The following is a 115343-nucleotide window of genomic DNA, read 5'->3' on the forward strand; positions in this document are numbered from 1 at the left end:
AATGGTCTGTTCGGGATCTATTGTTTCCTCAATGCGCTCTCTGCCGACCTGTGCCAGCCACATCTTGAACGGCTCAGCTTTGGGAGAGGGGATGGATTGAATGATACGCAAGAGCTGCTCCGTATCTGCGACGTCGGTCAAGCGTTTCTTGCCGTCGGCGGCCGTCATTTTCAAAGCGTTACAGTTTGTAACGGTTTCATTGCCCTCATCTTTCAGGCGCTTCTTCATTACGCGCCAATATGTGTTAGGATTAGGGTTTTCTGTCAAAGCTGCAATTATATCCACAATTGAAAAATACCATTCTTCCATTTCCGCGTCCCACGCGGTGCGAATGCGTTTATCCTCAAAGAGCCGGATATTGTCTCTCTGTTCTTCCATGTCGGCGCCAACCTCTCCTTCGAAGGAGGGTCTCATTATATCGCATATATTGTCCCCTTCAGCACCCCTTATCAGCCATACGCCATACGCTCAGCGCGGGATGATATATACCTTGACAATTGCTGACACGTTTGCAAAGTATCCGTCAAAACCCTAAGGGAACACTTTTTATATTCTATGTTATAATGTCGCTTTAGCATAATAGCTGGATAACAACGGAGTGATCGATATGAGATACTATAAAGAAACCAAAGCAACAAATTTCTCGCAGGACTCGCGCGTATTCACGGCGGTGAAAGAGATCGTCGAACACGTGCGCGCCGAAGGCGACGCGGCGGTATCCGACTACAACGTAAAATTCGGCGGGCAGGCGGCCTCCTCCTTCCTTGTGCCGCAGAGCGAGCTCGACCGCGCCTATGACGAAACATCGCCGGAACTGCGCGCCGCGATCGAGCGCGCGGCGGCAAACATCAGGAAATTCGCGGAACTGCAGAGGGATTCCCTCTGGCCGCTCGGCGAAGTCGAAGTAGAAGAGGGCGTCTTTCTCGGCCATTCGGTGATACCGGTCGATTCCTGCTGCTGCTACGTTCCCGGCGGCAATCACCCGCTCTTTTCCACGGCGCTTATGCTCGTGATACCGGCGAAGACGGCGGGAGTGCCGCGCGTCTGCGCCGCCGTACCGCCGATGCGCGGCAGCGCGCTGCCCCATCCCGCGACGCTCGCGGCGCTGAAGGCGGCGGGCGCGGACGAGGTCTACGCCGTCGGCGGCGCGCAGGCGATCGCCGCCTTCGCCTACGGCACCCAAACGATCGCTCCCGTGGCTATGATCGTCGGCCCCGGCAACAAATATGTTACGGAGGCCAAACGCCAGGTCTACGGCAAGGTCGGAATAGATTTCATCGCCGGTCCGAGCGAAGTGCTTGTCATCGCCGACGAAAACGCCTCGCCCGCCGTCGTCGCGGCCGACATCCTCGCGCAGTCAGAGCACGACTATGACGCGGCGGGAATCCTCGTCACCACCTCGGAAAAATTCGCGCGCGAAACGGCAGCCGAAGTGCTCCGCCAGCTTGCGGAACTCGACACAGCGGAGATCGCCGCGAAGTCATGGGATGACAACGGCAGAATAATAATCGCCGATTCACTCACAGAGGCGGCGGAGATAGCCAACATGATCGCCCCAGAACACCTCGAGATAAACGTGAAAGAACCTTTCGCGCTGATGGGCTCGCTGCGCAATTACGGCTCGCTCTTCATCGGCGAGGGCTCAGCGGAAGTCTTCGGCGACTATGTGGCGGGCACGAATCACACCCTGCCGACGATGGGCGCGGCACGCTACACCGGCGGACTCTCGGTGATGAACTTCCTCAAAGTCTGCACCTTCCAACACATCACCCCGCAGGGCGCGGCCAAACTGGCCCCCGCCGCCGAGACGATGGCCACAGCCGAAGGCCTCACCGCCCACGCCAAAGCCGCCGCGGCGAGGATGAAGAGAAGATAAAATCATACGGCGGCATTCGCTGTGACAGTGCGGCCGCTTAGATGACCATTTAGTTGCCGGGGAACATCATATCAAGCGTGACCAATTTCAGTCTGGCGTTTTCCTTCGCCAGACTGAAAAGGGCGGGCGAGAACTCCTTTTTAGAAAAAAGATAATAATAGCGTTCCAAATAGCCGGGGAAAAGATATTCCCTCCTCATCCAACATGCCGCGTCGGAGGCCGAAATATTCTCATTTTCGCGCCATTTCGCCTCACCGACGATGAGCTTTTTATTGAAATCATCCGCCGCGACGACATCTATATCCGTTTGACATTTTTTTACAGGATCATTTCCCCACCAACGGCCAAAGGTCAAAGGCGTGAAGGGAAGGCTGCCCGCAAGAGCGGCACGAATCAAATACTGCATGCAGACCTCCTCAAAGCAGGGCTTGCCGATATGCTCGGGGATAGAGGCTAAAATTCGCGGTGCGATCTCCGCCGTGAAGCCCCTTTCTATTATCGGGCGATTTGGAAATACAAACCTGTACCAGAAAAGAAAGGCGTTGTCCGTTATCGCATAAACGCCGCGTTTGCTTCTCTCTCCGTCCTCGCCGAATGGAACTTCTTTGCGAAGCAGATTCATAGACGAAAGGGTATGAATATACTTTATCGTCTTAGCCGAGCTTTCCCCGATTTTTGTGGAAATTTCATTAAGCTTCGAAGCTCCCGAGGCAATGGCACTCATCAGAGAGTTATAAAGAGCGGGCTCCCGCAGTTCCTGACGCAGCAACATCATAGGTTCGGCATACATATATGAGGTCGTGTCAAGAAATAGTCTTTTGATATTATCTTCAAAGGATTGAGCCCTGTCGATCTGAGCCAGATAATGAGGCGTTCCGCCGAGACATCCATATAACTTTATCTTGTCTTCGTTGGAAAAGCCATCCATAAAACAGGCCGCGTCAAGATAATCAAAACCCTCCAGCTTTATCTGCGCCGTCCTTCTGCCGAAAAGCGGACTTTTCGCCCCAAGAACTTCCGTCTCCATCCAGCTGATTTGACTTCCGCAAAGCAGGATAAAAATCTTTGAATTCTTTAGATACCTGTCAATGGCGTTCTGCAATATCGAAGGAAGCGATTTGTTGGCCCCCGCCGCATACGGAAATTCGTCAAAGACCAATATAAAGCGTTTTTTCTCCGCATTTTCAGCAAGGAAACAAAAGGCATCCTCCCAACTTTCAAAACCCCCGGCGGTAAGCGGAATTTTGAAAAATGAATAGACCGCCTTTGAAAACCCAGCAAGGTTAAGGCTGTCATTTGCTTCCTGCGCCGTAAAAAAAACAGCGGGTTTCCCTTCAACAAAGCGGTTAAGCAATGTCGTCTTGCCAATCCGCCTCCTACCATAGACCACCGCCATCTGAAAGTTTTCATTTTTATATAAATTTTCAAGCGTTCCCAGCTCTTTTTGGCGTCCAACAAACATCGCTCCACCTCCGTACTGAATTACGATTATTATACTCGTAATTCAGTACGAGACAAACAGCAAGAGAGCGGTTGCTGCAAAATTTGCAACAACTGAATTACAGCCTTAATCTCCAAGTTCACCACGTCACAAAAAACAACAATACCTCACTGTTGCGTTGTTAGCGCAGGGTTTATGATATGTCCAGCGAAAGAAATACTATAAACCAGTGAGGTGTTATTATTATGAATCAATAGGCATTGAAAACACAAAAACAAGGCAGGCTATGTCAGACCATGAAATCGTTGAGAGCGTAGCCGCTATGCAAATTCTCGGGAGCGATTCTGCAGACGGCATGGGACGAATCAAAGGCGACAAAGTACTTCAAGCGCTGATATGCAGGATCCCTTTAAAGAGCACTGTCCATAATTTTCTGGCGGAGTTTGACGACCCTTTTCAAAGGAACGTTTCGAGAACTTGGAGATTAAGGCCTGTCAAGAACCATTGACTCATAAATGAATAATGTCCATAATGAGTCAGTGGCTCTATTTAGGAGGTGGCGACCGTTGGAAATACATCAGCTGAAATACGCGCTTGCCGTAGCGAAGAACCGGAGTTTTGTCCGTGCGGCCTATGAATTGTGTATTACGCCCCCCGCCCTGTCGCAACAGGTGAAAAAACTCGAAAAAGAATTAGGCGTAACTATTTTCGAACGCACAACTCGCAGCATCAACCTGACTCCTGCGGGCAAAGAATTTATCCATTATGCACAGGATACGATAGCCTCTATTTATAAAATAAACGCCTCTATGAACAAATACGTTGGAGCAGAATCCGGCGTCATCTCCCTGGGTATATTTCCGGCAATAGGTCCTTTTGGACTAATAGGCGTTATCGGAGCCTTCCAAAAAACATACCCGGATATAACGCTGGATTTACATGAAGCGGAATGTATTGACCTGCAAGATATGCTGGAACGTGGAATTATTGACGCGGCTTTCAGTACATATACCGCTGCCGCTAACGAGAACAAACATGACATGCAAATCGAGGAACTCCCGCTAGTTCACGACGAGTTGGTTCTAGTAACAAGTTCTAATCATCCGTTTGCATCTCGCAAAATCATAGATTTGATTGAAGCAAAAGATGAAGATTTCATAATGCAGGACCCGTCATCGGGAGCTTACGTAGACATGATGACTGCATGTAAGACCGTAGGATTTGAACCAAAAGTCAAATTTCACGCAATGTCAAATTTAACACGCTTTGGCCTTGTCGCCGAGGGGCTGGGAATTTCTTCTGCCTCTTACACGGTTGCTGTTAGCTACTTAATCCATGACATAACCTGTGTAAGGTTTAGGCCACACATTCCTAGAACATTAAATTTGGTTCTTCCGCTAAAGGATAAATTGTCACCAGCGCTCGAAAATTTCAAGTCTTTTTGTATCCAGTGGGCGGAAGCGCGTAAAACTATGCTTCTGTAGACAGCCCGGCCGCGAAAACCTGCCGGCCAGGCTGTTCGCTTTGTTATATTTACATTCCAAGAAATTTAGGCAATGCCATACTTATAACCGGTATATAAGTTATTGCCATAACATCAGCTACTACAATCAGTATATATGGTATGAGATTGCCTATCATGTTCTCCATTTTTATTTTTGCCACCTGAGAGACCACAAACAAATTCACCCCAAACGGAGGAGTTATCTGTCCCAGCGCGCTGTTGCAGACCATGATGATGCCGAAATGGATAGGATCCACTCCCAAAGACACCGCCACAGGGGCAAGTATGGGGGCAAGTATTATCATAACGGGACCTCCGTCGAAGAACATTCCACAGAAGAACAACAGAATGTTGATCAGCAACAAAAACACATATTTATTGCCTCCCAGGCTGAGGAAGAAATCTGCCACCAGCTGGGGAATACGATTCATGGTAAGAACATATGCAAAGAGCCCCGCTGTTGAGAGTATTATCATTACGACGGCAATTGTTATGCTGGCTTTATAAAATATCGACAGTAAATCTTTGAAGTTGATATCCCGGTAAATAAACAACCCCACAACCACCGCGTAAGCTGACGCAACGGCTGCCGCTTCCGTCGGAGTAAATATCCCGCAATAGATTCCGCCGAGTATTATCACCGGCATCAAAAGAGCCCATACAGCGCTGCGGAACGCCTCCAACTTTTCACGTAAACTGTAGCGCCGGTCTCCGGCATACCCCTCTTTTTTTGAGACATAGACGGCATACAGTATTAGGCTCAATCCGATAAATATTCCCGGCACAACTCCCGCTATAAAGAGCTTGCTTATCGAATTATTGGTACCCACACAATAAAGGACCATCGGAATGCTCGGCGGTATTATGACTCCTATTTGTGCCGCAGTCGCGGTTGTTGCGGAGGCAAAACGCACATCGTAACTTTTCTTGACCATGGCTGGAATCATTATGGAACCTATGGCGGCGGCAGTAGCCGCTCCGGATCCTGAGACCGCCGCAAAGAACATGGAGGCTATTATGGTAACGATGGCAAGCCCGCCCTTTGTATCACCAACACAGGTATTTGCAAAGTTTATCATGCGCGTTGATATACCGCCCTGCTCCATGATAGCCCCGGCAAGTATAAAGAACGGTATCGCAAGCAGCGGAAAGGAATCGAGCGAAGCAAATAACCTTTGCCCGACAAGGGCCGCCGGCATTCCCATCTGTACGATCATCGTCAGAGAGGATAGGCCTATAGAAACGGCGATAGGGACCGTCAGCAGAAAGAGTGCCACAAAAGAAATTACAAGGTATATCATTCACTTAGACTCCCTTCCACAGAAGATTCTTCCGGAGCTATGAACGAAGCGATCGTATTCAGCGTCAACAAAAAACTCCCCGCATAGATTCCAAGATAGGGTATATACATTGGAATCTCCAGTGCCGCGGAGACCTGGCCCCTGGTTATTCTTAAAGTATATGTGGTGCAGAATATAACTACTACATAGAAAAAAATAGAAAATATTCCGGCAATCCCATTAAATAATAGGTTAAGCATATGCCTAGAATATCCTTTAGATGATAACACCGCCACCGCTATTTCGAGCCGCGTCAGTAGTCCCTCTCTGGCAGCCAGGCTTGCCGCAAAATACACGACATAAACTATAAGATATCGTGCTAACTCTTCCGTCCAGCCCAATGGGATATGAAGAAAACGGCAGGTCACCTGGAGAACAATGACTATCAACGCGATGAAAAGCATGATTATTGTTAGAAATTTAACAATTTTATTTATACAGTTCATGCTTCCTAAGAAAAATCTCATTATTTACCTCTCTTTCCACGACTGTAGCAAAAAGGGAAACGCGCATAGGTGGGAGTTATTCAGCCTATGCGCGTTTCAAGGCGGCGGTACAGGCTATTTGCTCTTAGAAACCTTAGCCACTTCGGCCGTCAGTCGTTTTACAAGATCGCCGCCGACATCTTTCGCCGTCTTATCATATACTGGAGCGCATATCTTCTTAGCCTTATCGAGTTCAGCCTGAGAGAATTTCGTGAAGGTGTTGCCCTTCTTCTTAAGCATGGCTATGTTTTCTTTTATGATTTTTCCGTTATTCTGCTTATGCCAATCCCTGACTTCAAGTGCCGTATCCTTTACGATTTTTTTCTGCTCAGGAGTCAGCTTGTTAAGAAAATTATCACTGAAAAGGACCATCATTGTGTGATAGAAGATCGGGAATTCAGCTATATTTTTTTGTATTTCATAGACTTTTGTCGTAACAATATTTGGAATAGTATTGGCTTGGGCGTCAACGACCCCTTGCTGTAAGGCCGTGAAAAGTTCACCGAAAGGCATAACTGTCGGCAACATTCCAAGGGCTTTCCATGTATCCTGATGGGTAGTCGCCTCAAGGGAGCGAACTTTGATATTCTTCAGCTGTTCTACCGTGGCAATATTGATTTTATTGTTTGTCAGCCAGTAATAGCCGCTTTCCCAAAAGCAGAGAGCCGTCACACCTGAACCGTCTATGGCATGGAGAAGTTCTTCTCCGACCTTGCTTTCCTGCACCTTAAAGGCGACGTCACGATTGGGGAATAGGAAGGGAAGGTCAAAAACCATCAACTTCTTAGCAAAAGGAGAGAGCGTCCCCGTTGAAACCATCGTTCCCTGTACCCCGCCAGACTGCAGCGCCTCAAATACCTCTCTGTCTGAACCAAGCTGGCCGTCATAGAACATTTCAACCTTTATGGCCCCGTTAGTACGTTTTTCAATGAGATCCGCCATACGCTGGTAAGCTATTGCATAGGCATGTTCCTTACCGACAGTTAATGCCATCTTACACACGATCGGCTTTGCCGCATACGCCTGAGAAGAAGAGGTGAGCGCGAAGAAAACCGCCAGAGAAAATACCACAAACCTGCAAAATAACTTATTCATTACACAATCGCTCCTTTTATATTTGATGTTGACTGCAAAAATATATATTTACTCTTCCATGGGGAAAAATTTCAATATGTGGCGTGCCGCCACACAAACCTCCCCCTTTTCATTAAAAACTTCAAGTTTCGCAAAGGATTTAAGGTTATCATTATCCAACTCGTCTATCGTATACACAGCGGTCACGGTCTCTCCAAAAAACACCGGGCGTATGAACCTAAGCTTATCAAAGCCATAAGAGACGCTGGGCATCGGAGAGCTGGCCTGCTCCTGAATCAAAGTAGACGCAGTCACCCCGATGGCGAAGGTAAGCACTCCGTGTACCATTCTCGTTTTATATCTGGTTTTGCGCATGAATGCCTCGTTCGTGTGCATTTTACTGAAATCACCCGTAACTCCGGCAAAAAGATACACATCGGTCTCTGTCAATGTTTTACTGAAAGAGCAGGTATCTCCGATATTGAAAGGCAGTTGAAGGTTATCCATTCTACTTCACCAGCTCCGGAGCCGTTTTTAGAAGCGATTCAGCTTCTTCAATAACTTCGCGGATTATTTCTGCCGCCGGCTGTATCCTGCGAAGAGGCACAAGCCCTTCGCCGCACTGCACAATACCGTTCATGCCATCAGGGCCGACTCCCTCCTCGGCAACCTTACGGCTGCACCCAGTGGCAAATTCATTTAATCTCGCAAGCGGCGCTCCGGAGACCTCCATCTCAAGATACTTATCAGAAAATGCAGAACGCAGTCCCCTCATTCCCATGCCGCGTGACCATCCCGTCGTTATGGAATCTGTATCCGTCGCATTAATTATTGCCTGAGCATTGGAATGGTGGCTTTCACATTCTTCCGAGAGCAGGAAGCGGCTTCCTATCTGTACGCCGCAAGCTCCCATTATCAAAGCAGCGGCTAAACCACGCCCGTCCGCTATTCCTCCAGCGACAACAACTGGAAGCCCTACTTCTGGAAGCACGTTGGTCATGAGCGCCATCGTCGTCAGGTTGCCGATGCGCCCGCCGGACTCCATCCCTTCAATCACGATCATATCTGCCCCTGCCGCTTCAATACGTTTTGCGAGCTTCGTATTTGGTATTATACATACCACTTTTATACCTGCCGTCTTAAACTTGGGAATAAATGGACGCGGATCGCCGGCGCCAAGGGTAACAAAACTGATTCCTTCATCTATTATCGCGTCAACTATTTTATCGCGCAGAGGCGTCGTCTCTAATGAAACGTTTATGCCGAATGGCTTATCTGTAAGCTCCTTAGTTTCCCGTATCTGATCGCGTACCCAGCTGTCATCGCGCCCGCCTGATCCTAACACGCCAGCCCCTCCGCCGTTAGAAACGGCTGCAACAAGTTTTGCTGTCGTTATCCACGCCATCGCTCCCATTAATATCGGATATTCGATCCCGAGAAGCCGCGTAAGTTTTGTTCTCATTAACCAATCCTCCTAATACCTTGTTTTTAGTTTTACGGACATTAGTTTATCTTTAAAAAGGCGTTCATCCATCGTTCGCAAATTTTTCGATACGATTGGCTTGAATCCGATATAAGGAAAAATATCCTTCTCCATATCGACACCTGGGGCAATTTCAATCAACTCGATTCCCTCGTCCACAAGATGAAAGACACAACGTTCCGTGATGTATATGACCTGCCTGCCATTTTTCATCGCATTAGCCGCATTAAATGTTATCTCGGGCAGGTAATCAACAAATTTAACAAATCGCCCCTCTTTAGCAATGTGAACGATACCATCATTAAGTTCCACTTTTAGGCCCCCTGCGGTGAGAGTTCCACAAAATACCACTTTCTTGGCATTCTGGCAAATATCGATAAATCCTCCCGTCCCCATAGCCCTTCCATTAAACTTATGAACATTAACATTACCATGTTTGTCAACTTCAGCAAAACTCAGGAAACATATATCCAATCCTCCGCCATCATAAAAATCAAACTGGGACGGCATATCAATGACCGCTTTCATGTTTATGCTTGCTCCAAAATATATTCCCTGAGCGGAAACCCCACCAATAGGTCCCGTTTCCACCGTTAGCGTGAATTGGTCACTCACCCCCTCCTCCCTGGCAACAACACCTATTCCATCTGCAATACCTACCCCTACATTGCCAATATCGCCAGCGGTGATCTCCATAAGAGCGCGTCTCGCTATGACTTTTCGCTCGCTCAACGGTATTTTAAAACTGTCTGCGGCAAAATCCTCAACATAATCTCCTGACATAAACCTATTGAGAGGGGCATTGTAAAGCTGAGGCTGATCAGGTACAACGACCAGCGCATCCACAAGGTAACCAGGAATACGCACGTCTTTAGGGTGAAGGCTCCCTGCTTTGACGACCTTTTGCACTTGGCATATGACCTTGCCTCCGTTATTGTGGGTAGCCATAGCAACGGCAAGATTGTCAACAAAGGTAATTTCATCTTCCATTGTTATGTACCCCTCTGTGTCCGCAGTCGTACCTCGAATAAACGCTACATTTGGCGAGACTGACTTATAAAGCAAAAACTCTTTTCCCTCAACTTTCGTCAGAGTGATTAGATCTTCCTTTGTAACATCATTGAGTTTCCCGCCTTGATTTCTTGGATCAAGAAATGTCCCCAGTCCTACATGGGTAAGAATTCCAGGCTGCCCTGCGGCTGCGGCCCTTACAAGACTTGTCATGACCCCCATTGGCAAGTTATATGCTTCAATTTCATTTCTGTCGGCCATGTCAGCCAAACGAGGCGACTGCCCCCAATGTCCGCCGATAACTCTTTTTACCAACCCTTTCTGGGCAAGTGGGGACATTCCCTTATCTGCCCTGTCGCCAAGCCCGGTGGAATGCCAGAAGGTCAAATATTTAGGACGAGATGTCTTTTTGTATCGTTCTGCAAGCGCATCAATCAGAACACTTGCTTCCGTTATACCTCCACCTGCGCCACAAAAAGCCACTACATCATTGTCTTTTACATATAACGCCGCTTCTTCAGCGGAAATTTTGGGAACAAAGCCAACATATGCCATCTTAACGCCGTCTCCTTAAGATCTTTGATTAGTTTATTTTTTATAGTTTGCTCCGGAATTACGGCTATAAGGATATAGATTTTTAAGCGTTAAGTCAATTCAGTCATAATTAATAATTTAATTAAGCAGTGCTTATCAATCAGAAAAATTTAGGCGCCCACCCTTAATCAAACAACGGGTGAACGTCATAGGGACAGTTATCCACTTTGTGTTCCGATATATGGGCTTTTTATATAAATGTCATATTCCCAAAAACGCTATCCACATCGGGATCGTCACGGCGGAGAGCAGCGTGGTAAGGACGGTTATTTCCGCGGCGCGGCTGCCGTCGAGGCCGATGCCTTTTGCCAGGACGAAGAGGGTCACCGCGGTCGGCGTCGCAGTGACGAGTACGGCGACGTTTTTCAGCGCAGCGTCGACACCCGCGGCGTTCAGGCAGCAATAGAGTATCGCCGGATGGATGAAGAGCCGCATCAGCACTTCGCGCCAGCAGGATGCGAAGGCCTTTTTCGCGCGGCCGACCTCTATCGACGCCCCTAAAGTGAGAAGAGCCATGCCGGTCGCCGCGTTTCCCACCATTTGCAGTGATTTGTCCAGTGTCGGAGGCAGCGTTTTCATACCCAGCGACACTAGGAGGATGCCGCAGACCGGCGACATTACCATGGGATTTTTCAGGATGCTTTTTACGGCATTTTTCAAAAAGCCCCGCATGTCGCCGCGGCGCGCCAGTATCAGCTCGCTGGAGAACGGAGAGAGAAGGTTATAGAGCGGCATCGCGACAGCGATGTAGAGCGCGAGCAGCCCGATCGCCTGGTTCCCGATCACTGTCTGGACGGTCGGCAGCCCCACGTAGATGGTATTAGGACGCATCGCCGCCGCGGTGGTAAGGGCGACCCTGCGTCTGTCTTTTACGCGGAATAGCCAGCGCTCCGCGGCGTAGGCGGCCAGCATCGCCAGCAGCGCCGAACAGACGACGGCCCAGAAAAAGGAAGTCTGCGTCCGCATATTCTCATTTATCTGAAAGGCGTTGCGAAACAAAAGCGAGGGTGAAATTATCCAAAAAAGAAATTTAGAGAGCGTCGCGATATCGCCCGGCGTGATGAACCCCTTTCTGAAAAGCAGGTTTCCCGCCGTCAGGAGAAGGGCCAGCGGAAGTATCAGGACAAAACCCCTTATTAACGTATCCATCGGTATACTCCAATCTATAAGGCAGGAGCCCGCCGATGCCGGCCCGGGCTCCCGTCTGGATTCTTATTGCGTGAACAACGCTTTTGTGGTTCCCTAAATATAGGCCCCGCCGTTGACGTCGAGTACCTCTCCTGTCGTCCACGCGGCTTCGTCGCTGGCGAGGTAGAGGATGGCGTAGGCGATCTCGCCCATCTCGCCGACGCGCCCAAGAGGGATGTTCTTTATCAAACCGTCGATCAGATGCTGCTCCATGCCGAAGAACATACGCCCCTTGAGTGGTCCGGGCGCGATGACGTTGGCGGTTATCTCCCACGGGGCAAGCTCCCGTGCAAGCGTCTGGGTCAGACCGACGATCCCCGCCTTTGCCGCGGCGTAGTTCACACCTACTCCGGGACGGCCGGTGCGGCCGCCGATGGAGGAGATGTTGACTATGCGTCCGTACTTTCTCTCTTTCATTCCGGGAGTGACCGCCTTGCAGGAGTTGAATATCCCCGTAAGGTTGATGTCTATCACATCCTGCCATTCCTGTATCGTCAGCACGTCTATCGGCTTGTGTATCAGGATGCCGGCGCAGTTCACCAGGATGTCTATGCGTCCGAATTCTTTCATCGCAGCCTCCACGGCAGCCTCTATCTCCTCATATTTGCGGGCGTCGGCCACATATTCGCGCACCTTATCCTCTTTGCCCGCGTAGGCGTCTTTCACCCTCTCAAAAACACTTTTGTCGTAGTCGACGAGGATGACGGTGGCGCCCTCTTCGATGAATTTTACGGCTGTGGCCGTCGCGATATCGGAGCCGCCGCCGATGAACATCGCGATCTTATCTTTTACTCTCATAAACAATACATCTCCTTAGACAGACGAGGAATTTCCTATTTTACATGCCCAGCAGCGCAAGGCTGATTTTCGGCACATAGACGATGACCAGCAAAGCGACGGTGAAGGCCGCGATAAAGGGGATCGCCGGTTTCGAAACCGCGATCGGCTTGTCTTTTATCAGGCCGCTCGCGACGAAGAGGTCGAGGCCGAAGGGAGGCGTCGAGAGCCCTATCGCGAGGTTCGTCACCATGATGACGCCGAAGTGGACGGGATTCACGCCGACCTGCGTCACAAGCGGCAGGAGTATCGGCGCCATTATCAGTATCGCGGGACCGGTGTCCATGACCATGCCGAGGAAGTAGAAGATGACGACGATCACCAGCAGAACCTGCCATTGCGCCGTGAAATAGGTGAGGATGAAATTGGAGAACATCGCCGGAGCTTTGATGAGGGCCAGCATGCGGCCAAAGGCCGTGGCGAAGGCCAGCAGGAAGCAGAGAGGCGCGTATGTCCTCACCGCGCTGCCAAAGTACCCCCAAAGCTCGTTGTACTTTATCGACTTGTAGACGAAGAGCGCGATGAAGAGCGCGTAGAATATCGAAATACAAGCAGCCTCCGTCGGCGTGACGACACCGGAATAGATTCCTCCGAGGATTATTATCGGTGAGAGAAAAGCCCAGAAACTTTCCCTGAAGAGCGGCCAGAAACCCCTTTCATGGAGCTTGTTGTAGTTAGCCATGATCTTCTCCTTGTCTTCACCGTGGATCGTGCAGTAGACGACAGCATAGACCATGAGACAGATGCCGATGAAGAGCCCGGGCAGGACTCCGGCGAGGAAGAGCGCGCCAGTGGATACGCCCGTCGCCAGCGAGTAGAGAACGAAAGGGATGCTCGGCGGGATTATGACGCCAAGGCCTCCGGAAACAGCCACCATCGCCGCGCAGAAGCGTTTGTCATAACCGAGAGAGATAAGGAGCGGTATCGTCATGCCGCCGACGGCGGCCGTCGTCGCGGGGCCTGAGCCGGAGATCGCGCCGTAGAATAGGCAGGTCATGATGACCGCGATCGGCATGCCGGCCCGCCTTTTGCCGACAAAGTAGGCAAAGACGTTGAAGAGCTTCTCCGAGATGCCGCCTTCCGCCATGAGGACGCCGCCAAGGATGAAGAGCGGGATCGCGATGATCGGCGTCGAGTCCGCGCCGCTGAAGGTGTTCTGAATGAGCGTCTGGATGCTGCTCGCTCCGGGCGCTCCCGCGATCAGCGGCACAAGGGTGCTGACGATCATCGCAATGGCGATCGGTACGCTCATCACAAGGAAGAGCAGAAAGATAAAGAATACTATGCCAGCCATAACTTATATGCCCTCCTTTTTCATCGTTTCCTGCATCTCTTCCATCATCTTGAGATGCTCGCTCTTTCTGCCGCGCATCTCCATCACAAGTTCGACGATGAGCTGGAGCGTGCGCACGATGCTGAGGAAGAAGCCGATGCAGAGCGCGCTGTAGACCAGGTACATCGGTATCCTCAGCGCGGGAGAGACGCGCCCGCTTATCACGAGCGAACGGTAGACTATCAGCGAATAGTAGGCGAAGACCGAATAGATGCCGAGGCTGAGGAACTGGATGCTTATCTCCAGTATCTGCCGGACCCTTTCCGGAAGGAACTCGGCGAGGACGTCAACGCGGAGCATGTTTCTCATGTATATCGTGTAGCTCATGCTGAAGAAGACGGTCCATATCCACATATAGCGGCTCAGTTCCTCCGGCCAGGTGAGCGGCATGTTGAAGAAGTAGCGCATTATGACCTGCAGAAACATCGTGCATGAGATGCCGATCATGAGGAGGATGAGGACGCTCTCCTCAAAATGTTTGTCAAGCCAGCGAATAATTTTCATAGATAGCTGTCACCTCTTGATTTCTTTAAAAGGGAGGCCGCGGAAGAGGTTTTTCCCTTATTTTCCGCGGCCCTTTAAGCTGGTGCGATGGGCTTCCGTGGTTTGCCCGGTAAGGCTACTTTTTCTTCGAATTGGCGCTGAGTTCTTTGACCATCATGTCGACTACCTGATTCCCGGCGATCTTGCGGATGCTGTCCCACTGCGGCTTGACGGAGGCGCGGAACTGACCGAAGGCCTTGTTGTCATATTCGATCAGAGTCATGCCGCGTTTGAGGAGCTCCTTCTTCGATTTATCGGCGAGCTGCGGCATCGAGTTGCCGATCTCCGTCCTCGCCTTTTTCACGGCAAGCTCCAGAGCCTCGCGGTATTCCTTCGGCAGTGAGTCATAGAACTTCTTGTTCATCACTATGTGCATGATATAGAGGTTGTGGTGCGTGGCGCAAAGGTACTTCTGTACCTCGTTGAAATTGTTGGAGAGAACGATGTCATAGGGGTTTTCCTGCGCCTCGACGAGCTTCTGCTGCAGCGAAAGGTAGAGTTCGCCTATCGTAATCGGCGTAGGGGCCGTTCCCATCGCCTTCCAGCCGACGACGAAATTGTTGGAGGGCAGGGTCCTGATCTTCATACCTTTGAAGTCCGCGGGGCCGTTGAGCTTTCTGTTCGACGTCGTCTCGCGGAAGGTCGCCCCCTGCATGTAGCCAAGAAGCTGGAAACCGGCCTTGTTGTATTTCTCCTGGAGGAACTTGTTCATCGGTCCGGCGTTCAGCGTCTTATCGATCGTATTCTTGTCATAGGTGGAGAACATGAAGAGCATGTCGAAGACCGAGACTTCGGGTATGAAGTCCACCATCGAGTAGACCTGCTCCGAGCTGATATTGACGCTGCCGTCCTGGAGCTGCTGCGCCGTCTCCTGCGCGGTGCCGAGCTGTGCCGCCGGCATCACCTCGATCGTCAGCTTGCCGCCGGTCTCGGCTTCCGCGTATTTCTTGATAAGCTCCGCCATCAGGGCGTTCGCCTCGCTCTTGGGCGAGGTGTGCGGATAGAGCAGCGTCATCGGCTTGAGCTTCGCGTATTTCGCGGGATCGGCCGTCGCCGTTGAGAAAGAGGCCAGGACCATCGCCGCCGTCGCCAATATCATTGAAAGATAGAACATTTTTCCGTGCTTCATATTATGTATCCTCCTGTTTTTTGAGATTAATAAAGAAAACGATTCACTGTTAAAGCTAACGGATAAGCCATCCCCCGGTAATAAGAGTCGTCTCGCCCGTTATATACGAGGATTTGTCCGACGCGCAGAAGACGAAGAAATCCGCCACCTCTTCGGGCGTGCCGAAACGTTTCGCGGGAATATCGTTGAGATTGCGTTTGTTGTAATATTCGTTGTTAGCCCCCGACATAGCGGTGGCGATCCTCCCGGGAGCGGCGGCGTTGACCGTGACGTTATATTCCGCAAGCTCGTAGGCCATCGAGCGTGTCAGCGATATTATTCCCGCTTTCGAGGCGGAATAGCAGGCCGCCGCGGGACCGTGTTCGCTGCCGGTAAGCCCTACGATAGAGGACATATTGATTATTTTGCCGTATCTCTGCTCGATCATGTAACGGCTGACGAGCCGCGATACGTAGAACACGGAGTTAAGATTGACCTCCATGACTTCGCGCCATGTGTCGATCTCCAATTCGTAAAATGGGATTTTAAAACCGCCCGGTTTTTTCGGCGAGATCCCCGCAATATTTGCCAGAATATCGATCCTGCCAAGCAGTTCTGCCGATTGTTTTACAGCCGTCTCTACCTCGTCCGGCTTTGAAACGTCGCAGCGGATCGGATATGCCTTCACTCCCAGGGTTTCCGCCTCGGCGGCGACGGCGGCGTTCTTTTCGTCATTGCGGCCGTATATGACGACGTCCGCGCCCTCTTTTGCGTAGGCGAGGGTTATGGCTCTGCCGATTCCAGCGTTTCCGCCGCTTACGATCGCTTTTTTACCTTCAAGAATCATTATTTTTTCACCTCCCGTTTTTTAAACAGATTTTATTCTGTTCCGTGCGCCTTGAAATATTCTTTCGCCGATTCCAGCGTGCGGCGCGCGTGCTCCACGGCTCCGATCCGGCGCACTCTCTCGACATGCGGCATCTCCACGCATAGGAGCACGTCGTCGTCGAGGTTCTTAACTATTCCGGCAATATCTATCGCGCCCTCTCCGGGATAGAGCCGTTCCGCCCTGCCAGTATGGACGAGGCTCTCCTTATCCGCCGGTATCTCTTCGCCGGCGTCACAAATATGGACGGTCCGGAACAGCTTTTTCGGAGTGCTCTTCAGCTCATCCAGCGTCACGCGCGACCGGTAAAAGTGCAGCGTGTCGAGAAGGATGAGGGCGTTGCCCCTCTTCACCGTATCCAAAAGCTCTCTGGCGCTTTGAAGGTCCTTGACCTCCGCCCAGGTGACGAATTCAAGATTTACGCAGATGCCGTACTTAGCGGCAAGGTCGCAAAGTTCAGCGAACTTTTCCGTATAGAACGCCTTGTCGGGCGTCCAGATGTTCGTTATCACATTCTTCACGCCGAGCTTCGCGGCTGCCTCAAGGTGAGGTTCGTACTTCCTGACATCCGCCGTATTCGCGTCGATCTTGGCCAGTTCGATATCGTTGATCTTCATCCCCGTGTCTTTGAGCGCCTGCTCCGTCAATTTGAAGAGCTCGCTGTCGTTGGCAATATCGTGGTTCACCTCCCCGGGAAGCCCCTGGCTGATGGTGCGCAGGCTTACATAATCGTAGCCGATGAGATGCGTATTATAGATCATCTCCGCCGGAGTCCACGGCAGCCACGTCAGGTGGGCTATGGAATACTTTCTCGTCATTTCAGTTCCTCCTTAGAAACGCTTTTTGGCAAATTGTTTCGCTTATGCCGTCGTTACCGCATTGATCTTTGGTTCTAATAGCAATACAAACCTTTCCGCAAAACGGAATTTAAAATCAAACATTGGAATTTGAGTATAAGATAAATGGTGGGCATAGCGTTGTCAAGGCGTCGGACTTTAAAAAATTCTTCCGGCGGTAAAAAAAACAAAACAACTCTTTGTATTTTTTTACGTTCATTGTTTTATAAAAAATACCAATAAACATTGAACTATCTTTATATTGAACGTGAAACGTCCCATATAAAGACATCGGGCCGCGGAAATTCTGCCTCTTCCGCGGCCCGATGCGTTCTTTCAGCCTGTTCTTTCTATATTTCGTTATGGTAAGTCTCAACGATTTGCCGGCAATGCCTGTTGATGCACTCAAGAGCCTTTTCCAGGTCGGCCCGCCAGAAAGCCTCTATCAATATACGGTGCTCCTCCATAATATCATCCGGAGAGCGGCGTTTCCGCACGGACTGCACTACGAGCCGCGTCATATCGTCACATATCATGCCCCAGAGAGGGCACAGCTTCGTAACACCGAGGAATTCAATGATAGAGGTGTGGAACTGCATATCTTTTTTCATAAATTCGACGGGATTGTCTTTCACCTTTTCCATCTCGTCCGCGATGGACACAAGCTGGCCGGCGAGCACCTGCGGGCGCTTGGTGGTGATTATCTTTCTCACGATGAACGGCTCGATCATCTCGCGCAGCAGGAAGAGCTGATACTCGTCGTCGGAATTGACCTCGGAGACGACGATCCCCCTATGCTCGCGCCACAACACCCAGCCCTCCTGCGAAAGGCGTTTCAGCGCGTCGCGTATCGGGGTGCGGCTGACCCCCATTTCGGCGGCAAGCGCCCTGTCCATCAGCTGATTGCCGGGAGCCAGCTCGCCGTCGATTATCTTCTTTTTTATCGCTTCGTAGACGTAATTGGAAAGACTCTCCGATTTCTTCTTAGAAGCATCCGTACCATCCTGCTTGTACAAAGGATTCGCCCCCTGTGTTTTTGTTTTGAGCCAAAGACACTTTCCTTTAAAGCCGGCCTTTTTTACTTAAACAGCGTGTTGTATTAAATATTATACAACACGGCCAGCCCTTCACGCGGATTTAAACGAATTTACCTTCGTTATCAGCCAGAAGGCCCAGCCCTGCAGGAGGACGATCAGGAAAAAGCCGGAGAGGAAGCCGAGATTGGTGTAGCCGCCGGCCGGGGCTTTGAAGAGGTCGAGGCATACCCCCGTGCCCCACTGAAAGATTATCACCATGAGATAGAGAAACATGTTTATAACGCCGATAGTGCCGCCGTTCTGGCTCAGCGGCACCAGGCTGCGCACCGCGCTGCCCATGAAGACATAGCCGCAGCCGTTGAAGAAGCCGATCAGGAATCCCGCCGCCCCGAAGAGCGCTGCGGAGCCGGAAAAGAGAGACAGCAAAAGCCACAGCAGCCAGCTCGCCTGAGTCAGCAGGCAGACGGTGAAGAAACTCCGTTTCTCATTGCGGCAGCACCTGACGAGCCAGCCGCCGAAGGCAGGGCCGGCCACCATGCCGAAACTTATCCAGGTCGCGCAGAGGTAGGCCGTGCCGAGCGGCATTCCAGCGGCGGTCTGGAGCCAGGCGACCGCCCACAGCCCCTGCAGCGCGGCGGCGGCCGCCGCCGATACGCCCCAGGTGTACATCACGACGCGCAGGGGGAATTTTTTCCAGATATTTTTAGAGACGGTCCACAGCTCACTGAATACGGCGGCTGGGTCCACCGAGCCGTCGGCCGGCCTTGTCAGCGGGTCGTCCTTTCTGAAACAGAGCAGCGCCGCGCCGAGCGCCAGCGCAAAGAGGCCGAGCACGCAAAAAACGCCGCGCGAACCGATCAGCTTCATGGCGAAGCCAAGCGGCGCGACGGCGATTATCGTCCCGGAATGGCCGACGACCATCGAGAGGCCGACGTATCCTCCGTAGTCTTTCTGCGGAAAACTCACGGCGCAGTATGTGAGTATCCCCGTGAAGGCGCTTGAAAGGCCAAGGCCGCAGAGGGCGCGCCCCAGCCCGATGGCGGCGGCGGTGCCGGAAAACATCATTATGAAGGAGCCGCAGGCGGCGACAAGCAGCGCCGTACCGCAGCAGCGAAACGCCCCGCGCCTGTCGATAAGCACTCCCCAGAGGCCGAAACTCAAACCGTAAGTGTAGAAGAAGAGGCTTGAGAGGAAGCCGATGGTGGAGGCTGAGAGCCCCAGAGATTCACCGAGCGGAGGAAGCACCACCACCCCGGATATCCGCATCAGGTTGCTCAGCATGAAGCCAAGCAGCAGTATGACAAAAAAGAGACGCTTCATCCGCGCGGCCTCAGGCGCCCTCTATTCGGCGCCGTTGTTCTTCAAATATTCCTTCGCCGTCTCAAGGCAGCGGCGGGCATGTTCCGTGTAGCCGTACTTTTCAACGCGCGCGAGGTGCGGCAGTTCGATGGAGAGCACCGTGTCGGGACGCAGCGCCTTCACCATATCGGCGATGTTGATCGCGCCCTCGCCGACATAATAGCGGGCGTCGCGTCCCGTGTAGATGAGCGCCTCCTTATCGTCGCGCGCGGGGATCTCCGCCGGGCCGTCGCAGATATGGGCCATGTCGAAGAGCTCCTTCGGGCAGGCGGCGAGTTCTTCGACGGAGACCTTCGAGCGCCAGGTGTGGAGCGTGTCCACCATCAGGCGCGCGTTCGGGCGCTTCACCGTATTGAGAAGCTCAAGCGCGCCGCCGAGGTTCCATACACCGGCCCAGGTTACGAATTCAAGGTTCACCGTCAGCCCGTACTGCGCCGCGAGGTCGCAGAGCGCGGCGAATTGCGCCGTGTAATATTCCTTGTCGTCGGTCCAGACGCTGCTGATCACGCCCTTCGCGCCAAGCGAGGCTCCAGATTCAAAGGCCGCCTCGTAGCTCTTGACGTCGACGCCGGCGACGACGCGCGCGAGCTCTATGTCATGTATCGCGATCCCGGTCTCGCCGAGCGCCTCTTTGAGCGCCTTATAGCGCTCGCCCCCGAGAGGGATGCTGAAATCCCTTTCGCCCTTGACCCCCATATTGATGTTGCGGATGCTGATGTAATCATATCCGATGAGCGCGGCGTTATAGGCCATCTCCACGGGAGACCAGCCGAGGACGGTGAGATGAGCGAGAGAATACTTATGTGCCATGATTTTTCCTCCTACAATATTTAAATTTCGCATAACGGAAAATATTACCATTTATCAGGAACAGCTACACAATAATAATTCTTCAGCCTTTTGTCAAGCCATTTTCTGATTTCAAAGAGAAATATTGTTTTCCGGTATACGGAATTAAATACTACTTGACAGAATATAATTAGAGGAGTAAAGTTGGGGCATCAGATGAAATCAACGTAAGGGCAATAAATATATATTTCTATTCTGAAGATAGGAGTGTTATAAAAATGTCAATGAACTGGCCGGAAAAGGTAATATTCTGCGAGGTGGGGCCGCGCGACGGGCTGCAAAACGAAAAAACGATGCTCTCCGTAGATCAGAAGGTCGCGCTAATCGAGGGCACTGCCGGCGCCGGCGTACCGATCATCGAGGTCGGCTCCTTCGTCCACCCGAAGGCCGTGCCGCAGATGGCAGACACCGACGAAGTGGCGCGGAGGATACGTCATCTTCCGGGAGTCGAATACCGCTGCCTCGTCGCGAATAAAAAGGGCGTGGAGCGCGCGCTCGCCGCGGGCATCACAAAGGTAAAGCTCACCCTCTCGGCCAGCGAATCCCACGCGCGGGCAAACCTCAAAAAATCGATCGCCGAGCTGCTCGACGGCTTCAAAGAATGCGTCGCTTTCGCGCACGAAAACGGCGCGGAGGTATCGGGCGCGATCTCCACGGCCTTCGGCTGCCCATTCGAGGGGAAAATATCCCCGCTGAAGCTCGTCGAGATCACGGAAAAATTTCAGGAGCTTGGCATCACGGAGCTTTCAATGTCGGACACCACCGGCATGGCCAACCCGCGCCAGGTCTACGACACCGCGTCGTTCATGCGCGGGAAGTTCCCCGAGGTACGCTGGTTCCTTCATTTCCACAACACGCGCGGCATGGCGCTCGCCAATATGGTTGCGGGGCTCAATGCCGGGATCGTCCGTTACGACGCCTCGCTCGCGGGCCTCGGCGGCTGTCCCTTCGCCCCCGGAGCCTCCGGCAACGTCGCCTCGGAAGATATGCTCCACATGCTCTCCGAAATGGGCATCAAGACCGGCATCGACCTCGATAAGATGATCGCCCTTGCCAGGCAGCTTCAGCAGTGGGTCGGCCACTGCACTGACAGCTCCGTGCTGCGCGCCGGCAAAAACTCCGATCTCATCAGCCTCTCGGCGACGAAAAAGCAGTAACGTCTCCGCAAAAAAGCCAACCACGAGGAAATAGAAGCATATTTCCGTTTTCAAAAAACCCCTCCCCTATAAAAAGAGCCGCCCCCGTGCCGGGAGCGGCTCTTTTTATTTAAAACGTCCGGCTTACAGCGTGTCGAGAGGGTAGTGGTCCTTGTCGCCGCCGGTCGGCTGTCCCGCCGCGCCGTCTACCGTGACTTTCTCGGTGCAGTTTGTCACCGTTGAATTGTTGTAGACATAACCGGCTATCGTGCCGACGATAGCTCCGCCGCTGATGCTGCCTTTGGCGTCGCAGCCCTCCACCTCAAAGGCTGTCGGCTCGGGGCAAAATTCTTCGTATTTGGCAAGGTAGAAACCGCCGCCGACGATCATGCCGATGCGCTTCGAGCCTGCCGTCACCGCGACGGTCACGTTATCCGTCTTACAGCCGCTGATCTGGGTCTTCGCTCCCGAAGTGGTGCCCGCATAACCGACCAGGCCGCTTATCAGCGCCGACGTGGGAGACTCCACGACGACCTTGACGTCCTTCGCGCTGCAGCCCTTCACGTATTTGCTGCTCATCGCGCAGCCCGCAAGCGCGCCAATGCCGGCTGTGGCGTTGCCCTTGGCCGTCACCGAGCCGCCTGTGGCGTGACAGTCGACGAAGTTGCAAACTTCACCGCCGCCGACGATAAGGCCCGCGCCCTGTCCCATTCCCTGCGCGATGTCGCCTTCCATTACGACGTTGGCCTGCGCGTAACAGTCTTTCAGCAGCACTGGCCCCGCGACTCCGCCGGCGATACCGCCGACCATCGCGGCGGCGTTCATCTTATTGCTGCCCGTGAGAGTGACTTTCTCGATGCGGACGTCGGCGCTTTCCGGCGCGTGGGCATAGCCGACGACGCCGGCGACGCACATAAGCCCGTTGACCTTCGCGTCTTCAACGGTGAGATTCTTCACCGCCGCGCCGTCGCCCGTCATGCAGCCGAAGAGCCCCGTGCCCATTGCCTGCGGCGCGTTGACGGTAATGCCGGAGACGGTATGGTCATCGCCGTCAAAGACGCCTGTGAACGCGGCTTCCGGCTGCGGGTCCTCTTCCGTGCCCTCGACCGGCTTAAAGCTGCCGATCGGCTGCCAGTTCCTGTATCCAGCGCCCGAAAGGTTGACGTCGTTCATCAGGACATAATGGCCGCCCAGGTTGTTGCGGACACAGTTAAGCTGATCCGCCGTCTTTATCTGCCACGGCTCGGCCTCGGTGCCGCGGCCGCCCGCGGTAAATTCAAACGAGGCGAGCGGAGTGTTCTTGTCGTCGCCGCCGATGATCTGCTGCCCCGCCGCGCCGTTTACCGTGACGTTCGCGGTGCAGTCTTTCACCGTTGAATTGTTGTAGACATAGCCGGCCACCGTGCCGACTACGCGGCCGCCCTCGATGCTGCCGTCCGCTTTGCAGTCCGTGACGTTAAAGGCGTTGGGCACGGGGAAATATGCGACGTAAAGCGGGCAGTAGAAACCGCCGCCTACGATCATGCCTATGCGGCTCGCGCCGTCCGAGACACGGATCGTCACATTTTTCGTCGTGCAGCCGCTGATCTCGGTCGGCGTTACGTCGGGAGCTCCGGCGTGGCCGAGGAGGCCGCCGATCATACTGGAGGTGGCGTCGTTTACGGTAACGGTGACGTCGCTGACAGAGCAGTTTTTCACATAGCCGCTCTCCTGCGCGCAGCCCGCGAACCCGCCGATGCTCATAGTCGCGCGGCCGTTCGCCGTCACGGAACCGCCGACGGCATGGCTGTCTTCAATGTTGCAGCCTTCGCCGCCGCCGACCACGATGCCGACGCCCTGACCCGTTCCCCGCATGCCGTCGCCGTTCAGCACGACGTCCGCCCGCGCGGTGCAGCCCTTCACCAGTACCGGTCCGCCGACCGCGCCGGCGAGGCCGCCGGTGAGCGATGTGCCGGAGACTTTGTTGTCCCCCGAAAGCACGACGGATTCGATGCGGACATCGGCGCTTTCCGGCGCGTGGGCATAGCCGACCACCGCGCCCGTTCCGGCGCCGCCGTTTATTTCCGCGTTCACGACGGTGAGGTTTTTAATGATGGCTCCGTCCCCCGTCATGCATCCGAAGAGCCCAGTGCCCATACCCGGCTGCGCGGAGGCGACTTTCACATTGGATATGCTGTGGCCGCCGCCGTCGAATGTGCCGGTAAATGCCGCCTCGGGCGCCGGCGTTTCATCGTCTTCTTCGGAGATAGCCTTAAAGTTTCCGATGGGCTGCCAGTCCTCATATCCAGACAGGTCCAGGTCCTTTGTCAGCGCAAAATGTCCGCCCAGATGGCTGCGGACGGCCTCAAGCTGTTTCGCCGTCTCGATCCGCCACGGATTTTCCGCCGTACCGGCGCCGCCGGCAAATTCCGACGAACCGGACGAACCGCCGCCGCAGCCCCCCGAAACGAATACTGCCATAGCCAGCATCAGAAGCATAGAAAGCAGACAAAAATTCTTACGGTTCTTCACCGTGTATCCCTCCTTCACAAATTTTAAGTTAGCTATAACTAACCAAACGCCGCCTATTCTATAAAGGAATTTATGAAATGGCAACGCCTGAACAGTCCGGCATCTATCCGTTCGGACATTTTTTCCGGTATTCCATCGGAGAGACCCCGTAAAATTTATGAAAGGCAGAGGTAAACTTGTTCGGATTTTCGTACCCTATTTTTGCGGCGATATCGGCGACCGTGAAACCTTCCTCCTTCAGCAGATCCCGCGCCGCCTGCAGGCGGCAGGCGCGCAGAAAAGCATAAGGCGACGTGCCGCAGACCTCTCTGAAGGCCCTCTTCATCACCGTTTGTGATATCCCAAAGCGCCTGGACAACTCGGCTATCGTGTGGTGCATACCGATATTTCCGGCGATGAAGTCTCTGACGCCGATCATCAGCCGTTCATGCCGCCGGTCCGTGTATTTCACCGCGGCGGGCCGTCCGCGCTCCTCAAGGTCGCTCAGGAAAAGCAGCAGTTCGACGACCTTCACCTTCATATAGCCCTCTTTCCTTTCTTCCCTGACGGAATAGAGGCCGGAAAAAATATGCTCAACGGACGCCTCGCCCCGCATGATAAAACCGCGGCCCCCGCCGCGTGCCAGCGCTTCGATTTTTTCCAGATCGACGAACAGCAGCTTCAGGTCGCGCTTCAAATCCGCGGGCAGCGCGCCCGGCTCTATAATGACGGATATCCCGCAATAGCGCTTGGAGGGGAAAGAGAAAACCGTCCCGTGTGCCGGCGGCGGACAGACAAGCAGATCCCCCGGCCCCAGGCAGCAGCGGCTCCGGTTTTCAAAACAACGCTCACACCGCCCCGACAGGCAATGGCTTATCTCGATCGCCGCCCCGCGTGCGCGGCCGCGCGGAGCGACGCAGCCTCCCATGCTGATGTCGTTATAGGCCAGCTCACAGCCGGGGAAGACACGGTACAAGAAGATATCGCCCTCGCCGCTCCCGTTCCCGAGGTGCAGGGCCGAGCGGTCTCCCGCATCCGCCATGCCCGGAGGCGGATCTCCGCGGGCGGCGATACTCTGAAATGCGGCCCCGGGATTAAATGGAGGCCGCTCCGGCTTATTAGTCCCCTCTGCCGACATTACCGCAGACAGTCTGTATATACCTTCCATGACGCACCTCCTTATTATATAGTTAACTATATCTAACTACAAATAATTATATTACACTTCCTCATGTCTGCCAAATAGAGACGCGCATAATAAAGACGCCACGGCTTTGTTTTCCCGCGGCAAATACCGGTGATTTTGCCTTTTCCTTACAAAAACCTCTGTCTGTGAGTTATCATGATAAAATAGTTTCAGGATATTCTATACGTTCGGGAGGAATAGATATGACGGAACCCTTTTCATTTAAATACCAGCTCAGCACGATGGCAAAGGAGAGGCTCGACCCCTCGGAGATAGGCGTCATGATAAAGCTCAGCATCGAGCATAAAGCCATTTCGCTCACAGCCGGCGAACCGTCGGCGGATATATATCCCATCGACGATCTCAAAAAGGCCTTCGCCCCGATCTTTGACGATCCGTCGCTGCTCGCCTACGCGAAAGAGGACTTCGGCCTGATGGAGCTGCGCGAGTGGATAACCCGCCGCATGAGGGCCGACGGCATGGCCCCCGACTGGGTGACGAGCAGGAACATCCTGCTGACCAACGGCGCTGGCGAGGCGATCGAGCTGGTCGCGGAGACGCTGATCGACCCAGGCTGCACGGTGCTCGTCGAAGCGCCGACCTTTACGGAGACGCTGCTCACCTTCCGCAAACAGGGCGCGAACTGTGTCGGCGTGCCCTCCGACGACGACGGCATCATCCCAGAAGAGTTTGAACGGCTGCTTAAATCGCGCAGCGTGCGTTTCCTCTATACGATACCTAACTTCCAAAACCCCAGCGGCCGCACCTCGCCGCTTGAGCGCCGCAAAGAGATCCTCGCCATCGCCGCGAAGTACGACGTCCCGATCTTCGAGGACGACCCCTACCACTACCTGAGCTACGACGAAGAGGCTCCCGCGACATACCTGGGCCTCGCCGGCGACGACCGGCGCGTGCTGCACAGCAACAGCTTCTCCAAACTGGTCGCGCCGGGGATGCGCTGCGGCTGGCTCGTCGTGCCGGACGCGATCATCCCGCACCTCAACGCCTTCCGCATCAGCGCCGGCCTCACGCGTCCCGCGATCCTGCAGCTCGGGCTCTTCAACTACCTGAATAACGCGGACTTCGGCGAGCGCGTCGGCTTCCTGCGCGACACCTACCGCGTGCGCCGCGACGGCATGGTAAAGGCGATAGAGAAGCACCTCAAACCGCTGGGGATAAAGACGAACTACCCCAAGGGCGGCTTCTTCCTCTGGGGAGAGGCGCGGGGCGTCGACGACATGACAGCCTTCGCGCGCTTCGCGGTGGAAAAGAAGAAGGTCGGCATCATCCCGGGGAGCGCCTTCTACACGATCGACGAAGCGAAAAACGGACACGACGCCTTCCGCATCTCCTTCGCAAAGGTCGACCCCGAAACGGCGGAAGAGGGGATCAAACGGCTCGCCGAGGCTTTCAGGGAGTACAAATAATTATTATCGTCATCGATATATCCTAAGAAATACTCCATGGGGTACAGCAAGCGCGTACCCCTTTTTATTGTATTAACGTTTTGAAATAAAAGCAAAAAGCCAGCTTTACCGCAGAAATTAGTCGTTTGTAGATATTTTATTGTTACTTTCGTTATGAAAGTGTATAATATCACAATATTAAGTGACATCAATTCGTTAGGAGCTAGCATGTAATGCCGATAAAAACTACCGCTCAAGACGCTGCTTTAGAGCAAATAATGGAGCTGATACAGCGTAAAGAAATTTTTCCCGGCGCCAGGCTGTTTGAGACAGACCTCGAAAAGTCGCTGGGCATGAGCAGAACTCCGATAAGAGGGGCTTTGGACCAGCTGGTAGTGGACGGAATCCTTGAAAAAAAACAGAATCAAAGGGGATATTTTTTCCCTAAACTAACACTTTCCGATCTATATGAGGCATACATATTCAGAGAGCGCCTTGAAGTGACCTCGGTCAGCCTTGCCTGCCTCAACTGGAATCATCAGGCTGGTAAAAAAATATATGATGCGATCAGGACAGAAAACGAAAAAAATGAGACCCAAATATGTGACACATATAAAGACCTCAGTGACGGTTTTCACGTAACCTTGGCCGCTTCTTCCGGCAACGAATACCTCGTGAGGGCGCTTAAACAAGTCTATTTACGTATATGTATGTATGAACTATTCTATGGTATCAGTCTCTATCGCGTGGATAGAGATCAGGACCGCCACAAAGATTCAAACGATCAAATGATCCTTCAGCACGAGGATATCGTCGTAAGTATTGCACAACGTGATATGGCGGCGGCAGTAAAAAAGATGGTGCGCCATCTTAGGCACGCTCCCGCGGCAAGCGAACATGTCATGTCTTTTTTTAAATGGAAAGAATATGAAAAAATATTCCCTAACTGAGATAACATAAAATTATATTAAAAAATAGAAGCGAAAAGCCTTGACGTGATCTTTAAGGTTTTTCGCTTTTGTTATAATCGGCTTAAACAATGAGTCCTATTACCGTCCATACCTTCCTAAATATAAATCTATATATTTAATTTTATAAAAAATATATTCTAATTCTATAACACTTCAAAACCTATTGACACATTTCCAGAGACGGCTATAATTGAATCCAATAAACGTATACGTTTTTCGTACTCAATTAAATTTACCCATGATATATTGCTTCACCATTTAATGCAGAGGAAGTGGTGTTATGGATATCGCTGTATTCGGAGCTGGCAACGGTGCTCACGCGCTTGCCGGAGACCTTGCCTTACATGGGCATAACGTCCGGCTGTGGGAAAATCCGTCGTTCAGCGACAATATAAAACATTTGGAACGCAGCGGCGGCAAGTTGACGCTTACCGGAGCAGCATCAGGCGAGGCCAAACTTTCGCTGGTAACGACAGAGGCCGCCGCCGCGCTTGACGGAGCGGAAGCGGTATTTGTCCTGATGCCTTCATACGGGCAGGAATCAGCCTTCGATTACATGGCGCCTCACCTCAAAGATGGGCAGGCCGTGCTTGTAATGCCCGGTAATTTTGGCGCGATCTCTCTCTATCTAAGAATGAAGGCGCGTGGCCTGGAAAACCAGATACTTATCGGCGAAAGCGACACGATCCCATATGCCGCACGTCTGGACAAGAACAAAAGCTGCAACATCTTCGGAGTAAAGGGCAGCGTCTGGGCTTCCGCAGTCCCGGCGAGCGCGACGGACAGGCTTTTACAGAAAATTGAGGGGATATTGCCGGTCAAGCTCCTTCCCCTCCCCAGCGCGCTCGCTGTCGCGCTCGCCAACACCAATATGATCATCCACTGCCCCACCATGATCATGAACGCCGGCCGCATCGAGACCGGAGAACGTTTTCGTTTCTACAACGACGGGATGAGTGCGTCAGTGTGTTCCGTGATGGAAAAAATGGACGAGGAACGCTTAGCTGTCGGTAAAGCTTGGGGGTATAATCTTGTAACCGAGTTTGAAGACGCTTTGGCAAATTACGACCTGGATTCAACCCAGTACCGCAACCTTCACGAAATATTCAGCCTGCACCCTGTATATAGCAAGATGGGAGCCGATTCCCCGCAGTCCGTAACACACAGGTATATTACGGAGGATGTCCCGTATCTCCTGGTACCGCTCTCGGAGATGGGTAAGATGGTCAAAGTTCCAACGCCGACCATTGATGCGATAATACATCTCGCCAGCATCATAAACAAAACTAACTATCCGGCCTATGGCCGGGGCTTAAAAGCAATGGGATTCAAAAATATAGCTTTTGAAAATATCAAAGATATTGTACACGGATAAAAAATAAACGGAGGTGGCAAAAGCATATGTCAGAGATAAAAAAACGGAAAAACCTTAGTACGGCTGCACTTTTATTGATAGTAATAGTAATTTGCGCGGCACTTACGTATGTAATACCGGCAGGGCAGTTTGACCGTGTCAAAGATGCAGCTTCCGGCAGAACTGTCGTAGCCGCTGGAACATTTAAGTACATTGAGAACAGCCCTGTAGGTTTGAAAACGCTGCTGTCATCAGTCTTTGAGGGAATACTTAAGGCTTCCGAGATAATTTCGTTCGTACTTTGCATAGGCGGCGCAATGGCTCTGGTGGTCAAATCCGGCGCAATCAACGCGGCGCTGGCAAGCGTGATTGTAAAGTATAAGGATAAAACCTATTTCCTAATCCCGGTAATAATGGTCGCTTTTGCACTGGCAGGCGCAACTTTCGGCATGGCGGAAGAAACTCTGCCGTTTTTGGCGGTCCTCATCGCGGCAGCAACGGCAATGGGATATGACAGGCTTGTTGGGGTATGCTTCGTTACAATAGGAGTTTATGCCGGTTATTCGGCAGGGCCGTTAAATCCATTTTCCATAGGTATCGCCCATAAGATCGCTGAATTGCAGATGTTTTCAGGGATGGGTCTTCGTACGATCTTGTGCCTAGGCGGTACCATTATCGCGGTACATCATACAATGAGATATGCGGCAAAGGTAAAAAAGACGCCGTCGGCAAGCCTTGTTGCCGATATCCCATTCAATGTTTCAAACATCAAAATAGACCTTGATTACAAGGGACTGACACGCTCTGATAGATTGATACTACTCGCGCTTTTCGCGGCCCTTGGCGGACTCATTTTTGGTGTACTCAAGTACGAATGGTACCTGCAGGAGATAAGCGCCCTTTTCATGGCTCTTGCTATTTTCGTTGGTGTCGTAATGTATAAAACAGACATAAATAAATTCGCGGAGGAGTTTATAGACGGGGCGAAAGAGCTTGCTCCAGCGGCAATGCTTGTGGGGCTTTCAAGAGCGGTGCTCGTCATTATGGAACAGGGAATGATCATGGATACGATTATATATGCGCTGTCACTGCCATTGATACACCTGCATAGCGTCGTAGCGGCATGGGGAATGTTCTTCGCTCAGGGCGTCATCAACTTCTTTATCCCTTCGTCAAGCGGACAGGCTGTCGTTGTCATGCCCATTATGGCACCGCTCGCGGATCTTGTGGGGGTATCGCGCCAAATAGCGTGTCAAGCCTATCAGGCGGGCGATGGGTATTGGAATATGATCACGCCAACTCATCCAGTCCTTATGGCATCCCTTGGCATCGCGGGGATCCCGTTTGCGCGGTGGTTCAAATTTGCGTTGCCGCTGGTAATCAAATGGACGATATGGACAATGGTTGTGCTCGCCATAGGCGTATATGTCTGGTAAGCGACACGAGAACTGATTTTTAAGCAACATAAATACACAATACAACAGGAGGAAATATACTATGCCTTGCAAATTGATCAACGCCGATACCGTACAGGAACTGCTCACCATGAAGGATACCGTCGACGCATGCGAGATCGCTTTTCGCGATTGGGGAAACAACGAGGTCATATGTCCGACGAAGGTGACTTTGGAATTGGGAGAGGATGCCGAGTGGCCTCCCTATAAAAACGGGCTCAATGGAATGCCGGCGTATATACACAGCATGAAGAGCGCGGGGATAAAGTGCGTCGGCGGTTCCTTGAACAATCCATCGTGGGGCCTTCCTTACATAATCGCGCTGATATCGCTTTTCGATCCCGAGACCGGAGTATTTCGCTGCGTGATGGACGGAGAGCAGATCACAAATTACCGCACGGGCGCGCAGGCTGCCGTCGCAGCCAAATACATGACGGACAAGAAGAAGATACGCCTGGGAATTTTCGGAACCGGCGCTCAGGGACGTACGCAGCTGATGGCGTTTGCTGAAGTTTTTGAGATAGAGGAAGCCATAGTGTACGACATCAGCAACGAAGCGGTGCAAAAATATATCGCCGAGATGGCGCCGAAAACGAATATAAAAATCACCGCGGCGGACTCGCCCGAAAAAGTATTCGCGGGGACGGATATCATCGTCTCGGTGACGCACGCCAGGAACAAGTTTATCAAAAATGACTGGTTCAAGGCCGGACAAATCATCTTCCCGATGGGGTCGTTTACTGAATGCGAAGACGAACTGCTGCTCTCCGCAAACAGGGTTTTCGTCGATTCGATAGGACAGACCCTTCACAGAGGCGCGCTGAAAAATATCGTCGATACCGGCAAATTTAACAGAGAAATGATAACCGCCACGATCGGCGAACTGGTGGCAGGCAAGGTCGACGGGCACATCAAAGAGGGCGAAAAAATCGTCTGCGTACCCATCGGCACCGGCGCGATGGACGTAGCAGTAGCGACAAAGGTCTACGAAAAAGCGAAAGCTCTCGGACTCGGAAGTTCCTTTGTATTTAATGATGACACCGAGGTTGAGCCCAAGCGCTAAATATCCACTGTCCGAACGGTGGCCGGGAATGCGAAGAAACACTTCCGGCCACCATTCAAAGGCTTATAACAATAACAGACCGCTAACAAAATCTCTCTGTAGGAATATGGCAAAAAATGGAACTTTCCATTTAGGAGGAAATCGGATGACCCGCAAAGTGGTAAATTGCGATAAAGTACCGCCGGCGATCGGATCTTACAGTCAGGGCGTATGGGCCGGGAATTTATTATTTTTGACCGGCGTGTGCGGCGCGGATGCCGGAAGCGGTGAAATTCTCGGCCACGGCGATATCCGCGTTGAGACAAAAGCGGCCATGGAAACGGCAAAAGCTATGCTTGCGTCGGAAGGGCTTACTTTCGATAACGTCGTGAACGCACGAATTTATATCACAAGCTTTGACGACTTTAAAAAAATAGACGAAGTATATAGAAGTTACTTTACAGCGCCCTACCCTGCAAGGGCGACCGTTGAAACGGCGAAACTTGCCGACGGCGCGCATGTGGAGATAGTTTTTGTCGCGTATAAGGAATAATATAAACCTGCCGCGCCGCGGCTTACGCTTGAGGTTTCGCCTCCGCCTCACAGTTAACGGAGGCTGAAGGCAAAACCTCAAGTCGCTAAATCTGCCTTTAAAATATCCTGTCGCCGTCCGCGACCTTTTCAGTCAACCGGAGCAGGACCACGCCCTGCGCCGATTCGGAGCCGAGGATGCGGACTTCGCTCTTTACCGAGCCGATGCGCATCGGTTCAAGGTTGACGCAGCAGACGACCTGCTTGCCGACCAGTTCCTCCGGCGTATAGAGCGCGGTGATCTGTGCGGACGAAGTCTTTACGCCAAGCTCGCCGCCGAAGTTTATTTTCAGCTTATAGGCGGGAGTTCTGGCCTTTTTGTTGATCTCAGCCTCGATGACCGTGCCAACGCGCATCTCTACTTTGTCGAAATCTTCCACCGTGATCATCATTATCTTCCCCCAAAGCTAAAATTCAGAGAGATCCATCTTCCCAACCGCCAAGGTGAGAAACTGCGTACCGGCGCGGAGCGCAGCCGCGTCTGATCAAAAAGGCGCTCTTGACTGCCGGCTTTATGCGCTTCGGCAGTTGAAGTATACAATAAAGCCGGCCCCTTTTCCATGAATGCCCCGACGTACCGGCCATGCCTGACGGCTGCGGCGACAGGGCAAAAATGCCTGATGCTCGGCGGCATAACAAAAGAAAAGACGGGAACGACATATGCCGCTCCCATCTTTTTTGCAACAGTACGCTCTTAAATTGATGCCGGCGCGCGGAGGCGCTATATTCCTAAATTCGGCATCAGGCCGTTTTTCACCGCCAGCAGCGTAAGCACGGAAATTATCAGCCAGAGCAGGACCGCCATGACGAGCGGTTTCGCGCCGATCTTTTTCAGCGCGGGGCGGCTCAGTCCGCCGCCTATGAGGAAGAGCGTTCCCGTCATCAGGTGTTTCCCCGCGAGCGCGCCGTAATTGCAGAGCGTTTCGAGTGAGGGGAAGAGCATGCGTATGGCGGCAGCGGCCAGGAACCCCACAAGGAACCATTGAAAGGCGGCTTTGCTTTGTGTACGGTTCAGCTTGGCTCCGGCGATCGAAAGGGGAAGTATCCAGAGCGCACGCGTCAATTTTACCGTCGCGGCGATCGCGAGCGCCTGCGCGCCGTAGATCGAGGCCGCGCCGACGACGCTGCTGGTATCGTGTATGGCAAGCGCCGACCAGAAGCCGAATTGCTGCTGCGAAAGCCCCAGTAAATGTCCGAGCGGCGGGAATATAAGCAGCGCGATGCCGTTCAGAAGAAAGACGACGGCCATCGCCACTCCGGTAGCAGTCTGATTCGCGCCGATGGCCGGCGACATCGCGGCGATGGCGCTCCCTCCGCAGATCGCGGTACCGGAGCTTATGAGCGTGCAAAGGTCGCGTTCTACTTTGAACGCGCGCCCGAGGAACGCCCCGATGGCAAGCACGGCGCTGATCGATATCATCGTGACCCATATCGAAGTCAGCCCCACTCGCAGCACGACGTCCAGCTGCATGCCAAAGCCGAGCAGTATTACCGCGAGCTGCAGCAGCTTTTTTGAGACGGCCCCCGTCTCTTTCATGACGGGATTGCCGACCGTCAGGGCGATGAACGCGCCAGCCGCGAGGCCGATGGCGGGGTTGGGCGTAAGAACGGAGAGCGCCAGCGCCGCGCAGAACCATACATATTTGTTGCCGTTTATTCTTTCCAAAATATCTTTCATAGCTATACCGTCCTCCCCTTTCTTATGCCCGCAAAACCCCGCCGTGGCCGATGTTTTCTAACGATAGAAAAGCTTTGTGCCGATATTGTTGGCAACGGCCTTCTTGTAATATAACCGGCCGAGCGCGATGTCGTTTATCGAAAGTCCGCGGTGCCAGAAGAGGATGCGCTCGTCGTCATTCTCGCGTCCCGTCTTTTTGCCGGCCACGATCTCGCTCAGTTCGGCGTAAAGCGTCTTTTCCGTCAGCTTGCCGGCCCTCACATGCGGGCTCAAGCTGCCGAGTTTTCCGCCCTCTTTGCACTGTCCCCAGTCATCGACGACGATCTTGTCCATAACGTCGGTCAGTGTGATCTCGTTTGCGCATATCGTTCCGTAGGGGACGACGAAGTCTCCGGGCTTGACCCATTCTGTTTTGAGAAGCGGGGCCGGCTCGATCAGGCGCGTGGCTTCGATCATTATGTCGGCGCCTTTCAGGCATTCCTCGCTGTCTTTGGCGATCACTATTTTTTTGTGCAGACGGGCTTCGAGAGCCTGCGCAAAGGCCTCCATCGACTCGCGTCTTCTGCTGTTTATCCGGATCTCTTCAAAATCATAGAGATGGTCCAGCAGCACCACATTCCAGAAGGCCGTTCCGCGGCAGCCGAGGTGCCCGAGCACGCGGTTCGATTTTTTCGCGAGATACTTGGCGCCCACCGCCGTAAGCGCGCCGGTGCGGATCGAGGTTATCGCCGTGGCGTCCATGATCGCGTACGGAGCTCCGTTCTCGGGGTCGTAGAGGCTGAGCAGCGACATCTCGGAGGGCAGGTCTTTCTTGTAGTTGTAGACATAGTCGCCTACCACCTTGACGCCCGCGACATGCTCCGGCTCGATGTAGCCGCGCAGTACGTTGAAGTGTCCGTTATATTCGGGATTGGGATGGATGTGGACGCGCGGCTCTACCATCGCCTGCCCCGTCCCCTGAGCCCGCAGGCTCTCTTCGACGGCCTCCAATATTTCGTCATTGGTGATGCCGAGCTGGTCTATGTCTTTTGCGTTTAGATATAGTATGTCCATAATAATACCCCTTTCATTTCATTGGCACAGATCGCTGTGCCGCATTCAGGTTTTTTGTAAACCTTCTGTTCTACCCCACAACCACAGGGTTGCTGGCGGCAGCTTCTTCCTGCGCAATCTTTTCCATTTCCTCGGGAGAGAGCTTGGCGATACTGAAGCCGGTAAAGCCGAATATCATTGATATGATCGGGCTGATCATGCTGAAGAAGCAATATGGGATGTACATCATAGGATCGACCCCAAACGTGCCGGAAAGGAATGCCGCGTCGGTGGAATAGGGAACCAGCGGAGCGGCCACCGTGCCCGCGTCCTCGCAGCAGCGCGACAGGTTCTTGGGCGCCAGGCCGCGTTGGCGATATATATCCTTATACATCCTGCCGGGCAGCGCGATGGCGCACTTCTGCACACCGGAGGCGAAATTGATGAACAGCGAGGTAAGGAGCGTGGAGAAGATCAATTTTCCGTCTGTATCGGCAAATTTTATGATACGCTCAATGACCACGTTCACAACTCCGATGCGCTCGATCACGCCGTTGAAGGAGAGGGCCAGCAGCCCCAGCGCCGTCGTGCCCAACATGGAATTGATACCGCCTCCGCTCAGAAGCTTATCCACCTCGGCGACGCCTGTATTCACCGTCACGCCCAGATGCGAAGCGCGGATGATATCCGCCATGCCCGCGCCCTGGAAGAGCGCCGCGCAGACGGCTCCAAGGATAGCGCCCACCATCAGCCCGGGCAGAGCGGGCACCTTTCTAATCACCAACATGATGACGACGGCAGGGGGGAGGAACATCAACAAGGAGACTTTGAACGATCCTGATATCGCGTTGCGCAGGATGCTGATTTTATCGTAATCCAGCTCAGTTCCGGCAAATTTAAGTCCTAGCACGCCATATATAGCCATCGCGATCAGTATGCTGGGAATAGTCGTATACATCATGTGTCTTACATGGTCAAACAGAGTAGCTCCCGAGACCGCCGGCGCAAGATTGGTCGTATCGGAGAGCGGGGAAAGCTTATCGCCGAAGTAGGAACCGGAGATAAGCGCGCCCACTATCAGGCCGTCGGGGATGCCCAAACCCCGGCCGACGCCGAGTAAAGCCACACCGACCGTTCCCAGCGTCCCCCATGAGCTTCCGGTGAACAAGGAGACCACGCCGCAGATAGCGCAGGCCGTGACCAGAAAAATCTTCGGCGAGAGCAGCTCAAGTCCGTAATAGATCATCGTGGGCACAACTCCGCCCAGCGTCCATGTGCCGATGATGATACCGACTACCAGCAGCATGAGGATAGACGCCATCGCCGACGCGATAGAGTCGATAATGCCCGCCTCGATTTCCGCCCACGAAAATCCTTTCAGCATACCGATCGTGGAAGCGACCACGATGGAGGCCACCAGCGGGATATGCGGTTTCCCTCCGAATAGGAGTATCGTGCTCAGCATGGATACGATAAGGAAAGCAAATACTATAAAAGCATCTGCTAAAGTGATCTTTCGGGATTTTTTATCTTTCACTTCATGCACCTCTTTCTCCTGCCATCTTTTACAGTTCACACCACATCCAAAGCCGCGACATTTTCTGATGAGCGGCCCCACCTTGTTTTTTTACCGGGTTTTACGACAAAAAGACGCGCTCGACCCGGTTGCTGATTATGCTGCTCAAGAAAACTATCGATTCTCCGCAGAATTTGCGCCAGTCATAGACCGTGAGCTCGTCGTCCCCGTCTTTGCCGAGCAGAGTGACTTCATTGTTGAGAGCGACGTTCGTGACTCCGTCTATTTCCAGCCAGGTCTGATCCATGGATGTGGCGAGGAAGCGGCACCTCTTGCCGTTGACTAAGGCGAACCCTCCGCCCATGAGCATCGGGCGGTAATAACCGTCGCCGAAGCCCACGGATATGGTCGCCACCCGAATCGGCTCTTTAGCGATAAAGTACCGGTTATAGCCAATGGACTCTCCGGGCTGCAAGGTCCTGAGCTGCGTAACGAAACAGCGCCAGGTCACTGCCGGTTCGACGCCAAGAGCGTTTTTAGGCTTTTCATTGTTGTCGTAACCAAAGAGCAGGTTCCCGGGACGGACGGCGGTGCCGTATGCCTCTGAAAACCATACGGCGGCGCAGCCGTTGCAGGCGTGTATGTAATCCAGCTCCACGCCGCAGGCCTTTATTTCCCCGATTGCCTGTTTGAAAAGCTCGAATTGTCCTAAAGTAAGGCTGTGATCCTCGATATGGCTCGCCGCAAAGTGAGTAAAGGCGCCGCGCACTTTGATATGCGTCTTTGTTTTTATATATCTGACAAAGTTTGTGAGTTCTTCCCCTGGCTTAACGCCGATACGATTCAATCCCGTATTGATTTTTATCTGGATCTCGGCGATTTTTCCCTGTTTCTCCGCTTCACGGTCCAGCAGGTCGACGTATTCGCGCTCAAAGGCGGTGGTTTGTATTGAATAGGCTACAGCGGCGGGTATATTGTTGAAGGGAGCCCCGCCGAGCACCAGCAATTCGCAGCTGATCCCCGCTTCGCGGAGCTCCGCGGCTTCGCGCACATGCGCGACGCCAATCATTTTAGAACCCAATGTACCGGCATAAAACTTAGCCAACCCAACTCCGCCGAGCCCGTAGGCGTTTCCCTTTAATATGGGGATAACCTCAACGCCTGATCCTACGCACGCGCGAATCTTCTCAAAATTACTTTTTAATTTGTTAAGATCCACCGCCATGTATGAGTTATATACATCAGGGCTCATTGTGATATTCTCAAAGCCTACAGTTTACAGCTCGCACCCCAGAGCCTGTTCCACCGCTTTAAGGATGGCGCCTTCCTGTGTCAGGCGGATGGCGGGGACAGACTGCCTCTGCATATAGATGTCGTCCATTTCGTAGGGGATGGCGTCGGTGAGAACCTTGTAGGCGGCCTTCGTTCCTTCACCCAGTTCAAATTCTCCCAGGTCTTTCTGCGTCACCCACACGCCCCTCGCGCCGACGAGGAATTCAATGCCGAGGATTTTATAGAGATTGTCGATTATTTGCTTCGTCTTGCGGCAGGCCCAGGGCGCCATGCTTACGTGATCTTCCTGGTTTGACTTGGTGGGGATTGAATCCGCACTGGCGGGGAAGCAGAGCGTCTTGTTCTCGGAAGCGAGCGCGGCGGCGGCGCAGGTGATGACCGGGTAGCCGCAGTTGAGTCCGTGCGGTTCGCCGCTGAGCATGGGCGGCAGGCCATAGCTCAAGGTCGGGTCGCAGATGGAGAAGCTGCGGCGCTCCGAAATATTTCCGATTTCAGCCAGCGACATAGCCAGTATATCCATCGCGAACGCCACCGGTTCCCCGTGGAAGTTGCCGCCGCTCAGGAATTCCAGCTTTCCGTCTTTGCCCCAGAATACCAGCGGATTGTCGGTGGCGGCGTTGATCTCGCGCTCAAGCGTCTGCTTGGCGTATTCAAGATTGTCGCGGCACGCTCCGTGAACCTGCGGCACGCAGCGCAGGGAATAGAGGTCCTGGACTCTGGCCTGATAGACGGGGTGCATGATGTCGTTCTTCAAATGTACCTTGCGGCATTCATCGGTCGCGCGCGTCGTGCCGCGAACCAGACGCCTGATATTGGCCGCCGTCTTTTTCTGCCCTTCCTGCTTGCGGACGTCCTGTATGCGGGGGTCGAAGGCGGCCTGTTCGCCGCGCATGGCCTCAAGGCTCAGCGCGCAGGCGATCTCGGACTGCTTGATAAGCTGCTCGGCGTCAAAACAATTCAGCGCGGCCATTCCGGTGAAAATCGTCGTGCCGTTGATCAGCGCCAAAGCGTCCTTCGCTTTCAGCTGGAAGGCAACGGGGGTAATACCGGCCTTCTCCAAAGCCTCCGGCGCGGAAAGCCGTTCGCCATTATAGTACGCCTCCGCTCCTTCATAACCCATCAGCACGGCAACCATGTGCGACAGCGGCCCCAAATCACCGCAAGCGCCGACGGAACCCTGGCATGGGATAACGGGATGTACTCTCTTATTAAGCATCTCAACAAGGCGGTCAAGCGTTTTCATTCGCAGGCCGGAAACGCCCTGGCACAGCGCATTGATGCGCACCAGCATACCGGCGCGCACGACTTCCTCCGGCAAAGGGTCGCCCACACACGCAGCGTGAGAAAAAATGGCGCGCTTCTGGAACTCGTCATTCTCCTCCATAGAAATGGTGAAGTCTTTCAGCTTACCGAGCCCCGTGTTAAATCCGTAGGTCGGGGGAGCGTCCTCCGTGATCCAATGTTCCTCTATATACTCGCGCACACGGTTGATTTCATCTCTGCTCTCCTGTGCGATCTCCACTTGGGCATTCTCCCTGGCGACTTTGACTAGATCCTTAATGGTAAGATTGTGTCCGTTCAATACTATGCGTTCCATGAGCAGCCTCCATAATTATTGATAATATAGGTCAATCTCTTTTTGCTTGTACCGATTGGGGATATGCGCATCTCCTTGTGACAAGGCAAATATACGCCATTGACTCTGACATGTAAAATTGTAAAATATATATGTACCATTGGTAAAATACTATAGATGCTGTGATTTTAATTTTTTAATAAAAAGCTATCGGTAAGTCAATATATTTTAAGACAGGGGCGAGCCTGATGACGATAAGGGATATGGAAATACTGGTCGAGGTAGCAAGATGCCTGAACATGACCGAGGCTTCCAAGAACCTTTATATTTCACAGTCCACGGTGAGCCAGGTCATCGCCGGGATAGAAAGGGAATACAACATCAGGCTCTTCGAGCGTATAAACAAAAGGATCATCCTCACCGAACAGGGCAAGATCGCGGTCAGCCATTCAAAAAAGGTCCTCGATGCGTATAACGAGATGGAGATCGCGGTGCGCTTTGCGGGCGAGGAAGTGATAAGGGTCGGCAGCGACCTCATCACCTCCAGCAGTATACTGAACGATATTTGGGTGAGATACCATCGGGTATGTCCCAAGGTAAAGACGCGTATGGTGATCGAAGACGGCCATCTGCTGAAAAACAGACTTCTGGACTACGACCTGGACTTCGTACTGCTCGAATACCGCCTGCCGCACGGCGATCTTGTCAATCAAAAGATCGGGGAGGATTCTTATGTTTTGATCTGCAATCAGGAGAACGAATTTGCCGCCAGGGATTCCGTCTCGCTGACGGAATTATCCGGCGCAAACCTCATCATGAGAGAGCAGGGAAACCCCACCCGGGACCTTTTCGACAATACGGCCCGGCGTTATCACTACGATATAACCGTCGCGGATACTTACAGCAATATCGACGTTATAAAAGCAGAGGTCGTAAAGGGCGGATGCGTTTCGATCATGGCGAAAAAACTGGTGACGAACGAGCTTGCCCTGGGCAGGCTGCACAGCTGCGAGATCAGCGACTTCAAAGAAAAAAGAGAGTTTTACGTTATCTATAACAACCGCCTGAAACTGACGCCGAATTTCAAGTCGTTCATAGAAAACTGCGGCTGCTGGCCCGAATAGAAACAGGCGCGGCGCGCGGAAGCTGTCTGCGCCGCGCCAGCCTCTTCCTTTTACTTTTAACGGTCTTTCAGCTTCTCCAACAGCTTCAGCGCCGCCGGGCTCTTGCCGAGGCCGCCGAAGGTGCAGCGCAGCTCAAGCGGCAGTTTGAGGCCGACGTCGTACATCGCGGCGATCGTTTCGTCGAGCGGTATGACTTTGTCATAGCCCGCGAGCGCCATGTTCGCCGAGGCGACGGCGTTTGAGCCGCCCATGACGTTCTTGCCGAGGCAGGGGACCTCGACGCGGTTCGCCACCGGGTCGCAGGCGAGGCCGGTGATATTCTGCAAAGCCATCGAGGCGGCGTCGACGCACTGCTCCGCGCTGCCGCCCATCAGCTGCACCAGCCCGGCCGCCGCCATGCCGGAGCCGGCGCCGCACTCCACCTGGCAGCCGCCGACCTCGGCGGCGAAGGTCGCCCCTTCGGCGATGAAGATGCCGATCAGCCCCGCGGCGAGCATCGCGCGCGTGATCTCCTCTTTCGGCTTGCCGAGCGCGAGGCCCGCGCCAAGCAGCGTCCCAGGCAGACAGCCGCAGGAACCGGCGGTGGGAGCGGCGACGATGACGCCCATCGCGCTCTTCGTCTCCATGATCGCGGTGATCGATTTAATGACATTGTTGAGGATGTCGCAGGGGATGAGAGCCCCCCTTTCCCGCGCAGCCTCTATCAAGCGGGCCTGCGGCCCGAGTATCCGGTCAGCGTACTCCGTGCCGGCCAGACCCTCTTTTAGAGATCCTTCCATTATCGAGACCAGCATGCGCATCTTATCCAGGGCCTCGTCTTTAGAGGTGCCTCCGCGCGCCGCCTCATATTCGGCGGCAAGCTCCCACATCGGCATATTTCCGCCTTCGCTGAAGGCGAGCATATCCCGCGCGGACGAGAAGGGGACGGAACAATTCGCGCGCGAGAGCGTCGGCAGCATCGGCTTGACGAACACGAAGTCAAGCGCGCCCTGTACTGCCGCGGCTGCGCGCAGCGCCTCAATGTCCGGGGCTTTTGAATATTTCAGCAAGAGCAGCGAACCGTTCCCGCCCTCCACGACCTGCGCGAAATCCGGAGCGGAACCGGCGACAAGCGGCGAATCCTTCATCGCCGCCGCGCCGCCGCGGGGAAATTTCACCAGCGCCTCGCAGAAGTCGCCGCATATCGAAACGGGGAAGCCGTCATAGTTTCTCATCTCGATCATGCCGCCGCCGACCGAGACGCCCTCCCACAGGTGACGCTCGCCGCCGCGCCCCCATACCTCGATCCGGTAGTTGTTCGGATGCTCCGCGCCGTAGTCGAGTATACGGAATTCGATCTCGACGCCGGCCTCGCGCGCTAGCCGCGCGTAACGGTCGACATCCGGTTCCGTTATCTCCTTGCCGAGCATGCCGCAGACAAAGCCCATATCGGTGCCGTGGCCGTCGTGCGAAGCGGCGAGCGAGCCGTTCACGTCAAAGTCGACGACGGCGCGCAGCGGATCACCGCCGACCGACTGCCGCACGACGGCGGCGATCCGCGCCGCGCCCGCGACATGTGAGCTGGACGGCCCGCGCATCACGGGCCCGATGACGTCGTTGAAGATACTGGCTGGCATTTTATCCATGATTACATCAGCTCCCGCAGGGTTTTTTATTTTTTTCAGTATAATATTCCCGGCCAAGCCAGCCGGACATTTCGCTGTTGAGCCGCGCCCGCCGCGAACAAAGCCGCGGGATACCTTTAGCGCGAGCCAGCTTGTTTATAGTATAGTTCCAACTCCGGCTTTAACCGCCTTTTCATAGACCCTGTGCGCGATCACGATGTCAAGCGTCGCAAACCCCACCGTCTTCATCAGCGTTATCTCATCCCTGCCGCCGCGTCCGGCCGCGCGGCCCAGCAGCAGATCGCCAAGTTCTCCCGTGATCATATCCTCCGAAAAACGCCCCTCCGCCATCGGAATGAGAAACTCCCCCGCCTCACTCATGACCGCTTCACGGTTGTCGATAAAGATCTTATCCGCGCGCCTCACGATATATTCGTCAAGCTCACGTTTGTGCGGCATGAAAGTTCCTACGGCGTTTATATGCGCGCCGGCCTTCACGCGGCGGCCGTCAAAAACGGGCTGCGGGCTGGTCGTCACCGTGGTGATGATGTCCGCCCCCGACACCGCCGCCTCCGGGCTTTCGGCGGCGACAAGCTTCGTGCCGAATTTCGCGGCGGTCTCCGCCGTGCGTTTAATAAAATCAACTACTTTATCGGGCGCCATATCAAAGACACGCACCTCTTTAAGCGGCCTTGCCGTCAACACCGCCTCCAACTGCGAGGAGGCCTGTCCGCCGGTACCGAACAGCGCGCCGACCTCGGCCATTTCATTGGCTAAAAGTTCCGTGGCAAGGCCGGAGACGGCTCCCGTACGCATGCGCGTCAGCTCGGTACCGTCAAGCAGCGCGTTGACCACGCCGGTTTCGGGGTCGGCGAGCAGCACCGTCGCCGATACGGCGGGCATCCCCTTTTTATGATTCCCGGCATACGTCGAGACTATCTTGATCCCCGCCTGAGGATATTTTTTTATGTGGGCCGGCATAAATGAGGTGATGCAGCCCTCGGCTATCGCAAAATTCGTCCTCACCGGAACATCGGCCAACCCCTCTCCCTGGATCATAAAGGCCTCGCGGTCCGACTCGATGGCCTCCCTCATTGAAAAAACCTTTCTTATCTCCGCGGCGTTCAGGTATAACATACGATTCGACCTTTCTATTTTTAACTTATCAGATATCTGCTAATAATCATTATACTCACGCAATAAATTACTTTTGTCAAGCGCTACCTTCATCGGCGCGTATAATTTATAATAAATGCAGTCTCGATATTAGATGTGATAGTACGCCGCTGTTGATTGAGTAAATTTTGTCGAGAGGTGATCGGTGATGGAACTGAGAAGGGAAAATACGCTCTCTCAACTCGTTTTGGACAGCATACAAAACTCGATCAGGGATGGGGAGTTCAAGCCGGGAGAACTGCTCCCGTCCGAGCGCGAGATGGCGGAGCGGTACGGCGTGGGAAAGTCTAGCATACGAGAGGCGATAAAGATGCTGCAGGTGCTCGGTGTCGTTGAGTCGGCGCAGGGAAAGGGCACCTATCTGAAAGAATCCATCGGCCCGCAGATACTGCGTCCGCTGCTTCTGGACATGATGCTCCAGCGGTCAAGCGCAGAGGAGCTTTATGAGCTCCGGCTGATGTTTGAACAGGCCTACATGCCGCTCGCCGCCGCCAAGGCCACGGAGGATAAAAAGGCAGCGGCGCGGCGCGCGCTCGACGAATACCGGGAGCTTCAGCTGTCCCACAAGTCGGAGGCGGGAGAAGCGGACAGGGCTTTCCACAGCATAATGCTCGAAGCGACGGGCAACCAGTTCATAATCAAGATGGGCAAGCTGATAATGGAGCTCTGCCGTTCTTACATCAGCAAGAGCAGCGAGGTGCTCGACAACACGGTGATGGAAAACCATGAAAAATTGCTGCGGATATTCTGCACCGGCGACACCGAAGGATTGGAAGAGGCTGTGAAAAAATCACTGCTCGTCTTCCGGCATACGCTGGACGCGGAGATCGACGGCGGCGGGACGGACGCTTCGGTCAAGCCGTAGTCTCCTGAAAGAAGAACCGTCCGCGCGCCTTCACCGGCTGCGGAGGACTTCCAGGTTGTGGCGATATTCCGGGACCGCTTCCCAGACGGCGGTCCCAAGGTCGCAGGGAAAATCGGGGCAGAAGCCGCAGTGCGGAATGTGGCTGCTAAGCGCGCAGGCGCGGATGGCGCATTCGGCGCAGCTGACGCTCTTTTCTCCGGGCTCGAGGCATCCGGTACAGCGCAGGCGCGACGGAAGGATGAAGGAACCGCGTCCCTCGCTCTCCTGCGCGGCGGCGATCTTAGCCAGCGCAGCGTTGTCGCGCCTGGCGGTGGCCCGCCTCGCTTCGCAGGCGTCGCAGTCGATGCCGCAGCAGCCCATGTTCGCCATTTATTCTATCTCCGCCGCCGGCGAGGCGGCACGGACGACGCCGCTCGCGCGCACCTGGCAGCCGATGGCCTCAAGTTCCCCCGCCAGCGCGGCAAGGCCGTCCTCAACGGAACGCCACTCCGTTTCAAAGGCGCAGTCCACCAGGAAGAGCGCCTCCCGTGTATTTTCGTCCACGCAGGCGTCGCGCGTGTCACGGTAATTCCAGAGCCAGCAGCAGACCTTCTCGCCGTCGGCGTAAACTATCTGCGGCGGCGCGCAATCGACGACGCTGTCACCCGCGCCGAGCGGATAGAATTTTTCTCCCTCGCGGGCGTAACGCAGCACCATGTCGCCGCGCAGCTTCGTCATATCATGCGCCCCCATTGGGAGCAGGTTCAGCGCGGAGACGCAGTCATAACAGTCGACCACATCAGAAACGCTCCAGATGTCACCTTTAAAGATGCGGCGCAGCAGCGCCTCGAGCGAACAGCGGTACTTGCTCGGTTTGACTCCCATCTTTGAATAGGTCTCGCGCCAGCGGCGCACGTCCGGATGGAGCGTCAGCGTATCGGCGGATATCCCCATGTCGTTGAGGTTTGCCTCAAGCTTTTTTTTCATCTCCGCTATGCGAACATTGCGGCCCCCGGCCGCCCCTGCCCCGTCCGCTATGCGCGCGCGAAGCCAGCCGATCTTCGCGTCGGGAAAATCCTGCGTGATTTTTTTATCGATAGAAAGTTTCATTCTTTTCTCCTCCGATCCTTCGGCATACGGCGTCCGCGAGCCAGCCTACGGCCCAGCCGGCGACAGCGCCGACGGCGAAGAGCGGCAATATGTAAAGCGCCACCCTCGCGTCTCCCACTATATATGATACCACGGCGACCTGCCCCGCGTTAAAGGCCCAGGCCCCCGCCACGCTTATCCACGGCAGGGAAAAGTCCGCGCGGAATTTTTTGTACAGCAGCGCCATCACGGCGACCGCGGGAAGCGCGCCCCCCAGGCTGCAAAGGAACGAGAATATGTTTCCCGTCACGAGCCAGGCGAGCGCCACGCGCAGCAGCGTTACGGCAAAGGCCTCTTTCGTTCCCAGCAAAACGAGCGCCGCGAGAGCGAAGACGTTCGCCGCGCCGAGCTTTATCCCGGGCAGCGGCATCGGCAGCATCCCCTCGGCGACGTTCACGACGAGCGCGCAGGCTGTGAAAAGCCCTGTCAGCACTATCCTGCGGGTATCCATTGCCATCACCAGCTCACCCCGTCCACACCGCCGCCCGCGCCCTTGATCCTCACCACAAGGCGGTGCGGCAGACAGACGGCCCCGCCCCCGGCGTGCGATATCCATCCCCGGCGCACACAGGCTCCGTCAGGGCAGTCGGCGGAGACGACGGCGATACGCCCCCTCTCGACCCGTATTATGTTGAAGCCATGCGCAGCTCCCCCGCCTTGACGGACTTCGGTAATTTCATTGGGGGGCAAGCCTGCGGATGCGTCTGCCGCGCGCGCAGCCCCCTTCGATTCCACCCTGATCTCGCGCGGCGGCCCCGTCAGCGCCAGCGTTTCTATCACCATGCCGTCGCGCACGATCTCGGCTTCGAGCGGCTTCTTCTCATCATACCGGCGCTGCTGCTGGATCAGCGCGCCCGCTATCAGCAGCGCCGCGCCGGCCATCGTGACAATAGCCATCCAGCGGTCGCCGCGCCTCATGCGCCGCCCCCTGTTCGCGCAAGCGAACATGCAAAATTTCCTTCGGGGGCAAGCATGCGGGTGCGCTTCATCTTGTGCCGCCCCCTATTACCTCGACGGTGAATTTTTTATCCGTCAGTTCAAATATCTCCCTCGCCGCGGGCGTGACCAGCACTTTGTCCCCGGAGGCGAGGACGAGGACCGCCGCCAGGTCGGTGTTTTTTTCAAGGAATTTCTCCGCCCGGGCGCGTCCCATGACGAAGAGCGCCGTGCAGAGCGCGTCGGCGCGCGTAGAATCCGCGTCGATTATCGATACGGAATCGAAGTCCGATTTTGCGGGATACCCTGTGGCGGGGTCAAATATATGATGGTACCGTACGCCGTCCCTTTCAAAAAAACGTTCGTAGGGACCGGAGGTGACGACGGAGCCGTCCGAGACATTCACGACTCCGAAATACTCGCCGCGCTGCTTGTGCGGGTGCTGAAGCCCCAGCCGCCACGGACGCCCGTCGGGGGATGAGCCGATAAGGGCGAGGTTGCCGCCCAGGTCTATTATCGCCCCTCTCACTCCGTCAGAAACGAGCCTCTCCTTCAGGATATCCGCAACGCGTCCTTTAGCGATCGCGCCAAGGTCAAGCCACAGGCCGTCCGGTGCTTTGACATAGCTTTCTCCGTCCTCTTCCCTGACCTTCACGTTTTTATAGCCGCCGCCGCGCAGCACCGCCCTGACCTCGGACTCATCGGGCACGCGCGCGGCGGAAGTACCGATCCCCCAGAGGCGCACGACACGGCCGATGGCGGGGTCAAAAGCGCCGTCAGTTTCCGCCGCGATGGCAAGCGACCGTTTTATAAGATCCGCCGTCTCGGGGCCGACCTTCACCCATTCGCCGCCGGCGCGGTTGACGCGCGAGATGTCCGAGGAGGCGATGTTAGCGGAAAATAGGGCCTCAAGGCGGACGATCTCCGCGTCCGCCGCGGCGAGTTCCTTTTCGAGAAACTTTTTATCATCACCGACGAGCCGCAGCCGCACATATGTGCCGAGGCGAAAATTCTCGCCGGCCGCCTCCCGCGGACTCTCCGCGCCGCCGCCGGCGAACAGATAGAACAGGCCGGCCGCCAGCAGCAGGACCGCCGCGAAGATACATCCCCTTTTCATGACCCCACCTCCAGTTCTCTATTCATTAAAATCACAGCCGCCACTAATTATATTACAACAAACGGCCGCGGGGCGGCTCCGTCGTGGAACCGCCCCGCGGCTTTAAAGAATCTATATTGAACGTATGGGAAGAAGATTTATCGCCGTTCCATCTTCCATCCGTTACGGGCGACAAAATCGCCTGTGAGGGTCAGCTTTTCCCCGTCAAACGCAACGCCTTCGACCGTGAGCCTGTAGGAACCGCCTTTAGCGAGGCCGGATATCCCCAGCTTAAGCCCGTCCTTTTCCCTCTCTATCACGGAGACCGGATACTCCTTGCCCTTCGTGTCCCTGACCGTCACTTTTTCGGAGCCGCTCCAGGCGATGCGCGGCTTACTGCCGTCAACTCCCTGAAATTCCACCTCAAGCCTCCCGCCGCGTTTGAACTCCATCTCTTCGATACGGAGACCGCCGCCTTTGCGCGCGCCGTCCGCGCCGGACACCTGAATGCCCCCTACGGTGACATAGGGATCACGCTGCCCAGCCGAACGAAATTCTGCCTTCCAGTCCGGCGTCGCCTTGAACCAGCTTGAGAGCGAGACTTTTTTCTTGCCGGCGAAGCTGAGGCCGCTGAGTTTGAATGAATAGCGCTCCCCATCCTTCACCTTTGGAAGAAATATATCCAGCGAATCTCCGTCACGCGGGCGCAGCCCCGCCTCCACGAGCATCCCCGCGGAATCGCGGACCTCGACCTTCTCCGACTTCGTCCATACCAGATCGTCCCCGCGTACGGAATCGTCGGCCAGTTCGACATATACCAGCCCAAAATTCGCGTACATCACCTCTTCGACATAGGGCTGCGCAAAGGCCGCTCCCGCTGACAAGAGGATAAAGGCGGACAAACATACTGCCATTATTTTCTTCATCAAAGACATCCTTTCCAAGATACTTTCTTCCGTCTTGCTGCCGTAAATGATAACAACCCACCCGCGCCCTCGCGTAGTGGAAATGCCTGAGAATGAAAGAAGCAATTTGTACGAATAAGGAATAATGTTACGGGCAGGCGCCGCCAAAGAAAAAAGCGGGAGGACAACCCTCCCGCCCCGCTGATATTCCGGCTTTGTCAGCCCCTGGTCACTCGGATATCCCCTCGTCGGGATTGCCGACGAACTTCATCTTCGCCTCGAGTATGCGGTGGTTCTGCACCTCAAGCACCTTTATCTCCCAGGGGCCGTAACCGACCGTCTGCCCCTTCGAGGGGAAGTTGCCCGTTATCTCAAGGATCATGCCGGCGAGCGTGTCCACGTCCTCAAAGACCGTGTCGAACGGGTAGTTGAGCGCCTCGGCGAGGTCCTCCAGGTTGACCTGCCCCTGCACTATATAGGCGTTCTCCCCGGCGGACATTATCTCCGGCGTCTCCTTGTCATATTCGTCCTGTATGTCGCCGACGATCTCCTCTATGAGGTCCTCTAGCGTAACGAGCCCCGCCGTGCCGCCATATTCGTCGACGACTATCGCAAGGTGCTTGCGCGACTTTTTCATGATGTCCAGCGTCTCGTCTGTCTTCATCGTCTCGGGGACGTAAAGCGGCTTGCGCATCAGCTTTTCGATCGAGATCTGTTTGTCGCCGTGCGAAAGGGGGCCGAGAAGGTCCTTCGCGTAGAGGATGCCGACGATGTCGTCGATATCCTCCTTATAGACGGGAATGCGCGAATGCCCGCTTTCAAGGAAGATCTTGACCGCCTCCGCGACGCTGTCCTTTTCGTCGATCGCGTACATATCCGTGCGGGGAGCCATCACTTCCGAGACTCTCGTATCCTCAAAGGCGATGACGCCGTGTATCATCTTGCGCTCGTCCTCTTCAAGCGCTCCCGCCGCGCTGCCCTCGCTCACGATGTGATCTATCTCCTCACGCGAGATAAGGGCGCTGTAGGAGACGAGATCCATGCCTATAAGCTTGCCGATCAGTTTAAGAATGATCTGCAAAAAGGCCATCACCGGCGTCAGTATAAAATTGAAGGCGCGCAGAAAGGGGAGGCAGATCAAAAGAACGCCCTCTTTCTTGGCTATCGCCACGTTTTTAGGAAGTATTTCGCAGAAAATAACTATGAGCACAGTCATGATAGCAACTGCGACCGCGGGGCCGGCCGCGCCGAAGAGAGAGATAGCCACCGATGTGGCCACGGCGCTCGCCCCGATGTTTACGAGGTTGTTTCCGATGAGAGTTACGTTGATTGCCTTTGCTATGTTGTCTGCGAGCCAGAGAAAACCCTTTTTGCGATGCGGGTAATCGTCGGCCAGTGCTAACAGTTTTCCTTTGCCTGCTGCCGTAATCGAGGTCTCGGTCATCGAGAAATACATTGAGAACCCCATCAGTACGACGAGCAGGATAATACTGCCTGCTATGTCAGAACTCAACAAATATCATCCTCCTGATATTACAACGCCCGTTTTGGGCGATATAGGTTAGCATATCATATTATAGTTAAGTTAGCACTAATTCCGTCATCATATTTAACGCAAACACGGTAAATCGGCGTTTATAAAAATCGGCGCGAATAAGCACCGTATGCGTCATAAGCCGGCCCCTGAGTGTCCTGCGGTAAACGCATCCGCATGCTGCGGCAATTTGGATAATTTGAAAGAGTTCCCCGCCATTGGCGGGGAACGTTGCCTTGCAATCGCCGTATTAATATACGGCTCCGGTTCCAGAGCCCAAAGTTATTTAGCAACTCGCACTTCTAAACGCCGATTTACGCGATGGGGAGGGAACGGTAAACGCCGATTTACGCTTCGCCGCAGATTCCGAAAAATCCAACTTCCTCCTGCGACATTTCGTAGGGCGCGCGCCGCCCCTCCGCGTTCTTTCTTACGGGGATGCCGCGTCCGGCCAGGTATTCTTTCAGCGCGGGGATCGGTATTTCGTTGAAGTGGAAAAGCGAGGCCGCCAGTACCGCGTCGGCGCGGCCGCGCGTCAGGGCGTCGTAAAAATGCGAATATCCGCCGGCGCCGCCGGAGGCGATGACGGGGATGTTCACCGATCCGCTGATAAGCTCCGTCAGCTCGAGGTCATAGCCCGCCTTTGTGCCGTCGCGGTCCATGCTCGTCAGCAGTATCTCGCCCGCGCCGAGCCGCTCGGCCTCAACAGCCCAGCAGAAGGCGTCCATGTGCTCGGGGCGTCTTCCTCCCGCCGTATAGACCTCCCAGTAGCCGTCGCCTTTGCGTTTCGCGTCTATCGCGACAACCACGCACTGGCTGCCAAAAACTTTGGCCGCCTCGCTGATGAGGGCGGGATTTTTTACCGCCGCTGAATTCAGCGAGACTTTATCGGCCCCGGCGCGCAGTATTTCGCGGATGTCGCCGACGCTCCGAATCCCGCCGCCGACGGTGATCGGCACGAAGACTTCGGCGGTGACGCGGCGCACAAGGTCGACTACGGTCTTACGGTCGTCGCTGGTGGCGGTGATGTCAAGGAAGACGATCTCGTCGGCCCCAGCCTTTTCATAGGCCTTCGCGCATTCCACGGGGTCGCCCGCGTCGCGCAGTCCGACAAAGTTCACTCCCTTGACGACTCTTCCCTCTTTTATATCAAGGCATGGTATTATTCTCTTCGCAAACATTTTCGTTTATTCTCCCTTCGCTATTTCTATAAAATTTTTCAATATCACAAGCCCGGCCGCCCCGCTCTTTTCAGGATGGAACTGGCAGCCAAAGATGTTCCCCCGCTCGACTGCGGCGTCGAATATGAGGCCGTATTCCGAAATGGCGCTCACGTCGGCGCGCTCGGCGGCTTTTACATAGAATGAGTGTACGAAGTACATGTATGAACCTTTGGGCAGCCCGTCAAGCAGACGGTTTTCTTTGAGTGGCATGACGGAGTTCCAGCCCATGTGGGGTATCTTGAGCCCCATCTCCGCGGGAAAGCGGGGCACGCGCCCCGGCAGGATGCCGAGCCCCTTCGCCCCGGGGCTCTCCTCGCCCGCCTCAAAGAGCAGCTGCATACCGAGGCAGATCCCCAGCAGGGGCCGGCCTCCGTTCGCCGCCTCTATGACCGCCTCTTTTATCCCGCGGCGTTCAAGCTCCGCCATCGCGGTGCCGAATTCGCCGACGCCGGGCAGTATCACCGCGTCGGCGAGCAATATCTCTTTCGCCGTGGAGGCGCGCATGTTCGCAGCACCGAGGTGGTCGAGGGCGTTTTTAACGCTTTTCAGGTTTCCGGCTCCGTAGTCTATCACCGCGATCATTATTTCTTCGCCCCCTTGTGGCGCGAGGCGAGCTCGCGAAGCACTTCGTCAAAGGGCACGCCGGCCGCGATACATGCCGTAAGCAGGTGGTAGAGCAGATCGGCCGCCTCGTAGCGAAAACCATCGCGGTCGCCGGTCGCGCAGGCAAGCGCCGTTTCAACGCCCTCCTCGCCGACCTTCTGGGCTACGCGCGAAAGCCCGGACCGCAGGAGCCGCGCCGTGTAGCTCTCTTTCGGATCGTCGTCCTTCCTGACGTTCAGGTATCGCCAGAGACGGCCGAGGAAGGTGGCCTCCGTCGAATCCGCCTCTCCGCAGAGGCTGCGGTAAAAACAACTGCGCTCGCCCGTGTGGCAGGCCGGGCCCAGCGGCTCGACGATCGCCAGCAGCGTATCCCCGTCGCAGTCGACACGCAGCTCGCGCAGGCACATCCGGCTGCCGCTCGTTTCGCCCTTGTGCCAAAGTTCGCCGCGAGAGCGGCTCCAGAAGACCATCTCTTCGCACCGCGCCGTCTCCGCGAGCGCCTCGGCGTTCGCCCAGGCGGTCATAAGCACTTCGGCGGTGACGGCGTCCTGAACGACTACGGGAACAAGTCCCTTTTCGTCAAATTTTATCAATGAAAGGTCTATATTCATCATTTATCTTTTCCTCTTTTTCATCTATTCAGAGCAGGCATCCAGGGCCTCTGCGAGCGTTATGCCGCCTTCGTACAAGCTTTTTCCGACCACGGCCGCGTCAACGCCGGCCGCGGCGAGCGCGCGGATGTCGTGCAGGTCCGTCACGCCGCCGGCGGCGGCGATAAAACGGCCCCGGGCCGCGAGCGATCCGTATACGGAGGCGTCCGTTCCGGACATCATTCCGTCACGCTCCGTCTGGGTCACGAGAAACGACGAGAAGCCCATCGCGAAAAGCTTGTCCACCGCCTCGGCGGCGCTGAATTCCGTGGCGGCAAGCCATCCCGAGTGCACTACTTTGCCGTTTTTTATATCTACCGCCGCCATTATCTTGTCTCCGAAGCGGGCGCTGAGTTCCGAGGCGCGCCCCAAATCCTTGAATATGAGGCTTCCCGCCATCACGCGCCCGGCGCCGGCGGATACCGCCCGCGCCACCGCTTCGGCGCTGCGCAGGCCGCCGCCGTACTGGACGAAGAGTCCGAGGGAGGCTATCGCGGAGAGCTCTTTCAGATGTTTCGGCTCCCCCGTCCGCGCCCCTTCTAGGTCTACGACGTGGATGCGCGGGCAGCCGGCGTCACGGAAGCTTTTCGCCGCGTCGAGGGGCGAGAGCTCATAGACGCGGCGGCGCGAGTAGTCGCCCTGCGTGAGGCGGACAACTTTGCCTTCGTATAGATCCACCGCGGGAAATATCTTCACAGCCACAGCCCCTTCGTGCTGGGAGCGGTCTGCGCGGGAGCGAGCGCCTCTTTAAGCGCCAGCCCCACGCCTTTGAAGGCCGCCTCGGCCGCGTGGTGTGAGTTGTCTGTCTCAAGCAGGGCGATGTGGAGGGTCAGCCCCGCCTCGCGCGCAAAACCCGCGAAGAATTCGGGGACCAGCTCCATATCGAAATCGCCGCACTTCTGGGAGGGAAACTCCCCCTTCCACCAGAGGCCGCCCCTGCCGCTGAAATCAAGCGCCACGCGCGCGAGCGAGCCGTCCATCGGCAGCAGCGCGGAGCCGTAGCGGCGTATCGGCGCGGCGGCCGCTATCTTGCGCAGCGCCTGTCCCAGAGCGATGCCGGCATCCTCCGCGAGGTGGTGGCTGTCGACCTCGACATCACCGCGGGCTTTTATTACAAGGCCCAGGGCCGTGCGGTGACAGAGCAGGTCCAGCATGTGCGAAAGAAAGCCGCAGTTTATATCGATCGAGCGTTCGCGGCTCTCATCGCTCAGCGTCAGTTCTATCTGTGTCTCCTTGGTATTGCGTATTATCTCCGCTATCATCAGGCCGCCCTCACCGCCGAGTCTATCGCCTCCACCACGCCGAAGAGCGAGCCCCACCGCAGCTGTACGGATGAGATGCCGGCGACGAGGCGCAGCGAGACGGGCATCGTCTCCTTGATCACGCGCAGGCCGTTGGCCTTCAGCGTGCCGCCCGTCTGCACGACGTCGAAGATGCAGTCGGCAAGGCCCAGCGCCGGCGCGAGTTCCACCGAGCCGTTCAGCTTCAGCAGCTTTATCTGAACGCCCCATTCCGCGAAGGTCTTTTCGGCAAGGCGCGTGTATTTCGTCGCCACCTTAAGCCCCATGAGCCCGGAGACATGGCCGCCGAATTTTTCCGCCATCTCCTCCGGGCCGGCGACCGCCATCACGCAGCGGCCCCTGCCGGTATCGAGAAGTTCGGTGAGCTCGATGCCGGCCTCCTCTATCACGTCGCTGCCGGCGAGCGCCAGATCCGCCGCGCCGTAGTACACCATCGCGGGGACGTCGGAGGGCTTTGACAGCAGATAACGGAAACTGGTCTCCTCTATCACGAGGTTGCGCCCAGCGTCCTTTAATTTCGCGGTAGGCAGTCCCGCCCGCTCCAGAATATCCACGCAGCTGTCGAGCGAACGGCCCGTGGGAAGTGCGAATGTCAGCATGAGAGTACCTCCGATTCAAACTCGTTCAACGAGATCTCGCGGCCGCCGGGGAGCAGCGTCACCCGCCTGCCGCCTAAGTCTATCCACCACTTGTAGCCGCGCAGGGAGGCGGTCGAGAGGGACTCTTTCCTGTCTTTCGTCCAGCTCAGCTCAAAGGCGATGTTTTTCTTTGAAAGCGCGTCGGCGTAACGCAGCGCCTCCGCGTTGGCGCAGGAGCCGCCCCAGAGCATCATCAGCGGCGCGGGGGCGGGGGAGGCGCAGTGCGCGGCAAGCTCCTTAAGATTGAGGGCGAAGCCCGCGGCCTGTCCCTCTATCCCCTCTTTCGCGAGCAGCCCGTCGTAGCGCCCGCCGCCTCCGAGCAGAACGCCGTCGACAGACGAATAGGCGTTATATATGGGGCCGCTGTAGTATCCGAGGTCGCGCACGAAGCTCAGGTCGACACGCAGCCGCTCCGCATAGCCGAGCTTGCAGAGGCTGTCGCAGAGACGCTTGAGCGGCATCAGCACCGATGGATCTTCAAACAATCCCATCGCTTCGCCGATCACCGAAACGTCGCCCTTTAACGACGGCAGCCGCCGGAGCAGCAGCGTCTTATCTTCCGGAAGCGCGAGCCCGTCGAGCAGCATATTGTATTTCGTATAGGCCCGTTCCTGTAAAGCCTCTATCAGTTTCCCCGCGCGGCTCTCCGGCAGGCCGCCGAATATCCCCGCGAGGACGGAGACGTCGCCGAGCACCAGCGCCGACCGCTCGATGCTGAGCAGGTCGAGCGTGCGCAGCAGCAGCACCGCCGTCTCCGCGTCGGCCCCCGTATCCTCCCAGCCGATCAGCTCCACGCCGACCTGATTCTCCTCAAGGTTATCCTTTGGCGGCTGCGGCACGGAAAAGATACGGTCGGCATACGAAAGGCGCAGCGGCCTCTCGCTGCATGTGTGGTGGCTGCCCAGATAGGCGACCGCCGTAAGCGTCAGGTCGCCGCGCAGCACGCAGGGCTCGCCGAGCGGCGACATCAGGGGAATGAGGCGGCGCGCGCGCGCCGGAGCGATCTTGCTCCAGACGTCCTCCACAAGCTGGAACTCAGCGGGGCTGAACGGATGGTATCCGTAAAGGGAAAATAGATGCATCGCCGCGCCTCTGCAATATTCCATATTGGCCGCGATCGCTCCGCCAATGTTGCTGCACCCCTTCGGATTCCTGTTCATCGTCTTCATCCTTTCACTGTTCCAGCTATCATTTTACTTAGCTAAAGTGATAGCTTGATAATTTCGTAAGCGGGATATATAATAGCACTCGTTTGCCGCTTTTGCAAATGTGAAACACAATAAGTCCGGCAAAAACATATAATATTGAGTCATGCCCCCCGAAGGGAGGCTGACAAGAGACTGAAGGAGCCGGTAGAAATGGAGACAAATTTTAAAGCGGACGCCCTGATATTTGATATCGACGGAGTGCTGCTCGACGTGGCCCGGTCGTTTCCAGAGGTGATACGGCAGGCGGTCTTCGGCGGCTGGGAGAAATTCTGCGGCGGCATATCCGACACGCCCGGCTACAACGCGGGACATGAACGCGTATTGAAGCGTCACGGCGCTTTCAACGACGACTATGACATCGCCTGGACGCTACTTTCAATGGCCGCGGCGAGCGGCGAGAAACTTCTCTCAAAGGCGCTTCCCTCCCCCGAAAGGCTCTATTCGGAATTGGAGGACTGCCGCGCGCCGTCCCACGAATGGGCGGCGGCGCGATACGGCGCCCTCGTCCCGCGCCGCGATGTGCGGGAACTATGCGCCGAACTCTACGGCGGCAAAGGATACGGCCTGCATCTGCTCGAAAAGCCGATGATAAAGATGCACTGGAAGGAGCTGGGGCTGCCCGCAGCGATATATTCTGGGCGCAACGATCTCGAATGGGAGCTGGGCAAGGAGAGTCTCGGGTGGGAAGATTTTCCCGACGAGCTGATAATAAATTCCGACAGCGGCATCACCAAACCGTCGCCGGAGGGACTTGAGATACTTTGCCGCCGCCTCGGCGCCGCTTCGCCGGTATTCTTCGGAGACACGGCGAGCGACATGCAGGCGCAGGCGGCCTTCGGCAGGGGACGCTTCGCGGCGGTAGGTCACTTGCTGCCGGAGGCCGAGTTCCGCTATGACACTACGGAGGAGGCCGTGCGCGCGTCTGTCGCGGCGGGCCTCCTCACAGACGCCCGGTAAAGGAGAAAACAGATCATGCAGGAGACAGAAGAACTCTTCCGTTCCATGGCCCGTCCGGCGATATGGGGGATCGAGCCATACGACGCCTCGACCATAGAAGAGCCGAAGATCCGGCTTTCGGCCAACGAAAACAACGAGGGGCTCCCGCCCTCGGTCCTTGCGGCGATGCGGAGGGCGCTCGCCGGGGGCAACCGCTATCCCGACAGCAGGAATACGGCGCTGCGTGAAAAGCTCGCCGCCTGTTTTTCTCTGAGGCCGGAGCAGATAATGACCTCCAACGGCCTCGACGGCCTCTTCACGATGCTCGGCCGCGCCTTCCTCGCCCCCGGAGACGAGGTGATCTGCGGAGAATGCACCTTCGGCGTCTACGCCGATACCGCGCTCATCGCCGGCGCTTCGGTGAAAAAAATCCCGCTCGGCGAGGGATACGGACAGATACCGGCTGATTTCGCCGCCGCCGTAGGCCCCGCGACAAAGATGCTCTTCTTCTGCAACCCCAATAATCCAACCGGCACGCTGGCTGATGCCGCCTCCCTGCGCAAGATGCTGGAAGATATACCGCCGAGGGTCGCCGTGATCCTCGACGAGGCCTACTTTGACTTCACGGGAGAGGACGGCTCGGAGTCGTTCAAACTCCTTGAAGAGTTCCCCAATCTCATTATCTGCCGCACCTTTTCAAAGCTCTTCGCCCTCGCGGGGCTGCGTGTCGGCTGGGCGGCGGCCCATCCGGGACTGCTCGACTACCTCTACCGGGTGCGCGAGCCTTACTGCGTCACCTCTGTGGCCGAAGCCGGCGCCATCGCGGCGCTTGACGAAAAAGAACATCTCGGGAAGACATGCGCGGCGGTCGCCGCGGAACGCGGCAAACTCTGCGCCGCGCTGCGCCGCTGCGGGGTGGGATACATCCCCTCGCGGACAAATTTCGTGCTGATATTTCCGCGGGAAAGATACGACGGCCTCGCCGCGGCATTCGCCCAAAAGGGTATCGCCGTGCGCGGCCTCTCGCTGCGCAAAGAACGCGTCATGCGCATCTCCGTAGGATTGCCGGAAGAAAACCGGCAGGTCGCGGGAGCCATCGAGGAAATTTTCGAAATAAGTCAAACTAAGGTATAAACAATAAGTACCCCCGGGAGACAACCGTCGCCCGGGGGTATGGCGAAGTGACGCTCATATCTCAATCAGTTCAACAAAAATCCCGGCAGCAGCTGGTCTCGACTTTGTTCTATAAGCCAGCTAAATCCGGTGATATTGGCCTCGCCATTCACATAGGGGATAATGGCGTCAAACCCGCCAACCTTGGTCTTCTCGGTGTAATGGCTATTAAAAACCGTGCCTATTATGCTTTCGTGTTTAAAAATTTCATTGACTTTAAGCTTTTCCTGTGCCGCTAAGAGAGCCATCTTTGCAGACGTTCCGGTTCCGCACGGGGAACGGTCCACATTTGACGCGCCAAATACTACGCAGTTCTTTGCATTTTCACCTTCTCTATGAGCGCCAAATTCCACCAACAAGATCTTATTATTTTGCGGAATCAACGGGTGCTGAACTTTAATTTGTCTGTTCGCCTCTTCAAGTATCTCCATCCCCAGTCTGCTCATAGCCTCTGCTTCGGACGGAACTACCTCGAAACCTAAATCTTCCGCCTCAATAATAGCGAAGAAACTGCCGCCAAAGCAGATATCAACCTTAACCTTTCGAGCAAGCGACGGTATATAAAGAGAGCGGCCGGCAGCATAAACAAAGGCGGGGACATTGCGCAGGGTGGCCCCGACAGCCTCTCCATCTTTGACGTCCACAGATATCGTTACCAAGCCGGCGGGCGTATCGAGAACAACCTCCGTAACAGGTTCCTTTACTGGCACCATCTTCAAATTTACCATTGCGGAAGCTAGGCCAATGGAACCATGCCCGCACATTGACACACTCCCCCCTGTATCGCAAAACACAACCCCTGTATCAGCCTCCTCCACTGTAGGGAGCACCATAACCGCCCCAAACATATTAGCGTGGCCACGGGGCTCCATCATGATAAAACGCCGGAAGTCGTTGTGGTTTTCTCGGAAATCGTTCCACTTATCCGCCATGCTGTGCCCTTTGAGCACCGGAGCACCGCCGATCACAATACGTGTCGGTTCGCCGCAAGTATGGGAATCAACAACGGCCACCAGCTTTCCTATCTTCATTTTATTTCACCTCTCATGAATATTGATACCTCTCATAAAAAGCCAACGGTCCTTTGTTAGAAACCATGTTATTTTTAAGCTGATATAATGTATTGAATTATTTTGCTGTATTTTTCTATTTCATTTTAGCCACAAAAAACTAACAGCAAAATTATTCAAGATTATCTAAAAAAATTACCTTATCATTCTTTCATAATCTTTAATATGTGTCGTAACGGCCAGACACAGATCTACAGCGATCATAACCAAAGGAGGGAATGTTTTGAGACTTGATTTTAAGACCCTCAATATTAAGGGACTCGAGTGGGGCAAAAAAACGACGGTAATCAACAACGTCTTGTACATTAACCCCATAGAGGCTGTCGTAGCCTGCGGGACTCACCCCTATATTGAGAATATTACCCTTCACATCGCGCGTCCTGGCGAAAGCATCCGCATCATGCCAGTGAAAGATGTGATCGAACCCCGGTGTAAGACCGGCGAAGAGGGAGCTATGTTCCCCGGATTTGTCGGAGAACTTAAGCAAGCTGGTATTGGCGGAACGCTGGCTCTTAAAGGTACGGCTGTTGTTGTAACGGAAAGCAACGACACCAACGCTGTTTGCCGTACCGGCGGGTTTATTGATATGACCGGTCCAGCCGCCGAATACTGCCCTTTCTCCGTTTTGTATAACGTCGTGATGAACATACGGGTAAACGAGGAAGCGCAAGAAAACGACACACGGGTTGTAGATGACGCCTGTAAACTAGCCGGCCTCCGCCTCGCCGTCTATCTCGCCGAACATTGTAGAGACATTAAGCCCGATGAGGCAACAGTTTTCGAGACACCAGAAACGGATCCGTCACTGCCAGGCGTAGTATATGTGATGCAGATGCTGGCGCAGAACCCGCTTATAAAAGACTTCTATATTTATGGACAACTTGCTGGGGCAACCATGATACCGACGATACTTCACCCCAACGAGATTTTAGACGGCGCGCTTGTCTCTTTTGTTGGATCGCACAATACTGTATGTTCGGATAAACAGTATATGTACGAAATACAAAACGCGCCAGTGATCGAAGAATTCTACAGGCTTCACGGCAAAGACGTGCGTTTTCTCGGCGTTATCGCGCATAACGAAGTCCTGACGTTGCCCGGCAAAATCCGCAACTCTCTTTTTACGACAAAACTCGCGAAGATGCTTGGAGCCGACGGAGCGGTACTTGTCACGGAAGGACATGGAAACCCCGATGAGGACATCATGCTGAACGTGAAAAACCTTGAGAATGCCGGGATCAAAACGGTCATCGTTTCCGATGAGCTCGGAGGCAGGGACGGCAAGAGCCCAGGGTTGGCAGATTGGGTCAAAGAGTGTGACGCAATGGTAAGTGTGGGAAACACCCATGAATTATTGGCTATCCCACAAAAAATGGATACCTTCATCGGCAACGAAGCTAGCTCGGAGATACTTCATGTGTCGATAGACCATCAGCCAGAAGAGCCCGATTACTTCTATACGGAGATGATTCACGTTACCGGTTCGTGCGCTCAGGCCGGGCTTTGCAGTCTCTCAGCCAAATGGATGTAAGGAGGTGTCTATACAATGACATATAAAATACTACATTATATAAATCAGTTCTTCGCCGGCGTCGGCGGGGAGGAGACGGCAGACTACGAGCCAGAGATTAAAAAAGGCGCAGTTGGCCCGGGACTACAGATCAATAATCTCTTTCAAGGCGAGGCGGAGGTGGTGGCCACCTTCATCTGCGGAGACAACCATTTTGCCACCCATACCGGACAAGTCTTGGAGAAGTTTGACGCCGTTCTTGAAGAATACCGGCCGGACATCATCATCGCCGGGCCCTCGTTTTATGCAGGACGCTACGGTCTTGCCTGCGGGAACATCATCAAAGAGGCGGCCAAGGTCCTAAGCATCCCCGGCGTTGCCGGCATGAACGTCGAAAGCCCCGCCGTGGAGATGTTCCGCAGCAACGTCTTCATCATAAAGACAGGCGATTCCGCGCGTGACATGAAAAACGCTTTGGAGAAAATGGTGCGTTTGGCTGAAAAGCTTCTCCACAAAGAACCGATAAGCGGCGCCGATGAAAATGGCTATTTCCATAGAGGTTTCAGAAAAAATTTCCGTTTAGAGAAATGCGGCGGCAAGCGTGCCGTAGAAATGCTTCTCCGCAAAATATCCGGCAGGGAATTCGCCTCCGAGTATATACAGCCAATCCCAGAGAAGGTAGAGGCCGCTCCTCACGTCAAAGATATGAGTAAAGCCACCGTCGCGTTGCTCACGACCGGCGGGATGGTCCCAGCGGGAAACCCCGACCACATAGAGGGCTCCGCGGCGACAAAATTTGGTGTATACTCAATGAAAGGGCTTGATGCTCTTGAAAAAGGCAAGGTCGTCTCCGTTCACGGGGGATATGATACTAGCTTTGCTTATGAAAATCCCAATAGAATCGTACCGCTTGATATTTTGAGAGGCCTGGAAAAAAATGGAAAAATCGGCAAAGTCCACGATTTTTTCTACAGCACCTCCGGCACAGGAGCTTCCCTGCTAAATGGCGAAGCTTTTGGGCGAGCAATCGCGGAAATGCTGAATAAGGCGGGAGTCGACGCTGCAATCATGGTCTCAACTTGAGGATCCTGCACACGTTGCGGAGCAGCGATCACCAAGGAAGTCGAACGTTCGGGAATCCCCTGCGCGCATATTACGGCTATCGACCCGATAGCGCACACATTTGGAAGCAACAGGATCATACACGGCGACGCCATCCCCCACCCTCTCGCACCCCCCGATGCAAACCCCAAGGCCGAATATGAGGCACGTAAAACAACTGTTATGAAAGCTCTCCATTCATTGCTTGAGGAGGCTAAATAGGCGGCCGATAAGCGCATTTAGGTTCTGTGGTATTATTACGGGACCTAAATGCTCATTGTTATTTCACGGAAATTCAATGTATGGAGGGATATAGATGGCTGGGAAACGTTCCGTCCAATTAAAAAAAATCGTTAAACGTTACTGGAAATCGCGCCTTAGTGACGAGATGCGTTTCCTGGCTGCGATGTCTGCAGATGACTTACAGATATCAAGTATTCCCAAACCTCATTTTCATAATACCTTTACGATGAGCGCTCTGGAAGATGGGAGCCTGCCGATTTCATTCCATGGAGGCACCGTAATCCTGCACCCCGGAGAAATGTTGATCATCGGCCATAACATACCCCATATGGTCGACTTGGCCCATATCAACGACGCTTGTTACTACAGGACGGCAACGATAAACGAGAGTCTCCTCGACTATTCTGTTCTCGCAAAGATAAAAGAGGCAGAAAACACTATCTCAAAGATATCAGATAAAAGCCTTTGGGAAAAGTTTGTTCGTGAGCAGAGAAACATTGAAAGCGGCGATACAGACAAAATCAACACCATGAGATCACTTTCCGAGACGATGCTCTCCGAAATATCCAAGAATGTTCTGCTGCGTTTTCAGGTAACATCGCCATATATAAGGCGAATAATGAAATACATGGAAGATAATTATATGGTTGCACTTAGCCTGGAAGACCTAGCGAAAGAGGTAAACTTGAGCCCCTTTCATTTTACTCGATTATTTAAACAAGAAGTGGGGATGTCTCCTCACGCCTACGTCACACAGCTTCGTGTAAACAGGGCACAGGACTTGATACTGCGTGGTGAATCGCTGTTAGGAATCGCCTACGAACTGGGGTTTGCGGACCAGAGTCATTTCTCAAGAACCTTTTTAAAACTCACCGGCGTATCGCCGGTAAGGTTTAATACGACATCCAAAACAGATGTTATATAGGGAGGTATAAATTATGAACGCAAAACGTATGGCGGCAATTGTAGACACACATACCAGCGGCGCTCCTACAAGAATAATTATTGGAGGCGGCCCGCTTCTCAAAGGAGAAACTTTTGCCGACCACTGGCTGGATTTTAAAGAAAACCATGACGATTTTCGCCGTTTTGTAATGTGGGAACCACACGGACATGACAACATGTTCGGCGCTCTTTTGACGCGCCCTGTAAATCCGGAAGCACATTACGGGATCGTTTTTATGGACAGCGACAGCAGCGTTTCCATGTGCGGACACGGCTCAATAGGAGTCTCACGTACATTAATAGACTTAGGGATGATCGAGAAAAAAGAACCCTATACAGAGGTAGTACTAGAAGCTCCGGCTGGGCTGGTAAAAGTCAAAGTCGAGGTAAGAAACGGCGTCGTCGGGGACGTAATTCTGCGAAACGTTCCTTGCTTCGTACAGATGAAGGATGTTGGGATAACTCTTCCATCTACTGGTCAAAAGATCAAGCTTGATATCGCCTTTGGTGGAAATTATACGGCGATGGTCCCCGCAGATCAGTTCGGCTTCAATATCGACCCCAATGAGATAAAGGAGATGATCCCGTTAGGGATAGAGATCCGAGACGCGGTCAACGATCAGATAAAATTCCAACATCCGACCAATCCGGCACTGAATAAAATAATTCTCACAGAATTCACTTTGGACGCTCCCCAAGGAGAGGCGAAACGCAATTTGGTCACTTGGGCCGCGGGGCAGCTCGCCCGCTCCGCCTGCGGTACAGGGACAAGCGCGCGTCTGGCCTGCCTGGCAGACAGGCGGCAGCTCGCCCCCGGCGTATGGTTCGACCACGCGGGCGTCACAGGCAGTATTTTCAACGGTTCATATGAACCCGGCCCAAAGGTCGGCGAATTTAATACCATTATCCCTTACATAAAGGGGCGCTCCTATGTAACCGGTTTCAACTGGCTCATCCAGCAGGAAGGCGATGAGTTAGCGGACGGATTCCTTATCAAGAGATAACGAATCTATTTCAGCAAAATTTTATAAAACAGATCATATGTCTCTACGGAGATGTACTGTTGGTTTGTTGCTTTTTGAAATAGAAACAAAAAACCAGAAGGGAAGTGATTTTATGAATTATTTGGTAGTTAAAAATCTCGATATTATGGTGATCGTTATATACTTTATAGCGGTTATCGGCAATGGCATCTACTGGAGCAGGAAGGCAAAGCAAAGCAACGATTTTCTGCTGGGTGGCAAATCCTTCGGCATATTCTCCACTCTCTGTACTCAGGGCGCGACAATGAAAGGCTCTGGGGCTCTGATGGGGTACAGTGCGGGAGCCTACGTCAGCGGGACTGGAGTTCTCATTTCCAGCCAATGTTACAGCCTCGGCGCATGGGGAGCCATACTTTCCGGAATTGCACGGAAACTTAAAAAATGTTCCAATATCATAGACATACGCAGCTCAGGCGATCTTTTTCTCAGAAGGTTCGACAGTCCCCTGCTAAAAAAACTATCGGGACTTGGCGGCGCGTGGCTGGCGCTGTCAATAATGAGTGGAAATATGGCGGCGGTCGGACTGCTCATACATCTGCTATTTAACAAATACGGGCTAACCTTTGAGGCTTCACTCATTATCGGCATGACAGTTACAATCATCTACACAACTCTCGGCGGCCTAGTCTCTGTTGTTCACAACGACGTGCTGCAATGGCTGATCATGACGCCGCTAATCTTCATTGTCGTTCCGGCGATGCTAATAATATACGGCGGGGCGACACCGACGGCGATCCATGCCGCGCTGAATGCGGAACAATATTTCTCCTTGAGACCTAACATCTGGTGGCTGGGTTATCTTTTAAGCGGTGTATTGGCGGCCTGCTGCGACGTAAACCATCTTACAAGATTTATCACCGCCAAAGATGAGAAGACCGCCGTCAAAGGAAGCATGCTTGGCTTCACCTTCTGCACTCTGCTTGCCGGGCTAGTGATCTTCTTCGGCCTTACTGCGGCGATGCTCATCGAACCATCCGTTGTCGCTTCAAATAAAGACGGCGTGATCCTCGCCCTTATTTCTAGGATACTGCCAGCAGGCCTCGTCGGCCTCTTTATCGCGGCAACTCTCGCCATGACCATCTCTACGATCGACTCAAACCTCAATACCTCCGTCCTTTGCATAATGGTCGACATTCTTGAACCCTCGCTGCCCAAGGAAACAACGGAAAAACAGAAACTTTTCTATTGCCGCGTAATCAACTTTATCATCGCCGGACTCTCAATATTCTTCGTACTTAAAGTCAAGGGGATCGTGGCAATAATGGGAATGGGGTTCAACGTCTACTCTTCGGCGTTCTTTGTTCCGCTTATGTCCTGCATGTTCTGGAAAAAGGCTACGAGAAACGGCTGCCTTAGCGGGATCGTCTCCGGAGGTCTTATGGCAATCATCGCCATTAACATGAAACTGCCGTTACCCGTCGTGTTGGGCGTAGCTGTCTCGCTGGTATTGACAATTTTAGTCTCCTTGGTCACCTGCAAAGGCAATGCAAAGAGAGGCCTGCTACCGGGGTTCAGCGACAGCGGGCAAAAGATCGACCGTCAAGTATTTATAGCTTGTATGCTCGGAGCCTCCGGTTCACTGATTTTTTCTATCGGCGTGGGGATGTGGATAAACTGGATTTGTATTTTTATTGGCACGGCGGCAATGTATTTCTGCGTACGTATTCTCGATAGAGCGTTTTCAGAGTATCAGCTAAGCGCCTAGAAGAAAAACCAAAAAGGTTTGTCCATTAGCCTGTATCATGCTTCGGAAGAGGCCCTGCCGAGGTAAATGGTACGGGCCTTTCTTGATGCGACAGTAAAAACAGGCCATAGCGCATCTCCGCAGGATCACCGGAAGAAAACCGGCAGATCGCGGGAGCCTTCGGGGAAATTTTCGAAATAGAATCATAGCGGGAAAAATAACGCCCGGGAGGGACGAAAATGGAAGATTTTATATATTCCTATAAAAAGATGTTCGCCAACTACTTCGTTTTTGAGGGCAGGACCTCGCGGACGGATTACTGGCGGGCGGCGGCGGTCAATATCGTCATCGGCCTCGCCCTCCTGCTGCTGAGGCACTTTCTACCGGCTTTCGGCCTCATAAGCTATCTCTACGGCCTCGCCGCCGCCGTACCGGTCCCCGCGCTAACGGCGCGCCGCCTGCACGACGCCGATAAGAGCGGCTGGTGGACGCCGACCGCCTTCTTTCCGGCGCTCAACATCGCGCTGGTCGCCTATTGCTGTCTGGCGGAGGCAAGCCGCGGCCGGAACAGATTCGGATATTAAAAAACTGCGGCCTCCGATTACCACTAACGGTACAGTCAAAGACGATATACATAAAGAACGCGATCGGCAAGTTATATGAGCAGATCTCGGACAAGCTTGGTATAGAGCCGCTTCATACATACAGTATGAGGGTAGAACTGGGAAGAGCGCTTCATAATAAAATTGCGCGGTAATCTGCGCACTACGCTGAATTACACTTGGTAAAGAGAGCTTAACCCTTGGTATTAGCGGGGCAAGCTCCCTTTTTTACCCATTTTCATGACAAAGTCAGGAGGGACCATCGTCTGCCATGACAAAAACCCTTCGTAAGATGGACTGCTCAGCCTTCCTACGGAGGGCGTCTTTTATATACTTACCGTATATTTTTTATTATATTTACACTTTCGATATAATTGATACCGCGCCTTTTTTGTTCGTCTATTACGAAATTATAGAGTTTATCCGACGCCGCCAGCTTTTCCGGAGCTATCACACCCTTTTCTTTTATCAGGCCGGAAGTCACCGCATGCGCAAATATCGAACAGGTGAGCCCGGTACAGCGCCCCATCGAATTATTCCATGACGCCTCGTCAAACCGGTCATAGAGATCCCACGTGTATGTAACGTAATCACGGCCCTTATACCCTTCGACGACTATTTTCATGATCGTCAAATCTCGGTCGCCTGCTTCAGGGTCCATCTTCCACATGGGAAAAAGGAGGTCGCAGGCAACATCACGCGGCCTGAGCATGTTTCCCCCTAGAAGCCTCTTTTCCTCGTCAAAGAGCCCCATCGTACGCAGAAGCCGCATCTGCTCAACATGCCCTGGCCATCTCATGGTACGTTCCTGCATGTTCCTCGCCTTTATGTTCTTCATAAGAGAACGGAGCCCGTCGGTAATGAAGGTCTCAAGGGTACCGACTTTGGGAAATTCCTCAATATCCAGATCACCCATCGCCTCTATTACCACCGGCTTGAAATCGCTGATGTAGCGGGCTGGCCGTGTATATTCCTCTATAACGTCGGTCGCAGACCATGTAATCTGATAGTTGAACGGAGGAATTTTCTTTTCGGGAATGCCGCCGACGCATATTACCGCCTTCTCCACTTCGTCGAGCAGAGCGGCCCCGCGCCCCACGAGAAAATTCGACATGCCGGGCGCGACACCGATATCCGGCACCACAGTAACGCCATTTTCCTTTGCCAGTCCGTCAAGCTCCTCAAAATCCTCCGGCATGAACGATATATCGCAAAAATTTTTCCCAGACTTTATCACGGCTTCCATCATCGCGTTCCCAAAGCGCCCAGGGACCCCCGCGGTAACTATATCAGCGCCCTTCAATATACCTGAAAGTTTTTGGGCGTCGGTACATGAACAGACGGCCGTTTTCACAGTGGGGTTTTTTGCCTTTATTCTCTCGAGCACGCTTTCGTTTAGATCCACCACGGTAACGTCAAAATCATTGCTCATATCGCCAGCGATGATATTCCCCACAAGCCCTCCGCCGATTTGTACTGCCTTCATAGATAACGCCTCCTGTCGGTGATGTTTTTTATTACAATTCCACTATTTCCTGATGTATCTTAACGTTTCTCTTCTTTAACTCGTTTATAAATATTTCTACGGCCTTGCCGTTTTTCCCGACCATCTCCGGAGGGTTGACTCCTGGGTTGTTAAGAATACCTTCGGCGATCAATTTTCCCACAATGACACACGGAAAGCCGGTCGTTCTGGACATGGACGGGTAGAATGTTTTCATGTCTTTTTCATCATACAGGCTGAACTGATACTGCAGACGCCGGCCGTCTTTTCTGCCCGTAACTTCGATATAATAAAACGTAAATTCGTTTTCATCTTTTTTAAGTTCCATTTTCGGGTAGGCAAGCCCGGCAAACACATCTCTTGGCCGCACGCTCATTCCGTTGATATTTACCGGCGTCAAATCAAATAAGCCTATTTCACGAAGGAATTCCATCCGCGCCGCGGTACCTGGATATCTTAGGGTATACTCCGTTACGTTGGGGCTGGGGATCGTATCGAGAAGCGTTCTAGAACCGTCTGTGAAGAATCCTTCCATTTGCGGAAGTTTCAACCCGGGTATCTTGAAATCAATAGTTTTACAACCGGAAAGCGCCGGCACGCTGACAATTTTACCCTCTTTTTTTATCCTTGCTGGCCGCACGTATTCTTCCACAAGGTCATCGAGAGAAAAGACAAGTTTATAATTGAATGGCTCTTGAGGAGAAAGCGGCAATCCTGTAACATAATAGGTGACATCTTCCACCTCATCCAGCTGATCACAGGCATATCCTATCAAAACGCTTGAAGATCCTGGAGCGACGCCTACGTCTTCAAAGGCGGTGACTCCGCATTTTTTCGCCTCGGCATCCCAGTCGCGATAGTCTTCTCCCATAAATGAAATATCGGACATATTGACGCCTGCCTTTATCACGGCACCGACCATCTGGTAGCCAAGAGCGCCGGGAACCGCGCCTATCACAAGATCCTGCCCCCTGACTGCCTCCGTTATCGATACTGGAGAGGCAAAATCGACTTCGCTTTTTCCCGTGATCTTCCCTTTCGATCTCTTGATAGTTTCTTCAAGTTTCTCTTTCCTCACATCACAAACTGTTACGTCATAGCTCTCGTCCGCCGCCATATCAAGCGCCATCACAGAACCTACGAGCCCATTGCCAAGTACAGTAACTTTTTTCTTCATTGCAAAATTCCTCCTCTTTCAATCGGTTCATAAAGAAATGTTTTTTACTGTTCTTTCTTTACATGAAACACAAAAACACCCATATATCCAAACACCACCGCAACCAACGGATTTACCCAGTTCAGGACAGCATAGGGAGCGTATGAGAATGCCGCCGTGCCCAGAGTGGCCGACATATAAGCTCCGCATGTCGTCCATGGTATGAGCGGGGAAGAAAGTGTGCCGGCATCCTCAAGCGTTCTCGACAGCATGTGTGGGGCCAGTCCGGCTCTCTCATAGGCCGGTTTCATCAGACGCCCGGGCAGCACTATTGCTATATATTGGTCCCCTACGAAAAGGTTCACTCCTATACACGACACTACAGTGGCAGCAATAAGATTCCCGGGTCTTGAGAGGACCCTGGCGGAGGCGTTCAGAATAACGTTCAGGTACCCGACAGCTTCAAGTATCCCTCCAAACCCTATGGCTATCCAGCTTAACGAGATAGTCCACATCATTCCCTGCAATCCGCCGCGTGTCAGAAGAGTGTTGACCATTTCCGCAATTTGATCGCCAAAGACATCCGCCGATACCGTCCCCGTATATCCATACTGCGCCGCGCTAATAATATTCGCAAAACTTTCGCCCTGAATAAACATTCCGCACAATGCGCCAGCAACTATCCCAAGCATCATTCCAGGAATGGCAGGAACCTTCAAAAGGGTAGAGACTATAACGATAACTGGCGGCAGCAACAGGAATGGGCTGATCAGCTGTACGGACGCAAGCGCTTTTCTTATCTCAAAGACTCTCGTGGGGTCATAATTTCCCGAAATATTGATCGAAAGAGTAATCACGATAAAAATCATTAACGTTATCGCGTAACTGGTACCAGTCGTATAGAGCATTGATTTAATATGATCGTACAGCTTTGCGCCGGATACCGCCGGCGCCAAATTCGTCGTATCCGAGAGAGGGCTCATTTTATCGCCGAAATACGCCCCGGATATCACCGCCCCTGCCGTCATACCCGGAGATATTCCCAGCCCCGCCCCCACTCCCATCAACGCAACGCCGATACTGGCGGCGGTCCCCCAAGAAGACCCAGTAGCCAGCGAGACGATGCTGCAGATCAACAGAGAAACTATCAGGAATGTTTTAGGCGTTAAAATGGCAAGTCCGTAGTCAATCATAGTGGTAATCACGCCCGACGTCATCCAAACGCCGATCATGATCCCCACCATCATCAGGATAAAAAAGGCGGACGTCGCCGCGTTGACAGCCGATACATATCCATCCTCCAAGACCTGCCATTTATTCCCCAGGCGCAGTCCCAGAACAATCACGATGAGAATACAAACGAATAAAGGGATATGAGCGTCCAGTTTCAATTTCACAACACAAAACATCACGATCGCCGCTACGGCGGCAATTATGGCAATTGACTCAAAGAGGCCTGGCCGCCTGCCGTGAGGGCTGTTTTTTTCAGAAAGATGATTCAACAATATACACCTCCAATTAAATGGTTTTTTCAAATAAAATATAAAAATGTTTTTATTAAGTGATAAAATTATATAGTTTTGTATGAATTATTTACATATTTTTTAACCCCTATTGCACACATTAAAAAGAATATATTGTCTGTTATAATCATATAAAAAGAACATTGCCCTGTATATACACTATAAATTTTTGAAACCTGCGACAATCGGGTATAATATCTTACATCAATGAACGATTAACGATATATTCTTTACACGGAGAAGGGTTGCAGGCCTAATATGTAAGACTAAATAAAAGGTGGTGAGATACCTTGGGACGCGGCAAAATTATTAATCTGGATAAAATCGGATGGGAAATTTTAAATGAGTTACAAAAAAATCCACGGATATCTTACCGGGAGATTGGCAGAAAGGTCAATTTATCCTGTTCCTCTGTTCTGGAGCGTATTCGGAGAATGGAGGAAGACGGCATCATACAGGATTATCAGGTCGTCCTAGATACGCAAAAGGTAGGATATATGATACAGGCGATCATAAAAATCAAGATCTATTCTTTAAATGACGAAGATATCCTTCTAAAAAAGCTTCGCTCAAATATTTATGTCCGGCAACTTTGGGTCACAACAGGCGACAGCGATTTTATAATGGAAGCCGTTTTTCCAGTTATGAAGGACATGAATGATTTCCTTGTGATACTGGGCAAGCACGGGCGGACATTTTCATCTGTAGTCATAAACAAACCAATTTTCAACAAACGCCTATACTCCTTAAATAGTCAGGAAAACAGAATAAACGATTAAAAATATGATTTGCAGCAGCGTACCTACCAACATCATATCTCCCGCACCACGCGGCAAGGGCTGCCGTAGGCGACGCTTCCGGCGGGGATGTCGCGCGTTACGAGACTGCCCGCGCCGACGACGCATCCGTCGCCGATGGAGACGCCGGGCAGGATGATCGTGCCGCCGCCTATCCAGACGTGCGCGCCGATCGTTACCGGCGCGGTACAGGTGACGGGGAATTCAAAACCGTCGACAATATGCTTTTCCTCCCAACGCGCTTCCGGCGTCATTGGATGAAAGGCAGTATATATCTTCACATCGGGGGCGATCAGTGTGTAGTCACCTATCGTTATCCTGTCGTCGTCAAGGAAGGTGCAGTTCATATTGATAAAGCAGTTTTCGCCGAGAAAGATATTTCCTCCGACATTGGCATAAAAGGGCGAACGGACGCAGAGCCACTCCCCGCGGCCTCCGAGAAGCTGCGTGAGCAGGGTATTTCGCCGCTCTTTTTCACCGTTCGGCGTTCCGTTGAGTTCCAGCAGCAGTTCCGAGCAACGGCATATCCGCGCCACCAGTGGATCTCCTCCATAATTTCCCGCGCTGTTTTCACCCATCGTCAATTCCCCCGCTCATGATGCTGCCTTGCCGCCCACACGCGGCGGAGCGGCATACTCGCTCATTTTACCCCGTGTTCTGTTCAAATTCATCACTACCCATCGACAGGACATCGTATTGTGTATCCTTATTTTGCATCGTTATTTTGTGTGGAAAGGCATATGGGAAAACAGGCATCCATCAATATAAACAGTGTGATGCTATACTACGCTAAAAAGCAAATTTCATGCCTGCGTTAAGGACAACCGAACATGCGATGCTATGCATCTCTATATTGCGTTACAAATTTTTTATACCAACCTCTTTCAAATAATTATATGTTCCATCATAAAATTCTCTTTTGCGGGAAATATCGGTATCACTACCTAATGGGATAAATATAGCCATACCTTGCCGTGCCCGAGTGAGAAGTACGCGATAGGCGTTTTTAAGGTATAGGCGTTTTTCTTCAGAGATTACATTATTCCAGCGATTACCTACAAAATTATTGCGACTCCATTGTTCATTGGAAAAACGGAAGTCCGCACCCCAAGCAACAACGGAATAATCCAATTCTAGGCCTTGTATATCAAATTCTGTAACGACATCTTCAAGAGCATAACTAGAACGCACATCATCTTTTCCATTTAGGAACCAGTTAGCAACGTCAATGTCGTTCTTTACGAAAAGACCTTCTGCCTTCAGTCTAAGAGCGCCACTACTTGCAAGTAGGCCGTATCTGGTAGTACCTTGAGAATGTTCTCGTACCCATTCTTTGGCTTTTTTTAGATCTCTGGTGATTACAATAGGATAGTTATTCTTTATTCGCTGATATAACTGTTGTGCTCCTTTGGTATTTACATCAAGAACTGCTTTCACAAACGCTGCTAGTTCCGGCGTTCTGAAGGAACGTACTGAAGTAGATAGATGCATTTTGTCTCTTTTATAAACTTGAAGTTTGGAGATCATACTTTCCCACCTCCGACCACGGCGATATTCATCATCGTTTAGTTGAGGTGTGACATATATATCCCAATTTGAAAAGGAACGTCGTAGAGAGTCAAACCATTCAGGAAGGCCAGCTTCTCCCGTGTTTATCTCCTGTCCTCCGCCAACGAGACAAATGATAACTGCCCAGTCTTTGTGGCGATCCATCGTGCTGATTAAAAACTCCGGCTCGCTGTATGGAAATTCCATAATATCTTTTTTTGTGGACATGAATTTTTTAATCATATCATGAGTCCAAGCACGCTGTGCTTCGTCAAAGATAACGACATGCTCGGGCGGAATATTCTCATTTTCCACAAAGGAATCCCGATATTTATGAATAATCTGTATGAAAGCAACTGTTTCGCGCAGTGCTGTTGCTTTAGATATTTGGTTGTTTTGTTGTGCTTTTTGTACGACCTCATCGCGTGCCAGAGCTTCTTGAAGCACTGTTACAAGAGGATAGTTGCCCGACAGAAAAACTGCACGTTCTCCGGTTTCCGCATTTGAACGTTCAATAGCAATATTTAAACCTACCAAAGTCTTTCCTGCACCTGGTACTCCCGTCACAAAGCATATTGATTTTCTTTTTTCTTTTTTACTGTAGTCAATTATCTTATTAATTTCGTCAGTAGTAACTGTCAGGTTTTCTGCGCCAGCATCACTTCTTGTAATGTCATGCACGTTGTGCCCTTGGTACAATGCTTGGGCTGCTTCAACAATCGTTGGTGTAGGGTAATAGGCCGAAGTTTCCCATTTGTTATAGTCAAAATCTGGTTCATCATTATAATGTGACGTTACAGCATGAATCGCGTTAGCAATATTACTCGCATTACAGCAAATTGGTTCAAGAATACGTTCATGTTCACAAATAACACAAGGCATTGCGCTAGCTTCCGTAGGAATCATAATCGGAACCAGCAATTTATCAAGGCTTTCTTTATGAAAATTACGAAGGTCCAATGCATAATCACATACTTGGTCGGAGGTTGACTGCCGATAGTTTGCGTCACCACACTTGAATTCCATGAGAAAGACAATGTTTTGATAGAGTAAAACAGCATCGACACGTTTACCCATTCTGGGAATGGTGTATTCAAAAATGATCTTGCCACCATAAAAATCCCGTAGTTGCCCTTTTAAAATTTTAATTTCACTTTTCCAAGAATTGCTTTGTAATGGTGGCGTTTCGGCAGAAGAATTATTAGAATTTATGGCTCCAAATATTCCAACCTCAGACCGACAAAGAAAGTCTTGAATCGATGCTGAATAGTAGGCTCTTTGATTCCTAATGATCCTTCACTCCCTAACAAAGTAATGAAGTTATATTGTAAATCCAATGACGTAGATCATAAAGGGCCACTTCTTAGAAGAGGCGGCCCTCTTTAATATATTTACCAAATTTTTACTGCTTCTTCAGCACGCCGCCCTCTACTCCCGAGGTGGCGAAGGCGCGGTAGCGGTTGAGGAAGGGGCTGTCGACCTCCTGGACGTGGGGGACGAATTTCCGACGGCGCTCTGCGAGCACCTCTTCCGCGACGTTTAAGTCGAGGCGTTTTTCCGGGATGTTGATCGATATTTCGTCGCCCTCTTCAACGAGGCCGATGGGGCCGCCGACCGCCGCTTCGGGCGAGACGTGGCCGATCGCCGCGCCGCGCGTCGCGCCGGAGAAGCGTCCGTCGGTGATGAGCGCGACGGTGCCGCCCTTGCCCTGGCCCATGATCGCCGAGGTGGGGCCGAGCATTTCGCGCATCCCGGGGCCGCCTTTCGGACCCTCGTAGCGGATGACGACGACGTCGCCGTCGTTGATCTTGTTGGCCATTATCGCGGCGCTCGCCTCTTCTTCACAGTCAAAAACGCGCGCCGGTCCGGTGTGTACGAGCATCTCCGGGGCTACGGCCGCCTGTTTGACGATAGCGCCGAGCGGCGCGAGGGTGCCCTTCATGAAGGCGAGCCCCCCCTCTTTATGGTGCGGATCTTCCAGCGGGCGGATGACTTCCGCGTCTGTGACCTTTGCGCCGGCGACGTTTTCCGCCGTCGTCGCACCGGTCACCGTTATCGTTTCGCCGTCTATGAGGCCGGCCGCAAGCAGCTGCGCCATCAGGGCCTGCACGCCGCCCGCGCGCCAGAGGTCTTCGATATGATGCGCGCCTCCGGGGCTCATCGAGCAGAGATGCGGCACCTTCGCGCCGACTTCGTTGAAGATATCCAGCGGCAGTTCAAGCCCCGCCGCCCAGGCGATCGCCGGCAGGTGGAGCGAGGTGTTGGTCGAGCCGCCGAGCGCGAGGTCCACCGCAACGGCGTTTTTGAAGGCCTCTATCGTGAGAATGTCGCGCGGACGGATATTTTTTTCGACAAGGTTCATTATCGCGCGCCCCGCGTCTTTTGCAAGGCGGATGCGTCCCGCGTGCACGGCTGGGATCGTCCCGTTGCCGGGCAGGCCGAGGCCGAGCGCCTCCATCATGCAGTTCATCGTGTTGGCGGTGAACATGCCGGAGCAGGAGCCGCAGCCGGGACAGGCGTTGTCTTCGATATCCTGGAGCGCCGCGTCGTCGATCTTTCCCGCGCCGCGCTGTCCGACGCCCTCGAATACGCTGTTCAGGTCAAGAGTGCGTCCCTTGTGCTGTCCCGCCATCATCGGGCCGCCGGAGATGACGAGCGCCGGCAGATTCAGCTCCGCCGCCGCCATCGCCATGCCGGGGATGATCTTGTCGCAGTTTGGCACGAGTACAAGTCCGTCAAGCGCGTGGGCGCGGGTCATGATCTCGACCGAGTCCATGATGAGCTCGCGGCTCGGCAGCGAGAATTTCATTCCTTCGTGGTTCATTGCGATGCCGTCGCAGACGCCGATGACGGGAAATTCTATCGGCAGGCCTCCCGCGGCGTAGATGCCGGCTTTGACGGCCTCCGTTATCGTGCGCAGATGCACATGGCCGGGGATGATCGCGTTATAGGCGTTCGCCACGCCGATCCATGGGCGCTCTATCTCCCAGTCCGTGTAGCCCGCGGCCTTCAGCAGCGAACGGTGGGGGCTGCGAAGGTATCCTTTTTTCGCTTTATCGCTGTTCAATTCACTGTTCACTTCCTATCCTGTGACCATATTGTCTAACGAGTTTCCGGGGTATACCATCGGCACGACGAGGGCTCCCTGCGGTATCCTGACGTCGACCAGCGCGGGGCCCGGTTCGGCGAGCGCCTTTTCCAGCGTCTGGCGCAGCTCTTCGGGACGCGAGGCGGAGTAGCCCGGGACTCCCATCGCCTCCGCGATCTTCACAAAGTCGGGCGTACGGTTGTATATCGTGTTCGAGTAACGGTGGTCGTAGAAGAACTGCTGCCACTGCCGCACGTTTCCCAGGCAGGCGTTGTTGAGCAGGATCACCTTGACGGGAATGTCGTAACGGGCGCAGGTATCAAGTTCCTGTATGTTCATCATCAGGCTGCCGTCGCCCGCGATGCAGCAGACCGTCTGTCCCGGACAGGCGTATGCCGCCCCCATCGCCGCGGGGAAACCGAAGCCCATCGTGCCGAGGCCGCCGGAGCTGAGGAAGCGGCGCGGGGCCTCCACGCGGAAATGCTGCGCGGCCCACATCTGGTTCTGCCCGACTTCGGTCGTCAAGACGGCTTCGCCTTTCGTAAGGTCGTGAAGCGTCTCCAGTACCTGCCAGGGCGCGATCTCACCGCTGTACTCGTGGCGCGGCATCGGTTCCTTCTCACGGACCTCGGATAGGTGTCTGTTCCATTCGCCGTGGTCGGCGATCTTTTTCTTCATCGCGTCGGCAAGCGCCTCAAGGACGCGGGCGGCATCGCCGACAAGGTAGACGTCGGTCTCTATCGCCTTGTCTATCTCCGCCGCGTCGAGGTCGATATGGATTATCTTCGCGTCGGCGGCGAAGCGCTGGCGGTTTCCCGTCGTACGGTCGCTGAAGCGCGAGCCGATGGCTATGATGACGTCCGCGCCCATCAGCGCGCGGTTCGCGACAGGATGACCGTGCATTCCCGCCATGCCGAGCGCAAGCCCGCTCGGGTGAGACTCCGGAAAGGCGCCCTTGCCAAGCAGCGTCGTCGTGACGGGGATCTCATATTTGAGCGCGAAATCTATGAGCAGCTCGGAGGCCCCGGAACGGATCACTCCGCCGCCGGCGAAGATCACCGGGCGTTCGGCGTGCTCTATGAGCGATACCGCCGCTTCAAGCTGCGACACGTCGTAGAGGTTTTCCGGATGATAACCCAGGAAGTCAAGCTCGGTCGAATATTTATAATCCCCCATGCCCTTCTGGACATCGGCCGGCACGTCGACCAGAACGGGGCCGGGACGCCCCGTAGAGGCGATGTAAAAGGCCTTGTGTATCGTAGACTGCACCTGGTCGGGGGTACGCACCTGGAAACTGTGTTTGACAAGCGGGAGACTCGCGCCGATAATATCCGCCTCCTGAAAGGCGTCCGTGCCGATCATCGTCGTCGCCACCTGTCCGGTGATCGCCACCATCGGCGCCGAGTCAAGGTTTGCCGTGGCGATTCCCGTTACAAGATTCGTGGCGCCGGGGCCCGAGGTTGCAATGCAGACTCCCGGCCTGCCGCTCGTGCGGGCGTAGCCGTCCGCCGCGTGCGAAGCCGCCTGTTCGTGGCGCATCAGTATGTGGTTTAGTTTTGAATCATAAAGAGCGTCATAGAGATGGATGACCGTACCGCCCGGCAGCCCGAAGACGGTGCTTACCCCTTCGTCTTCCAGCGCCTTGACGACCATCTGAGCCCCGTTCATTTTCGCCATGTAAAATGCTCCTTTTTGCTTTTTTGTTTTTCTTTTTCCGTTACGTATGTGAACGGAAATTTTAGGATTAGATGGGCCAACTCCTAAGTAACTTGGCTTTGCGCCCCCGGAGCCGCACTAATGGTGCGGCGAGGACGGCGCAAGGCCAAGTTGCGACGGAGATGGCCCATATAAGCCTAGAATTTCGGGACTTCTTTCTGCTCCATCCACGGCATCATCTTGCGCAGCTCTTTGCCTACGGCCTCGCAGGGAGCCTCCTGTGCCGCCTTCGCCCACTTCTTCATGCGCGGGCGGCCGGTCTGGTTCTCGAGTATCCAGTCGCGCGCGAAGGTGCCGTCCTGTATTTCGGTAAGAAGCTGTTTCATCGCTTTGCGCGACTCTTCGCCGATGACGCGCGGGCCCGCGGTCATGTCGCCGTATTTCGCGGTGTCGCTGATGCTGTAGCGCATCCAGCTCATGCCGCCCTCAAAGATCATGTCTACGATGAGTTTCATCTCGTTGATGCATTCAAAGTAGGCCATCTCGGGCTGGTAGCCGGCATCGACAAGGGTCTTGAAGCCCTGCTGCATCAGCTCCGTCACGCCGCCGCAGAGTACGGCCTGCTCGCCGAAGAGGTCGGTCTCGGTCTCCTCGCGGAAGGTCGTCTCGATGATGCCCGCGCGTCCTCCGCCGATCGCCGAAGCGTAGGCGAGCGCGAAATCCTTCGCCTTGCCGCTGGCGTCCTGATAGATGGCGATGAGGCAGGGAACGCCCTTGCCCTCTTTATACATGGCGCGCACCATATGTCCTGGGCCCTTCGGGGCCACCATGAATACGTCGTGCGACGCGGGGGGGACGATCTGTCCGAAATGCACCGCGAAACCGTGCGCGAAGAGGAGCTTCGCCTCGGGCTTCATATTAGGCATCACCTGATTCTTGAAGATATCGGCCTGCATGTGGTCGGGCATGAGGAACATGATAAGATCAGCGATCTTGGCCGCCTCCGCCACCGTGTAGACCTCAAATCCGTCGGCCTCGGCCTTCGCCTTCGACTTGCTTCCCTCGTGCAGCGCGATGATCGCTTTGACGCCGCTGTCGCGCAGGTTCTGCGCATGGGCGTGTCCCTGGCTGCCGTAGCCGATGACCGCCACCGTCTTGCCGTTCAGAAATTCGAGGTCCGCGTCGCGGTCGTAATAAACCTTTGCCATAATAGAAAACACTCCTTAATTAGAATTTTATGTATATCGCTATAAGTGGGTCCGCGGATCGATAAACCGCGCCGACGAACTTAGTAGTTTCTCTGATAATACCGCCGCTAATTTTCAAAACCGGTGCGCGCGAGCGCCACCTGTCCCGAACCGGCCGTTTCGAGGATGCCGTACGGTTTGAGCGCCGCCATGCAGGCCTCCACCTTGCCGCGGTCGCCCGTGACCTCGAGCGTGATCGCGTCCGAGCCGAGGTCCACCACGCGGCAGCGGAAGATCTCCGCCGTCTGCAGGATGTGGGGCCGGCGTTCGACCGGAGCCATGACCTTGACGAGCGAGAGCCAGCGTTCGACGAAAGGCCCCTCCTTGGTGAGATTCTGCACCTCGATGACCTCGATCAGCTTCATCAGTTGTTTGCGTATCTGGTCATATACCCCCTCTTCGCCCTCGATGATTATCGTGAAGCGCGAAAGGCCGGGGACGTCGGTGCGTCCGACGCTCAGGCTCTCGATATTATATCCGCGGCGATAGATGAGGCTCGCGATGCGCATGAGCACGCCCGGACTGTCCTCGGAAACGATGCTGAAAGTACTCTTCAATCTTAAAACGTCCTTTCTCAAAAAACTTTTTATTGATAACCTCAGACGGCGCAAAACAGCTGGCCGATATTGCCCCGCACACCACAACTTCGCAACAAAAAAAAGACCGGAACCCTCAGCGGGTCCCGGTCCGAAAGTAACGCGGCTATTAAGCGCCGGCCATCTCGGGGGACCCGCTGCTAATAATGCGTACTACGACGACTATATTCGCTACGTTGGATATAAAGTGATCTCTTCGCATTGCCGCCTGTCCCTTCGCTGCCGGATTAAAAGGAAACCTGTCCTTTTTGCATATTACGGGACATAATAAAAGCACTTTCGTGAAATGTCAACTATTACTTTTCCGCGATGATTTTAATTTTTACACGGTCTTTTTTATATGGACTTAATTAAATAACGGCACAAAAGAGATCACAAACCAGAATAAAAGGCGTTCGCCCGTTTTTATAAGCATAACACCTTTTTCTGTTTTTAGAAACTGTCGTCTATTCGGAGCACGGCATCTTTGAGTACCTTCGCGCCGCGTATGAGATCGGCATCGCTCGTAAATTCGTCTTTTGAGTGGCTTATGCCGTTGTGGCTCGGGACAAAGATCATCCCCGTCGGTATGACATGGGCCAGCGGAGAGGAATCATGGGACGCGCCGCTCGGCATCACCGCAGCGGAATATCCGGCCTTGCCGGCGCTCTCTTTTATCGTCTTCACGAGCCTCTCGTCAAGAAGCACCGCCGGCTTCGCGCCAAGTTTTTCTATTGATACGGAGCAGGGAGCGGATCTCTCCGCCATCGCCGAAAACTCCGAGCAGGCGCGTTCGACGGCCGCGTCGTCGATCGAACGCAGTTCAAGTACGAAGCGCGCCTCTTCCGGCACGACGCTGACGTGGCCGGGGGAGAGCTCCAAGACGCCGATATTGCAGACAAGCTCTTTTTGCCCGTCCATCCAGCCGAACCAGTTGTGGATCAGCTCCGCCGCCGCGCGCATGGCGTCTTTTCTCTCCGCCATCGGCGTGGTGCCCGCATGGTTGGCCGCGCCCTTGACGCTGACCGCCAGCCGCGTGATGCCGACGATGCCCGAGGGTACGCCGATCTCGATTCCCCGGCGTTCGAGAAAGGGGCCTTGTTCGATGTGCAGCTCGATAAAGGCCGCGTATTTGTCCAGCTCTCCCTTGCTTTCCGCGATCGCTTTTTCGCCGACGCTGAATCGCGCGAGCTGTTCGCGCCGGTAACCGGTCGGCAGCAGTCCCGCGAAGGCGCGGCTGCCGAAGGTGCCGCCGAGCGGTTCGCCCTCTTCGCCGATGAAGGCGACGACTTCAAGGCTGTGTTTAGAGAGCTCACCGCTCTCTTTTACCGTCCGCAGAACTTCGAGCGCCGCGATTATGCCAAGCGGACCGTCGTAGATGCCGCCGTTATCCACGGAGTCAAGATGCGAGCCGGTGAGGATCGCCTTTTTGCTTTTTCCCTCAAGACGCCCGAAGAGGTTTCCCACCCCGTCAACCCGTGTCTTTAGGCCGGCTTCTTCCATTTTGCCTTTGAGCCACGCGCGCGCTTCGAGGTAGGACGTACTGTAGGCGAGGCGCTGGAGGCCGTGTCCCTCCCTCCAGCCGATTTTTCCCTGCGCGAAGAGGTCGTTAAGAAAACGGTTCTCGTTAATGGCGGGAGCCATTATGCTTTTCCCTTCAGCAGGCATTTGCCGTAGCCGGGTTCGCCCGTTACCTGCCCATCTTCATACACGACTTCGCCGCGCAGGATGACTTTGTCGATCACGCCGTTGAGTTTCCAGCCGTCGAAAACTTTGGCGATGTCTTTGGCCATCGTCCGCATTTGTTCTTTTTCCACCGTGTATTCGGCTTTCGGGTCGCAGAGGACGAAATCCGCGTCGGCGCCGATCTTTATCGCGCCTTTTCGCGGATAGAGGCCGTAGGCCTTCGCGGGGTTTACCGCGATCAGTTCCGCGGCGCGGCGCAGGGAGATCCTTCCGTCCGCGACGGCCTTCATCATGAGGCCGAAGCGTGTCTCAAGTCCGGGGAAACCGGCGGGGGCGAGGAAGATGTCCTGCGGGTTGCGCTCTTTTTCTTCCACCGTGTAGGGGGCGTGGTCGCTTCCCACTGTATCTATCGTGCCGTCCTCTATATAGTCCCACATTTTTTCGACGCGCGCCTTGTCGCGCAGCGCGGGATTGCACTTCGCATAAGCTCCGTATTCGTTGAGGGCCTCTTCCGTAAGGTAAAGGTACTGCGGGCAGGTCTCGATCCAGATCTTCATGCCTTTGGCGCGCGCGGCTTTGGCGGCCTCCACCGCCTCCGGCGTCGAGATATGGACAAGATAGAGGGGACAGTCTATCGTCTCGGCGAGACGGATGAGGCGGTCCACCGCCAGCGCTTCGGCGACGGCGGGACGCGAGGCGGCGTGGTCGCAGGGGGCGACGCGCCCCTCCCTGCGCAGCTCGGCGATCGCTCCCGCGACGAGGTCGTTGTCTTCCCCGTGCGCCGCCATCGGCAGGCCGGTCTTTTTGACCTCTTCCATGACCTTCAGCAGTTCGTAATTCGTTTCGCTCGTGAGGCCGACGAATTCCTTTTCGCGTCCCTCCGGCGCGGCGTGGAGGAAGGTCTTATATCCCCAGACTCCCGCCTCGGCGACGCGGCCTATCTCCTCTATATGCTTGCCTCCCGCCGCGCCGAGGAAGGCGACGTCGACTATCGCCTGCTCCCCGACGGCAGCGACGCGCGGCGCGAGCGTCTCGGGACTGTACTGCGGCGGAGTGGAGATGGGATGTTCGATTATCGTGGTGACGCCGCCCGCGGCGGCGGCCGCCGTGCCCGTCACAAAGGTCTCGCGGTGCGCCCCGCCAGGATAGCGGATATGAACATGCGGGTCTACTCCGCCTGGAAGCAGCGTCAGCCCTCCCGCGTCGATCACCCGGTCGGCCGCGGGAAATTCCTCCGCCGACCCCAGCGCGGTTATCCTGCCGTCTTCCGCCAGCACCCAACCTTTAAAATAATCATCCTCCGTGAGGATCTGCGCGTTTTTGACCAACAATCTTTCCATAATAAAATCGCCTCCGGCTTTGACGGCCGGACTCGATTTTACCGGGCCGGCGTCAGATTTTTAGTTTCTTCGATCAATACGGAGAGCCACATGTCTCTGTCTCTCTCATAGTCAAACCTCGTGCCCGCGACCGTCAGCGCCATGATCAGGTCCGTCCCGCACATGTCGATGTGAACGGATATCGCGGCGACGCCGGGATCCATCTCTTCGACCGATTCGCAATATCCCTTTTCCCTTATCTGTTTCAGATCTTCCCTCAGCAGCTTCGGGTCTGTCACCGTAAATGGCGTGAACGCCTCTAGCTTCTGAGAGAGCACCTTTTTCACAAGCGCCTCAGGAGCGTACGCCAGAAGCATCCTGCCGCTGGCCCCGGCGTGAAAGGGCTGTTCCTCGCCGATTATCGAGGCGATCCTTACAACGCTGTTCGATTCTATCTTGTGCAGACAGACCACCCGTTCGTGGTCGATAATATTGAGGAAGGCGGATTGCCCGCACCGTTTGACCACATTCCGCAGCACGGGATCGATCCTTTTTACCGTGTCGAGATTCACGCGCCATTCGTTGGCCAGCGAGAGGAATTTCAATCCGATATAATAATTCTTGTCCTCTTCGTCCTGATAGGCCCAGCCGATGGCGGTCAGCTCCTGCAATATGCGGTGGACCGTGCTCTTCGGCACCCCGGTAAGCTCCTCTATCTTTCTTACGCTGTGCGCCTCTTCCGAATCTTCGAGCGCCTCCAAGATCGTCAGGATCGTATCTATGGAATCAAAAAACTTTCGCATCGGTCATCCTCCCCGCCTGGCCGCTCTCCGCAACAGGCGTGGAGAATCACCGGACAGCTTTTTATTTGTGCTCGCAGCCGCAGGGCGGCAGGTCGTCCTGTATCCAGACGCCGTCCTCAGGATCGTCAAGAACCTCGCCGTTGGCCACGCTCATCACAGCTTTGAATATCTTATCATAACCCGTGCAGCGGCAGAGGTTCCCTGAGAGGGCCTTTCTCAGTTCGTCCATAGTCGGGTGCGGATTGCGGTCGAGCAGCGCCTTCGAGGAGAGAAGCATACCCGGCGTGCAGTAGCCGCACTGTATCGCGCCGTAGGCGACGAACGCCTTCTGGAGCGGATGAAGGGCCTTCTCGCCGCCGAGCCCCTCTATCGTCAGAATATCCTTTCCCTCGGCGTCGGTTGCGAGCATAAGGCAGGAGTTGACGGGCCTGCCGTCAATCAGCACCGTGCAGGTGCCGCATTCGCCGCCGCCGCATCCGCACTTGGTTCCGGTAAAATGCAGATCGTCGCGCAGAAAATCGAGCAGGGTATGATTTACCGATACCTCTTTAGTCATCGCCTTGCCGTTCAGGATAAAACTTACCTTTTTCTTAAGCATCTCTCTCACCCCTAAGCCTATCTGCAAAGCTCTCTCAGCAGCCCGGCCGCCGCCGCCCTGAGCATGTGGCTCCGGTACGCCGCCGAGCCGCGAACGTCGTCTATCGGCGAGGCCGCGGCGGCGACAAGCCCGGAAATCTTCTCAATATCACGCGCGGCGTCCGAACCTTCAAGCGCCCTTTCCGCTTCCGCCGCCCGGATCGGAGTCGGGGCGACCGAACCCATCGCGATACGGGCCCTCGTACAGACTCCGCCCGCGAACGAAAGGGAGACGGCCATATTCATCACCGCGATATCGGCGGCCTTGCGCGGCCCCATTTTGAAAAACGCCTGCCTGGTATCCGCCGGCATCTTCGGGAGGCGCAGGGCCTTCAATATTTCGCCGCCCTCAAGGCAGTTCTTTCCCGGTCCTTTGAAAAAGTCTATCAGCTTCGTCTCACGCTCATGCCTGCCGTCGGTGATCACCGCGACGGCGTCCGAGACCAGCAGGCCGGGCACCGTGTCCGCACAGGGCGACGAATTGCAGATATTGCCGCCGATGGTGCCGAGGTTGCGCACCTGCGGCGTTCCGATATTGTCCGCCCCTTCCGCGACGGAGCGCCATCCGTCATAAAACTCCTCGGATTCGGCAAGCGCCGCGATCTTCGTCAGCGCTCCGATGATGACCCCGTCGTCCGAGAAGCGCATCCCTCCAAGCTCTTCTATACCTTTAAGATTTACGACCACCGCCGGCTTTCTGACGCCGTGCTTGATCTGCACGACAAGGTCGGTGCCGCCGGCTATCGCCCGCGCGCCCTCCGCCGTCAGCAAATTGCAGGCCTCGGCGACCGTCTTCGGCTCGTAATAATCAAACTCTCTCATAACCTACGCCTCCTTCGCCCACAGCGCTTTGAGTATCTTTTCCGGCGTACAGGGAAGATCGGGAATCCTCACCCCGCACGCGTCATAGATCGCGTTGGCGATCGCCGGAGCCACGGGGTTCGTGACTCCCTCGCCGACGCCCTTCGCCCCCAGAGGCCCCGTTGGCTCCCAGGTCTCCTCCGTGATTACCTCGACAGGCGGCATATCCATCGACGTAAGGATCTTATAATCCCCAAACTGTGCGTTGAGAGGGCGTCCGCTCTTTTTATCAAAAACGGTGTCTTCCATGAGCGCGTATCCGGCCCCCATGTGCACGCCGCCGACGATCTGCCCTTCGACGTTGTTGAGATTCATGATCGTCCCCGCGTCGGCTCCGGCGACGACCCTTACTATATCGACCTTGCCCGTGATAGTGTCTACGTCCACCTCGGCGAAAATGACCGTGAAGTGCGGCGGGCAGGCCTGCGGCCGTATTGTGGAAGTGGCGCAGACGTTGCCCCAGCCGCTGGAAATACCCTTAAGCATCACCTCTCCGACGGACCTGCTCACGCTCGGATCGGCCACAAGATAGATGCGGCTGTCTTTGATGTCGATCTCTTCCAGCCCGCAGCCGAAGACGCGCGCGCCCCATTCGATGATCTGCCCGCGGATATCCGCCGCGCATTTCGCGACCGGCTGCCCCGCGCCGTAAACACCGCGGCTCGCGTGCGTCGCGCCGTCAAAGATCGTGCAGTCGGTATCGCCGTCCTTTATATGCACGTCCTCGTAGCGCAGCCCGACGATCTCCGCGACCATCGAGCAGTAGACGCTCATGTTGCCGCTGCCGCAGTCCGCCGCCGAATTGAGGATCGTCGCCGTGCCGTCCTCGTTCATCTTGACGATCGCCCCGCTCACGTCGATGATGAACTTGTTCGGCTTCTCGGAGCCGCAGCCCGACGTATGGAAGCCGCGGGCGAGCCCGATGCCGCGTTTGATCCAGGGCTTGTCGGGATATGGCACCCGTCCGCTGCCGCGGCCCCTCTTTTCCCAGCCGATGGCAGCCGCGCCTTTTTCCAGGAGCGGCAGCGTGCCGTTTGAACGGATGGTGCTGATGACCGCCGGTCCCTGTCCGTAGAACTTATCTCCGACGGAAAGAATATTCATCTTGCGGAATTCTATCGGTTCGATGCCGAGCCTCTCAGCCGCCTCGTCCATCAGGCTTTCCATCGCCCAGGTGGCCTGCGGGTTTCCGGCGCCGCGCATCGCCGTCAGCGGCGGCGTGTTCGTATAGACGGCGCGCCCAGACATGCGCAGATTGGGGCACTTGTACATCGAAAGCGTGAAGCCCGCGGCGAGCATCATCTTTGAAGATCCGCTGAAAGCATAGGAGCCGGTGTCATCCGTAACATCGGCGTGAAGGGCGATGATCTTCCCCTCTTTCGTAAATCCGGCCTTGAGATCGAGGAGCATCGGGTGGCGGCCGCAGGAGAGGAACATCTCTTCGCGCGTCTTCTCCGCCTTGACCGGAGAACCGGTCCTTAAAGCGAGGAAAGCGCAGATATTTTCAATAAATCCGGTCTGGATGTGGGCGCCGAAGGCTCCGCCGAGGAATACTCGGTGGCAGGTGATCTTTGAAACGGGCAGGCCGAGGGAATAGGCGATATTCATGCGCATGGCATGGATGCCCTGCGAAGTGGCCCAGACATCAACATGCCCGTTTCCGTCGGGCACGCAGAGGACGGCGGTCCTCTCAAGCGGGGCGGGGTTCGGCTTTGAAGTACGGAAATGCTTCGTCAATACTAAATCCGCCTCATCAAAGGCCTTTTCCACGTCTCCGATGGTGATGTCGACCGTGTCGAAGACATTGCCCCTTATATTGACCGGATTGTCGCCCTTGAGCGCCTCCTCGTGTATCACGGGCGCCTCCGGCGCAAGCGTCGATTCAAAATCCAGAGCTGACGGCAGCACCTCGTATTCAACTTTTATCTTTTCGAGGGCCGCCTCCGCCGCTTCTACCGTCTCCGCCGCCACCGCCGCCACGCGGTCACCGACATGGCGCACGTGACGCTCCAGCAGATAACTGTCCTTATACATGATCTCCGGGACATGGAGATACTGATGCATGCTCAATATCTTCGGCACATCGTCGTAGGTTATGATATCGACCACGCCCGGCACGTTCAGCGCCTCGCTTTTATCGACGCTCTTCACGACCGCGTTTGCGTAAGGGCTGCGCAGTATCTTGCAGTGAAGCATATTCGGCACATAAAGGTCGCCGGTATACTTGAGCCTGCCCATCGCCTTGAGGCGCGCCTCCTGCTTCTCCTGCCTTTTGCCAACGATCTGGAAGTTCTTCAAAAGATCTCACTCCTATACTCTCTTAAAATTTTTAATCAGACCCATCGCCTTTATCAACGCTGTAAATCATTTGCGGGAAATATATTTGGGACATTTGTCCCATAACTAAGTCTAATATCATTTACATCGTTTTGTCAATACCCCCTGATAGATAAAATTTTCGCTTAGGTCCGGCCTCTTCAGCTTTTTGTTTACCATGGACAACTTCTGATATTTTTATCCGCAAAAAATCCGCGCCACAGCTAAATGCAATCGACTTGCATAAAGACATGACGCTGCCGGAAGCTGTTAATTTATGTGAAATTTTTTATCGTAAAAATAAACATAAATATATTTATAAAATGCTATTGACAATTCTTACCGCATGGGTATAGAGTATTTGGGACAGATGTCCCTTATGCATAAAAACTATCGGGGCGATATCGCAGCGGCGGCATGAAAGAAAGGAGTGAACGTAGAGCCCTGCCTCCCGGTAATTTATTTAATCATCACGAAAACAGCAAAGCTGATTTCGTATACGGATATCTCTCCCAGCAGCAGGAGGACGACGTCACATGGCAGCGGATGATTTTCCGGCAGGCATCGCCGTCGGCGTGAGAGCTTTTTCCCGGCAGGATCAGCCTCACGGCACACTCACTGAATCATCCAAGCCGCAGCGGCAAAATTCGCGTCGTTTTGTATTAAAGGTCCGTTTTGCTTTTGGCTTAACCGAAAAAACGATCAAAAGATACAAGGGGGAACGCTTCGTGATCAAGTTTATCTTATCAAGTGCCGTAGGGATATTTCTATTTTTCGCTCCTGTCTTCGGCGGTAATGTGCCGCTGGTCGCGCTGGTGGATTTTTTGAAAAAACTGCTTGGCGCGGCATGTATCAACTATCTGGTTCTGCTTTTCTGCCTTTCTCTTATCGTCACCGTGTTTTTGGGCAAGGTGATGAAGATAAAGGTATTTGCGGAATATCATAAAGAGGATGGCCTGGGAAAGATCTTTTTTTACGTACTGGCGGTAATTTTTACCGTGATGGTCATCACCGGCAGGGGGCCGGCGCAGATACTGGATCCGAATATCGGCGGGCTCGCCCTTCCGCTTGCCGGATCCGTGATGCTCACCGTCACTTTTGCCGGCTGGTTTGTGGTAATGATCCTTAAATCCGGGATCGTTGAATTCATGGGCATCCTCATCGAACCGATGATGCGTCCTTGCTTTACGCTCCCAGGCTGCGCCGCGGTCAACGGCATCGCCTCTTTCGTCTCGGCACCGGCCGTCGGCGTGTTTATGACAGAGCAGCTCTATCGCGGGAGGGACTACACCGATAGAGAGGGACTTACCGTACTTACCTGTTTTTCCGTCTGCAGCCTCGGTTTCTTTGGCGTCCTGGTATCTCTCGGCGGCATCGAACATCTCTATGCCCAAGTAGTCATTACATCGTTCGTTCTTACGTTCGTCATCGCCGCTATCTGTGCGCGGATCCCGCCGCTCTCCGGTAAAAGGGACCATTATATCGACGGGACGGAACAGACCGCGCAGGACCGCGTCCCGCGCAAGATCGACCACAGGTTCAGGGCCGCCGTCCAGGCGGGAATAGCGCGGTCGAAGGAGCTGGATTTTAAGGTTTTCATGGCCACACTCTGGAGCGCGATCACTTTTACGCAGAAAATCGTCGCCTATGTCGTGTCGGTCGCGATCGTAGCGCTTCTCCTCGCCGAACACACGCCGCTTTTCACATGGCTGGGAATGCCGATAATTCCCGTGCTTAAGCTGCTTCAGATACCAAATGCGGCTGAGATCGCACCGGCAACGCTGGTCGGGATCGCTGAGATCGCTCTCCCCGTGATCATGATATCGGGAAAGGGCATCGCCGAAGAGAGCATTTTCTTTATAACGGTGCTTTCATCGGTACAGATAATTTTCTTCACGGAAAGCGCAAACGCGATGCTTGAGAGCATCATTCCAGTCACGGTGCTGGATCTTATCATCTGCTTTCTCGTAAGGACGGTGATAGCAATTCCGCTTTTAGCGCTTGTATGTCACTTTTTGTTTTAGATAAAACTGTCCACTGAAAGAAATAGGAGGGAGTGCTTTTTATGAAGCAACTGGGTTTGAAAGAGTACCTTATTCCGGGATCACTTGAGGAGGCCGTCGGGATACTTGACGAATATCCGGGGAATATCGAGATCATCGCCGGGGGGACGGACGTCTTCGTCGACGAGCATCCGGAGCTTGACGCGATGCTCGACATAACAAAGCTCGGACTTGACCATATCGTATTGAAAGAGGGCGTGCTTATCATTGGAAGCTGCGCCACCTACCACGACGTAATCAAGTCGCCGGCTGTTAAAGAAAATTTCAGAGCCCTGTGGGACGCCTCAAATGTCCTGGCCGACATGACGGTAAGAAATATCGCCACCGTAGGCGGCAACATCTGCTCCGCCGTCCCCTCGGGAGACGCCATTCCCTCAATGCTGGCCTGCGGCGCGGAATTCGTGCTCGTCTCAAAGAATGGGGAACGCACGGTCGGAGCGGAAGATTTTTTCATTGGCCCGCGCAAAACCGTTCTCAAGAAAAATGAGCTAATAAAGGAATTTAAAGTGGCGCTGCCCAAAGAGAGGTTCTCAAGCGCCTTTGAAAAGGTGGCGAGAAATTCCGTGGATCTCGCAAACGCTAACGTCGCCGCTTTCGTAAGCTGCGCGGAGGACAAAAGTATCGGCGATATCAGGATCGCGCTCGGCGCGGTCGCCCCGACGGTGGTAAGGGCGAAAAAGGCGGAAAAATTGATGTTGAGCAAGAGACCGGACGAGGAGCTGCTAAATGAGCTTTGCGCGGCAATACCGGAGACAATATCACCGATAACGAACATCCGCAGCACGAAGGAATACCGCACCGAAGTAACGGGCGTTCTTGTAAAGAGAGCCGTCCTGCGGGCCTACGAATCCGCGGCGGCATAGCGGACGGCAATCGGGAGGGGAAAAATATGGGAAAGAAATACGCCATTACTTTTACGCTCAACGGCGCGGAGCGCACGGCTGAAATCGAGGCGGGGACGACAATGTCAACGCTTCTTAGGGAGATATTCCACCAGACGGGGACCAAGGTCGGCTGTGATATCGGCGACTGCGGGGCCTGCACGATAATAATGAACGGCAGGGCCGTGAAGTCCTGCATTCTCCCGGCGATGAAAGCCGACGGCGCAGATATCGTGACTATAGAGGGGCTCGCGGGCAAGGACGGCCTTCATCCGCTGCAGAAAAAGTTCGTAGAGTACGCGGCCGTTCAGTGCGGCTACTGCACGCCGGGCATGATCCTCGCCGCGAAGGCATACCTTGACGAAAATCCCGATCCGACGGAAGAAGAGGTGCGTATAGCCATCTCCGGCAACATCTGCCGGTGTACGGGATATGCGAAACCCGTTCTTGCGATACTCAGCGCCGCAGAAGAGATGAGGGGGGAAGGTAAGTAATGAGCACCAAGCCAGAGGCGAAAAAAATAGAGATACCGGCCCCGGCGACATGGAGAAAGCTCAATGTCGTAGGCAAGAGCCTGCCGAAGGTCGACGTCGTGAATAAGGTCACCGGTGCGGCGGTATACACTTCGGACATATACCTGTCGAATATGCTCACGGGACACCTCGTGCGCTCGCAGCACACACGCGCAAGGATAATATCGATAGACAAAGAGGCGGCGATGAGGGTCCCCGACGTCGCGGACATCATCACCTGCTTCGACGTTCCGGATGTGCATTTCTCCACGGCCGGCTATCCGCGCGAGACGATACTCGGGGTTTGCCCCAATGTGGACCCCAGATATATGGAAGACAGGACGCTCATGGAGCGGGAACTTCGCTACGAGGGCGAGATCGTGGCGCTCATTCTCGCGGAAAACGTTCAGGCCGCCCGCGAGGCGGAATCGCTTCTCAAGATTGAATACGAGGTGCTGCCCCACGTGGCGGACACCGCTTACGCCCTTTCGGAGGAGGCGCCGCTCATCCATGGCGGGACCGGCAAGAACGTCATTGAGACGGAGATGTCCTACGGAGACTTGGAGGAAGGTTTCAAAAAATCCACCCATATTTTTGAGGATTCCATTTCCGTACAGGGACAGCAGCATACCTGCATGGAGACCTCATGCTCGATAGCGCAGATAGAACCGTCGGGAAAGGTCACGCTGTGGAGCACGACGCAGGTCCCGTTCCACATCAGGAGAAACATCCACGAGGTGCTCGGCATCCCGATGAGCAAAATACGCGTCATAAAGCCGGCGATCGGCGGCGGCTTCGGCGAACGCCAAATGGTCCAGAACGAGATACTGTGCGTCTATGCGGCGATGCGCACGAAACGCTCGGTGCGCATCGAGCTGACACGCGAGGAGAACATCGCCTACACTTCGCTGCGCCATCCGGCTGACATTACGCTCAAGACGGGCGTGGACGACGACGGCAAGATACTCGCCTATCAAATGTACGTCCGTTCCTGCGCCGGCGCATACTCCGGGCACAGCAACTACGTCACCAAAGCGATGTGCACGAAAAACCCATATAAGCTGGGAGCGATGTTTTTTCACGCCGATATCACCTTCACCAACAGGCCTGACTCCGGAGCCTACAGAGGCTACGGAAACCCGCAGATGTGCTTCGCGCGCGAATACCACTTCGACCGCATCGCGAAGGAACTGGGCATGGACCCGACCGATTTCAGAAAACGGAACATCGTGCAGGTGGGAGAGCAGAACCCCATCGCGCTCAAGTCAGACTGGGTACTCCAGAGCAACGGATTGGAAGCCTGCATCGATGCCGGCAAAGAGGCGATAAAGTGGGACGAGCGTCGGGAACCGCAAGGCTCAAAGCGTTACGGCAAGGGGATGTCCGCCGCGCTGCACGTGACCGGCATTTCCGCGGAGCCCGACTTCTCATCCGCCACGATAAAGCTCAACGAGGACGGTACGGTCAGCCTCCTCATCGGCTCGCCGGATCTCGGGCAGGGCAGCGATACGACTCATGCGCAGATATGCGCCGAAACGCTGGGGATCAACCTCAAAGACGTCAACGTCCTCTCCGCGGATACCGACGTGACCTCGTTCGACGGCGGAAGCTATTCCTCTCGCCAGACATTCGTCGCGGGAAACGCGATAATCCTCGCGGCCCAAAAGGTGAAGGAGCAGGTGATCAAATACGCGGCGGAAATGACGGGTCAGCAGCGTGGAAATCTTGACACCTACGACGGCTGGATCGTCCGTAAAGAAAACGGGCGCCGGGTGACGTCGATGGCGGACCTAGCCTATTTCGCGGCATACAAGGCGACAGAGCCCATCCACATCTGCGAAAGCGCCAGCTACAACGCGCTTAACTGTCCGCCGGCATTCGCAGCCCACTTCGCCGACGTCGAGGTCGACGTTGAGACTGGCGCGGTGAAGATACTTAACTTCGTGGCGGCACACGACGTCGGCAAGGCGATCAACCCCGACCTGGTGACTGCGCAGGTTGAGGGCGCGGCCGCGCAGGGCATCGGCTACGCGCTCACGGAAGACATGATCTATGACGGTAATGCCAAGCTGCTGAACAACAGCTTTACCGACTATAAAGTACCGCGTTCGACCGACATGTGCCCGATAGAGGTGATCGTCGTCGAGGCTTACGAACCGTCCGGGCCCTACGGCGCCAAGAGCGTCGGCGAAATGGCCGTCGCTCCCGTCGCTCCGGCGATAGCCAACGCCATCTATGACGCGGCGGGAATCAGGATTCCCTCGCTGCCCTTTACAAAAGAAAAAGTGCGGGCGGCGATAAAGGAAAAAATGGCCAAAGAGAAAAAGTCATAAAGCACGATATAAAGATATAAAAACATGAGGAGTCGCCCGCCGCCTCTCCGGCGGGCGGCCCTTAAAGGGGGAAAGAGAGATGGGCAAAAACAAACTTGCGATAGTGCGCGGGGGCGGAGACCTCGCCACGGGAGTGATATACCGGCTTTGGAGGTCAAAATTCGACGTGCTCTGTCTTGAGACGGCCCGCCCTCTTGTGGTGCGCAGGACCGTAGCCGCGGCGGAGGCCGTATTCGACGGGAAGTTTGAAATAGAGGATATGTGCGCCGTAAAGATCGGATCGCTTGCGGAATGGACCGACCGGCGCAAGGTGGCGGTGCTGGTCGACCCGGAGGGAAAATCGATCAGGGAGCTTTCTCCGTCCGTAGTCGTGGACGCGACGATGATGAAGCGTTACTCGGGGACTTCAAAAGATATGGCGCCGCTGGTACTTGCGCTCGGCCCCGGGTTCTCAGCGCCGGAGCAGGTACACGGCGTGATAGAGACGAAACGGGGACATTACCTCGGCAGGCTCATCACCAACGGCTCCGCGATCCCCAACACGGGCGTCCCCGGGATGGAGATGGGCTACACCACGGAACGGTTGCTGCGTGCGCCCGCCGGCGGCTATGTAAAGAATGTGCGCGATATCGGCGACCACGTCGAGCGCGGAGAGCTGATCGCGGCAGTTGGCGAGGCAGAGGTCCGCGCCCAGATAAGCGGTATGCTTCGCGGCCTCATCCACCCAAGCGTAAAGGTGGAGGCGGGGCTCAAGATAGGCGACGTCGATCCCAGAAACGTCAGGGAACACTGCTTCAGCATCACGGACAAAGCTCTGGCGATCGCCGGCGGCGTGCTAGAGGCGATAATGGGCTTCGCCTGCCGCTGACTTCAGGCGCGGCGGCCTTATGAAACGAAACGAGGGGCATTCGATGAAGAAGATACTTGTCCTCAACGGGAGTCCGCAGAAAGACGACGGAACAAACATAATACTGAGAAGGCTCACCGAGGCATTAAACACCTCCGCGCCGGGTGCTGAAGCGGATAAATTTGATCTCGCCGCAAAGAAGATAAGCATCGGGCACTGCGGATACTGCGGCAAATGCAAAAGTATCAGCGGCGGCGAGTGCATATTCAACAACGCGGCCTCCGTCTTCATCAGAAAGGTATTCGTCGCCGACATTGTGGTGATAGGGACGCCGGTCTATTCGTGGGGGATCTCCTCGCAGCTCGAGATCGCGGTGAAAAAGCTCTTCGCGGAGGCGGTGGAGCTTCAGCGGCGCAGCCGCGGACTGATGCTGCTCACGGAAGATATGGAGGAACACTATAAAAAGACTTCGGCGAAGCTCGACGGGTATTTCCGCTTTGTCTCGGAACATCTGAGATGGAATTATCTCGGCTGCGTACCGTTTCCCGCCGTCGGAGGAAAGAGCGGCGACTGTGAAAGCGAGATACTGGGCAAAATAGCCGCGGTAAAAGAAAAATTGGCTTGATTATATATTTTTTACCCATTCCAACGCCTGCTGCCGGAAGGGTGTCCCGCGCCAAACGCGGCCGGGGCGCCTTCCGGTTCTTTTCACAAACAACGGGCTGGATCCACTTTGACGCGGGTTCCTTATTGATATTAACGCCTGACGAAATGCTCTGGACTGGGATATAATTAATTGATGCAACACAATTGAAGGAGAGAGACGATGGCTGCTGCGGCTGGTGCGAATATAAAATACATGTCAAAGGTTTTCGAACTTTTTTTCCGATACAGGCTTGAGCTGTCGCTTCCCGAGACCGCGGCGCAATGCAGGACGACCGAATCTCAGGTCAAACCGATACTGGAAAAACTTGCCGAAAGGGGCTGGCTTTCCTTCTCAAAAGAAAAAAAGACATACCGCTATGGGATGATGCTCCTTCCGTTCACAAGGGAGGAGGTCATAAAGGCGGAGCTTGTACGCCAGTTCACGCCCGTAATGAAGCAGCTTTCAGAGGATTGCAGCCAAAGCGTGATGCTCAATTTTCTTGAGGGCATAAAATCCATCTGCATACAGAAGATAAATCCTAAAAACGCGATACACATCGCGGCAAGGGTCGGCAGCGAATCGCCGCTCCACGCCGGGAGCAGTTCGCGGGTGCTTCTTGCCTACGCGCCGGAGGCGGTGCGTAAAGAGGTGATGTCGTCTCCGCTCGAGAAATACACCCCCTTTACCATTACCTCTCCGGAAGAACTCAACGATTCGCTTTTTGAGATCCGCAGAACTGGCTGCTGCTGCAGCATAGAAGAACGGGACCCAGGAGCCGGAGCCGTCTCCTGCGCAATACTTGACGACAGCAACAACCTTTTGGCGGGGCTCTCGATCATCGGCACGCGCTTTGCTTATGAGACGGAAGGGGCGCTCTGGAAGGCGCTTCTTCTTGAGGCCGTCAAAAAAGTCAAACTGGCATAGACAAAACAGAACGTTGTAACCTCAACCTGCTTGCAATATAATTGCAAGCAGGTTGCCGAGAGGGGGAGTTTTCTTGAATACGGAAAAAATCTTGAGCAGCGCCGGACTGCGTACTACGCGCCAGCGCAGGGTCATACTTGAGCTGCTTATCCGGCATGGTTCGCCGATGTCGCACAGCGAGATTCTTTCGATGATCGACGACCACCTGGACCGCGTCACTCTTTACCGCACGCTTGATACGCTGAAAAACTCCGGCATCGTCCATCAGGTGCAGGGCATTGACGGCGTGTGGCGCTTCTGCGCCCACGAACAGGACACCGACGGCTGCCCCGGAGATCATCCGCATTTTCTCTGCCTCTCCTGCGGGAAGATGTTCTGCCTCCCCGGCCAGAAGATGCCGCGCGTGAACGTGCCCGAAGGAATGCATGTGGAGGGGAAGCAGCTTGTGGTATACGGCACATGTCCCGACTGCGCCGTCCAAAAGACGGAAGAAGAAAAGGAAGAGAATAAATGAAGATCACAACGATCCCGCTGGAAGAGGCCGTCGGACTGCCGCTGGCCCACGACCTGACACAGATCGACGCGAAAAACCACAAAAAATCCGCCCGTTTTAAAAAGGGACAGGTGATAACCGAGGCCGACCTAGAGACGCTGCGCGGCATGGGACGTGAAAATCTCTCGATAATGGAGATGTCCCCCGGCGACGTGCATGAGGATGACGCCGCCCGTCAGCTCGGCGAGGTCCTCTGCGGCGACAATCTGCGGCTGACGGAGCCATCCGAGGGACGCTGCAATCTCGTCGCCGAAAGCTCGGGGATACTCTGGTATCTCGCGGAGACGGTGAACCGCGTCAACCAGGACCCAGACTGGGTGCTTTCGGCGCTCGCGCCGCACCGCCCCGTGCTCGCGGGACAGGTGGTGGCTGGGTTCCGCATCCGCCCGCTCGTGATGGAGGACTACCGCGTGGAGCGCGCCGTCGCGGCTGTACGCGGAGGCAAACCTTTCACGGTACTGCCCTTCAAACCGCTGAAGGTCGGACTGATAACGACCGGCAAAGAGATCGTCGACAAGAAGGTGGAGGACGCCTTTCGTCCCAAGCTGCTGGAAAAATTGTCGCGCCTCAACGGCACATTGATGGGGCAGCGCTTCCGCACCGATTCGCTTGAGCAGATAAGCGAGGCGATCGCCGCCTTCCTCAGCGAGGGGGCGGACGTGATAATCTGTACGGGCGGCATGAGCGTCGACGCGGACGACAAGACGCCGGGCGCCATTCGCAGCCGCTGCCGCAAGATCTCTTTCCAGGGCACGCCGGCGCTGCCGGGAGCGATGCTGATGCTCGGCTGGGCCGAATCGCCTGAAGACGGACGCGACGTCGCGGTCATCGGCGCGCCGGCCTGCGTCGCCTTCGACGACAGGACGGCGCTCGATAAGCTGCTGCCCTTCGTATTCGCGGGCATGGAACCGGGAGACCTCGTGCGCCGGTGGGGCGTCGGCGGCCTCTGCGAACACTGTCCCACCTGTCATTATCCCGCCTGTTCTTTCGCCGCGGGCAGTTAAAATTTGAGCGTTATACGCGCCGTGCGGTTTTCACCGTATAAAATATATAAAAAATAGAGGCGATAGGATGAATATCGAACTTTTAAATAAAATCAACGAAGAGGTGCAGGCGGGGAGATATGGCGTGCTCTGCACCGTGACGGGCGAGAGCGGCTCCACGCCGCGCAGCCGCGGGGCGTCGATGTGGGTGCGGCCTGACGGCAGCATCGCGGGGACGATCGGCGGCGGGCTCATCGAGTATGAGGCGATACAGGAGGCTCTGCGGCTGATGAACAGCGGCGAGCCTTCGCGCACCTGGCATAAGAACTTGACGGAGCGCGACGGCATGGCCTGCGGCGGCAGCGCCGACGTCTATATGGAGACGATCGGCCGCTGCGACGAGCTCGTCATCTTCGGCGGCGGCCATGTCGGGCGCGCGGTCGCCGAGCTGGGGGCATTCGCCGGCTTCCGCGTCACGGTCTGGGACGAGCGGCCGGAGTTCGCCAACGACGAACATATTCCATGGGCGCGCAACATCGCCTGCCCCATCGATAAGATATATGAAAACGGCATAACCCTCCACGAACGCAGCTACATCGTCATAATGACGCGCGGGCACGCGCTGGATGCCGAGGCCGTCGCCGTCACCGACAAAAAGCCGGGGGCCTATTACGGCATGATCGGATCGCGCAGCAAGATAGCGACGGTGCGCAAGATGCTGCTTGAGCGCGGCGTGAGCGAGGAGCACCTCGACCGCATATACCAGCCGATCGGGCTGCCGATCAAGGCCGAAACGCCAAACGAGATCGCCGTATCGGTAATGGCGGAGATAATAGCGGTAAAATACGGCGCCGATATCAAGAAACTGCGCGGATAGACAAGAAACGCATCCCAGGATCCGTTATTTACCCTTTGAGGCGGGACTTTCGTACTTTATAAGTATGAAAGTCTCTTTTTTCATGCCGGGGTGAGGGCGGTCAAAGGTGAAACGCCGGCGGCGGCGCTTCACACGACGGGCGCCCGTCATACTGACGCGGCGGGATGGAATCAAGGGACGCCCGCTACAGTCTGGAGGAGATCTCCCTCGCCGCCGCCGCTACCTTGGCACCAAAAATGGCCGCGTCATAATCCGTGAAACGAAATGACGGCGCGGTGAGGCTGATGGCCGCCACGGGATAATTTTTTCGATTCAATATCGCCGCACCGATACAGCGGATATTTTCTTCATTCTCCTGGTTTTCTTCCGCGTATCCCTGATTTCGGAAGCGGGCTAGCATCTCTCTGAGCCTATCGGGAGAGGTCACTGTAAGCTTCGTCCTCGGCGTCATCTCCGCCCCGGCGAGATAGGCGTCCAGTTCAGCCTGCGGCAGCGCGGCAAGGATCGCGCGCCCGGCAGCGGTGCAGTAAAGCGGCAGCGCGGAGCCGAGCCGCGACCACCGCAGGACGACCGTCTGCGGGCTGTTCAGCCTGTCCGCATACTGCGCGCAGCCATGTTCGTACACCGACAGATGAACCGTCTCCTTTGATTCGTCGCGCAGCTGCCTCATATACGGCTGAGCCATCTCCGCTATGCCCGAGGCCAGATGAAATCCGTTGCTCCACAACAGCACAGTAGGCCCCAGGCGATAGAGCCCCTCCTCCGTCTTAAGGATGACGTTGTCTTCGCAAAGAGTGTTCAGTATCCTGTGGACGGTGGCTTTTGGCATATCCAACTCCTTTGAGAGCTCGGAGATGCCGCTTGCTTTGTCGTTGTTGGCTATATAGTTCATCAGTTTTATCGTCTTTCTCAATACGGCCACACCCTGGTCCATTCTCAATGCCTCCATTCCATGTTATGGAACAATATTCTACATAGAGTCAAAAAGCTGTCAAGCTGACTTTTTATTATTTTATAGAAAATACTTGACAAACAATTATTACTTTGCTTTAATTAGCTCAACGATTCCGAATTACGATATACTGTTTCACAATACAGAACATAAGGGTGCGATATGATACTCCGGCAGGGCTGCCGTCTCTTTTGGGCGTCTGCGGCGGGCTCAAACGCGATACCGGAGTAAGCGGTGAAAGTTTATATCTATGATATGACCGCAGCGCGGAGCCCCAAAAGCGGCGGCCAAGCGCACGGCAGCGATATATAAGATCACAGCCATATATTTGGGAGGCATTCAACTATGAAAAGGTACGTAACTTTTGGCGAACTGATGCTGAGACTTTCACCTCCTGGCCGCGAACTCCTCTTTCAAAGCCCGTCTCTGACGGCGACATTCGGAGGCGCCGAGGCGAACGTCGCCGTCTCTCTCGCGAACTACGGAGAGACGGTCTCGTTCGTAACGTCGCTCCCCAAGAACGCGGTGGCGGATTCGGCGCTTCGGGAGCTTCGCGGATTCGGTGTCGACACTTCGTTCATCCGGCGCGGCGGCGAGAGGGTCGGCATCTATTACGCGGAGGCCGGTTCCTGTATGAGACCTTCGAAGGTCATCTACGACCGCGCACACTCTTCGATCACGGAGGTCTCGCCCGCGGATTTCAACTGGGAAGAAATCTTTGCCGGCGCGCACTGGTTCCACACCACCGGCATCACGCCCGCGATCTCTGCCGGTACGGCGGCGGCGGCGCTCGAGGCGGTGAAGGCCGCCAAAAAATTCGGACTGCGGGTCTCCTGCGACCTGAACTACAGGAAGAAGCTCTGGAAGTGGGGCAAGAGCCCGCAAGAGGTCATGACCGAGATGGCGGGCTGCGTTGACATTCTCATCGCAAACGAAGAGGACTGTCAGAAATGCCTCGGTATCGAACTCGACGTCGACGTCACCGCCGGCAGCCTCGATTCCTCAAAATACAAGCTGCTCGCGGAAAAGATAATGAAGCGCTTTCCGAACATCTCCGCCCTCGCGGTCAGCCTCCGCGAAAGCGTCAGCGCCGATTGGAACAACTGGTCCATCGTCATGGCGACAAAGGAAGGCTTCTACGTCAGCAAAAAATATGAGATAAGAAACATCGTCGACCGCATCGGCGGAGGGGATTCTTTCGGTTCGGGCCTCATCTGGGGGCTCAGCAACCTGGAGGGGCCGCAGGCGGCGATAGAGTTCGCGGCGGCGGCTTCCGCGCTGAAGCATACGATATACGGCGACTACAACAGGGTCACCGTGAAAGACGTGATGGCGCTCGCGGGCGGAGACGCCTCGGGGCGCGTTCAGAGGTGAACACGATGAACGAAACTCTTGCAAAACTTGGAAAAATCGGCCTGATACCGGTGATAAAGCTCGATTCGCCGGCGGAGGCCCTTCCGCTCGGAAAGGCGCTCGTCGCCGGAGGGCTTCCCGTGGCGGAGGTCACCTTCCGCACGGAGGCGGCGGAAGAATCGATAAGGATACTCGCGAATGAGCTGCCGGAGCTCGTGCTCGGCGCGGGGACCGTGCTGACGACGACGCAGGCCGAGGCGGCCGCCGCGGCTGGCGCGCGCTACGTCGTGACCCCCGGCTTCAACCCAAGGGTCGTCGCCCACTGCCTCGAAATGGGATTGCCGGTCACTCCCGGCGTAAATTCCGCAAGCCAGATAGAAGAGGCCATTGAGATGGGGCTCGACGTGGCGAAATTTTTCCCCGCCGGCCCCTCCGGCGGCACGGAGATGCTCAAAGCCTTCGCGGGACCTTACGGCGGTAAGATATCATTCATCCCCACCGGCGGCGTCGGCCCCAAAAATCTCACGGAATACCTCGCCTGCCCGAACGTCTTCGCCGTCGGCGGCAGCTGGATGGTCCCCTCCGACGCGGTGAAGGCCGGCGACTTCGCAAGGATAGAGGCGCTCTGCCGCGAGGCGCGCCTGCTGTCGCTCGGTTTCTCGCTGCTCCACATCGGCCTCAATCCCTGCGCGGGGACGGATTCCCTCGCCGAGGCGAAGATGCTCTCGGCAATGCTCGGCATGCCCTTTAAAGAGGGCGCCGGTTCGGCCTTCGTCGGAGATTCCTTTGAATTTATGAAATCGGCGGGGCGCGGCGCGAAGGGACACATCGCCGTCGGGACACTCTCCGTCGAAAGGGCGCTCGAATGGTTCGCTGGCTTTGGCATGAAGCCCGCCGCGGAGACGATAAAGACGAAGGGGAACCATATCTCCGTCGCCTATCTGGACAACGAGATATGCGGCTTCGCCGTGCATTTTGTAAGAAAATAGAGCTGAAAGCAATCGGACGTCAGGCTCGGAAAAGGAGTACCGAAATTGTTAGAGGGAGTTAAGGTCTTAAGTTTTACTCATTATTTGCAGGGACCGTCCGCGGCGCAGACATTGGCCGATCTTGGGGCCGACGTGATAAAAGTTGAGTCTCCGAAAGGAGCCTATGAACGCTCATGGTCCGGCTGCAACACCTACCCAGGCGGCATCAGCATGTTCTTTTTACTCGCCAATAGAAACCAGACCTCCGTCGCGATAGATCTCAAGCGTCCCGAAGGCAGAGAAATGATTCTCAAGCTCGTGAGGGAATACGACGTGGTCATAGAAAATTTTCGAGCAGGGGTAATGGAAAAGCTCGGCCTCGGCTACGAGGATATGAAAAAAGCGAATCCGAAAATCATATACTGTTCGTGCTCGGGCTACGGGTCGTCCGGCCCGTACGTGAAAAAGCCCGGCCAGGACCTTTTAATACAGAGCATGAGCGGCCTTGCGGCGCTGACTGGCTCCGATCCCGAACGTCCGTCGCCTGTCGGCACGGCGATCGTAGATCAGCACGGCGCGGTGCTTGCGGCGCTGGGCGTGATCGCGGCGGTCTACGACAGGGAGCATACGGGAAACGGCCATAAGGTCGAGGCCAGCCTTCTAAGCTCTGCGCTTGATCTTCAGATGGAATCGTTAGGCTATTATATGAACGGCGGGCATTTTACAGAACGCCCAACGAGCGGCCTGAGCACGCGTCTCCATCAATCTCCGTACGGCATATATACGACAAGCGACGGATGTCTGACGTTATCGCTTGTTCCGATAGATCAGCTCAGAGAAATATTCACCGAAGGAGCCCTCGACGGCTACACGGCGGCAGATCAAATGAATAAAAGAATAGAGTTTGACAAGATCGTCTGTGCCGAGATGAAGAAAAAAACGACGGCGGAATGGACAAAACTCTTTGACGAAGAGGGAATATGGTACGCGCCCGTCAACGAATACGATGAAGTGCTACGCGACGAACAGGTGATATACAACGGCAGCATCCTGAAGATGAAACACCCGCGCGCCGGCGAAGTCCGAGTAGTAGGGCACCCGAACAGGTACGATGGGAAAAATGCCGCGATACGCAAGCTGCCTCCGGAGCTCGGCGAGAGCACCGCGGTCGTCATGGAGAAACTCGGATATGACGCGGCGGCGATTGAGGACTTTAAGCGGCGAGGCATTGTCGCGGTAAAGGAAGTGTAGGCTGTGGATTACAGAAACAAACTCGTAAAGATCGACATAGAAGGCCGAGTAGCGACCGCGTCCCTCTGCAATCCGCCGCTGAACATCCTCACGCTTGAGATGAGCGCGGAGCTGCGCGAGAGCTTCCATAAACTTGAGGAAGACGACGGCGTCCGCGTCATAATCCTTCGCGGCGACGGAGAAAAAGCATTTAGCGTTGGAGCCGACATCAAAGAATTTCCGCTCGTATGGGACGATGTGATAGGGAAAAAGCTGCTTAACGAAAACCTCGCTGTCGACGCGATAGAGCTTACAGACAAACCGGTCATTGCGGCGCTTGAAGGTAACACGCTAGGCGGAGGCTGCGAGCTGGCGATGGCGGCGGACATTCGCTTTATGAGTGAGAAGGGGCGCATTGGCCTTCCAGAGATAAACCTCGGCGTATTCCCGGGAAGTGGAGGTCTGTTTCGTTTGGCGCGCTACGTAGGCGTCGCTAAGGCATACGAGATGCTCTACACTGGAATGATAATAGACGCGGAAGAGGCTCTGAGAATAGGGCTCGTGAACCATCTTGCGCCTTCCGGCGAGAGTCTGAAGCAAGCCGTGAAGCTGGCGCGCGTGATAGCAGACAAACCCGCGGAGGCAATAAAGCTCATCAAAAAGGGTGTCAGGGAATTATGGCAGAAGACGACGGAAGAAAATTTCCGCCCGAATCTTGAATTCAGCAGGAGTGTATTCAAGACGGCGGACTGTGCCGAGGGCGTGGACGCTTTCATACATAAACGCACACCGGAATTTGGGAAATAATGCGGGACAAAGAGGGCGGCGAACGATGGAGATTACGACGGACGTACTTGTCATAGGAGCAGGAGGAGCCGGTTGCCGTGCAGCGATCGAAGCCGCCGACTGCGGAGTTTCCGTGCTCATTGCAAGCAAAGGAGCGCCGGGAAAGTCTGGCGCCACAGCATATCCTGTGGCCGAGATGGCGGGTTACAACGCCGGCGACGCCCGCATGGCGGGGGACACACAACGTCACTATGACGACATAATGGCGGCTGGGCGTAAAATGGCGGACGGCAGGCTGGCCGCGATAGTCGCGGCAGGCGCGCCCGGTACCGTGCGTCGTCTCGAAAAATGGGGCGTAGCCTTTGAACGGGCCGAAGGAAACTATTATATTTTTAAAAGTTGCTTCTCTAGCCATCCGCGCACACATGTCATCCGCGGCCACGGCGAGCCGATCTTGAAAGCGATGACCGGGCAGATAGCGCTCAGGCCTAATATCAAGATCGCAGAAGACTTTTGCGTTGTCGGCCTCTGCGTCTCCGACGGGACATGCGTTGGCGCGTACGGCATATGCGGCGGCGAGCTGACATTCGTAAGAGCGAAAGCCATCGTGCTTACGGCAGGTGGAGGCGGCCGCATTTTCAAGCGCAGCATGAATCCGCGGGACATAACAGGCGACGGCTATTCGATCGCCTACCGTGCCGGGGCTTCGCTTGTGAACATGGAATTTTTGCAGATAGGGATAGGCTTTTCATGGCCCGTTGAAAACATATTCAACGGATATATATGGGAGGGACTCCCGAAGCTGCTCGACGCGGACGGAAGAGATATTTTTGACGGTCTCCTGCCGAAGGGAGTGACATCCGAAGACGTAATGCACGAGCACAGGAAACATTTTCCGTTCTCAACGAGCGATGACTCGAAATACCTTGAAATAGCGGTGCATTCTGCCATAAACTGCGGACGCGGCACCACGCACGGAGGCATCCGCGCAGACCTCTCGCATATGACGGAAAGTCACATCAAAACCGTCAAAGACGACTGTGGCATACGTCGTATGTGGCCAATGGCACTGGAATACATGCGGACGAAAGGCGTAGATCTGCTGAAAGACGGGGCGGAGATCGCATGTTTTGCACACGCCGTCAACGGCGGTGTAAAAATAGACGAAAACGCCATGTCGGATGTCGAAGGGCTCTTCGCCGCGGGAGAATGCGCCGGCGGCCCGCACGGCGCGGACAGGCTCGGCGGCAACATGATGGTCACATGTCAGGTCTTCGGCGAAATCGCTGGAAAGAATGCTGCGGCTCATGCGCTGAGACACCGCACTCTCTGCGATGCGAACATATCGGCATCGGCAAAAAAGGACGAAGCATGGAACGCGCTCTTCAAAAGCACGGACGCCGAGGAAAAATTAGGAAGGCTCCAGGCGTCGGCGCAGAAAAACCTTCTCGTCCGTCGTACAGAGGAGGGGCTTTCTGAGCTTATATCTACGGCGCGCGAGGCGGCGAAAGAGCTGGCGGAGTCGCCGTCGTGCGACAAACCGGCTCCGAAAAATGCGGAACTTTGGCACGCCCTAACCTCGGCGGAATTGATGGCGCGGTGCGCGTTGGCAAGAAAAGAGAGCCGCGGCGCACACCACAGGGCGGACTTTCCGTTCATGGACGAAGCGCAGGGCGTCCCTATTGTTATAAACGAGAGAGGCGGGCTGCTTCGTTAAGGCTTGCTTCTGCGTTATATGATAGTTTTATAGGTTTTCGCATGAAAACCTAAATATAAAAAATCAAAGGAGAAACAATCATGAGAAAGACGGCATTTTTGTTTGCGGCAGTATTGGCGATAGCGGTTTTTGCGGCTTGCGGGCTCACAGCGAAAGAGGCGGGCGCGGCGGACAAGTACACACTGAAGATATCCACCTCACAAACGGATCAGTCTCTGATCTCACGTTCTTACATGATGCTTGCGGACAGACTGACGAAGAAAACGAACGGACGCCTAGACGTTAAAGTCTTCCCCTCGGGGCAGCTCGGAAATGACGAAGACGTTATCGAACAGGCGATTCAGGGAGTAGGCGTTGCCGTCAACACGGATCCCGCGAGAATGGGTACCTATGTCAAAGAAATGGGTATCCTGATGATGGGCTACTTTGCGGATAATTATGACGAGTGCAACAAGGTCACTAAGACGAAGACCTTCAAGAACTGGGAAAACGAACTGGCGCAGAAGCACGGCATTCGTGTACTTGCGTTCAATTTCTACGACGGCCCTAGGCATTTCATGACCAATAAAGAAGTCACGAAGCCGGCAGATCTCAGTAACCTGAGGATACGTACGATAGGATCGGAAGTCTGCCTATCTTCTATCAGCGCAATGGGAGCGACGCCGATAGCCATGTCATGGGGAGAAGTCTACAACGGGATACAGTCAAAGGCTCTTGATGGCTGCGAAGCACAGAACACATCAACATATCCGTCAAGAATTTATGAAGTCTGCAAATTCCAAAGCAAGACGGGCCATTTCCAGCTCATGCAGGGCCTCATCTGCGGCGAAGTCTGGTTCAAAAAGCTTCCTGCCGATCTTCAGAAAATACTCGTTGAAACAGCCAACGAAGTCGGCGCAGAGAGCGCAAAGCTCGTTATGACAGAAGCCGACAAATGCGAGCAGAACATGCAGAAGGCCGGCCTCAAGGTCGTAAAACCCGACATTGCGGCTTTCAAGGCAGCTATGAAACCGGCGTACGACAAGCTTGGCTATACGCAGCTCAGGAGCCAGCTTTACAAGGAAATCGGCAAAAAGTAACAACGCCGGAAAAGTTTGCGGATATGAAACAGCTCAATGCGGCAATTCTTAAAATAGAAGCTCTCATATCCAGCGCGCTGTTATGCCTCATTTCGGTCCTGGTCTTCATTTCGGCAATGGCCAGGACCGTTGGGAGGCCCATCAACTGGGCGCAGGATGTTGCTCTTCTGGCTTTTGCGTGGCTAACGTTCATCGGGGCTGACGTGCTGGCAAGGTCCGGCAGGCTTATAAATATCGACATGCTGATATATGCGCTGCCGAAATGGCTGCAAAAAATCATTGGCATAATCTTTGATCTAATGATAATTGCCTTCCTGCTGCTTCTGATGATAAACGGAGAACAGCTTGTTTCACAGAGCTGGAACCGACTCTTCAACACGCTGAAGATGAGCTATGCATGGTGTACGATGGCGGTTCCCGTAGGGACGTTTCTTTTGCTTACAACGATGATCGGCAGCACGGTGAAAGATATTAAAAAACCTGTGAAGGATTGGGGGAAGAACTAATGGTATCGGCGATAGGATTTTTTATGGTATTCCTGTTCCTTGGAATGCCCGTCGCTTTCGCGATAGGTATCTCCGGCGCTATATTCTTCTTCATGACGCCCGATATCCCATGGACGATATTGGTGCAGAAGTCGCTGTCGACTACACAGTCCTTTACGATGCTCGCGATACCGCTCTTCATATTCGCGGGCAACCTGATGAATAATACGGGGATAACCTCGCGCCTCGTAAAACTAGCAAATGTTCTTACCGGACATATGTACGGCTCGATAGGACAGGTTTCTGTCGTCCTGTCGACGCTTATGGGCGGCGTTTCAGGATCCGCCGTCGCGGATGCAGCCATGGAATGCAGAATACTCGGCCCAGAAATGACAAAGAGAGGCTATGCCCCCGGATGGGCCGCCGCCGTTAACTGCTTAAGCGGGCTTATAGTCGCTACTATACCTCCGTCTATGGGGCTAATCATATTTGGGACCGTTGGAGAGGTCTCTATCGGACGCCTCTTTGTCGCTGGTTTTGTGCCCGGTATCATAATGTGCATAACGATGATGATCGCGACATCGTGGTCGGCACGCCACTTGGGCTACAAGCCCGATCATGACAAACCTTACCCGCTTAGCGTGATAGCTAAGGCATGTTGGGAGAGCATATGGGCGCTTATGTTCCCATTTATTCTCATTATACTGATACGCATTGGGATAATGACACCATCAGAGTCCGGCGCTTTCGCGATTTTCTACGCTCTTGTGGTCGGCGTGTTCATCTATAAGGAACTCGACATGGAGAAGTTCAAGAAATGTGTTTTTGAAAGCGTCAAGGACCTTTCCGTCATAACGATGATCCTCGCCCTCTCCGGTATATTCAGCTACGGCGTTGTTTTTGACCAGCTTCCGCAGCAGGCCGCCGATATGCTTGTCGGATTTACCGACAGCTCCGTTGTTTTGCTGTTCAGTATCATAATTATGCTTACGATATGCGGGATGTTCATGGAAACGACGGTCATTACCCTTATCGTCACGCCGATACTGCTTCCGGTCGTCCGCCAGTACGGCATTGACCCTGTGCATTTCGGGATAATCATGATGACGACAGTCACGATGGGATGTTCCACGCCGCCTGTCGGCGTAGCGCTGTACACCTGTTCGAGTATAATGAATTGTTCCGTACAGGAGGTTACGAAATATGCATGGCCTTGGTTTGTTGCAATATTTGTAACACTTATGATCAGCGTCTTTTGCCCAAAGCTGATCCTTTTCCTGCCGAATTTGGTCTACGGAGTATAGCGTGCTACAAAACAAGGCTGACAACGCGATAGACCGCAAGCGTCGGTGCTGTGTCAGCCTTTATTTGTAATTACATACATATACATTTGTCGGATAGGCATCGCGAAAATGAGAAAACATGAGAGGTGAAAATATTATGGTCAAGCTTAACCTTGAAGATTTAAAGCACCGCTCCGAATGGAGCGCGGCGGGCATCGATATTCCCTCCTTTGATATAGATAAAATGAGAGAACATACTAAGACACATCCGAGATGGGTCCACATAGGCCCCGGCAATATTTTCCGCGGCTTCATCGCCGACCTTGCCGACAGGCTGCTCGAGGCCGGAGAGATGGAAAGCGGCATCACGGTCGTCTCCACCTTCGATCAGCAGGTGATATCCCAAATATACGAGCCATACGACGATATGGCGCTGCGCGTCGTGATGACCGCTGACGGGCGCTTTTTCAAAAAAATCGTCGCCAGCGTCGGTGAAGTGCTGCGCGCCGACGGCGATTATCCCGCGGAATGGGCGCGCGCCAAAGAGATATTCGCCGACCCGGGGCTCCAGATGGTGAGCTTCACCATCACGGAGAAGGGATACCATATAAAAGGCATCTCCGGCGAATATTACCCGGAGGTCCTGGACGATTTTCGCAGCGGCGCATCCGGCGCGGCCCCGAAAAACGGCATGGCGGCCGTAGCCGCGCTGCTGCTTGAGCGGTACAAGGCCGGCGCGCATCCCATAGCGATGGTCAGCATGGACAACTTCTCGCACAACGGCGACAAACTCCTGGACTCCGTAAGCGCCTTCGCGAAAGAGTGGTGCGCGAACGGCACGGCGCCAGACGGATTCTTCGGCTACGTCAGCGACCCGAAAAAGGTATCGTTCCCGTGGTCGATGATAGACAAGATCACCCCTCGCCCCGACGCGTCGGTCTCCAAAACGCTGAACGATCTTGGCTTCGAAAGCACGGAGCTTGTCGTCACGGACAAAAAGACGTACATCGCCCCCTTCGTCAACACGGAGGCCCCGCAGTATCTCGTCATAGAAGACAGCTTCCCCAACGGACGGCCGCCGCTTGAAAAGGCCGGCGTACGCTTCACGGAGCGCGCCACGGTAGACCTAGTGGAACGGATGAAAGTCTGCACCTGCCTGAACCCGCTGCACACCGCGATGGCCGTATTCGGCTGCCTGCTGGGATACACCTCGATAGCCGCGGAGATGAAAGACGAATCCATCGTGCGGCTCATCAAACGCATCGGCTACGTCGAAGGCATGCCCGTAGTGGCGGATCCGAAAATATTCGTCCCCGCGGATTTCATAGCCGAAGTCATAGGGGAACGGCTGCCGAACCCCTACATCCCCGACACGCCGCAGCGCATAGCGACAGACACCTCGCAGAAGCTGCCCATCCGCTACGGCGAGACGATCAAACATTACATGGAGCGCCCCGATCTCGACGTGAACTCCCTGCGCGCGATACCGCTCGTGATCGCGGCGTGGTGCAGATATCTGCTCGCGCTCGACGACGAGGGCAGGCCGATGGAGCTGAGCCCCGACCCGCTCGCCGGCGAACTGCGCGAATACCTCGGAGAAGTGAGATTCGGCGACCCCGATTCAGTCGGAGAGAGCCTGCGCCCGATACTTTCAAGCGAACGCATTTTCGGCACAGACCTCTTCCGGGCCGGCCTCGCCGACAGCGTCGCCGGATACTTCAAACGCATGATCGCGGGGCCGAAAGCCGTGAGGCAGACGCTCGATGCCGAGACGGCGGCAATGAAACAGTAAAAGCGTGAAAGAAAAAGTAAAAAAAGGGGGCAAAGCGCAATGAAAATGACCTTCAGGTGGTACGGCGAGAAAAACGACAGCATACCTCTGAAATACATAAAACAGATACCGGGCTGCTCCGGCCTCATGGGCTTCATCGACAAGGCCGCCGGCGCGCTCTGGAGCGAACAGGAGATCAAAGAATACGTCGACCATGTCCACGCCGCGGGGCTGGAGGTCGAAGTGATCGAAAGCGTCAACGTCCACGAGGATATCAAGCTCGGGCTGCCGTCGCGCGAAGAATATATCGACAATTACATAAAAACGATAGAAAACCTCGCGAAATACGGCGTCAAAGCGATAGTCTACAACTTCATGCCCGTATTTGACTGGCTCCGCACAGACCTCGCGCGCGAGATCCCCGAAGACGGCTCGAACTCGCTTTACTACGACGAAGCCGAACTGGCCGGCATGACGCCCGTCGACATCGTTGAAAGCACCGCGAAAAACTCAAAAGGCTTCACGCTGCCCGGATGGGAACCTGAAAGGCTGAAAGACCTGGAGCGCGTCCTCGCGCTCTACAAAGGCGTCGCTCCCGACGACCTGCGCGCGAACTACAAATATTTTCTGGAAAAGATCGTCCCAACCTGCGAAAAATGCGGCGTGCGCATGGCCGTCCACCCCGACGACCCGGCGTGGCCCGTCTTCGGGCTTCCGCGCATAGCGCACACACAGGAAGATTTTGACAAGATCGTATCCTTCGCCGACAGTCCTGCAAACGCGCTCTGCCTCTGCACCGGCTCGCTCGGCTCGAGCCCGGAGAACGACATCCCCGGAGCCATAAGGCACTTCGGAGAGAAAAACCGCATCGCCTGCGTCCACGTGCGCAACGTGAAATATTTAGGCCATCGCAAATTCCGCGAGGCGGCGCACCTTTCAAGCGACGGCTCGCTCGACATGTACGAAATAATGAAGGCGATATACGAAACGACGCCGGAGACGTACATCCGCCCCGACCACGGCCGCATGATATGGGACGAAAAGGGCCGCCCCGGCTACGGCCTCTACGACAGAGCGCTGGGGATAGCGTACCTGAACGGCCTATGGGAAGCGCTCGATAAAGGACAGAAAAGATAAGATCGGGGCGAAAAAATGAAACGTGTAAAATATGGCGAGATGTTCGAGCTCTTTTACTCGATAACCACAGGGCTCGGATTCACAGAAAGCAAGGCGATGACGGCCGCGGGGATATTCACAGACAACAGCTGTGACGGAGTTTATTCGCACGGGCTGAACCGCTTTCCGCGCTTCGTCTCGTATATCGAAAAGGGTGTGGTCGCCCCGTGCGCCGAGCCCGCGAAGGAAATATCGTTCGGCGCAATTGAGCGATGGAACGGCAACCTCGGTATCGGCTGCACAAACGCATACCAGGCTATGGAACGGGCGGTGGCGCTTGCCTCCGAATACGGCATTGGCTGTGTTGCAATGAGAAACACAAATCACTGGATGCGCGGCGGCACATATGGCATTGAGGCCGCGAGCAAAGGTTTTATCGGTATATGTTGGACAAACACCGCGGCGAACATGCCGGCGTGGGGCGCGAAGAGCTGTTCAGTCGGCAACAATCCGCTCGTCTTTGCTTTTCCGCTGAAAAGTGCGCCGATGGTAATAGATGGCGCCCTCGCCCAATATTCCTACGGCGCTCTCGAAAGCGCGGTGATGGACGGGCGCAAACTTCCGTTCCCCGGAGGCTTTGACGCGGACGGAAGGCTCACAGACGACCCCGCCGCCATCCTCGCCACGAATAGGGTGCTCCCGATAGGTTTTTGGAAAGGCTCGGGCTACTCTCTGCTGCTTGATGTGATAGGGGCGGCACTTTCCGGCGGTTTGACCGTGCCTGATGTCGCTCGCATGGGTGACGAGATCGCATTAACGCAGGTGTTCATAGCGATAGACCCTGAAAAGACCTCAAGCCGCGAAGCGGTGGACGAGATGTCCAACAAACTCATCCGAGAATTTAAAACCGCGGAGCCAGTAGAGGAGGGAAAACCAATCTATTATCCCGGTGAAAAGGCCGCTCTTACAAGGAAAGAAAATATAAAAAACGGCATTCCCGTAAACGAGACGATTTGGGACGAAATGCTCGCAAAGGCCGCGTCGTTTCCTCACGCGAAAAACCCGACTTCCGCGCTTGATATGTGGATGAAGATGCGTATACAATCGGCAAAATAGGCCCGGCATCTCTCTGTGGATGCCGGCCTCTTCCCGGTGGATTGAAACAGTTAGGGGACGCGCCGTGCCGCCAAATGCCGGACGGCCGCCATTTATTTCAATTCTTCCTGCCTCTTTTCTCCAGAGCCGCCGCTAAACGGTCTGAAAGGACCTTTCCCAGCCAGCCGGTCAATATCCCGATCATCGCGCCGGCGAGCACGTCCGTCGGGAAATGCAGGTAGAGGTAGAGGCGCGAGAAGGCTATCAGCACCGCCAGCGCCGCCGCGGGCCGCCACCAGCGGCAGCGGCTGAAATAAAGCGCGGAGGCCGCGGCAAAGGCGGCTCCCGTATGACCGGAGGGGAATGAGAAATCACCGGGGCGCGTGACGAGCAGCTGTACGGCGGTATTAAAGTCGCAGGGGCGGGGGCGGGCCACAAACGGCTTGAGGATGCCGTTGCAGATCACGACCTCGATGATCAGGGCCAGAAGCAGCGCGCCGCCGGCCCTGCGCACGCGCCCGTTCGGAAAGAGGAGCGCCAGGACCCCCGCGGCGAACCAGAGCAGCCCCGAATCGCCCAAGCGCGTGATCAGAGACATCAACACGTCGCCGATACCGCTGCGCATATTGCTCTGGATAAAATCCAGGAACGTAAATTCAAAGCTCATGGCGGATCATCCGTTCCACTCTTGAGATACGGCGCGAAACGTCCGCGCCGGCCATTTACGGCGATCGGCCTTTAAAATCGACTTTTGCATCCTCCGCATGAAAAGCACCTCCTGTTTCCTTCTGCGGGTACAGGATAACAGGAAGTTATAAACCGGATATTTTATGAGTTTAAACAGATGATAAAATCCGCGGCGGCGTCCAGCGGGAATACGGCCCTGCCGTCATTGCCCCTTAAAACGGTAGCCCGCGCCCCAAACCGTCTGTATATAGCGCGGTTTGCCCGGGTCCTCTTCGATCTTTTCGCGCAGCCTGTTGATATGGACGGCCACGGTAGAGTTGTCGCCCATCGCCTCCATGCCCCAAATATTTTCGTAAAGCGCCTCGCGGCTGAATACTCGCTCCGCGTTCAGCATCAAAAAGAGCAGCAGCTCATATTCTTTGTTTTTCAGTTCCGTCTCTTTGCCCTCCACCGTCACCCGCCGCGAGGCCGTGTTCACCGCAACGCCGCCAAGCGTTATTTCCGCGGGCGCGGCCGAGGGCTGGGTCAGGCGGGCGTAGCGCGCCAGATGGGCCTTCACGCGCGCCACGAGCACGCCGGGCGAGAAGGGCTTTTCAATGTAGTCGTCGGCTCCGAGGCCCAGACCGCGGATCTTATCGATGTCCTCCTGCCGCGCGGTCACCATCAGGATGGGGATGTCGAGCTTTTCCCGCAGCTTCCGGCAAACAGTAAAGCCGTCGACTCCGGGCAGCATAAGGTCGAGCAGGATCAGGTCGAAGCCGCCCGAAAGTCCGCGGGCCAGGCCGCTCGTGCCGTCCTGGGCGCTTTCAACGGAAAATCCGTTCAGCTCAAGGTAATCGCGTTCGATCTCCGTGATCGAAATGTCGTCCTCGATGATCAGAATTTTACTCATGTGCGTCTCCCTTCCCGGGCAGCCAAATCAAAATCGCCAGCCCTCCGCCGGCGGCGTTTTCCGCGCTGATGACGCCGCCCATCCGTGATATCGCCTTCGCCGCGATGGCGAGCCCCAGGCCGCTGCCCTGCCGCGGGTCGCGGCGCGCCGGGTCGCTGCGGTAAAAGAGCTCGAATAGCTTCGGCAGCGCCTCTTCGGGAACGCCGGGGCCGTCGTCAGTCATCGTCAGCAGAAAGCCTTCGCCCTCTGGCCGGAGTTCGACCGTCATGCGCCCCTGCGCGGCGGTCTTATATTTCGCGGCGTTGTCCAGCACGTTCGTCAAAACGCGGCGCAGCTCAGTGGGATCGGCGAATATCTCCGCGCGGCTGAGACTTGAATCTATGCGCAGCCCCCTCGCCTCATACTCGCCGCCGGTCTCGCGCAAAAGCGTTTCGATCTCCTCATCGAGACGAAGCGGCCTCGGATGCACCGGGTATTCCTCCAGATCCATTTTGGAAAAGAGGAATATCTGCGAGACCATTCGCTGGATGTCCTCCGCCTTCGCCTTGATCGTCAGCAGGTATTTATGGCGCGCCTGCGGCGTCTGCGCGACGCCGTCCAACAGCCCCTCGACATAGGCCTGTATCGAGGTCAGCGGGGAGCGCAGGTCGTGCGAGATGCCGGCCATCAGCTCACGGCGGCTCTCCTCCTGCCGTTGAGTCTCGTCCACCGAGGCCTTCAGGCGTCCCGCCATCTCATTGAAGGCGTCGCAGACCGGCGCGAATTCGTCCCGTTCGTTGTAGACGATCCGGTGGTCCAGGTTGCCGTCGCGGATCTGGCAGACTCCGTCCGCCAGGATATCGAGCGGGTCGGCGATCTTTTGCAGCATGAATTTAGTCAGGAAACGGTTCGTCAGCAAGACGGACAAAAATATGGCAAAGAGCAGCACTATCGCGGCAAAGACGACGGCGGCCTTGAGAGTGGAATAGGAGAACTCGCTGTTGCTGTGAAAGACGTATATCTGCCACAGCCCCTCTTTGGCGGCCATCCTGTGAGCATAGAGGTTTCTGCCGTCGCGGGAGAGCATGCCTTCGCCCTGCAGCGCTTCGGCCGCGGAGACGAACGCCGCGTCATGCGCGGACCGGCTGCCGTAAGTAAAATAGGATTTTCCGTCCAACAGGACGGAGAGCGTCATTTCGCTGCGTTCTAGGAACCCGCTCAGCTCCCTGAGCTTATCCGCCCGTTCCCCGGGCTTTGCCCGCAGAGCCTTTTCCACCGTCTCCGAGATCGCCGCCGCGGCCTCGAAAAAGTCCTCGCTCTCCTCGAAGCCCAGGCCGGTCCCGTGCTCCACCACATACCAGATGCCGGAGATGCAGGCGACGCCGACAAGCACCGAAATGAAGACCGGTGCGAGGATCATGCACAAATTGGAGAGAAAAAGCCGTTTTTTGATCGTCACCTGAGACACCCGCTTTACGCACGTTATTCCGATACATAACGATACCACGAAATCTTAAACTGTCGATAAACTGACGGAAATTCCCGGGACAGACACATGAACGCCGGCCGCCCTAGCCCGCGGCGACCGGCGTTTTCATTAAAATAATCGAGACATCGAAAAAACGCCGCGCGTTTACCGCGGCGGCGTTTTCTGAAACCTATCCTTTATCTCTTGCGGAAACGGGCAGCCGCTATTTTTTCGCAGTTACGGCAAACCCCGTCTCGGTCTCCTTCCACTCCGTCTTCCATCCGGCGTGCTGCGCGAAACGGATGACGTTTTCACGCGAAGTGACGGTATCGACAAGTATCTCCACGCTGCCGGAACTCATCTTGTCAAGCACCCTCTTGGTCTCTATCACAGGCTGCGGGCAGGAGAGGCCGCGCGCGTCGACGATCTTCTTTTCCATCTCTAAAACCTCCTATGCCATCTTATTTCTGAAGCCGAATCCGACCAGCAGACAGAATATAAGCCCGATTATCGTCGCAGGCGCGCCGAAACCGCCGATTCCGGCGCCGGAGCTCGCAAGCGAAAAGTTATGCGCGAAGGCCGCGCCCACAAGCATGCCGAGGATGAAGCTCCCCGCGTCGGAGTCGCCCTCGCCCGACATGATAAGCATCCTGCCGGGACAGCCGCCGGCCAGCGTGAAGGCGAGTCCGGAGAGCACCATGCCGAGGAAGTTCCAGAGCTGCATCGTATGCGCCACGGGCTGTCCCTCAAAACCGGCTTTGAACTGGCCGAGAGCCATGTTAGCGACAAACGCCGCGAGGATGAAGGCGGCGATGCCCTTAAACAGGTGCGGATCCCTGACCATGATCAGGTCGCGCACCGCGCCGATCGTGCAGAAACGCGTGCGCTGCGCGAGCCAGCCGACGACGAGTCCGGCGCCGAGCGAGATAAGGATGGGGGCGTGAGCCGCTCCCGGCCCCTTCTCTGAAAAGAAGATCGGGCCGGCGCCTTCGGGACCGAAGAGCGGCCTGGCAAAGAGCAGCGCGAGGATGGCCAGGGCAAGCAGCGGCATTACGAGTCCCGCCGCTTTCGGCGTGGGTCGCGCCGCGCCGAGGCTGAAGCCGTTATAGAGGAACCAGACGCCGATGCCGATACCGGCGATCAGCCCCGCGATGCCGGCGATGGCGTTCCAGTCCCCTCCCGCGAGGCGCAGATAGGCCCGCCACGGGCAGCCGAGGAAGACGAGCGCGCCGATCATCGCGAAGAAGCCCAGCGCGAAGCGCACCATCGGCGAAGAGCCGCCGCGCGGCCTGTATTCCGCAAAGGCCAGCGCCGAAGCGAAGGCTCCGAGGATAAAGCCCG

The 115343-nt window shown here is 54.9% G+C and carries 105 protein-coding genes (2 of these 105 running past the window's edge); 41 read left to right on the forward strand and 64 right to left on the reverse strand.

Annotated features, from left to right (window positions below):
* Positions 1–378 carry the 5' portion of a BRO-N domain-containing protein gene (locus tag CLOEV_RS17205; RefSeq protein ID WP_218915527.1) on the reverse strand. The gene continues 24 nt to the left of window position 1, outside the view, so the window shows 378 of its 402 coding nt (coding positions 1–378); the start codon lies at positions 376–378; its stop codon lies beyond the left edge, outside the window.
* A 229-nt stretch (positions 379–607) separates the two neighbouring features.
* On the opposite strand from CLOEV_RS17205, the gene hisD reads away from it, so the two are divergent.
* Entirely contained in the window at positions 608–1876 is a 1269-nt protein-coding gene (gene hisD, locus CLOEV_RS13770; RefSeq protein ID WP_034444422.1) for a histidinol dehydrogenase, read from the forward strand.
* A 49-nt stretch (positions 1877–1925) separates the two neighbouring features.
* Here hisD and CLOEV_RS13775 read toward each other — a convergent pair whose 3' ends face one another.
* Positions 1926–3338, reverse strand: coding sequence for an ATP-binding protein (locus CLOEV_RS13775; RefSeq protein ID WP_034444425.1), 1413 nt, complete (start codon positions 3336–3338; stop codon positions 1926–1928).
* Between the two features lie 545 nt (positions 3339–3883).
* On the opposite strand from CLOEV_RS13775, the gene CLOEV_RS13785 reads away from it, so the two are divergent.
* Positions 3884–4801 (forward strand): LysR family transcriptional regulator, encoded by a 918-nt coding sequence (locus CLOEV_RS13785; RefSeq protein WP_034444428.1) that lies wholly within the window; start codon positions 3884–3886, stop codon positions 4799–4801.
* A gap of 49 nt (positions 4802–4850) precedes the next feature.
* On the opposite strand, the gene CLOEV_RS13790 is transcribed toward CLOEV_RS13785, so the two are convergent.
* The 16 genes from CLOEV_RS13790 to CLOEV_RS13865 form a co-directional block, all read right to left on the reverse strand.
* The gene (locus tag CLOEV_RS13790; protein WP_034444430.1) at positions 4851–6122 is read right to left on the reverse strand and encodes a TRAP transporter large permease; all 1272 of its coding nucleotides are present in this window, start codon (positions 6120–6122) and stop codon (positions 4851–4853) included.
* Entirely contained in the window at positions 6119–6628 is a 510-nt protein-coding gene (locus CLOEV_RS13795; protein WP_034444432.1) for a TRAP transporter small permease, read from the reverse strand. Before CLOEV_RS13795 ends, CLOEV_RS13790 begins: the two co-directional genes overlap by 4 nt.
* Before the next feature lie 93 nt (positions 6629–6721).
* The gene (locus CLOEV_RS13800) at positions 6722–7741 is read right to left on the reverse strand and encodes a TRAP transporter substrate-binding protein (RefSeq protein ID WP_051485120.1); all 1020 of its coding nucleotides are present in this window, start codon (positions 7739–7741) and stop codon (positions 6722–6724) included.
* A 48-nt stretch (positions 7742–7789) separates the two neighbouring features.
* On the reverse strand, positions 7790–8227 hold the full coding sequence (locus CLOEV_RS13805; RefSeq protein ID WP_034444434.1) for a MaoC family dehydratase: 438 nt from the start codon (positions 8225–8227) through the stop codon (positions 7790–7792).
* 1 nt (position 8228) lies between these two features.
* The gene (locus CLOEV_RS13810; protein ID WP_034444437.1) at positions 8229–9182 is read right to left on the reverse strand and encodes a nitronate monooxygenase; all 954 of its coding nucleotides are present in this window, start codon (positions 9180–9182) and stop codon (positions 8229–8231) included.
* Between the two features lie 12 nt (positions 9183–9194).
* A complete protein-coding gene (locus CLOEV_RS13815; RefSeq protein ID WP_034444440.1) occupies positions 9195–10769 on the reverse strand; it encodes an acyl CoA:acetate/3-ketoacid CoA transferase in 1575 nt (524 codons plus the stop codon).
* A gap of 240 nt (positions 10770–11009) precedes the next feature.
* Positions 11010–11957, reverse strand: coding sequence for an AEC family transporter (locus CLOEV_RS13820; RefSeq protein WP_034444442.1), 948 nt, complete (start codon positions 11955–11957; stop codon positions 11010–11012).
* A 93-nt stretch (positions 11958–12050) separates the two neighbouring features.
* Positions 12051–12794, reverse strand: coding sequence for an SDR family NAD(P)-dependent oxidoreductase (locus CLOEV_RS13825; RefSeq protein WP_034444444.1), 744 nt, complete (start codon positions 12792–12794; stop codon positions 12051–12053).
* A gap of 40 nt (positions 12795–12834) precedes the next feature.
* Positions 12835–14127, reverse strand: coding sequence for a TRAP transporter large permease (locus CLOEV_RS13830; RefSeq protein ID WP_034444446.1), 1293 nt, complete (start codon positions 14125–14127; stop codon positions 12835–12837).
* A gap of 3 nt (positions 14128–14130) precedes the next feature.
* Positions 14131–14670, reverse strand: coding sequence for a TRAP transporter small permease (locus CLOEV_RS13835; protein WP_051485121.1), 540 nt, complete (start codon positions 14668–14670; stop codon positions 14131–14133).
* A gap of 115 nt (positions 14671–14785) precedes the next feature.
* Entirely contained in the window at positions 14786–15838 is a 1053-nt protein-coding gene (locus tag CLOEV_RS13840; RefSeq protein WP_034444448.1) for a TRAP transporter substrate-binding protein, read from the reverse strand.
* A 55-nt stretch (positions 15839–15893) separates the two neighbouring features.
* Positions 15894–16664, reverse strand: coding sequence for an SDR family NAD(P)-dependent oxidoreductase (locus CLOEV_RS13845; protein ID WP_051485122.1), 771 nt, complete (start codon positions 16662–16664; stop codon positions 15894–15896).
* A 32-nt stretch (positions 16665–16696) separates the two neighbouring features.
* A complete protein-coding gene (locus tag CLOEV_RS13850; RefSeq protein ID WP_034444451.1) occupies positions 16697–17521 on the reverse strand; it encodes a sugar phosphate isomerase/epimerase family protein in 825 nt (274 codons plus the stop codon).
* Positions 17522–17889: 368 nt separating this feature from the next.
* Positions 17890–18555, reverse strand: a complete 666-nt coding sequence (locus CLOEV_RS13855; protein WP_034444453.1) for a GntR family transcriptional regulator — start codon at positions 18553–18555, stop codon at positions 17890–17892.
* A 111-nt stretch (positions 18556–18666) separates the two neighbouring features.
* Positions 18667–19896: an MFS transporter gene (locus CLOEV_RS13860; protein WP_034444457.1), complete on the reverse strand. Its 1230-nt coding sequence runs from the start codon at positions 19894–19896 to the stop codon at positions 18667–18669.
* Between the two features lie 21 nt (positions 19897–19917).
* The gene (locus CLOEV_RS13865; protein WP_034444460.1) at positions 19918–20745 is read right to left on the reverse strand and encodes a sugar phosphate isomerase/epimerase family protein; all 828 of its coding nucleotides are present in this window, start codon (positions 20743–20745) and stop codon (positions 19918–19920) included.
* 257 nt (positions 20746–21002) lie between these two features.
* On the opposite strand from CLOEV_RS13865, the gene CLOEV_RS13870 reads away from it, so the two are divergent.
* A complete protein-coding gene (locus CLOEV_RS13870) occupies positions 21003–21941 on the forward strand; it encodes a hydroxymethylglutaryl-CoA lyase (RefSeq protein WP_084482438.1) in 939 nt (312 codons plus the stop codon).
* 123 nt (positions 21942–22064) lie between these two features.
* Here the strand turns inward: CLOEV_RS13870 and CLOEV_RS13875 are convergent, their stop codons facing one another.
* Together CLOEV_RS13875 and CLOEV_RS13880 are read right to left on the reverse strand one after the other, a co-directional pair.
* Positions 22065–24431, reverse strand: a complete 2367-nt coding sequence (locus CLOEV_RS13875) for a hypothetical protein (RefSeq protein ID WP_051485123.1) — start codon at positions 24429–24431, stop codon at positions 22065–22067.
* 103 nt (positions 24432–24534) lie between these two features.
* Entirely contained in the window at positions 24535–25452 is a 918-nt protein-coding gene (locus CLOEV_RS13880; protein ID WP_169732230.1) for a helix-turn-helix domain-containing protein, read from the reverse strand.
* Positions 25453–25799: 347 nt separating this feature from the next.
* Between CLOEV_RS13880 and CLOEV_RS13885 the strand changes: the two genes are divergently transcribed.
* The 6 genes from CLOEV_RS13885 to CLOEV_RS13910 all read left to right on the forward strand — a co-directional run bounded on the left by CLOEV_RS13885 (position 25800) and on the right by CLOEV_RS13910 (position 32376).
* Entirely contained in the window at positions 25800–27023 is a 1224-nt protein-coding gene (locus CLOEV_RS13885) for an aminotransferase-like domain-containing protein (protein WP_051485125.1), read from the forward strand.
* A gap of 212 nt (positions 27024–27235) precedes the next feature.
* On the forward strand, positions 27236–27952 hold the full coding sequence (locus CLOEV_RS13890; protein ID WP_034444463.1) for a GntR family transcriptional regulator: 717 nt from the start codon (positions 27236–27238) through the stop codon (positions 27950–27952).
* Between the two features lie 301 nt (positions 27953–28253).
* On the forward strand, positions 28254–29348 hold the full coding sequence (locus tag CLOEV_RS13895; protein WP_034444465.1) for an NAD/NADP-dependent octopine/nopaline dehydrogenase family protein: 1095 nt from the start codon (positions 28254–28256) through the stop codon (positions 29346–29348).
* Positions 29349–29374: 26 nt separating this feature from the next.
* On the forward strand, positions 29375–30763 hold the full coding sequence (locus tag CLOEV_RS13900) for a YfcC family protein (RefSeq protein ID WP_034444467.1): 1389 nt from the start codon (positions 29375–29377) through the stop codon (positions 30761–30763).
* Positions 30764–30824: 61 nt separating this feature from the next.
* Positions 30825–31844 (forward strand): ornithine cyclodeaminase family protein, encoded by a 1020-nt coding sequence (locus tag CLOEV_RS13905; RefSeq protein WP_034444470.1) that lies wholly within the window; start codon positions 30825–30827, stop codon positions 31842–31844.
* 145 nt (positions 31845–31989) lie between these two features.
* Positions 31990–32376, forward strand: coding sequence for a RidA family protein (locus CLOEV_RS13910; protein ID WP_034444472.1), 387 nt, complete (start codon positions 31990–31992; stop codon positions 32374–32376).
* Between the two features lie 97 nt (positions 32377–32473).
* Here the strand turns inward: CLOEV_RS13910 and CLOEV_RS13915 are convergent, their stop codons facing one another.
* The 6 genes from CLOEV_RS13915 to CLOEV_RS13940 all read right to left on the reverse strand — a co-directional run bounded on the left by CLOEV_RS13915 (position 32474) and on the right by CLOEV_RS13940 (position 39530).
* A complete protein-coding gene (locus CLOEV_RS13915; RefSeq protein ID WP_008709470.1) occupies positions 32474–32806 on the reverse strand; it encodes a tRNA-binding protein in 333 nt (110 codons plus the stop codon).
* Between the two features lie 329 nt (positions 32807–33135).
* Positions 33136–34092: a YeiH family protein gene (locus CLOEV_RS13920; RefSeq protein WP_034444474.1), complete on the reverse strand. Its 957-nt coding sequence runs from the start codon at positions 34090–34092 to the stop codon at positions 33136–33138.
* Positions 34093–34149: 57 nt separating this feature from the next.
* Entirely contained in the window at positions 34150–35145 is a 996-nt protein-coding gene (locus tag CLOEV_RS13925) for an ornithine cyclodeaminase family protein (protein WP_008709468.1), read from the reverse strand.
* 70 nt (positions 35146–35215) lie between these two features.
* On the reverse strand, positions 35216–36661 hold the full coding sequence (nhaC, locus tag CLOEV_RS13930) for a Na+/H+ antiporter NhaC (RefSeq protein ID WP_034444476.1): 1446 nt from the start codon (positions 36659–36661) through the stop codon (positions 35216–35218).
* Positions 36662–36761: 100 nt separating this feature from the next.
* Entirely contained in the window at positions 36762–37892 is a 1131-nt protein-coding gene (gene alr, locus CLOEV_RS13935; RefSeq protein ID WP_034444480.1) for an alanine racemase, read from the reverse strand.
* Positions 37893–37916: 24 nt separating this feature from the next.
* A complete protein-coding gene (locus CLOEV_RS13940) occupies positions 37917–39530 on the reverse strand; it encodes an HAL/PAL/TAL family ammonia-lyase (RefSeq protein ID WP_034444483.1) in 1614 nt (537 codons plus the stop codon).
* A gap of 227 nt (positions 39531–39757) precedes the next feature.
* Here CLOEV_RS13940 and CLOEV_RS13945 point away from each other — a divergent pair, with 227 nt between their 5' ends.
* Positions 39758–40633 (forward strand): LysR family transcriptional regulator, encoded by an 876-nt coding sequence (locus CLOEV_RS13945; protein WP_034444484.1) that lies wholly within the window; start codon positions 39758–39760, stop codon positions 40631–40633.
* Between the two features lie 56 nt (positions 40634–40689).
* Here the strand turns inward: CLOEV_RS13945 and CLOEV_RS13950 are convergent, their stop codons facing one another.
* Both CLOEV_RS13950 and CLOEV_RS13955 read right to left on the reverse strand, forming a co-directional pair.
* Positions 40690–42258, reverse strand: a complete 1569-nt coding sequence (locus CLOEV_RS13950) for an L-serine ammonia-lyase, iron-sulfur-dependent, subunit alpha (protein ID WP_051485189.1) — start codon at positions 42256–42258, stop codon at positions 40690–40692.
* Between the two features lie 135 nt (positions 42259–42393).
* Positions 42394–43374 carry an ornithine cyclodeaminase gene (locus CLOEV_RS13955; protein ID WP_034444486.1) on the reverse strand — a complete coding sequence of 327 codons (981 nt, stop codon included), beginning with the start codon at positions 43372–43374 and terminating at the stop codon, positions 42394–42396.
* Positions 43375–43561: 187 nt separating this feature from the next.
* On the opposite strand from CLOEV_RS13955, the gene CLOEV_RS13960 reads away from it, so the two are divergent.
* Positions 43562–44278 (forward strand): FadR/GntR family transcriptional regulator, encoded by a 717-nt coding sequence (locus tag CLOEV_RS13960; RefSeq protein WP_034444488.1) that lies wholly within the window; start codon positions 43562–43564, stop codon positions 44276–44278.
* A gap of 30 nt (positions 44279–44308) precedes the next feature.
* Here the strand turns inward: CLOEV_RS13960 and CLOEV_RS13965 are convergent, their stop codons facing one another.
* From CLOEV_RS13965 to CLOEV_RS14030, 14 genes are all read right to left on the reverse strand, one after another.
* Positions 44309–44647, reverse strand: coding sequence for a DUF3795 domain-containing protein (locus CLOEV_RS13965; RefSeq protein ID WP_008709446.1), 339 nt, complete (start codon positions 44645–44647; stop codon positions 44309–44311).
* Complete coding sequence (locus CLOEV_RS13970; RefSeq protein ID WP_034444490.1) at positions 44648–45367, reverse strand: B3/B4 domain-containing protein; 720 nt, start codon at positions 45365–45367, stop codon at positions 44648–44650.
* Positions 45348–45863 (reverse strand): Gx transporter family protein, encoded by a 516-nt coding sequence (locus CLOEV_RS13975; RefSeq protein WP_008709443.1) that lies wholly within the window; start codon positions 45861–45863, stop codon positions 45348–45350. The genes CLOEV_RS13970 and CLOEV_RS13975 overlap by 20 nt, the downstream gene beginning before the upstream one ends.
* Positions 45863–46354, reverse strand: coding sequence for a NusG domain II-containing protein (locus CLOEV_RS16240; protein ID WP_156938437.1), 492 nt, complete (start codon positions 46352–46354; stop codon positions 45863–45865). The genes CLOEV_RS13975 and CLOEV_RS16240 overlap by 1 nt, the downstream gene beginning before the upstream one ends.
* Before the next feature lie 37 nt (positions 46355–46391).
* A complete protein-coding gene (locus CLOEV_RS13985; protein WP_034444493.1) occupies positions 46392–47459 on the reverse strand; it encodes an FAD:protein FMN transferase in 1068 nt (355 codons plus the stop codon).
* A 137-nt stretch (positions 47460–47596) separates the two neighbouring features.
* The gene (locus CLOEV_RS13990; RefSeq protein ID WP_034444497.1) at positions 47597–48364 is read right to left on the reverse strand and encodes a hypothetical protein; all 768 of its coding nucleotides are present in this window, start codon (positions 48362–48364) and stop codon (positions 47597–47599) included.
* 208 nt (positions 48365–48572) lie between these two features.
* Entirely contained in the window at positions 48573–49856 is a 1284-nt protein-coding gene (locus CLOEV_RS13995) for a hemolysin family protein (protein WP_034444499.1), read from the reverse strand.
* Positions 49857–50224: 368 nt separating this feature from the next.
* Positions 50225–51058 carry an imidazole glycerol phosphate synthase subunit HisF gene (gene hisF, locus CLOEV_RS14000; RefSeq protein WP_034444502.1) on the reverse strand — a complete coding sequence of 278 codons (834 nt, stop codon included), beginning with the start codon at positions 51056–51058 and terminating at the stop codon, positions 50225–50227.
* Positions 51059–51064: 6 nt separating this feature from the next.
* On the reverse strand, positions 51065–51682 hold the full coding sequence (gene hisH / locus CLOEV_RS14005) for an imidazole glycerol phosphate synthase subunit HisH (protein ID WP_034441430.1): 618 nt from the start codon (positions 51680–51682) through the stop codon (positions 51065–51067).
* On the reverse strand, positions 51682–52317 hold the full coding sequence (gene hisIE / locus CLOEV_RS14010; protein ID WP_008709430.1) for a bifunctional phosphoribosyl-AMP cyclohydrolase/phosphoribosyl-ATP diphosphatase HisIE: 636 nt from the start codon (positions 52315–52317) through the stop codon (positions 51682–51684). Before hisIE ends, hisH begins: the two co-directional genes overlap by 1 nt.
* 21 nt (positions 52318–52338) lie before the next feature.
* Entirely contained in the window at positions 52339–53049 is a 711-nt protein-coding gene (locus tag CLOEV_RS14015) for a 1-(5-phosphoribosyl)-5-[(5-phosphoribosylamino)methylideneamino]imidazole-4-carboxamide isomerase (RefSeq protein WP_008709428.1), read from the reverse strand.
* Positions 53046–53615 carry an imidazoleglycerol-phosphate dehydratase gene (locus CLOEV_RS14020; protein WP_008709426.1) on the reverse strand — a complete coding sequence of 190 codons (570 nt, stop codon included), beginning with the start codon at positions 53613–53615 and terminating at the stop codon, positions 53046–53048. The genes CLOEV_RS14015 and CLOEV_RS14020 overlap by 4 nt, the downstream gene beginning before the upstream one ends.
* On the reverse strand, positions 53615–54253 hold the full coding sequence (hisG, locus tag CLOEV_RS14025) for an ATP phosphoribosyltransferase (RefSeq protein ID WP_008709424.1): 639 nt from the start codon (positions 54251–54253) through the stop codon (positions 53615–53617). The genes CLOEV_RS14020 and hisG overlap by 1 nt, the downstream gene beginning before the upstream one ends.
* Positions 54247–55452, reverse strand: coding sequence for an ATP phosphoribosyltransferase regulatory subunit (locus CLOEV_RS14030; protein WP_008709422.1), 1206 nt, complete (start codon positions 55450–55452; stop codon positions 54247–54249). Before CLOEV_RS14030 ends, hisG begins: the two co-directional genes overlap by 7 nt.
* A 198-nt stretch (positions 55453–55650) precedes the next feature.
* Between CLOEV_RS14030 and CLOEV_RS14035 the strand changes: the two genes are divergently transcribed.
* Entirely contained in the window at positions 55651–56457 is an 807-nt protein-coding gene (locus CLOEV_RS14035; RefSeq protein ID WP_051484797.1) for an HAD family hydrolase, read from the forward strand.
* Positions 56458–56472: 15 nt separating this feature from the next.
* Positions 56473–57570, forward strand: a complete 1098-nt coding sequence (gene hisC, locus CLOEV_RS14040; RefSeq protein ID WP_051485128.1) for a histidinol-phosphate transaminase — start codon at positions 56473–56475, stop codon at positions 57568–57570.
* 65 nt (positions 57571–57635) lie between these two features.
* Here hisC and CLOEV_RS14045 read toward each other — a convergent pair whose 3' ends face one another.
* Positions 57636–58640, reverse strand: coding sequence for a proline racemase family protein (locus tag CLOEV_RS14045; protein WP_034444504.1), 1005 nt, complete (start codon positions 58638–58640; stop codon positions 57636–57638).
* 262 nt (positions 58641–58902) lie between these two features.
* Here CLOEV_RS14045 and CLOEV_RS14050 point away from each other — a divergent pair, with 262 nt between their 5' ends.
* The 6 genes from CLOEV_RS14050 (at position 58903) to CLOEV_RS14075 (ending at position 65789) form a co-directional block, all read left to right on the forward strand.
* A complete protein-coding gene (locus CLOEV_RS14050) occupies positions 58903–60210 on the forward strand; it encodes a glycine/sarcosine/betaine reductase component B subunit (RefSeq protein ID WP_034444506.1) in 1308 nt (435 codons plus the stop codon).
* A 15-nt stretch (positions 60211–60225) separates the two neighbouring features.
* On the forward strand, positions 60226–61512 hold the full coding sequence (locus CLOEV_RS14055; protein ID WP_245591136.1) for a glycine/betaine/sarcosine/D-proline family reductase selenoprotein B: 1287 nt from the start codon (positions 60226–60228) through the stop codon (positions 61510–61512).
* Positions 61513–61606: 94 nt separating this feature from the next.
* A complete protein-coding gene (locus tag CLOEV_RS16245; RefSeq protein WP_051485129.1) occupies positions 61607–62458 on the forward strand; it encodes a helix-turn-helix domain-containing protein in 852 nt (283 codons plus the stop codon).
* 13 nt (positions 62459–62471) lie between these two features.
* Complete coding sequence (locus tag CLOEV_RS14065) at positions 62472–63482, forward strand: proline racemase family protein (RefSeq protein ID WP_034444510.1); 1011 nt, start codon at positions 62472–62474, stop codon at positions 63480–63482.
* 112 nt (positions 63483–63594) lie between these two features.
* Positions 63595–65226, forward strand: a complete 1632-nt coding sequence (locus tag CLOEV_RS14070; protein ID WP_169732231.1) for a sodium:solute symporter family protein — start codon at positions 63595–63597, stop codon at positions 65224–65226.
* Between the two features lie 218 nt (positions 65227–65444).
* Positions 65445–65789: a DUF805 domain-containing protein gene (locus CLOEV_RS14075; RefSeq protein WP_051485130.1), complete on the forward strand. Its 345-nt coding sequence runs from the start codon at positions 65445–65447 to the stop codon at positions 65787–65789.
* 352 nt (positions 65790–66141) lie between these two features.
* Here the strand turns inward: CLOEV_RS14075 and CLOEV_RS14080 are convergent, their stop codons facing one another.
* Genes CLOEV_RS14080 through nhaC (CLOEV_RS14090) form a run of 3 tightly spaced genes read right to left on the reverse strand, consistent with a single transcriptional unit; the run spans position 66142 to position 69969 of the window.
* On the reverse strand, positions 66142–67293 hold the full coding sequence (locus tag CLOEV_RS14080; RefSeq protein ID WP_034444515.1) for a saccharopine dehydrogenase family protein: 1152 nt from the start codon (positions 67291–67293) through the stop codon (positions 66142–66144).
* Positions 67294–67324: 31 nt separating this feature from the next.
* Entirely contained in the window at positions 67325–68488 is a 1164-nt protein-coding gene (locus CLOEV_RS14085; RefSeq protein WP_034444517.1) for a saccharopine dehydrogenase family protein, read from the reverse strand.
* Positions 68489–68532: 44 nt separating this feature from the next.
* The gene (gene nhaC, locus CLOEV_RS14090) at positions 68533–69969 is read right to left on the reverse strand and encodes a Na+/H+ antiporter NhaC (protein ID WP_034444520.1); all 1437 of its coding nucleotides are present in this window, start codon (positions 69967–69969) and stop codon (positions 68533–68535) included.
* A gap of 311 nt (positions 69970–70280) precedes the next feature.
* Here nhaC (CLOEV_RS14090) and CLOEV_RS14095 point away from each other — a divergent pair, with 311 nt between their 5' ends.
* A complete protein-coding gene (locus CLOEV_RS14095) occupies positions 70281–70769 on the forward strand; it encodes an Lrp/AsnC family transcriptional regulator (RefSeq protein WP_084482448.1) in 489 nt (162 codons plus the stop codon).
* A gap of 32 nt (positions 70770–70801) precedes the next feature.
* Here the strand turns inward: CLOEV_RS14095 and CLOEV_RS14100 are convergent, their stop codons facing one another.
* The 12 genes from CLOEV_RS14100 to CLOEV_RS14155 form a co-directional block, all read right to left on the reverse strand.
* A complete protein-coding gene (locus CLOEV_RS14100; RefSeq protein ID WP_034444521.1) occupies positions 70802–71365 on the reverse strand; it encodes a sugar O-acetyltransferase in 564 nt (187 codons plus the stop codon).
* Positions 71366–71645: 280 nt separating this feature from the next.
* A complete protein-coding gene (locus tag CLOEV_RS14105) occupies positions 71646–73412 on the reverse strand; it encodes a DUF2075 domain-containing protein (RefSeq protein ID WP_245591137.1) in 1767 nt (588 codons plus the stop codon).
* Positions 73413–73737: 325 nt separating this feature from the next.
* A complete protein-coding gene (ilvD, locus tag CLOEV_RS14110; protein ID WP_034444525.1) occupies positions 73738–75402 on the reverse strand; it encodes a dihydroxy-acid dehydratase in 1665 nt (554 codons plus the stop codon).
* Between the two features lie 15 nt (positions 75403–75417).
* A complete protein-coding gene (ilvB, locus tag CLOEV_RS14115; RefSeq protein ID WP_008708904.1) occupies positions 75418–77100 on the reverse strand; it encodes a biosynthetic-type acetolactate synthase large subunit in 1683 nt (560 codons plus the stop codon).
* A 176-nt stretch (positions 77101–77276) separates the two neighbouring features.
* Positions 77277–78287 (reverse strand): ketol-acid reductoisomerase, encoded by a 1011-nt coding sequence (gene ilvC / locus CLOEV_RS14120; RefSeq protein ID WP_008708903.1) that lies wholly within the window; start codon positions 78285–78287, stop codon positions 77277–77279.
* A 107-nt stretch (positions 78288–78394) separates the two neighbouring features.
* Positions 78395–78883: an acetolactate synthase small subunit gene (ilvN, locus tag CLOEV_RS14125; protein ID WP_008708902.1), complete on the reverse strand. Its 489-nt coding sequence runs from the start codon at positions 78881–78883 to the stop codon at positions 78395–78397.
* A gap of 471 nt (positions 78884–79354) precedes the next feature.
* The gene (locus CLOEV_RS14130) at positions 79355–80545 is read right to left on the reverse strand and encodes a M20 family metallo-hydrolase (protein ID WP_034444527.1); all 1191 of its coding nucleotides are present in this window, start codon (positions 80543–80545) and stop codon (positions 79355–79357) included.
* Positions 80545–81927, reverse strand: coding sequence for an allantoinase AllB (gene allB, locus CLOEV_RS14135; RefSeq protein ID WP_034444529.1), 1383 nt, complete (start codon positions 81925–81927; stop codon positions 80545–80547). Before allB ends, CLOEV_RS14130 begins: the two co-directional genes overlap by 1 nt.
* Positions 81928–81965: 38 nt before the next feature.
* On the reverse strand, positions 81966–82709 hold the full coding sequence (locus CLOEV_RS14140) for an IclR family transcriptional regulator (protein ID WP_034444532.1): 744 nt from the start codon (positions 82707–82709) through the stop codon (positions 81966–81968).
* Between the two features lie 61 nt (positions 82710–82770).
* A complete protein-coding gene (locus tag CLOEV_RS14145; RefSeq protein WP_034444533.1) occupies positions 82771–83307 on the reverse strand; it encodes a (2Fe-2S)-binding protein in 537 nt (178 codons plus the stop codon).
* 17 nt (positions 83308–83324) lie between these two features.
* Complete coding sequence (locus CLOEV_RS14150; RefSeq protein WP_051485132.1) at positions 83325–84167, reverse strand: FAD binding domain-containing protein; 843 nt, start codon at positions 84165–84167, stop codon at positions 83325–83327.
* A gap of 3 nt (positions 84168–84170) precedes the next feature.
* Positions 84171–86504, reverse strand: a complete 2334-nt coding sequence (locus tag CLOEV_RS14155) for a xanthine dehydrogenase family protein molybdopterin-binding subunit (RefSeq protein ID WP_051485133.1) — start codon at positions 86502–86504, stop codon at positions 84171–84173.
* 554 nt (positions 86505–87058) lie between these two features.
* Between CLOEV_RS14155 and CLOEV_RS14160 the strand changes: the two genes are divergently transcribed.
* The 10 genes from CLOEV_RS14160 to CLOEV_RS14205 all read left to right on the forward strand — a co-directional run bounded on the left by CLOEV_RS14160 (position 87059) and on the right by CLOEV_RS14205 (position 97141).
* Positions 87059–88546, forward strand: a complete 1488-nt coding sequence (locus CLOEV_RS14160) for a YjiH family protein (RefSeq protein WP_084482452.1) — start codon at positions 87059–87061, stop codon at positions 88544–88546.
* A gap of 41 nt (positions 88547–88587) precedes the next feature.
* On the forward strand, positions 88588–89448 hold the full coding sequence (locus CLOEV_RS14165) for an FAD binding domain-containing protein (protein WP_034444534.1): 861 nt from the start codon (positions 88588–88590) through the stop codon (positions 89446–89448).
* Positions 89449–89474: 26 nt separating this feature from the next.
* A complete protein-coding gene (locus CLOEV_RS14170; RefSeq protein WP_034444536.1) occupies positions 89475–89960 on the forward strand; it encodes a (2Fe-2S)-binding protein in 486 nt (161 codons plus the stop codon).
* Positions 89960–92311 (forward strand): xanthine dehydrogenase family protein molybdopterin-binding subunit, encoded by a 2352-nt coding sequence (locus CLOEV_RS14175; RefSeq protein WP_034444538.1) that lies wholly within the window; start codon positions 89960–89962, stop codon positions 92309–92311. The genes CLOEV_RS14170 and CLOEV_RS14175 overlap by 1 nt, the downstream gene beginning before the upstream one ends.
* A gap of 79 nt (positions 92312–92390) precedes the next feature.
* Positions 92391–93179, forward strand: coding sequence for a selenium-dependent molybdenum cofactor biosynthesis protein YqeB (gene yqeB / locus CLOEV_RS14180; RefSeq protein WP_034444540.1), 789 nt, complete (start codon positions 92391–92393; stop codon positions 93177–93179).
* 43 nt (positions 93180–93222) lie between these two features.
* Positions 93223–93783 carry a flavodoxin family protein gene (locus CLOEV_RS14185; RefSeq protein ID WP_034444542.1) on the forward strand — a complete coding sequence of 187 codons (561 nt, stop codon included), beginning with the start codon at positions 93223–93225 and terminating at the stop codon, positions 93781–93783.
* Positions 93784–93984: 201 nt separating this feature from the next.
* Positions 93985–94728 (forward strand): IclR family transcriptional regulator, encoded by a 744-nt coding sequence (locus CLOEV_RS14190; RefSeq protein ID WP_034444544.1) that lies wholly within the window; start codon positions 93985–93987, stop codon positions 94726–94728.
* 73 nt (positions 94729–94801) lie between these two features.
* A complete protein-coding gene (locus tag CLOEV_RS14195) occupies positions 94802–95242 on the forward strand; it encodes a Fur family transcriptional regulator (RefSeq protein ID WP_008708893.1) in 441 nt (146 codons plus the stop codon).
* Positions 95239–96285, forward strand: a complete 1047-nt coding sequence (locus CLOEV_RS14200; RefSeq protein ID WP_008708891.1) for a molybdopterin-binding protein — start codon at positions 95239–95241, stop codon at positions 96283–96285. Before CLOEV_RS14195 ends, CLOEV_RS14200 begins: the two co-directional genes overlap by 4 nt.
* 67 nt (positions 96286–96352) lie before the next feature.
* On the forward strand, positions 96353–97141 hold the full coding sequence (locus CLOEV_RS14205; RefSeq protein WP_008708890.1) for an XdhC family protein: 789 nt from the start codon (positions 96353–96355) through the stop codon (positions 97139–97141).
* A 184-nt stretch (positions 97142–97325) separates the two neighbouring features.
* Here the strand turns inward: CLOEV_RS14205 and CLOEV_RS14210 are convergent, their stop codons facing one another.
* Positions 97326–98075, reverse strand: coding sequence for an IclR family transcriptional regulator (locus CLOEV_RS14210; RefSeq protein WP_034444547.1), 750 nt, complete (start codon positions 98073–98075; stop codon positions 97326–97328).
* 363 nt (positions 98076–98438) lie between these two features.
* On the opposite strand from CLOEV_RS14210, the gene CLOEV_RS14215 reads away from it, so the two are divergent.
* The 11 genes from CLOEV_RS14215 (at position 98439) to yiaK (ending at position 110997) form a co-directional block, all read left to right on the forward strand.
* Positions 98439–99467 carry a sugar kinase gene (locus CLOEV_RS14215; RefSeq protein WP_034444549.1) on the forward strand — a complete coding sequence of 343 codons (1029 nt, stop codon included), beginning with the start codon at positions 98439–98441 and terminating at the stop codon, positions 99465–99467.
* A 5-nt stretch (positions 99468–99472) separates the two neighbouring features.
* Positions 99473–100435, forward strand: a complete 963-nt coding sequence (gene eda / locus CLOEV_RS14220) for a bifunctional 4-hydroxy-2-oxoglutarate aldolase/2-dehydro-3-deoxy-phosphogluconate aldolase (protein WP_034444552.1) — start codon at positions 99473–99475, stop codon at positions 100433–100435.
* Between the two features lie 45 nt (positions 100436–100480).
* Complete coding sequence (locus CLOEV_RS14225) at positions 100481–101665, forward strand: CaiB/BaiF CoA transferase family protein (protein WP_034444554.1); 1185 nt, start codon at positions 100481–100483, stop codon at positions 101663–101665.
* A 3-nt stretch (positions 101666–101668) separates the two neighbouring features.
* Positions 101669–102451 (forward strand): enoyl-CoA hydratase/isomerase family protein, encoded by a 783-nt coding sequence (locus CLOEV_RS14230; protein ID WP_034444557.1) that lies wholly within the window; start codon positions 101669–101671, stop codon positions 102449–102451.
* A 25-nt stretch (positions 102452–102476) separates the two neighbouring features.
* Positions 102477–104147, forward strand: a complete 1671-nt coding sequence (locus tag CLOEV_RS14235; protein WP_084482458.1) for an FAD-binding protein — start codon at positions 102477–102479, stop codon at positions 104145–104147.
* 80 nt (positions 104148–104227) lie between these two features.
* A complete protein-coding gene (locus tag CLOEV_RS14240) occupies positions 104228–105226 on the forward strand; it encodes a C4-dicarboxylate TRAP transporter substrate-binding protein (protein WP_034444559.1) in 999 nt (332 codons plus the stop codon).
* A 23-nt stretch (positions 105227–105249) separates the two neighbouring features.
* On the forward strand, positions 105250–105732 hold the full coding sequence (locus CLOEV_RS14245) for a TRAP transporter small permease (protein ID WP_034444561.1): 483 nt from the start codon (positions 105250–105252) through the stop codon (positions 105730–105732).
* Positions 105732–107015 (forward strand): TRAP transporter large permease, encoded by a 1284-nt coding sequence (locus CLOEV_RS14250; protein ID WP_034444564.1) that lies wholly within the window; start codon positions 105732–105734, stop codon positions 107013–107015. Before CLOEV_RS14245 ends, CLOEV_RS14250 begins: the two co-directional genes overlap by 1 nt.
* A gap of 136 nt (positions 107016–107151) precedes the next feature.
* Positions 107152–108786, forward strand: coding sequence for a mannitol dehydrogenase family protein (locus CLOEV_RS14255; RefSeq protein WP_034444567.1), 1635 nt, complete (start codon positions 107152–107154; stop codon positions 108784–108786).
* A 39-nt stretch (positions 108787–108825) separates the two neighbouring features.
* Positions 108826–109902: a mannonate dehydratase gene (gene uxuA / locus CLOEV_RS14260; protein ID WP_034444569.1), complete on the forward strand. Its 1077-nt coding sequence runs from the start codon at positions 108826–108828 to the stop codon at positions 109900–109902.
* Between the two features lie 15 nt (positions 109903–109917).
* Entirely contained in the window at positions 109918–110997 is a 1080-nt protein-coding gene (gene yiaK / locus CLOEV_RS14265; protein WP_008708874.1) for a 3-dehydro-L-gulonate 2-dehydrogenase, read from the forward strand.
* Positions 110998–111094: 97 nt separating this feature from the next.
* Here yiaK and CLOEV_RS14270 read toward each other — a convergent pair whose 3' ends face one another.
* The 5 genes from CLOEV_RS14270 to yedE form a co-directional block, all read right to left on the reverse strand.
* Entirely contained in the window at positions 111095–111643 is a 549-nt protein-coding gene (locus CLOEV_RS14270) for a phosphatase PAP2 family protein (RefSeq protein WP_034444571.1), read from the reverse strand.
* A gap of 222 nt (positions 111644–111865) precedes the next feature.
* The gene (locus tag CLOEV_RS14275) at positions 111866–112555 is read right to left on the reverse strand and encodes a response regulator transcription factor (RefSeq protein ID WP_008708872.1); all 690 of its coding nucleotides are present in this window, start codon (positions 112553–112555) and stop codon (positions 111866–111868) included.
* Positions 112548–113993 carry a sensor histidine kinase gene (locus CLOEV_RS14280; RefSeq protein ID WP_245591138.1) on the reverse strand — a complete coding sequence of 482 codons (1446 nt, stop codon included), beginning with the start codon at positions 113991–113993 and terminating at the stop codon, positions 112548–112550. The genes CLOEV_RS14275 and CLOEV_RS14280 overlap by 8 nt, the downstream gene beginning before the upstream one ends.
* Before the next feature lie 232 nt (positions 113994–114225).
* Entirely contained in the window at positions 114226–114441 is a 216-nt protein-coding gene (locus tag CLOEV_RS14285) for a sulfurtransferase TusA family protein (protein ID WP_008708870.1), read from the reverse strand.
* Between the two features lie 12 nt (positions 114442–114453).
* Positions 114454–115343 carry the 3' portion of a YedE family putative selenium transporter gene (gene yedE / locus CLOEV_RS14290; RefSeq protein ID WP_034446109.1) on the reverse strand. Its footprint extends 178 nt past the window's final position, so 890 of the gene's 1068 nt are visible here — the last part of the coding sequence; its start codon lies off the right edge, out of view; its stop codon occupies positions 114454–114456.

The organism is Cloacibacillus evryensis DSM 19522, assembly GCF_000585335.1.
GTDB classification, from domain to species: domain Bacteria; phylum Synergistota; class Synergistia; order Synergistales; family Synergistaceae; genus Cloacibacillus; species Cloacibacillus evryensis.

Excerpts from the sequence above, each read along its gene's own strand:
- hisD (WP_034444422.1), top strand. The coding sequence starts at position 608 with ATGAGATACTATAAAGAAACCAAAGCAACAAATTTCTCGCAGGACTCG.
- CLOEV_RS13775 (WP_034444425.1), bottom strand. The coding sequence starts at position 3,338 with ATGTTTGTTGGACGCCAAAAAGAGCTGGGAACGCTTGAAAATTTATAT.
- CLOEV_RS13790 (WP_034444430.1), bottom strand. The coding sequence starts at position 6,122 with ATGATATACCTTGTAATTTCTTTTGTGGCACTCTTTCTGCTGACGGTC.
- CLOEV_RS13795 (WP_034444432.1), bottom strand. The coding sequence starts at position 6,628 with ATGAGATTTTTCTTAGGAAGCATGAACTGTATAAATAAAATTGTTAAA.
- CLOEV_RS13800 (WP_051485120.1), bottom strand. The coding sequence starts at position 7,741 with ATGAATAAGTTATTTTGCAGGTTTGTGGTATTTTCTCTGGCGGTTTTC.
- CLOEV_RS13805 (WP_034444434.1), bottom strand. The coding sequence starts at position 8,227 with ATGGATAACCTTCAACTGCCTTTCAATATCGGAGATACCTGCTCTTTC.
- CLOEV_RS13810 (WP_034444437.1), bottom strand. The coding sequence starts at position 9,182 with ATGAGAACAAAACTTACGCGGCTTCTCGGGATCGAATATCCGATATTA.
- CLOEV_RS13815 (WP_034444440.1), bottom strand. The coding sequence starts at position 10,769 with ATGGCATATGTTGGCTTTGTTCCCAAAATTTCCGCTGAAGAAGCGGCG.
- CLOEV_RS13820 (WP_034444442.1), bottom strand. The coding sequence starts at position 11,957 with ATGGATACGTTAATAAGGGGTTTTGTCCTGATACTTCCGCTGGCCCTT.
- CLOEV_RS13825 (WP_034444444.1), bottom strand. The coding sequence starts at position 12,794 with ATGAGAGTAAAAGATAAGATCGCGATGTTCATCGGCGGCGGCTCCGAT.
- CLOEV_RS13830 (WP_034444446.1), bottom strand. The coding sequence starts at position 14,127 with ATGGCTGGCATAGTATTCTTTATCTTTCTGCTCTTCCTTGTGATGAGC.
- CLOEV_RS13835 (WP_051485121.1), bottom strand. The coding sequence starts at position 14,670 with ATGAAAATTATTCGCTGGCTTGACAAACATTTTGAGGAGAGCGTCCTC.
- CLOEV_RS13840 (WP_034444448.1), bottom strand. The coding sequence starts at position 15,838 with ATGAAGCACGGAAAAATGTTCTATCTTTCAATGATATTGGCGACGGCG.
- CLOEV_RS13845 (WP_051485122.1), bottom strand. The coding sequence starts at position 16,664 with ATGATTCTTGAAGGTAAAAAAGCGATCGTAAGCGGCGGAAACGCTGGA.
- CLOEV_RS13850 (WP_034444451.1), bottom strand. The coding sequence starts at position 17,521 with ATGACGAGAAAGTATTCCATAGCCCACCTGACGTGGCTGCCGTGGACT.
- CLOEV_RS13860 (WP_034444457.1), bottom strand. The coding sequence starts at position 19,896 with ATGAAGCGTCTCTTTTTTGTCATACTGCTGCTTGGCTTCATGCTGAGC.
- CLOEV_RS13865 (WP_034444460.1), bottom strand. The coding sequence starts at position 20,745 with ATGGCACATAAGTATTCTCTCGCTCATCTCACCGTCCTCGGCTGGTCT.
- CLOEV_RS13870 (WP_084482438.1), top strand. The coding sequence starts at position 21,003 with ATGTCAATGAACTGGCCGGAAAAGGTAATATTCTGCGAGGTGGGGCCG.
- CLOEV_RS13880 (WP_169732230.1), bottom strand. The coding sequence starts at position 25,452 with ATGGCGGATGCGGGAGACCGCTCGGCCCTGCACCTCGGGAACGGGAGC.
- CLOEV_RS13885 (WP_051485125.1), top strand. The coding sequence starts at position 25,800 with ATGACGGAACCCTTTTCATTTAAATACCAGCTCAGCACGATGGCAAAG.
- CLOEV_RS13890 (WP_034444463.1), top strand. The coding sequence starts at position 27,236 with ATGCCGATAAAAACTACCGCTCAAGACGCTGCTTTAGAGCAAATAATG.
- CLOEV_RS13895 (WP_034444465.1), top strand. The coding sequence starts at position 28,254 with ATGGATATCGCTGTATTCGGAGCTGGCAACGGTGCTCACGCGCTTGCC.
- CLOEV_RS13900 (WP_034444467.1), top strand. The coding sequence starts at position 29,375 with ATGTCAGAGATAAAAAAACGGAAAAACCTTAGTACGGCTGCACTTTTA.
- CLOEV_RS13905 (WP_034444470.1), top strand. The coding sequence starts at position 30,825 with ATGCCTTGCAAATTGATCAACGCCGATACCGTACAGGAACTGCTCACC.
- CLOEV_RS13910 (WP_034444472.1), top strand. The coding sequence starts at position 31,990 with ATGACCCGCAAAGTGGTAAATTGCGATAAAGTACCGCCGGCGATCGGA.
- CLOEV_RS13915 (WP_008709470.1), bottom strand. The coding sequence starts at position 32,806 with ATGATGATCACGGTGGAAGATTTCGACAAAGTAGAGATGCGCGTTGGC.
- CLOEV_RS13920 (WP_034444474.1), bottom strand. The coding sequence starts at position 34,092 with ATGAAAGATATTTTGGAAAGAATAAACGGCAACAAATATGTATGGTTC.
- CLOEV_RS13925 (WP_008709468.1), bottom strand. The coding sequence starts at position 35,145 with ATGGACATACTATATCTAAACGCAAAAGACATAGACCAGCTCGGCATC.
- alr (WP_034444480.1), bottom strand. The coding sequence starts at position 37,892 with ATGAGCCCTGATGTATATAACTCATACATGGCGGTGGATCTTAACAAA.
- CLOEV_RS13940 (WP_034444483.1), bottom strand. The coding sequence starts at position 39,530 with ATGGAACGCATAGTATTGAACGGACACAATCTTACCATTAAGGATCTA.
- CLOEV_RS13945 (WP_034444484.1), top strand. The coding sequence starts at position 39,758 with ATGACGATAAGGGATATGGAAATACTGGTCGAGGTAGCAAGATGCCTG.
- CLOEV_RS13950 (WP_051485189.1), bottom strand. The coding sequence starts at position 42,258 with ATGGATAAAATGCCAGCCAGTATCTTCAACGACGTCATCGGGCCCGTG.
- CLOEV_RS13955 (WP_034444486.1), bottom strand. The coding sequence starts at position 43,374 with ATGTTATACCTGAACGCCGCGGAGATAAGAAAGGTTTTTTCAATGAGG.
- CLOEV_RS13960 (WP_034444488.1), top strand. The coding sequence starts at position 43,562 with ATGGAACTGAGAAGGGAAAATACGCTCTCTCAACTCGTTTTGGACAGC.
- CLOEV_RS13965 (WP_008709446.1), bottom strand. The coding sequence starts at position 44,647 with ATGGCGAACATGGGCTGCTGCGGCATCGACTGCGACGCCTGCGAAGCG.
- CLOEV_RS13970 (WP_034444490.1), bottom strand. The coding sequence starts at position 45,367 with ATGAAACTTTCTATCGATAAAAAAATCACGCAGGATTTTCCCGACGCG.
- CLOEV_RS13975 (WP_008709443.1), bottom strand. The coding sequence starts at position 45,863 with ATGGCAATGGATACCCGCAGGATAGTGCTGACAGGGCTTTTCACAGCC.
- CLOEV_RS16240 (WP_156938437.1), bottom strand. The coding sequence starts at position 46,354 with ATGTTCGCTTGCGCGAACAGGGGGCGGCGCATGAGGCGCGGCGACCGC.
- CLOEV_RS13985 (WP_034444493.1), bottom strand. The coding sequence starts at position 47,459 with ATGAAAAGGGGATGTATCTTCGCGGCGGTCCTGCTGCTGGCGGCCGGC.
- CLOEV_RS13990 (WP_034444497.1), bottom strand. The coding sequence starts at position 48,364 with ATGAAGAAAATAATGGCAGTATGTTTGTCCGCCTTTATCCTCTTGTCA.
- hisF (WP_034444502.1), bottom strand. The coding sequence starts at position 51,058 with ATGTTTGCGAAGAGAATAATACCATGCCTTGATATAAAAGAGGGAAGA.
- hisH (WP_034441430.1), bottom strand. The coding sequence starts at position 51,682 with ATGATCGCGGTGATAGACTACGGAGCCGGAAACCTGAAAAGCGTTAAA.
- hisIE (WP_008709430.1), bottom strand. The coding sequence starts at position 52,317 with ATGATGAATATAGACCTTTCATTGATAAAATTTGACGAAAAGGGACTT.
- CLOEV_RS14020 (WP_008709426.1), bottom strand. The coding sequence starts at position 53,615 with ATGATAGCGGAGATAATACGCAATACCAAGGAGACACAGATAGAACTG.
- hisG (WP_008709424.1), bottom strand. The coding sequence starts at position 54,253 with ATGCTGACATTCGCACTTCCCACGGGCCGTTCGCTCGACAGCTGCGTG.
- CLOEV_RS14030 (WP_008709422.1), bottom strand. The coding sequence starts at position 55,452 with ATGAACAGGAATCCGAAGGGGTGCAGCAACATTGGCGGAGCGATCGCG.
- CLOEV_RS14035 (WP_051484797.1), top strand. The coding sequence starts at position 55,651 with ATGGAGACAAATTTTAAAGCGGACGCCCTGATATTTGATATCGACGGA.
- hisC (WP_051485128.1), top strand. The coding sequence starts at position 56,473 with ATGCAGGAGACAGAAGAACTCTTCCGTTCCATGGCCCGTCCGGCGATA.
- CLOEV_RS14045 (WP_034444504.1), bottom strand. The coding sequence starts at position 58,640 with ATGAAGATAGGAAAGCTGGTGGCCGTTGTTGATTCCCATACTTGCGGC.
- CLOEV_RS16245 (WP_051485129.1), top strand. The coding sequence starts at position 61,607 with ATGGCTGGGAAACGTTCCGTCCAATTAAAAAAAATCGTTAAACGTTAC.
- CLOEV_RS14065 (WP_034444510.1), top strand. The coding sequence starts at position 62,472 with ATGAACGCAAAACGTATGGCGGCAATTGTAGACACACATACCAGCGGC.
- CLOEV_RS14070 (WP_169732231.1), top strand. The coding sequence starts at position 63,595 with ATGAATTATTTGGTAGTTAAAAATCTCGATATTATGGTGATCGTTATA.
- CLOEV_RS14075 (WP_051485130.1), top strand. The coding sequence starts at position 65,445 with ATGGAAGATTTTATATATTCCTATAAAAAGATGTTCGCCAACTACTTC.
- CLOEV_RS14080 (WP_034444515.1), bottom strand. The coding sequence starts at position 67,293 with ATGAAGGCAGTACAAATCGGCGGAGGGCTTGTGGGGAATATCATCGCT.
- CLOEV_RS14085 (WP_034444517.1), bottom strand. The coding sequence starts at position 68,488 with ATGAAGAAAAAAGTTACTGTACTTGGCAATGGGCTCGTAGGTTCTGTG.
- CLOEV_RS14100 (WP_034444521.1), bottom strand. The coding sequence starts at position 71,365 with ATGGGTGAAAACAGCGCGGGAAATTATGGAGGAGATCCACTGGTGGCG.
- CLOEV_RS14105 (WP_245591137.1), bottom strand. The coding sequence starts at position 73,412 with ATGGGTAAACGTGTCGATGCTGTTTTACTCTATCAAAACATTGTCTTT.
- ilvB (WP_008708904.1), bottom strand. The coding sequence starts at position 77,100 with ATGGCGAAAATGAACGGGGCTCAGATGGTCGTCAAGGCGCTGGAAGAC.
- ilvC (WP_008708903.1), bottom strand. The coding sequence starts at position 78,287 with ATGGCAAAGGTTTATTACGACCGCGACGCGGACCTCGAATTTCTGAAC.
- CLOEV_RS14130 (WP_034444527.1), bottom strand. The coding sequence starts at position 80,545 with ATGGCTCCCGCCATTAACGAGAACCGTTTTCTTAACGACCTCTTCGCG.
- allB (WP_034444529.1), bottom strand. The coding sequence starts at position 81,927 with ATGGAAAGATTGTTGGTCAAAAACGCGCAGATCCTCACGGAGGATGAT.
- CLOEV_RS14140 (WP_034444532.1), bottom strand. The coding sequence starts at position 82,709 with ATGCGAAAGTTTTTTGATTCCATAGATACGATCCTGACGATCTTGGAG.
- CLOEV_RS14145 (WP_034444533.1), bottom strand. The coding sequence starts at position 83,307 with ATGCTTAAGAAAAAGGTAAGTTTTATCCTGAACGGCAAGGCGATGACT.
- CLOEV_RS14150 (WP_051485132.1), bottom strand. The coding sequence starts at position 84,167 with ATGAGAGAGTTTGATTATTACGAGCCGAAGACGGTCGCCGAGGCCTGC.
- CLOEV_RS14160 (WP_084482452.1), top strand. The coding sequence starts at position 87,059 with ATGGCAGCGGATGATTTTCCGGCAGGCATCGCCGTCGGCGTGAGAGCT.
- CLOEV_RS14165 (WP_034444534.1), top strand. The coding sequence starts at position 88,588 with ATGAAGCAACTGGGTTTGAAAGAGTACCTTATTCCGGGATCACTTGAG.
- CLOEV_RS14170 (WP_034444536.1), top strand. The coding sequence starts at position 89,475 with ATGGGAAAGAAATACGCCATTACTTTTACGCTCAACGGCGCGGAGCGC.
- CLOEV_RS14175 (WP_034444538.1), top strand. The coding sequence starts at position 89,960 with ATGAGCACCAAGCCAGAGGCGAAAAAAATAGAGATACCGGCCCCGGCG.
- yqeB (WP_034444540.1), top strand. The coding sequence starts at position 92,391 with ATGGGCAAAAACAAACTTGCGATAGTGCGCGGGGGCGGAGACCTCGCC.
- CLOEV_RS14185 (WP_034444542.1), top strand. The coding sequence starts at position 93,223 with ATGAAGAAGATACTTGTCCTCAACGGGAGTCCGCAGAAAGACGACGGA.
- CLOEV_RS14190 (WP_034444544.1), top strand. The coding sequence starts at position 93,985 with ATGGCTGCTGCGGCTGGTGCGAATATAAAATACATGTCAAAGGTTTTC.
- CLOEV_RS14200 (WP_008708891.1), top strand. The coding sequence starts at position 95,239 with ATGAAGATCACAACGATCCCGCTGGAAGAGGCCGTCGGACTGCCGCTG.
- CLOEV_RS14205 (WP_008708890.1), top strand. The coding sequence starts at position 96,353 with ATGAATATCGAACTTTTAAATAAAATCAACGAAGAGGTGCAGGCGGGG.
- CLOEV_RS14210 (WP_034444547.1), bottom strand. The coding sequence starts at position 98,075 with ATGGACCAGGGTGTGGCCGTATTGAGAAAGACGATAAAACTGATGAAC.
- CLOEV_RS14215 (WP_034444549.1), top strand. The coding sequence starts at position 98,439 with ATGAAAAGGTACGTAACTTTTGGCGAACTGATGCTGAGACTTTCACCT.
- eda (WP_034444552.1), top strand. The coding sequence starts at position 99,473 with ATGAACGAAACTCTTGCAAAACTTGGAAAAATCGGCCTGATACCGGTG.
- CLOEV_RS14235 (WP_084482458.1), top strand. The coding sequence starts at position 102,477 with ATGGAGATTACGACGGACGTACTTGTCATAGGAGCAGGAGGAGCCGGT.
- CLOEV_RS14240 (WP_034444559.1), top strand. The coding sequence starts at position 104,228 with ATGAGAAAGACGGCATTTTTGTTTGCGGCAGTATTGGCGATAGCGGTT.
- CLOEV_RS14245 (WP_034444561.1), top strand. The coding sequence starts at position 105,250 with ATGAAACAGCTCAATGCGGCAATTCTTAAAATAGAAGCTCTCATATCC.
- CLOEV_RS14250 (WP_034444564.1), top strand. The coding sequence starts at position 105,732 with ATGGTATCGGCGATAGGATTTTTTATGGTATTCCTGTTCCTTGGAATG.
- CLOEV_RS14255 (WP_034444567.1), top strand. The coding sequence starts at position 107,152 with ATGGTCAAGCTTAACCTTGAAGATTTAAAGCACCGCTCCGAATGGAGC.
- uxuA (WP_034444569.1), top strand. The coding sequence starts at position 108,826 with ATGAAAATGACCTTCAGGTGGTACGGCGAGAAAAACGACAGCATACCT.
- yiaK (WP_008708874.1), top strand. The coding sequence starts at position 109,918 with ATGAAACGTGTAAAATATGGCGAGATGTTCGAGCTCTTTTACTCGATA.
- CLOEV_RS14270 (WP_034444571.1), bottom strand. The coding sequence starts at position 111,643 with ATGAGCTTTGAATTTACGTTCCTGGATTTTATCCAGAGCAATATGCGC.
- CLOEV_RS14275 (WP_008708872.1), bottom strand. The coding sequence starts at position 112,555 with ATGAGTAAAATTCTGATCATCGAGGACGACATTTCGATCACGGAGATC.
- CLOEV_RS14285 (WP_008708870.1), bottom strand. The coding sequence starts at position 114,441 with ATGGAAAAGAAGATCGTCGACGCGCGCGGCCTCTCCTGCCCGCAGCCT.